We start from the raw sequence: 115343 nt of genomic DNA, 5'->3' as shown, positions 1-115343 counted from the left end.
CACGGGGCCGTACGGCAACGGGGGCGATCGGTCAGGCAGCCGTGCCGATGCAGGCACCGGGGCGACCAGTTGCGACGCCAGCTCGTGGACGTGCCACGCGGCGCCAGGCCCGTCGCCGCGCACCTCAAGGAAGCGGAGAGCCAGGCGGACGAGCCGTTCCTCGACGCCCGCGAGCGGGACGACCGGGCCCCAGCCGGTGCCGACCCGCAGCTGCGCCTCGGTGGGACCGAGCGCGACCAGCCCGAGGTCGCAGGTGCGGTCGAGCAGGTCGCCGCGGCCGTCATCGAGCACGAACAGGAAGCGGCCGGGCAGCAACCCGAGGGCAGGTGCGGCCAGCAGCGCTGCGTCCAGCGCGCGTGCGACGGGACGCAGGTCGACGCGACCGCCGACCAGCCCGGTCTGGGGCGACGCCATGACGTTGCGCGCCAGGTCGTGCGTACGGCTGGGCAGGAGGCCGGTCGCCTCGACGGCCGCGAGCACGGTGTCGGTCAGGCGCTGCGTGCCGGGCACCGCCGAAAGCGCCCTCACCTGCAGATTCGTCCGCGTGGTCACGTGGAGGTGTCCGTCGCCGTGACGTTCTGCCACCTCCAGCAAGCCGAGTAAGGCGTCTGCGGCGACCCTGCCACCGGGCAGACGCAGCCGGACGAGCAGACCGTCTTCTGCGGGCCAGGGGCGCAGCACGCCCGGGCAACGGTCGGGACGTGACCGGGTCACCGGAGATCACCATGCTTCGAGTCCGGGTCCGTACGCGGGACCCACCATGACCCGACGACGGTTGTCGTCAGGGCCAGCAGGTCTTCGGACTTGGATCAACCGGGCGCGAACGCCTTCCCAGGATCCGCAGACCCCAGTGGCTGCCGTTGCCGGCGTGTCCGTCCCGTCCCCTCACCGCTGCGCGTCAGTTCCGGACTCTCACCGGATTCCCTGACTCCACGTGGGAGTACGACTGGCTGATCGTGACGATACCGCGCCGGCACGACGGCCCGCTGTCGGGTCTGTTGCACGATCGTTCAGCGCGGCCGGGCGCAAGCGTCCGCAGGCTCCAGCAGCGCGACGCATTCCGTGTGGCTGGTCATCGGGAAGAGGTCGAAGGCCCGCAGGGCGGTGAGCCCGTAGCCGTGCTCGGCGAAGATCGCGACGTCCCGGGCCAGCGCGGCCGGGTCACAGGCGACGTAGGCCACTGCGCGCGGCCGGCGGTCGCACACCTGCGCCACCACGTCCCGCTTGGCGCCGTCGCGTGGTGGGTCGAGCACCACGAGGTCGAAGGGCTCGTCGAAGCTCGCTTCCAGCACGTCGCCGGTCGACCCGCATGCCACCACGGCACCCTCGTGCGGGGCGAGGTTGGCCTGGGCGTGACGGGCCGCCTCGCGGTGGCCCTCGACCGCGACCAGTCGCGTGCCGGACCCGATGGCGTCGGAGACGAACCGCGCGAAGAGCCCGACGCCGGCGTAGAGGTCGAGGGTTGCCTCACCTGCTCGTGGGGACAGCATCTCCAGCACCGTCTCGACCAGCACTCGCGGAGCCGCGGGGTGCACCTGCCAGAAGCCGTCCACCGCGAGGGCGAAGTCGTGCGTGGCCCCCGCCGCGGTCACCGAGCGGGCGTCGTACGACGTGCCGGCGGCCTCGTGCTCCTGGCCGGGCCGGGCACCCTCCGCTGCGATGAGGCAGTCGTCGATGGCGACGAGCTCGTGGGATCGGTGCTTGCGCATGGCCGGCTGCCCACCCGGAAGCTCGGCGTAGCGCTGCCGGGTGCGCCACCGGAGCCCGTCGTCAGGCCGTGTCGACCCGTCCCCTTCGGGCACCGGGACCCCCCCGACGACGAGGCCGGCCAGCAGTGGGTGATCGGCCGCCAGTCCACCCAGTCGCACCAGCTGCTCGCGCACGACTGATGCCTTGAGGTCACGCTGCGCAGGCACCCGCACGTGCTGGAAGTCGCAGCCCCCGCACAGTCCGGGACCCGCGAACGGGCACGGTGGCGTGACCCGGTCGGGCGCCGCCGACAACACCTCGACGGCGTCACCGCGCCAGAAGCGGTCGCCGTCCGTCCCCTCGGTGATCTCCACGACCACCCGCTCGCCCGGCAGCGCGTGACGCGTGAAGACGACCCTCGACTCCGGCTCGGGGAGGCGTACGACGAAGTGCCCACCGTGCGCGACGGGGCCGACGGTGGCCTCGAACCGGTCACCGACCCGCGACTGCCCGCGTGCCTTGCGAGGCCGGGGCCGCCGGGTCACTCGTCGTCCTTGCGCCAGGTCGACCCGTTGGTGTCGACCCGCCCACGGCGCAGGTCGCCCGCGTGCACGCGCCCCTCCTCGCGCTCCTCGCGCTCCAGGGCGATCGCCGAGGAACGCAGCTGGAACGGCACCGAGATGACCATGACACCGGGGCTGAAGAGAAGGCGCCCCTTCAGGCGCAGCGCGGTCTGGTTGTGGAGCAGCTGCTCCCACCAGCGTCCCACGACGTACTCGGGGATGTAGACGGCCACCACGCCGCGAGGACTCGCCTTGCGGATCGCCTGTGTGTACTCCACGATCGGGCGGACCACCTCGCGGTAGGGCGAGTAGAGCACCTTCAGCGGCACGTCGAGACGACGCTCGTCCCATTCCTTGAGGAGCTGGTTGGTGCGCTCGCTGTCGACGCTGACGCAGATGCCCTCGAGGACGTTGGGCCTGGTGGCCTTCGCGAAGGCGAGCGCGCGCAGAGTCGGCTTGTGCAGCTTCGAGACGAGCACCACCGCGTGCACCCGCGTGGGCAGGACCGAGTCCTGCTCGTCTGCGGCCAGCTCGGTCTCGACCCGTGCGTAGTGGCGGGAGATGGCCTTCATGACGAGGAAGAAGAAGCCCATCGCCAGGATCGTGATCCAGGCACCGGCGAGGAACTTGGTGACCAGCACGATGACGAGCACCACGGCGGTCAGGCACAGCCCGAAGGTGTTGATGGCGCGGGAGCGGACCATCCGGCGTCGCGCCGACGGGTCGCTCTCGCCCTGGAGTGCCCGGGTCCAGTGGCGGATCATGCCGAGCTGGCTGAGGTTGAACGACACGAAGACGCCGACGATGTAGAGCTGGATCAGCTTGGTCGTCTCGGCGTCGAAGACGACGATGAGGGCGATCGACATCGCGGCCAGGAACACGATGCCGTTGCTGTAGGCCAGGCGGTCACCGCGCGAGCCGAGGGACCGCGGAGCCAGACCGTCGTGGGCCAGGATCGAGCCGAGCACCGGGAAGCCGTTGAAGGCCGTGTTTGCAGCCAGGACGAGGATGACGCCGGTGACCGCCAGCACGAAGTAGAACCCCGGTGAGAAGTTGTCGAACACGCCTGCGGCGATCTGGGCGATGACGGGGTGCTGCTCGTAGCCCGCCGGCAGAGCGTCGCCGGCCGCTGTGCGCAACCGGTCGAGCTCGTGGGGGTCGACGTAGCGGATCGACATCTCCTTGGCCAGGACGATGACGCTCATCATCATCGTCACTGCGATCAGGCCCAGGAGCAGCAGCGTCGTGGCCGCGTTCTGGCTCTTGGGCTTGCGGAAGGCCGGGACGCCGTTGCTGATGGCCTCGACCCCCGTCAGGGCGGCACAGCCGGAGGAGAACGCCCGCGCGAGGAGGAACATCAGGGCGACCTGCGACAGCGGCCCCTCCCACCCCGGGGCGGGGTCGATCTCGAGATGGGCGCTCTCGGCGTCCGGGAGGCTGCCGGAGAACATCCGCACGAGGCCGTAGGCGCACATCCCCATGATCGAGACCATGAAGAGGTAGGTCGGGGTGGCGAAGAACGCACCGGACTCCCTGACGCCGCGCAGGTTTGCGGCCGTGAGCGCCACCACTGCGCACGCGGCGACGGTGGCCTCGTGGCCGACCAGGGGGTTGTACGCGCCGGCGGCGTACTGCGCGGCGGAGGAGATGGACACGGCGACGGTCAGCACGTAGTCCACGAGCAGCGCACTGGCGACCGTGATGCCGGCGGTGCGTCCGAGGTTCTTCGTCGCCACCTCGTAGTCGCCACCACCGGAGGGGTAGGCGTGCACGGTCTGGCGGTAGGACGCGACCACCGTGAGCATCACGACGGCGACGGCCAGCCCGATCTTCCACGACCAGACGTAGGTCGACGCGCCGGCGACCGCCAGCATGATGAAGACCTCGTCAGGGGCGTAGGCCACCGAGGACAGCGCGTCGCTGGCGAAGACCGGGAGTGCGATGCGCTTGGGGAGCAGGGTCTCCCCCAGCTGGCTGCTGCGCAGCTTGCGCCCCACCAGGATGCGCTTCGACACGTCTCCGACACTCACGGGCGGCAAGCCTAGACCCGCGACCCCGCTCAGGACCCTGCAGTACGGTTCAGGCGTGCATGTCGTGATCATGGGGTGTGGCCGCGTCGGGTCGACGCTGGCCAGGAGCCTCGAGGACCGCAACCACACCGTGTCGGTGATCGACAGCGATCCCGACGCCTTCCGCCGACTGGGACAGTCGTTCAACGGCGACAAGGTGACCGGCTACGGCTTCGACCAGGAGGTCCTCGAGAAGGCCGGCATCCGTCGCGCCGACGCCTTCGCGGCCGTCTCGAGCGGTGACAACTCCAACATCATCGCCGCCCGGGTGGCCCGCGAGACCTTCGGGATCGAGCAGGTCGTGGCCCGGATCTACGACCCGGGGCGCGCAGAGGTCTACCAGCGCCTGGGCATCACGACGGTGGCGACGGTGAAGTGGACCGCGGACCAGGTGCTGCGCAGGATCGTGCCCGCCGGCGCCGAGCCGGACTACCGCGACCCGTCGGGCACCATCCGTCTCGACAACTTGGCGGTGCCGCCGCCGTGGATCGGTCAGCGCACCGTGCACCTGCAGGAGCAGACCCGAAGCCGCATCGCGTGGATCGACCGGCTCGGCGAGGGCGTCCTGCCGACTCGTGAGTCAGTGCTGCAGGAGGGCGACATGCTCCACCTCGTCATGCGCGAGGACCAGGCCGCCCACGCCTACGCCGTGCTCGATGCCGGGCCTGAAGAGAACTGAGAGCGGAGACCACATGCGCGTCGCCATCGCCGGGGCCGGGGCCGTGGGCCGGTCCATCGCCCGTGAGCTGATCGAGAACGGCCACCGGGTCCTGCTCATCGACAAGTCGGCCAGCGCGATCCGGCCCGAGCGGGTGCCCGACGCGGAGTGGCTGCTCGCGGACTCCTGCGAGCTGTCCTCGCTGGAGGAGGCCAAGCTGGACAAGTGCGACGTGGTCATCGCGGCCACCGGCGACGACAAGGCCAACCTCGTCACCTCGCTGCTCGCCAAGACCGAGTTCGGCGTGCCCCGCACCGTCGGACGCGTCAACCACCCCAACAACGAGTGGCTCTTCACCGAGGCGTGGGGCGTCGACGTCAACGTCTCGACTCCCCGGATCATGTCTGCCCTCGTGGAGGAGGCCGTCTCGATCGGGGACCTGGTCCGACTGTTCACCTTCCGCCAGGGCAACGCCAACCTGGTGGAGATGACCTTGCCAGTCGACTCACCGTTCGTCGGCACGCCGAGCGGACTGGTGCCCTTCCCCGACAACTGCGCGCTCGTGACCATCCTGCGCGACGGGCAGGTCTACACCCCCGACGCCGAGCAGCCCCTTGAGTCCGGCGACGAGCTCCTCTTCGTCGTCGCGGCCGAGGTCGAGGAAGAGCTCGAGAAGATCCTCTCCCCCACCAGCCACGGCCGCTGAGGTTCAGACTGCGCCGACCTCCGACGCCACCGGGGTGCGGTTGCGAGCGAGCAGCCACACCATCGAGCCGAGCGCGGCGAGCTGGAGGGGCCAGCCCAGCGCGATCTTCAGTATCCCGAGGACGGCGACGGCCGTGTCGGGGTCGATGGACCCAGAGCTCCCCCCGAGCCACACCGGCCCCTGGGTGACCACGCGGACCACGCAGGGCAGGACGAGCAACCACGTCAGCCTGCTGCACAACCTGACGACCTGACGGTCCTTGTGCCAGGCGGTGGGGTCACCGGTGATGCTGCCGACCATGAAGCCGACGAGGGGCCATCCCACGAGGCAGGTGGCCGCGAGCACGATCGCGTAGCCGCCGTTGTAGAGGATGCCGGGCAGGAAGTAGGCGAGGGCCTGGTCCTGCGCACTCCCTCCCGCCTCCGCTGCCCGATGCGCGAAGTACCAGCCGATACCGATGCCCACGAGCGCGTTGACCACGAACTGCACGGTGGAACGCTGGACGATCCTGACCAGGAGCAGGACGAGGGCCGCCCCGACGCTGACGGTGATCGCGGTGCGCATCTCCCCCAGGCTCAGCCACGTCACGGTGAAGAGCAGGGTGGGCAGTGCTGCCTCGGCCATCCCGCGGCGCCCACCCAGGGCCTTCGCGAGCTGGGCGCGGACGACGGCCTCGACGGTCGCCTCCCCCACGACTGCCGGCTCGGGGCCGACGGGCTGCCCGGTCAAGGCCGCAACTCGTATCGCGGGTTGAACATCAGCGGACTGCCTCCTTGGAGACCGATGCACCCGGTGACGACGACGGAGCGTCCGGGCTCCACGCCGCTGATGCGACGCCGGCCGAGCCAGACCAGCGTGATCACGCCGGTGCCGTCGTCCAGGTCTGCCTCGAGTGCGGGCACCCCACCGCGAGGTCGCAGGGTGACGGTGCGGATGACTCCGGCGACGGTGACGCGCTCTCGGCCCTGGACCTCTGAGATGGGCACCGACCGGGTCGAGGCATGTTCGAGCCTCAGGTCACGCGCGTGCTGGTCACCACTGTCGGCCCATCTGGAAAGTGCCTGCCGCAGGCGGCTCTTCTCGGGCATCTCAGGACGTCCGTCGCGCCTCGTCGGGGAGCTTGACCGGCAGTGCCTCGCCGACCGCCATCGCCTGTGCGCCACGGCGTACGACGAGCTGGGCCAGGGTGTCCTCCCACTCGCCCGAGGCGTCGGGTTCCGCGGCCGGGCGACCCAGCATGGTGGCGCGCAACATCCACCGGTCGCCGTTGATGCCGATCACGCGGGACGCGGACGCTCCGGTCGATCCGTCGGGGAGTGTCGCCGGCAGGGCGCAGACCAGCTCGGTCCCCCACCGCCCCTCACGCTCGACGACCTTGCCGCCGCGAGCCTTGACGTCGTCGGCGATCTGCGGTCGGACGTCGCTCCAGAGGTCACCGTTGCGAGGGGCGGCGAAGGCCTGGAACTCCAGGGCACCGTCCGCCCCCGCGAGGATGACCGCACGCACGACCCCGCTGGCCTCGTCGACCTGCAGCCGGAGCTCACGGCCCTCCATGGCCGGGACGAGGAGCGAACCGAGGTCGACGCGGGCGACCTCGTCACCCTCGACCACGGAGGAGTCGAACGGGCCGGAGGTGGGGTCGAGGGGGGCGCTCGGGGCTGTCTCCTCCACCGGGACCTCCGCCTTCTTGCGGCGCATCTTCACCTCAGGCACTCCCATCTCTCGAGTCGTCGTGGGCGGTGGTGCCTGTCACGGCGCCGCCCGCACCGAATCCACCCGTAGAACCGTAACCCCCCGAGCCACGGCTGGAGGACGGCAGTTCGTCGACCTCGACGAAGCGGGCTCGTTCATAGCGCTGGATGACCAGCTGGGCGATGCGGTCTCCCCGACGCAGCTCCAGGCTGCTGGCGGGGTCGTGGTTGATCAGGAGGACCTTGACCTCGCCGCGATATCCCGCGTCGATCGTCCCGGGGGTGTTCACGATGGACAGCCCGTGACGCGCCGCGAGCCCCGAGCGGGGATGCACCAGGGCGACGAAGCCGGCGGGCAGTGCGAGGGCGATGCCGGTCGGCACAAGGGCGCGCTCACCGGGCGCGAGGGTGAGGTCGATCGCCGTGTGCAGGTCGGCCCCGGCGTCACCGGCATGCGCGTAGGACGGCAGGGGCAGGTCGGGGTCGAGACGGCGGATGGCGACCTCGAGGTCCTCGGGTGCTGGCACGGGCGGTGAATCTACCCACTGCTCGGCCGCCTCGGACGGGGCCCCTAGGCTCTGCCGCGTGGACTATGCCGAACGCCTCACGGTCCCGCTGCGCTGGTGGGCACAGGGCACCATGCTCGTGGCGTCGCTGTGGCTGGCGGTCGTCGTGGCAGTCCCCGACCACGAGTCGGTCGCGTGGGCCGCAGGAGGGGTGGCGCTGGCTCTCATGGTCGCGTTGTTCGTCGGCTACGGCTCTGCTCGGATCACCGTGGCCGGCGGACACCTCACCGCCGGGCGAGCACGCATCCCGCTCGAGCACGTCGGGTCGGCCACCGCCCTCGATGCTGAAGGCCTGCGACGCCTTGCGGGGGTGGAGGCCGATGCCCGCGCCCACCTGCTCCTGCGGCCCTACCTCAAGCGCGGTGTCCGCGTCGAGGTGACCGACCCCGCCGACCCGACTCCCTACTGGCTCCTCAGCTGCCGCCGCCCCGGTCAGCTGGTGGCCGCGATCGAGGGCGCGCGAGTTCGTTAGGCTGCCCCCATGGCATCCGACAGCAGCAAGGTCTGGTCGATCTTCTCCCTCGTCTCCGCCGTGGGCGCGGCGGCGGTCGCGAAGAAGGGACTCAACACCTCGTGGCGCGCCGCGACCGGCAAGAACCCGCCGGCCAACCCGGCGGACCCGGACGTGAACATCTGGGAGGCGGTCCTGTGGGCAACGGTCAGCGGCACGCTCATCGCCATCGCACGGATGCTCGCCTCGCGCAAGGCTGCGGACTACTACGCGCGCTCGACCGGGCACCTGCCCCCACAGCTCAAGAGGGACTTCCAGGACGCAGACGCGGCGCCGGCCCCCAACGCGTGAGGCCGGCGGCGGTCCTCAGGCGCAGTCGCGGCAGATGAGGGCCTTCTCGTCGGCGAGCTGCGACCGGTGGTGCACCAGGAAGCAGCTCATGCAGGTGAACTCGTCGTCCTGACGCGGCATGACCTCGACCGCGAGCTCCTCGTGCGAGAGGTCGGCACCGGGCAGCTCGAACGACTCAGCAGCCTCGGTCTCGTCCTCGTCGACCTTGCCGGAGTTCTTGTCGTGACGGCGCGCCTTGAGCTCTTCGATGCTCTCTTCGCTCTGGTCCTCTTCGGTCTTGCGCGGTGCGTCGTAATCGGTGGCCATCGCTACCCTCTTCTCCTGCGTGGGGCTCCGGTGCGCTAGCCGGATCCCGGCGTTGCGTGCTGCGGAGGTTCTGCGTCGTCGTCGGCGCCAGATTGTGCACCATCAGGGCGCTCCGGCGTGAGCCGGTGTGCCCCGTGTCGCGTGAACATATGAGGCCGATGCCCTATTCCCGCCGCTCAGACAAGGAAGCCTGCGGTCGAGATGGCCTCGATGAAGCCGTTCCACCCGGCCGCGGGTGCACCCGTGACCACACCGATCGGACCGGTGCCGGGAGCGACCGGCGGCCCCGTCAACACGCCGAACCGGCCTCCGGCCTCCTGCAGCACCAGGCCCCCGGCGCTCCAGTCCCAGGGCTGGGGGCCAGCCTCGACGTAGGCGTCGGCGCTTCCCTCGGCGACGTGGCACAGGTCGAGCGAGCACGCACCCAGCCGTCTGATGTCGCGCACCTCCGGGAGGAGTGCCGCGACGCACGCCGCCTGGTGCTCCCGGACGGTCCGGACGTATCCGAACCCGGTCAGCACCAGGCTCTCGGCCAAGGGGGCGGGAGCGCGGACGTGGATCGGCTCGCCGTTCCTCGTGGCACCCGAGCCGAGCGCGGCGGCGTACTCGACATCGGTGCCGATCCCGACGACCACACCGGCGACCACGGCTCCCTCGACCTCGACCGCGACGGACACGGCACACTCCGCCAGCCCGTAGAGATAGTTGACGGTTCCGTCGATGGGGTCGACCACCCAGCGCACCCCGCTGGTGCCGAGGCGCTCGTCGCCCTCCTCGCCGAGAATGCCGTCGTGGGGGCGAGCCGCGACGATCCGGGACACGAGGAGGTCCTCCACGGCGCGATCCGCGTGGGTGACGACGTCGACGGCACTGGACTTGGTGTCGGCCACTGCCACGTCCGGGCGCATCGCCCGCGCGAGCCGCGCAGCCTCTCTCGCGAGGTCGAGGGCGAGGTCGCGCAGGGACTCCGCGGACGGAGTCACACCTCGTCCCCGACGCCACACAGGGCGGGGCGCTCCCCACGGAGGTTGGGGCAGCAGCCGGCAGGGCACCGGTCCGGTCTCGGCGGCAACCCGCCCAGGGTCGGGCGCGGCGGCATCTCCCCACGCTCGGCCGCGGCGCGCTCCACCAGCAGGTCGCGCACCATGGTGACGAACCGTGGGTCGGTGCCCGACGTGGCTGCGCGCGCGGCCGGGAGCCCGAGGCGCTGGGCGGTCGCCAGCGCCTCGGTGTCGAGGTCGTAGATGACCTCCATGTGGTCCGAGACGAAGCCCACCGGAATCAGCACCACGGCCGGGACACCGTCGGTGGCCAACTCCTCGAGATGGTCGTTGACGTCGGGCTCGAGCCACGGGGTGGAAGGCGCGCCGGACCTGGAGCAGTAGACGAGGTCGTGACGATGGGCGTGCCCGGTCAGGGCACGGACGCGACCTGCGACCACGTCTGCGACGTCGCGGTGCTGCGCCTCGTAGGCGCGTCGGGCATCGGGTGGGCCACTGGTGGCCGCCATGTCCTCGGGCACGGAGTGGGTCACGAAGACGAGGTGTGCGCCGTGGCGGACCTGCTGCGGCAGCTCGTCGAGGGCACGCACGACAGCGTCCACGACGGGCTCGACGAAGCCGGGGTGGTTGAAGTAGGGCCGCAGCTTGTCCAGCCGGGGAGCGCCCGGCACCTGCGCCACCGCGTCCGCGAGGTTCTCGCGGTACTGGCGGCAGCTGGAGTAGGAGGAGTAGGCCGAGGTGGTGAAGACGGCAGCGCGCTGCACACCGTCGGCAGTCATCTCGCGCAGCGTGTCGGCGAGGTAGGGGTCCCAGTTGCGGTTGCCCCAGTAGATCGGGAGCTCGATGCCCGCCTCGTCGAACGAGGCACGCAGGGCCGCCAGGAGCTCGCGGTTCTGGTCGTTGATGGGGCTCCTCCCCCCGAAGAGGAAGTAGTGCTCGCCCACCTGGGCCAGTCGCTCGCGTGGGATCCCGCGTCCCCGAGTGACGTTCTCGAGGAACGGCACCACGTCGTCCGGTTGCTCAGGACCCCCGAAGGAGAGCAGCAGGAGTGCGTCGAAGGGCGTGACGTCGGAGGCCATGTGCTCAGCGTAGGCGCGGCCCGGTGCCGCGCCTCCCCTACCCTTCGCGCATGACTACTCCAGTCCGGGGAAACCAGTGGCGCAACTGGTCGGGCCTCGCCGGGGCGCGAGCAGAGCGGGTCGTCGCGCCCGGTTCGACCGGCGAGGTTCGCGACGCGGTCGTCTCTGCTCGGGAGTCGGGGCGCACGGTGAAGATGACCGGCACCGGCCACAGCTTCACCGACATCGCCGCTCCCGAAGGCACGCTGCTGGTGCCCGACCGCCTGCGAGGCGTCGTCTCGGTCGACCGGGCCGCGATGACGGTCACTGCCCTCGCCGGGACCCCCCTGCACCAGCTCAACCTGGCCCTGGAGCAGCTCGGGCTGTCCTTGCACAACATGGGAGACATCGCCGAGCAGACCCTCGCCGGCGCCACCTCGACCGGCACCCACGGCACCGGCGGGATCGCTGCTGGCCTCTCGGCACAGCTCGCCGGGCTCGAGCTCGTCACGGGCACCGGCGAGGTGCTCAGGGCAGACGACCAGGAGAACCGGGACGTCCTCGAGGTCGCACGGGTCGGCCTCGGCGCGCTGGGCATCCTCACCAGCCTGACGTTCCGAGTCGAGCCGCTCTTCGTCCTCGAGGCCCACGAGGAGCCGATGAGCTGGGACAGCGCGCTGGCGGCCCACGACGACCTCGTGGCGGAGGCCCACCACGTGGACATGTACTGGTTCCCCCACACCGACCGCATGATGGTCAAGCAGAACGTCCGCACCGACCTCGAGCCCGGCGAGCAGTCGCCGGCCGGGCGGCTGGCGTCGTGGTGGGAGGACGACTTCCTGTCCAACGCCGTCTTCGGCGGCCTCGTGCGGGTCGGCAACCGAGTGCCCCGCGCGGTTCCGCTCATCAGCCAGGTGGCCGGCCGCGCACTGTCCGAGCGCACCTACAGCGACGTCCCGCACCGGGTCTTCGTGTCGCCGAGGCGGGTCGTCTTCAGGGAGATGGAGTACGCCGTCCCGCGCGCGGTCGGCCTCGAGGTGCTGCGCGAGTGTCGACGCGTCATCGAGGCCAGCGACTGGCGCATCAGCTTCCCGGTGGAGGTCCGCACCGCTCCGGCCGACGACATCCCCCTCTCGACCGCGTCGGGACGCGACAGCATGTATCTCGCGTTCCACGTCCCCCGCGACGTCGACCACACGCCGTACTTCTCAGCGGTCGAGGAGGTCCTGCGAGCCGCCGGTGGCCGGCCGCACTGGGGAAAGCTCCACACCCGGACCGCCGAGGACCTCGCCCCTGTCTACGACCGCTTCGAGGACTTCCTCGCGATGCGTGAGCGTCTCGACCCGGACCGGGTGTTCGCCAACGCCTACCTCCGTCGCGTCCTGGGCTCGTGAGCCTCAGACGTTCGCCGGGCCACGCGGCATCGGGGCGCGCCACCCGCGCACCAGCGCCAGGAGGCGCCAGCCCAGGCACGTCGTGAACCCTGCCGCCGCCACGATCGCGAACGAGGCTCCCGCCCGGTCGAGCACGACGACGACCGCAGCGCCCGCCAGAGCCGGCGTGGCGTAGAGGACGCCGTCGAAGACGACCGGCACGCGGCCGGCCAGCACGTCGCGGATCATGCCGCCGCCGACAGCGGTCACCATGCCGAGCAGCGCCGCCGGGACCGGTCCCACGCCGAGGGACACCGCCTTGGCAGCGCCCGTGACGCAGAAGAGCGCCAGGCCGAAGGCGTCGAACAGTGTCACCACACGCTCGAGCCGGCCGACCGTGGGGTGGAAGACGAAGGTCAGCAGGCCGGCCGCCACCGGCACGGTCAGGTAGCGCCAGTCCTCGAGGGCGGCCGGCGGCGTCGCCCCGAGCAGCACGTCGCGGATGAAGCCACCGCCCAGACCCGTCACCCCGGCGAGCACGAGCGCAGCGAAGACGTCGAGGTGCTTGCGCACCGCCACCAGTGCTCCGGTGACGGCGAAGACGAAGATCCCGACCATGTCGAGCACCACGAAGGCCGTGGCGAGCTCGTCAGGTGAGAAATCGGCAGGCGGCACGAGGGCAGGTTAGGCCAGCGGGGCCCTGCGCTGGCGTAGGGTCGTTTCGAACCGGTGCACAAGTCCACCCAGGAGCGATCCACATGGCCCAGTTGACGCTTGCGGGACGCAGCGACGACGGGCATCGCCTGCTCCTGGTCGACGACGCCGGCCGGGAGTTCACCCTGGTCGTCGACGCCCGGCTCCAGGCCGCCCTCAGGGGCGACGACGCACGCACCGGTCCGTTCCCGAGCGGCCAGTTGGAGATCCCGATGGAATCAACCCTCCGCCCGCGCGACATCCAGAGCCGCATCCGCGCCGGGGAGACACCGGACGCCGTGGCCCAGGCGGCGAGCACGACGGTCGACAAGATCATGCCCTTCGCTGCCCCTGTCCTGGCCGAGCGGGCCCACGTCGCCGAGCGCGCCCAGCTCGCCTCCGTACGACGCCGTGGCAACGACTCCGGCGCGCGGACCCTCGGCGAGGCCGTCGCCGCCCAGCTTCGCGAGCACAACGTGGACCCCGCCACCGTCCAGTGGGACGCCTGGCGTCGCGAGGACGGCCGCTGGACCCTCACCGGCGCCTTCGCGACCGGCACCCGCTCCGGCACCGCGGCCTTCTCCTTCGATGCCCGGGGCAACTTCGTCACGGTCGACGACGAGGACGCCCGGTGGCTGGTCGGGGACGATGTGGCGCCTGCCTCCGCGGTGACGGAGGTCGCCGTCGACGACATCTCCGCGGCCCGGGCGCGACGGCTCAGCTCCGTCCCCCCGACGAGCTCCCCCTGGGGGACGACGCGATCGAGATGGTGACCGACGCCGATCGGTCCGCGGAGGCTCCGCATCCCGCGGCCGAGGCCGATGACACCACCGAGATCGACCAGGTGGAGGAGAGCGCCGCGGCCCCAGCACCAGCCCCCGACGAGCAGCCCGCGCCGCGGCCGGCCAAGAAGCGCGGCCGCGCGTCCGTGCCGAGCTGGGACGAGATCATGTTCGGCGGTGGGAAGGGCGAATGAGGCTGACCGGCCTCAACGTCCATCCCGTCAAGAGCACCGCGATCCGGCCGCTCGGCGAGGCCGTCGTGCTCCGCAGCGGCCTCGCGGACGACCGGTCCTGGGTGGTCGTCGATGCCGACGGCGTCCTGGTCTGTGCGCGCAAGGAGCACTCGCTGTTCACCATCACCGCAGACACCCCCGCCACGGACCGATCCGTCACTCAGGGGCTGCGCCTGCGAGCGGCGGGACTGGACGACCTGACCGTCCAGGAGCCGACGGGCCCCCTGGTGCGCGCCCGCGTGCACAAGCACGAGCTGCAGGGCGTCCCGGCGGGCCCCGAGGCGGACGCCTGGGTGAGCAAGGCTCTCGGTCGGGACGGCCTTCGGCTGGTCTGGTGCGACGATCCGTCCCGGCGTGGGCTCAACCCCGAGTTCTCCTCCCCCGGCGACCACACTGCCTTCGCGGACGGCTACCCGGTCACCATCGCGTCAGAGGCCTCCCTGCTCCAGCTCAACAGGTGGATCGACGAGCGCAGGATCGAGGAGGGCGAGGCTCCACAGGACCCGCTCCCGATGCTGCGCTTCCGTCCCAACCTGGTGGTGGACGGGGACGAGCCGTTCGCCGAGGACCGCTGGAGTCGCGTCCGGGTCGGAGGGGTGGGGTTCCGGGTCGCCAAGAAGGTCGACCGCTGCGTGATGACGACCCTCGACCCCGAGACGTTGCGCACCGCCCGCGAACCGGTCCGGACCCTCGCCCGGCACCGGCTCTTCGACGGTCTGCCGATGTTCGCCATGTTCCTCATCCCTGAGACGACCGGACTGATCCGGACGGGCGACCCGGTCGAGGTCACCGGCTGAGCCGCTCCAGCAAGGCCATCGCATCGTGCGGCGCGAACCCCTTCACGTCATTGTCGAAGTAGGCGTAGGCATCGCCTGCCCGTCGCCATCGCTGCACGGTGGCGGCCCACTCATCGAGTGCCCGGGCGGAGTAGCCGCTGGCGTAGAGCTCCTTGTCACCGTGCAGCCGCGCGTAGTGGAAGTCAGCGGTGTCCCGGTCGACCCGCGGCCAGCGCCCCGCAGTGTCGGCCAGGACGCAGGCGACGCCATGACGCTCCAGCTGCTGGTAGAGCGACGGGACGTCGAAGCTCGGGCTCCGGAACTCCAACGCGTGCCGGAGGGGGCGCTCCGGCTCCTCCGCGGCCAGGTGCACCCGGTCGTCGTCCAGCCGGTCGTCGCGGCGGCCGGCGAGCTCGACCGCCTCGGTCGTCGTACGAGGCAGGAGGCGTAGGAACGCCTCGACGAGGTCGGGGTCGTAGCCGAGGTTCTCGGGAAGCTGCCACAGCAGGGGCCCGAGCTTCGGACCGAGCGCCAGGACGCCGGAGGCGAAGAAGTTCGCCAGCGGGGCCTCGACATCCCGCAAGCGCTTGAGGTGGGTGATGAAGCGTCCGCCCTTCACCGCGAAGACGAAGTCCTCCGGAGTCTCGGCGCGCCACCGCTGCCAGGAGGAGGGCCGCTGCAACGAGTAGAACGACCCGTTGACCTCGATCGAGGTCAGGCACGACGAGGCGTACTCGAGCTCACGACGCTGCGGCAGGCCGGGCGGGTAGAAGTCACCCCGCCACGCCGCGTAGGTCCAGCCGGAGATCCCGATCCTCGCCTCACCCACGGCTCGGAATCACGCCCCGGTCTCGATCGGGTGCGTGACGTCGGCGACCCACCCGCTCCAGCTCGCGGCGTAGAGCGACGCCCGGACGCCCGCCGCCGCGAGGGCCAGCACGTCGTGGGCGGCGGTGACGCCCGAGCCGCAGTAGACCGCGACCTCGACGTCGGGGGTGGCACCGGCGGCGGCGTAGAGCCGCTGCAGCTCGCGCACGTCCTTGAACAGTCCGCGCCCGTCGAGGTTGCAGGTGGTGTCGACGTTCACGGCCCCCGGTATGTGACCTGCCACCGGGTCGAGCGGCTCGGCCTCACCCCGGAAGCGCTCAGGGGCGCGAGCATCCAGCAGCACGTCGACGGTGCCGACACCATGGGCATCCACGACCGGCATCGACCCGGGAGAGCCCTGGAAGTCTCCCGGTGCGGCGACCACCTCGCCCGTCTCCACCGGGCCGCCGGCAGCCCGCCACGCGCTCCATCCCCCGTCGAGGACACGCACGCTCGGGTGGGCGTAGTGGCGGAGCAGCCACCAGGCCCGGGCGGCGGCTCGTCCCTGCCAGTCGTCGTAGACCACCACCGGGCGTCCACGACTCACGCCCAGCGACCGCATGGCGTCGACGAAGCGTTCAGGCTCCGGGAGCGGGTGGCGGCCACGCGCGTCGACCGGCTCGCCGGGCTGCGCTGCCAGGTGGGTGTCGAGATCGACGTACGGCGCGCCCGGGACGTGACCCGCCGCGTGCTCGTCAGCACCACCCCCTGCCCCGGTGGTGTAGCGCACGTCGAGCACGGTCACCGCGCCGAGGACACCGCCGAGCTCGTCGGCCGAGATCAGGGGTGAGTCCACCCAGCCAGCGTGCCACGGGCGACCGTGTCGGTGCGACGTGACAAGATCTCTCGCGACATGGCTGAACTTCACTTCTTCACCGGGACCATGGACTCCGGCAAGTCCACGCTCGCCCTCCAGACCAACCACAACCACGCTGCCCGGGGGCGCGTGGGGCGCATCTTCACGACCCACGACCGGGCTGGGCAGTCGGTGGTCTCGAGTCGCCTGGGGCTGACCCATGACGCCCTCGAGGTCACCGACGACTTCGACTTCTGGAAGTACGTCGTGGACTCGCTCACCCACGGTGCGCGTGTCGACTACCTGATCTGCGACGAGGCGCAGTTCTACACCCCCGACCAGGTCGACCAGCTCGCCAAGGTCGTCGACGAGCTCCAGATCGACGTGTTCGCGTTCGGGATCCTCACCGACTTCCGCACGGCGCTCTTCCCGGGCAGCGCACGCCTGGTCGAGCTGGCCGACAGGATGAACGTGCTACAGGTGGAGGCGCTGTGCTGGTGCGGCAAGCGCGCGACGCACAACGCCCGCACCGAGAACGGCGTGATGGTCACCGAGGGTGAGGTCATCGTCGTCGGTGACGTCGACCCGACGGTGCCCACGCCCGGCGACGACGACGTGGAGGTTGCCTACGAGGTGCTGTGTCGCCAGCACCACCGCCGCCGCCTCACGGCCGACCGGGCCAAGGCCGTCAGCCTGGCTCCGGAGCCGCTCCCGTTCGGTTGATCGCCCTGCTGTCAACCGCTCGGTGCGCTGCCGGCCGGTGTCACCCGACCAGGATCGGGATCAGCATCTCCGCCGGGGTCAGCGAGCCGTGCAGGCCCACGAGCGTCCTCTCGTAGGGGAAGTCCGCCGAGGAGAAGATGGCCGTCTCCCCCCGGCAGGCGACCATGACGTCACCCAGTCGGGGCCCCACGCCGGGGCTGACGTCGCCCAGCCATCCGCGCGCCACGACCTCCTCGCGGGTGAGCACGTCAGCACGCTCCCCCAGCACCGAGCGCCACGTGGCGACGACGTCGTCGACGGCCCCTGCGGAGCAGTAGAGGTGGCGGAAGCGCGCCTCACCGCCCAGCAGCGCCACGCCGTCCCGCAGCTCCAGCCGCTCGTCGACGTCGATGCGTTCGTGGTCGGGGCTGTCGATCATTCCGTGGTCCGCCACGACCACCAGGCGCGTGGAGTCCGGCAGCGACTCGCGCAGGTGCTCGGCCTGGGCGTCCACCATGGCCAGCTGCTGGAGCCACTGGGTCGAGGCAACCCCGAACTTGTGGCCCGTCCAGTCGAGGTCGGAGTCGTAGACGTAGGTGAGCGAGGGTGAGGTAGCGGCCGCCTTCACCACGCCGGCGATGCGCTCGCCGACACGGTCCGCCCCCACGTAGACGGCTCCGCGCTGGGAGGCCAAGGTGAGGCCGGTGCCGTGGAAGTCGCGCTTGTTCACCGAGGTGACGTCGACACCGGCGGCAGCCAGTCGCGCGAAGACGGTGGGGTTCGGCTGCCACTCGAGCGGATCGACCTGCTTGTCCCACTGCAGGTGGTTGAGCAACCGGTCCGTGCCGGGGATCCGGGCGGTGTAGCCCACGAGACCGTGCCCGCCCGGGGGCAGCCCCGTGCCGAGGGACGTCAGGGACGTCGCCGTGGTCGAGGGCACTCCTGCCGTCCCGGCGGCGCTGCCCTCCATCAGCGCGGAGAGGTAGGGCGCCGCGTGGCCGTGACGCTTGAGGAGCTCCGAGCCCATCCCGTCGACGAGGAACACCACGTAGGAGTCAGCCTCGGGCAGCTCGAGGTCGGTGGCGGCCGCCTGCAGCGGCACGCCCAGCGCTCTGCCGACGGCCGGCAGGACGTCGGCGAGCGACCGCTTACCGTAGGCCGGAACCGTGAATGCGCTCAGCGCCGTGTCGGTCACCCGCGTGTCCGCTGGGAGAGGGCGTCGGCGAAGGCCAGCAGTCCCGCGACGGCCTCCTCCCCCTCTGCTGCGGCTGAGACGCGCAGGTTGTAGTCGTCGCCGGCGATCGTCCCGGTGTAGCCGTGATCGGCCTCGCACTGGGGGTCCGAGCACCCGGCCGGCTCGAGGTCCAGCCGCCCGACGCCTCCCCAGCCGATGGTGAGGACTGCCTCGGCCGGCTTGCCGGGTCCCTTGGTGGGGTTGGCCACCATGCGAGTGACGATGACGGTGCGGATCGCGCTGAGCATGACCGCCTCGCTCGTCGTCGAGGTGTAGGGCTCGGGAAGCATGTCGTCGCCGGGGTGCTCGTCGGTGTGCGCGATCACCAGGCGGGTGGGGGTCAGCACCAGCACCGTGAGGTGTCGGCGGACCTCCTCGTGGTCGAAGGTCGTCTCGTGGTGGACGAAGTAGGAGACCACCTCCTCGCCGCCGGTCGCGGAGAACACCCCGTCCGCGACCACGTCGGGGTAGTAGCCCGTGCGGTTGATGTCGTCGCGGAGGTCACCCGACACGCCGCCGTCGGTGGTTCTGCTGCGCATGACGGCAGTCTGTCACGCACACCTCCGGCCGTGCCCAGTCGGTGGCTCACTCGGGCGCTCAGTCGGGGATGGTGTCTCCCGGCGGGGTGCTGAGACGTCGTACGAAGGAGTCCGAACGCGGGTCGAGCACGGGCTCGATACGGATGGATGCTCCCAGGACGGCCGCCCCGTCTGCCCCCGCTAGCACCAGCGGAAGCTGGAGCTGACGGACCTGCGGGAGGTCGTTCTGCAGCTGGGCGACCCGGCGCACAAGCTGCTCGATCTCGGCCACGTCGACGATCTCGCTGCCCCGGTAGCCGAACAGCAGCGGGGACGCCTTGATCTCGCGCACCATGTCCTGGGCGTCATGGGCAGCCAGTGGCGGGATGCGGTAGGAGCGATCGCCCAGCAGCTCGGTCAACGGACCTCCGATGCCGAAGGAGATCACCGGACCGAACAGCGGGTCCTCCATCGTCGAGACGCCCACGGGGACCCCGGGAGGTGCGTTGCGCTGCACCACGAACCCCGCCCGCTCGGCGTCGGTGATGAGCGCGAAGAGCGTCGCCCATGCGTGCTCCATCTCGGCAGCGTCGTCGATGTTGCGCCACACGTGGGCGAGGTCCGGCCGGTCGCGGAGGTGGTCGGCGGTCGCCTTGAGGACGACGTCCCAGCCGAGCTCCTCCCCGGCAGCCACGGCTGCCTCCAGGGTGCTGACGGGCCGGGTGTCCCAGAGCTCGATCCCGTAGGCGGCCAGCAGCGCCTGCTGCTCGGAGTGGTCGAGGTCACGGCCGCCGGGGTGACGCATCAGCAGCTCGTTGACGAGGCTGCGCGCCGCGTCCCGGTCGACCAGCTCCTCGTCACCGGCGGCCAGCTGGGGGGTGCGCAGCCACATGGAGTACTCCACGACCCGCGCCAGGGCGCGGATCGCTGCCTCCACGGCGGGGTACGACGGCACCGAGCCGCGGCCGGCGCTCGACCCCGCAACGTCAGGGACGCGCAGGAGCTCGGGCACGCCCTCGGTCCCGAGGAAGGTGGTCACGATCGGCTTGTCGGACTGCTCCCCCACCGCGGCCAGCACGTTGGCGACGTCTTCTCCCGAGACGTTCAGCGGTGGGATGTAGATGGCGGCAACAGCATCGACCTCGGGATCGTCGATGGCCGCGTCCAGCGCGTCCTCGAAGTCGTCGGCGGTGGCCTCGGCGCCCAGCGCGACCTGCTTGTTGACCACCAGGCCGACCGAGTTGGCGGCATCGGCGGCGAGCAGGCCCAGCGCGTCGGAGTTGCCCACGAGCGCAACACGCCGCCCCCGCGGCAGCGGCTGGTGGGCGAGGAGCTGGGCGACGTCGAACATCTCCTCCAGCGACTCCACCTGGATGATTCCGGCCTGGCGGAACATCGCATCGACCGCCTCGGTCGGGGCGGCGATCTTGCGGACCGCGTGCCCCATCGGGACTCCCTGCGAGCTGCGCCCCGAGCGCACGGCGATGATCGGCTTGCGACGGCTCACCCGACGGGCGACGCGGGAGAACTTGCGCGGATTGCCGATGGACTCCAGGTAGAGGAGGACCACCTCGGTCGCCTCGTCCTCCTCCCAGTACTGGAGGAGGTCGTTGCCCGAGACGTCCGCGCGGTTGCCGGCGCTGACGAACGTCGTCAACCCGAGCCCGCGGTTCTGCACCTTCTCCAGGATCGCGGACCCGAGTGCCCCGGACTGGCAGAAGAACCCGGCGCGACCGCGGGGCGGCATCACGCTCGAGAGCGAGGCGTTGATGGACACCTCGGGATCGGTGTTGATGATCCCGAGCGCGTTGGGGCCGATCAGGCGCAGCCCGTAGGAGCGCGCGAGGCCGACCAGGCGACGCTGGCGCAGCCGACCCTCCTCCCCTGTCTCGGCGAACCCCGAGGAGATCACCACCAGACCGTGGACGCCCTTGGCCGCGCAGTCGAGCACGACGTCCTGGACGGCGTCGGCCGGGACCGCGACGATCGCCACGTCCACCCCGCCGGGAATGTCGGCGACGGAGTCCCAGGCGGGCATCCCGGAGACCGAGTCGGCACTGGGGTTCACGACGTGCACGCGGCCGGTGTAGCCGCCGAGCACGAGGTTGCGCACGAGCACCTGGCCGATCGTGTCCTGGCGTCGGCTGGCGCCGATGACGGCGACGGAGCGGGGCCGGAAGAACTTCTCGATCGAGGCCGACTCGGCGCGGTGCTCGCGCTGCTGCATGACCCCGATCGCTGTCTCGGTCGGGTCGATGCGGAACACGAGCTCGACGACGCCGTCCTCGTAGGCGCTCTTCACCTGGTATCCCGCGTCCCGGAACGTGTGGATCATCGCCTGGTTGTCGGGAAGCACCTCAGCCACGAACGACTCGATCCCTCGCTCGCGACCGGCCTGGGCGAGGTGCTCGAGGAGCAGCTGCCCGATGCCCCGGCCCTGGTGCTTGTCCTCGACGAGGAACGCGACCTCCGCCTCCCCGGGCTCGATGGTGTCGTAGCGCCCGACGGCGATCATGGCGCCCCCGACCAGCAGGACGAACGCGACCCGGTCGCGGTGGTCCACGTGGGTGAACCTGGTGAGGTCACGCTCGGACAGCTGCGGCATCGGGGAGAAGAACCGGTAGTACTTGGACTCGTCGGAGACCCGGCTGTAGAAGTCGACGAGCAGCTGGCGGTCCTCGGGCCGGATCGGCCTGATGTGCGCGGTCCTGCCGTCGCGCAGCAGGACGTCCGCCTCCCAGTGGCGCGGCGGCGGCGGGGGCTCTCCTGCCTGCACATCGGTCACGCCGAGCAATCTAGCCGAGGGATCCGTCATCACCGGCGAGCCCCGCGTCGCGTGCCCCCGTCGTACGGGGAGAATGCCGCCATGGCGAGACGCACGACGAAGCAGGCACCGCTCCCGGACGACTTCGAGGAGCACATCCTCGACACCGACATCGGGGACGAGATGCAGTCCTCGTTCCTGGAGTACGCCTACTCCGTCATCTACTCCCGCGCGCTGCCCGACGCTCGAGACGGTCTCAAGCCCGTGCACCGGCGCATCCTCTACACGATGGACGACATGAGCCTGCGGCCCGACCGCGGCCACGTGAAGAGCGCCCGCGTCGTCGGCGAGGTCATGGGCCGGCTACACCCCCACGGGGACGGCGCGATCTACGACGCCCTGGTCCGCATGGCCCAGCCGTGGTCGATGCGGCTGCCCATGGTCGACGGCCACGGGAACTTCGGCTCGCCCGACGACTCCCCTGCCGCGATGCGCTACACCGAGTGCCGGATGGCACCCCCGGCCGTCGCGATGACCGCCTCGATCGACGAGGACACCGTCGACTTCAAGCCCAACTACGACTCCCGTGAGATGGAGCCGGTCGTCCTGCCGGCGGCCATCCCCAACCTGCTGGTCAACGGCTCGGCCGGGATCGCGGTCGGCATGGCCACCAACATCGCGCCGCACAACCTCGTGGAGGTCGTGCAGGCGCTGCGTCACCTCGTCACCCACCCCCGGGCCACGCTGGACGACCTGATGCGGTTCGTCCCGGGGCCCGACCTCCCCACCGGCGGCAAGATCGTCGGCCTCGAGGGCATCCGCGATGCCTACGAGTCCGGTCGTGGGACCTTCAGGATGCGCGCCACGGCTCGGATCGAGTCGGTCACCCCGCGCCGCAAGGGCATCGTGATCACCGAGCTCCCCTACGGCGTCGGAACCGAGCGGGTCATCGAGCGCATCAAGACCCTGGTCCTCGCCAAGAAGCTCCAGGGGATCTCCGACATCAAGGACCTCACCGACCGCGACAACGACCTCCGCCTGGTCATCGAGGTCAAGAACGGCTTCCACCCCGAGGCGCTCCTCGAGCAGCTCTACAAGCTGACGCCGATGGAGGACTCCTTCGGCATCAACGCCGTCGCGCTCGTCGACGGCCAGCCGCGCACGCTCGGCCTCAAGCAGATGCTCGAGGTCTTCCTCGAGCACCGCTTCGACGTCGTACGCCGCCGCTCGACCTTCCGCCGGGGCAAGGCCGCCGACCGCCTGCACCTCGTGGCCGGTCTGCTCGTCGCCATCCTCGACATCGACGAGGTCATCCAGCTGATCCGCTCCTCCGACAACGCATCCGCTGCCAAGGAGCGGCTGCGCTCGGTCTTCGACCTCTCCGAGATCCAGGCCGACTACATCCTCGACATGCCCCTGCGCAGGCTCACGAAGTTCTCCCGGATCGAGCTCGAGAAGGAGAAGGACGAGCTCGAGCGCACGATCGAGGCGCTTGACGCGATCCTCGCCGACGAGCGCCTGCTGCGGAAGGTCGTCTCGGACGAGCTCGCCGAGGTCGCGAAGGCCTACGGGACCCCGCGTCGCACCATCCTGCTGGCAAGCGCCGGCGCCCCGGCCACCGCAGCGGCCACCGCGCTGGAGGTCGCCGACGACCCGTGCTTCGTCTTCCTCTCCTCCACCGGGCTGCTCGCGCGCAGCGGCTCGACCCAGCCCCCGGGTCACGGGGAGAGCCGCGCCAACCACGACGTCGTCGTGAGCGCGGTCCCGAGCACGGTGCGCGGGGAGGTGGGCGTGGTCACGAGCCGCGGCCGGCTCGTCCGGCTCGGCGTGCTCGACATGCCGGCGCTCCCCGACTCGGCCAACGACCCCAACCTCCAGGGCGGCCTGCCCCTGAGCGAGTTCGTCGCGCTCCAGCCCGGCGAACGGGCGTTGGCACTGGCGCCGCTCACGACCGAGGGAGCCGGGCTCGCGCTCGGCACCCGCGCGGGCATCGTCAAGCGGGTCAACCCCGAGGTCCTCAGCCGTGACGAGTGGGACGTCGTCACCCTCAAGGACGACGACGAGGTCGTGGGCGCGGTCCAGCTGGTCACGGGCGAGGAGGAGCTGTGCTTCATCACGAGCGACGCCCAGCTCCTCCACTTCGGTGCCGCCGGGGTCCGGCCCCAGGGCCGAGCGGGCGGTGGGATGGCGGGAATCAAGCTCGCCGCCGGCCAGCGGGTGGTCTTCTTCGGAGCGTTCGACCCAGCCGACGCAGTCGTCGTCACCGCGTCGGGCTCATCGACCGCACTGCCGGGAACTGAGCCCGGTGCGCTGAAGGTGACGCCGTTCGGCGAGTACCCGCCCAAGGGGCGCGCCACCGGCGGCGTCCGCTGCCACCGCTTCCTCAAGGGCGAGGACACCCTGGTCCTGGCCTGGGCGGGACCGGCGCCCGCCAGGGCCGCCGCAGCCAGCGGTTCACCCGTCGAGCTACCGGAGGCCACGGGCAAGCGGGACGGCTCGGGCATCGCCGCAGCACAGCCGATCGCCGCCGTCTCGTCGCCGGTGGCGTCCCAGATCGGCGCCGCTGCCCGTGTGGAAGGCTGATCGCATGACTGCCCCACGCCTCCGCACCCTCGGTGCCCTGGCCGCCGCTCTCCTCCTCGTCCCCTCCCTCGCCGCCTGCTCGGGCGACGACGCATCCAGCGAGGTCGCGGAGCAGAGCCCGGAGGAGGTGCTCGCGGAGGCCGCCACCAACCTCAGCGAGACCACTGGGCTGCAGCTGGACCTCTCGACCCGCAACCTCCCCGACGGCGTCACGGGCATCACCAAGGCCGCCGGCGTGGCCACCTCGGCTCCCGCGTTCGAGGGCACCATCACCGTGGTCCTCTCCGGGCAGAGCGTGGACGTCCCCGTCGTGGCGATCGACGACACGGTCTACGCCCAGATCCCCTTCACCCCGGGGTGGAACAAGGTCGACCCCACCGACTACGGCGCACCCGACCCCGCGCGACTGATCGACCCTTCGACCGGCTTCCCTGCACTCCTCGACCTCACCGAGGAGCCCACCAAGGGCGAGAGCGTCCGCGGCGGGGCCGACAACTCCGAGGTCCTCACCACCTACACCGGCACCGTCCCCGGCGACGCCATGGCGGACGTCATCCCCTCGGCCGCCGGCGACACCTTCGAGGTGGAGTGGCAGGTGACCGATGAGGGCGAGCTGCGCAAGGCCGACCTCTCCGGCGTCTTCTACGCCAAGTCCGAGGAGATGACCTACACCGTGGAGTTCTCCGGCTACGGCACCGAGAAGGACATCACCGCACCGTGACCGAACGCGGCGAGGTGCGGTCCTCCCGGTTGCTCCTGGCGCTCGCCTCGGTCGCGGTCGCCTTCGCTGCGGCGGACACCTACGTGGTCGTGCTGGCACTTCCGGACATGATGACCAGCGTCGGGGTGCCGATCGACCAGCTCCAGCGTGCCGCCCCGATCGTCAGCGGCTTCCTGCTGGGCTACGTCGCGATGCTGCCGTTGATCGGTCGCATCGCAGACCTGCGTGGGCGGGTTCCCGTCCTGGTCATGGCTCTGACGCTCTTCGCCGTCGGCTCCCTCGTCACGACGCTCGCCTACGACATGCCCAGCATCGTGGTCGGCCGGTTCCTCCAAGGGGTCGGCGGTGGCGGCCTGGTGCCGGCCACGCTGGCGCTCGTCGCAGACCTCTATCCCGCGGAGCGTCGTGGCGTCCCCCTCGGCATCGTCTCGGCCGTGCAGGAGCTGGGCTCCGTCGTGGGGCCGCTGTTCGGCGCGCTGGTGCTGTCCGTGGCGGACTGGCGAGCGATCTTCGCCATCAACCTCGCCGTCGGTCTGGTCCTGGCGGCCGCCATCCGCCGGGTTGACGACTCCACTCCTGGACCCCGGCACGAGCGCAGCCGCCTGCACCTGCTCCCCGGCGGCCTGCTGCTGGCCCTCACCCTGGTCTCCGGCGGGGTGACCATGCTCCGACCGCCGCCCTTGCTCCGCGACCTCACCTGGGGCCAGCTGTTCATCCCCTACGCCGGGGACGGTCGCTGGCTCACCCCCGTGGGCACCACCGCAATCGTCGCCCTCGTGCTCCTGCTCGCGCAGTGCTGGTTCGGTCCGCGTCCGCTGGTCGACCTCCGCAGCTGGCTGGCGCACCTGCGTGAGGCCGACCTGGTCGGGGCGCTGCTCCTGGCGGTGGCGCTGGGAGGGGTGATCCTGGCCTTCTCCACCGCCGACCCCAAGATCGAGGTCTTCTCCGCCCAGGGCCGCTGGTACCTCCTCGGGGGCGCGATCGGGGCGGTCGGGTTCGTGTGGCACCTGCGTCGGGCCGCGAACCCCCTCCTCCCGCGCGAGGCGCTGCGCCGCACCCCCGCCTGGGGTGCCCTGCTGGTCAGCTTCTTCATCGGGGCCGCCCTGATCGCCGCACTCATCGACATCCCGCTCTTCGCGCGGACCACCGTCTACCCCGACTCCCAGCTGTCTGCCGCCCTGGTGCTCGTGCGATTCCTCATCGCACTGCCCGTCGGGGCCGTCCTCGGCGGTTACCTGATCCGTCGCTTCGCGCCCGGCCCGGTCACCGCCGTCGGCATGCTCATGGCAGCAGCCGGCTTCGTCCTGATGACGAGGTGGGGACTCACGACGATCGAGGAGCCCGTCGCCAACGTGGCCCTCCTCGTGGGTGGCCTCGGGTTCGGCCTGGCCCTCGCCCCGGTCAACGCCGCGCTCCTGGAGTTCACCGACGACGCGGTCCACGGGGTCGCGAGCGCCTTCGTCGTGGTCAGCCGCATGGTCGGGATGCTCGTCGGCATCTCGGCACTCACCACCATCGGTCTGCGTCGCTACTACGCAGAGCAACGCGTCATCCCGCCCGTCCAGGACGTCTGTGACGGGCGCAGCAGGTGCAAGGAGTTCTCCGACCTGCTGCGAGTCGCAGGAATCGCGCAGGAGCACGCCGTCTTCTGGGGGGCTGCCGGTTGTGCCGTCGTGGCGGCCGTGCTCGCCCTCGTGCTGTTCCGGTCCGCAGGGCCGTCGCGACTCCCCGCGTTGGACACGGTGAAGGCCGCGGTGTGAGTGCCGCTAACCTACAGGTCGTGACCAACGCAGCCTTCGACGACCTGCTCAGTGCCAACCGCGACTATGCCGCCTCGGTCGACGTCGCCGGGTTCGACGGGATCGCCCGTGCCGGCGTCGCCATCGTCACGTGCATGGACTCCCGCATCGATCCACTCGCCATGCTCGGCCTGAAGCACGGCGACGCGAAGATCTTCCGCAACCCCGGGGGCCGCGTCACCGACCAGGCCCTGGAGGCCCTGGTGCTCGGGGTCCACCTCCTCAACGTCAGTCGCATCCTGGTGGTGCCCCACACCCGCTGCGCGATGGCCTCGTCGACGCTCGAGCAGGTGCGGGAGAAGGTCAGCGCGTCCGCCGGCCAGGACGTCTCGTGGCAGACCTTCGGCATGGTCGCCGACCAGCGCGCCGCGCTCGCCGACGACGTCCACAAGGTCCAGGCGCACCCGCTCATCCCTGAGGGCGTCGAGGTCGGCGGGTTCATCTACGACGTCGACACCGGCCTCCTCGAGCACCTCGTCTGAGCATGACCGAGGACCAGGTCGGCGCGATAGTCGTCGGTGTCCTCGCGGCCGTGCTCGGACCCCTCGTCTGGTGGGTCACCGACCGTGCCGCCGCGGGCTCCCTCGCCAAGAACCACTTCGTGGGACTGCGCACCGGTCGCACCCTCGCCTCCGAGGACGCCTGGCGCACCGGCCACCGCGCAGCGTTGCCGTGGGCGCGTCGTACCGCACTCGGCACGGTGGGCCTCGGGGTGGTCGCCGTGGTCATCGCGCTCGCCGGCCCCTGGCGGGCCGCCGTCGCGGTCGGCCTCGTGGCCCTCGGCGTCGTCCTGGTGGGATCCCTGGTGGCCACGCTGGCCGCGCACCGTGCCGCGGGCTAGGTGTCACCCCGCTAGGCGTCCAGCGACTCCACGTCGACCTCGTAGGCCCCTTGCACGATGAACTCCTTGCGAGGCGCGACGTCGCTGCCCATGAGGAGCTCGAAGACCCTCGAGGCGGACTCGGCGTCGTCGAAGGTCAGGCGACGCAGCGTGCGGTGGCGGGGGTCCATGGTGGTCTCGGCCAGCTGGTCGGCGTCCATCTCGCCCAGGCCCTTGTAGCGCTGGACAGGGTCCTTCCAGCGCATGCTCTTCTTCTTCAGCTCCGCCAGCCTTCGCTGCAGCTCGTCGTCGGAGTAGGTGTAGACGTACTTGTCCATCCCCTTCTTGGGGTTGGTCAGCTCGATGCGGTGCAACGGGGGCACCGCGGTGAACACCCGGCCCTCCTTGATCAGCTCGGGCATGTACTTGAAGAACAAGGTCGCCAGCAGACAGCGGATGTGGGCGCCGTCGGAGTCGGCGTCGGCCATGAAGATGATGCGGCCGTAGCGCGCAGCATCGAGGTCGAAGGTGCGACCCGAGCCAGCGCCGACGACCTGGATGATCGAGGCGCACTCGGCGTTCTTCAGCATGTCGCCGACCGAGGCCTTCTGCACGTTGAGGATCTTGCCGCGGATGGGCAGCAGCGCCTGGTGCTCGGAGTTGCGGGCCCGCTTGGCGGTGCCGAGCGCGGAGTCACCCTCGACGATGAAGAGCTCGGTCCTCTCGTTGTCGCTGGAACGGCAGTCGGCGAGCTTCGCGGGCAGGGCCGAGGACTCCAGGGCTGTCTTGCGGCGCTGGTTCTCCTTGTGCTGGCGGGCGGCCAGACGCGTCTTGGAGGCGCCCACGACCTTCTCCATCAGTTGGCGCGCCTGGGCCTTCTCGGCGCGCTTGGTCGAGGTCAGGAAGCTCTTGAGCTCGCCTGCGACCACCTTGCGTACGACGCTGCGCGCGGCCGGGGTGCCCAGGATCTCCTTGGTCTGGCCCTCGAACTGGGGCTCGGCCAGGCGGACGGTGACGACAGCGGTGAGGCCCTCGAGGACGTCGTCCTTGACCACGTCGGCGTCGGCGGCCTTGAGCACCTTGGCCTGTCGCATCACGTCGTTGAAGGTCTTGGTGAGGGCAGCCTCGAACCCGCTCACGTGGGTGCCACCCTTGGGGGTGGCGATCACGTTGACGAACGACCGGACCTCGGTGTCGTAGCCGGCGTCCCAGCGCACCGCCACGTCGACGGAGAGCTCGCGCTCGATCTCCTGGGGTGTCATGTGCCCCTTGTCGTCGAGCAGGGGCACGGTCTCGGTGAACGTGTCAGACCCCTGCAGGCGCAGGATGTCGGTGACCGGCTCACCGTGGGAGAGGTAGTCGACGAACTCGGCGATGCCACCGTCGTGGCGGAACTTCTCCTCGAGGGGACCACTGCGCTCGGCGTGCTCGCGCTGGTCGCGGATGACGATCTCGAGGCCCGGGACGATGTAGGACGTCTGCCTGGCGCGACCCAGCAGTCCCTCGAGCTCGAACACCGCGTCCTTGGTGAAGATCTGGGTGTCGGGCCAGAAGCGGATGCGGGTGCCGGTCCTGCCCTTGGCGACACGCTTTCCCTTGCGGGTCAGTCCCGAACGGGGGGTGAAGGACGCCTTCGGCCCGTCGCCGTCGAAGACACCGGGGACCCCTCGCTGGAAGGAGAGCCCCTGCTGGGAGGGGGCCCGGTCCACGTCGATGTCCATGCGCGAGGAGAGCGCGTTGACCACCGAGAGACCCACCCCGTGCAGGCCACCCGTCGCGACGTAGGAGCCGCCGCCGAACTTTCCGCCCGCGTGGAGCTTGGTCGCCACGACCTCGACCCCGGGCAGGCCGGTCTTCGGCTCCTTGTCGGTCGGGATGCCGCGTCCGTCGTCGTGGACCTCGACCGAGCCGTCGGGGTGCAGTGTCACCTCGACCCGGTGGGCGTGATCGGCGAGCGCCTCGTCGACGCCGTTGTCGATGATCTCCCAGAGGCAGTGCATCAGCCCCCTGGTGTCGGTGGAGCCGATGTACATCCCCGGCCGCTTGCGCACCGCCTCCAACCCCTCGAGGACGAGGAGGTGCGCTGCGTTGTAGGTGTTGTCTGCCGGTGCTGCCACGGAGGTCCTGTCATGCTCGGGGCTGTCGTCTCGCGACGGTTCTGGAGCCACCGAATCTACCCGCGACACGCCATCGGAGCGTGCAGGGCACGCCTGCGGCGAACGCGTCGGTCGCGGTACTAGCGTGGTCGGCATCACGTTTCCACGAGTTGGTCGTTTCACTGCTAGGAGAATGGAACTCGCGAGGTTGGGCACTACCCCGACATGGTGAGTCGGTCCGTGATTGGATGGTTCGGTCAAGGTTCGAGGTCGGCCCCCGGGAATCTTTGCCCCGGTGGCTACGTTGGGCCAGACACCGATGATGAGAAACGAGGCTGAAGTGACTACTGCCACCGCACCCCGGCCTGCCGCCCTGACGGCAGGCGATCGCTGTGACCGTTGCGGCGCGCAGGCCTACCTGCGAGTCGAGCTCCAGTCCGGCGGCGAGCTCCTCTTCTGTGCCCACCACGCCCGCGAGCACGGCGAGAAGCTCCGTGAGGTCGCCGCACACGTGCTGGACGAGACCCACAAGCTGGAGCCGACCACTGCCGCAGCGCCCGACGAGGGCTGACCCTCCCGACCAGTTTCACGGCGGCCCCGGACCTCGCGTCCGGGGCCGCCGTGTGCGTGGGGCTCCCCCGCACGTGCCAAGGTGTCCCCGTGAGCGCCACCGAAGTTCTCCTCGCCCTGGTGATCGCCGTCGGCATCGTCGGGATCGTGGTGCCGGTCCTGCCCGGCAGTCTCCTGGTCGTCGGCGCCATCTTGGTGTGGGCGATGGAGGTGGGCTCGTCGCGGGCATGGACCGTCTTCGCCGTGGCGACGACCTTGGTCGTGTGCGGCACGGTCGTGAAGTACCTCGTGCCGGGCCGTCGCCTCAAGTCCTCGGGCGTGCCGGGGTCCACCCTCGCCGCCGGGGCCGCCCTTGGGTTCGTCGGGTTCTTCGTGGTTCCCGTCGTCGGGCTGCTGCTCGGCTTCCTCGCGGGTGTCTACCTGGCTGAACGCCGCCGCGTGGGTGCTGCGCTCGCCTGGCCCTCGACGAGGGCAGCCATCCGTGCGGTCGGCATGTCGATCCTGATCGAGCTGGTCGCGGCGCTGCTGGCCGCCATGACCTGGCTCGTCGGGGTCTTCGTCACCGCGTGACGGTCCTCGCCTCGGTCAGACGCTCCTCGGCCTGGATGTTCAGGCTCCAGCGGCGAGCCTCCGGAGCCCAGTCGATGACCGGGTGCGACCCGTCCGAGACGTCGGTCATCTTCACCGACACCCGCACGAGCCCCGCGCGGTCGAAGCAGTCACGAGAAACACGCGCCCTGGCCCGCTCCTGGCCCCACTTGATCTGGAGGTCGTAGTCGCAGTCGACGCGCGCGCCTGCCCGCTTCCAGCCGCGTGCGCGCGTCAGTGCGTAGTCGGTGCCGTCACCCAGGCCCGTCCCGAGGACCAGCTCGGGTCCCTTGCGGGTGCGGTCGGAGTCGATGAAGATGCTCATCCCCGCGACACTGGTGCGGCGGACGTCGACGAAGCGCACCTTGACCGTGAGGTTCTCGCTGCCGTGGCGTGCAGTGATCCCCGTGATGTCCGTCAGCGACGGCACCCGCTTGTCGGGGTCCGCGATGGTGTAGTAGTCCGCCTCTGCCGGGGCGACGAACGTGCCGAGTGCGAGGACGGTCGTCGTCAGGGCGCCGAGGATCCTTGAGCTCTTCATGAGGGCACGGTGCCCTGAATCAGTCGAGGTATGCCCACGGTCCCCTGTGTGAGACTCCGGGGATGGCGATCCGTCTCCGGCACGTCCTGGTGTCCCTGCTCCTCGCCGGCGGCACGCTGGCCTGCGCGGGGTCCCCGACGCCGAGCCCCGCTCCCCGCCCCGAGGACGAGCGTTCGACCACCGACGCCACTCCCACCCCCACGTCCGTCCCAGATGCCGCTGCCCCCGCGCCCCCGCGCCTGAAGCTCGTGGTGGTGGGCGACATCATGCTCGGCCGCGGGGTGGCCACGGCCAACGCCGACCCCGCCTCGACGCTGCGCCACTTACGGCCGATGCTCCGGCGGGCGGACTTCGCCGTGGGGAACCTCGAGAGCACCCTGTCCCGCCGCGGCGCGCCTCGGCAGCCGGGCGACGACTCGTTCGCAGCCGACCCCGGTGTCCTTGCAGGCCTGGTCGATGCGGGCCTCGACGCCGTGTCGCTGGCGAACAACCACGTCGGCGACTACGGCGACACTGCACTCGTCGACACCGTCGCGGCGCTCGAGCGCAGCAGGCTCGTCGCGTTCGGCGCCGGCCGGGACCTCGAGGAAGCTGCCCGACCCGCGATCCTGGAGCAGGACGGGGTGCGGGTGGGGTTCCTCGGCTTCAACGCGATCGGCGAGACTCCCGAGGCGGCACCGGGTGGACCGGGGGCCTTGTCGGTCTCCATGCCGCCCCGTACCGGTCCCCTCGACCGCGAGGAGCTGCGGCGGGTGCTGCGCGCCGTACGCCGCCTCTCCCGCCGCGTCGACGTGACCGTGGTGATGCCGCACTGGGGCCAGCAGTACACACGGGAGCCGGGTCCGGTCCAGACGATGGTCGGGAGACGGCTGGTCGAGGCTGGCGCGGACCTCGTGGTGGGTGGTCACCCCCATTGGGTCCAGCGCGTGGACCGGCACCAGGGAGCGGTGATCGCACACTCCTTGGGCAACTTCGTGTTCGACATGGACTTCATGCCCGAGACCATGGAGGGAGTGGTCCTGACGGCGACGCTCGAGGGCCCCCGGATCGTCGAGGTGGACTACGTCCCCTACCGGATGGACTCCACCTTCACCCCGCGTCGTGTGAGGGGAGCCACCGCCCGCCGCGTGCTCGCAGGTCTCGGGTCACGGCGCTAGCCACGCGAGGACGAGCCGGCCGGTGCGCTCCAGCTGCTCCGGTACGACGACGCCCGGGACGTCCTGCGCGGAGTGGTAGCCGGCGTACGGCGTGCTCCCCAGGCGCACCCCGGGCAGTCCCGCCCTCACGAACTGCCAGTGGTCGCTGGACCTGTCGACCTCGCGGGTCACCGGCACCCGGGCGAGGCGAGCCGCGCGCACGAGCTCGTCTGCCAGCGCGTCAGGACCGTCGAGGGCGGGCCCGACGGGCACGGTGCTTCCCACGCCCACCCGGTCGAGGGACACCATCCCCCGCACCGCCCTGCGCGCGCGGGGGGACAACACCGAGACGTAGGCGCGCGACCCGTAGTGGTGGTCGGCGTCCGTCTCGCCGCGGGGCTCCTCGGCCCCGAATGCCACGAAGACCACCGGCAGGCGGGTCCGGCGCTGCGCCACCGCCTCGGCGGCGGCAAGCAGGACTGCGACGCCCGAGGCGTTGTCCTCGGCGCCTGGCGCCTGGGGGACTGTGTCGAGGTGGGCACCGAGGACCAGGTGCGGACGGCCGGGCCGGAAGGACGGCGGGGCCGCGATCACGTTCGCGGAGCGACCCGCCGGGACCGGAACCCCCCACGACACTCCCCCGGGCACGTCCACGGGCTGGCGTCGTACGACGAACCCGAGCTCCTCGAACCTCCCAGCCGTCCAGTCGGCTGCGCGCCGGTAGGACTCACTGGTTGCGTGGCGCGGCCCGATCCTGCCTGCCAGATGGCGTACGACCGCCATGGCGGAGCGGGTCTCGAAGTCCGCTGGCGACAGGCCGGGTGGGGGCGGCGCGGTCGGTGCGACGGCCGCGGACCCGGGGTCGCTCGGACCCTCGGACCGCTCGACCTCGACCTCGACCGGAGGCTCCTGGTCGGGGGATGCAACCTCCTGCCCCGAACATGCCGCCGCGGCCAGCCCTGCACAGAGCAGGACGGCCGCGGCACGCATCGGAGGCGTCAGTCCAGGTAGTCGCGCAGGACCTGCGACCGGCTCGGGTGGCGCAGCTTCGACATCGTCTTGGACTCGATCTGGCGGATCCGCTCCCGGGTCACCCCGTAGACCTTGCCGATCTCGTCCAAGGTCTTGGGCTGGCCGTCAGTGAGCCCGAACCGCATGCTCACCACGCCTGCCTCACGCTCCGAGAGGGTGTCGAGGACGGCGTGCAGCTGCTCCTGGAGCAGCGTGAAGCTGACGGCATCCGCCGGGACGATCGCCTCGGAGTCCTCGATGAGGTCACCGAACTCGGAGTCGCCGTCCTCGCCGAGAGGCGTGTGGAGGGAGATCGGCTCGCGGCCGTACTTCTGGACCTCGACGACCTTCTCCGGGGTCATGTCGAGCTCCTTGGCGAGCTCTTCGGGAGTGGGCTCGCGACCGAGGTCCTGAAGCATCTGCCGCTGGACGCGCGCGAGCTTGTTGATGACCTCGACCATGTGGACCGGGATGCGGATGGTCCGCGCCTGGTCGGCCATGGCGCGGGTGATGGCCTGACGGATCCACCACGTCGCGTAGGTCGAGAACTTGTAGCCCTTGGTGTAGTCGAACTTCTCGACCGCACGGATGAGGCCGAGGTTGCCCTCCTGGATGAGGTCGAGGAACAGCATGCCGCGACCGGTGTAGCGCTTGGCCAGGGAGACCACCAGACGCAGGTTGGCCTCGAGCAGGTGGTTCTTGGCCCGGCGACCGTCCTCGGCGATCCACTCGAGCTCCTCGAGCATCTTGGCGCTGATGCGACCGCCCTTGGCGAGCTTCTCCTCGGAGAACAGGCCGGCCTCGATGCGCTTGGCCAGCTCGACCTCCATCTCGGCGTTGAGGAGCGGGACCTTGCCGATCTGCTTGAGGTAGTCCTTGACGGGGTCGGCGGTCGCTCCGGCGACCATGACCTGCTGCTCGGGCTCGTCGGTCTCGTCGGCCGCCGAGACGGTGAAGGCCTGCTTCTCGTCCTCCTTGATCGTCGGGTCCGCCTTGACGTCGGCCTCGAACTTCTCGTCGGGGATGTCGGGCAGGACCTTCTTGCCGTCGGGTCCGACGACCGGTGCCTCGACCGCGGCATCGGTCGCGTCGTCGACCTTCTTGGCGGCGGCCTTCTTGGCCGGGGCCTTCTTGGCGGCAGCCTTCTTCGCCGGGGCCTTGGCGGCTGCGGCCTTCTTGGCCGGGGCCTTCTTGGCTGCGGCAGTGGTCGACTTGCGGGTGCTGGTGGCTGCGACCGCCCGCGACGCGGACGCGTCGACGTGGACCGAGATGCCCACGCCGCTCAGGTGCACCAGCAGTGCCTTGAGATGACGAGGCTCCACCCCCGCCTCGTCACTCGCGAGGCGGACCTCGTCGGGGGTGATGCTTCCGGTAGGGGTGCCTCGCTCGATGAGAGCCACGATGGACGGGTGCGACAGCACCTCGGCAGGGAGCAACTTCCGTGCGGGGGTCACGAACACCTCTCGTCAAGCGGCTTTGGGGCGCGGCAAGACCCGCTAACGTCAAGAGCCGCGTCGTCATTGTGCCACGCCGCTGCACACCACTCGTCGGCAGAGGTGCCGTTGGCCCGATCAGTGGTCCGCGGGCCGGACCTTGGCGGCAGCCTTCGCCTGCTGCTTGTAGTCGCGGACCTTCTGCAGCGACTCGGCGTCCACGACGTCGGCGACCGAGCGATGGCCGTCGAGCGCGTAGTCACCGACGACCTCCTGCCAACCCGCGACGCGGACGCCCAGCTGCTTGGCGAGGAGGGCGACGAAGATCTGCGCCTTCTGCTTGCCGAAGCCCGGCAGCGCCATCACCCGCTTGAGGAGATCGCGTCCGTCCACGGCCTCCGACCAGATCCGTGAGGCATCACCGTCGTAGGTCTCCTCGACCAGCCGAGCCAGCTCCTGGAGCCTGGCTGACATGGAGCCCGGGAAGCGGTGGATGGCAGGCGTCGTCGCCGCCATGGCGGCGAACTCCTCGGGGTCAGCCGCAGCGATCGCAGCAGGGTCGAACGTGCCGAAGCGGTCGACGACCTTCGCCGGGCCGCGGAACGCGTGCTCCATGGGGTACTGCTGGTCCAGCATCATCCCGGCGAGCAGTGCGAACGGGGACTCCTCGAGGATCTTGTCTGCGGCTGGGTCGCCGGTGATGCGGATCGGCACGACTCAGTCGGCCTTGACCGCCATGACCGGGCAGTGCGCGTCGAGCAGGACCCGCTGCGCGTTGCTGCCGAGGATGAGCTTCCCCACCGGCGAACGCCGGCGCAGGCCGATCACCAGCAGCTCGGCCGAGTTCGCCTCGGCGATGCTGATGAGGTCCTCGGCCGGCTCGAACCCGCGCACGAGCTGGCGGATGTCGTACTCCAGTCCGGACTCGTCGAGCTGGGCGCGCACGCTGGACAGCTCCTCCTCGGCGGCCTGTGCCTTGGACCGGTCGAACTCCTGGCCACCTCGGTGGGAGTTGACCACGACCAGCTTGCAGCCACGCAGCTTGGCCTCGCTGATGGCCGTGGTGAGTGCAGCCTCACCTTCAGGCTTGGGAACGAATCCGACGACGACAGTGCCCATGGGGCTCTCCTCTCACGGTGCGGCGCCCTTGCCGCGACCCTGCTGGCACCGTAACGGATCCGGCACGTCCGCGGCAGCCTGTGGAGACCACACAACTCGAGCGAGTCATCCGGCACGCTTGCCGGATGGCCCTGCACGCGCCCATCGACCGCTTCACCCACCAGACCCTGCGCGCGGCCGTGCTCGACCTCAAGGAGGGCGAACGACGACGCCACTTCCCCTTCACGCTGCACGTCGGAGTGCCCGGGCGGAGCAGCTGGCACGCGGAGGATCCGCGAAACCCGATCGACGCCGGGCTCCGGGCTGACCTCGCACTCGCCCTGCTGCAGCGCGCACAGGCCATGACGCCACGCCCGTGCGCGTGGCTGACACGCCCGGGCGCGCTCAGCACCCACGACGGTGACGTGGCGTGGGCGAGCGCCGTTCGCTGGGCCGCTGCCGCGACCGGCACGTCGCTCGGCATGGTCGTGGTGACGCGCCATGGCTGGTTCGACCCGGAGACGGAGGTCCGTCGTGAGTGGCGGCGACTTCGTCGGCACCGCAGCCGGCGGGATGCCGCGACTCAGTCCCAGGTGTGAACCGGCTCGTTGGTGTGCATGCGGTCGCAGTAGTCGAGCAGCGTGGCCCGGAGCGCGTCCTCACGCTGCTCGTCGGCTCGTGCCCCCATGCGGCGCACGAACCACTCTGCCCCGCCGGTCGCGGCGAGACAGCGCTGCTCGATGATGCCCAGGAAGTGGTCGCGCTGCTCCGGTGGGACCCCCCACTGGTCCAAGCCCTCGTAGGCCATCGGGAGCAGCCGTCGTAGCACGAGCTCGCTGGCCCGCACCTGCCCCAGGCCCGGCCAGTAGACGAGCGAGTCGAACCCCATCCGGGCCGCGACGTGGAAGTTCTCCTCAGCAGCCGAGAAGGACATCTGGGACCACAGAGGTCGCTCGCTCTCGGCCAGGTGGCGGACCAGACCCCACCAGAACGCGGCATTGGCGATGGTGTCGGCCACGGTCGGTCCCGCGGCCAGGAGGCGGTTCTCGACACGCAGGTGCGGCACCCCGTGGGCGATGTCGTAGACCGGGCGGTTCCACCGGTAGATCGTGCCGTTGTGGAGGCGCAGCTCGTGCAGGTGGGGGGTTCCCCCGGACTCCAGCACCTCGAGTGGATCCTCGTCGTCGGTGATCGGCAGCAGCGCCGGGAAGTAGCGGACGTTCTCCTCGAAGAGGTCGAAGACCGACGTGATCCACCGCTCGCCGAACCACACACGGGGACGCACTCCCTGGGCCTTCAGCTCCTCGCTCCGAGTGTCGGTCGCCTGCTCGAACAGAGGGATGCGGGTCTCGCGCCAGAGCTCCTTGCCGAACAGGTAGGGCGAGTTGGCGGCCACCGCCAGCTGGACGCCCGCGATGGCCTGGGCGGCGTTCCAGTAGGCGGCGAACTGGTCGGGCGAGGTCTGCACGTGGAACTGGGTGCTGGTGCAGGCCGCTTCCGGCAGGATCGAGTCAGCCGTGGTGGAGAGGCGCTCGCGACCTGCGATGTTGATCGTGATGTCCTCTCCGCGCACCCTGAGGATCTGCTCGGACAGCAGCTTGTAGCGGGGGTTGGCGCTGATGGCACCGATGCCCATGTGCTGCTCGCCGAGCGTGGGGAGGATCCCGATCATCACCTGGTGCGCGCCGAGGGGTGCCGACTTCTCCTCGGCGTTGTTGAGGGAACGACGCAGGCTGTCGTGGAAGGTGGCGAGGCCACCCTCGCGCAGCCTGGCAGGGGCGACGTTGATCTCGATGTTGAACTGCCCGAGCTCGGTCTGGAAGTCGGGGTCCGCGATGGCTTCGAGCACCTCTGAGTTCTTCAGGGCTGGGTCACCGGCGTCGTCGACGAGGTTGAGCTCGACCTCGAGACCGGTCATCGGGTCATCGGTGTCGAATCGGGCCTCGCGCAGCATCCGGGCGAAGACGTCGAGGTTGCGACGGACCTTCTCGCGGTGGCGCGTGCGGTCGGTCCGGGAGAACTCCTGCTGCTCCACCTCTTCGCCCATGTCAGCAGACTAGCCACGACTGCGAGCCGGCGGGACGGTCGCGACCACGCAGCGGCGACGCTGGGGGGCCCTGGTCCACCTCAGGCCGCTGGGTCGGGACGGAGCTCGTGCCAGACCTCCGGGGACGCCGCCGACTCGAGCAGGCCGGCCACCAGGGTGGCCAGGGAGTGCTGCGGCTCGACCTCGCGGCACCTGTCGACGGCACACCACGCGAGCGCGCCCTCCCCTGCCAACCAGGCCGCCATGGCAAGGACCGCGGCAGGAGCCGCCACGTGGGTTGTCGGGACGCGACGCACGACGTCGGACCACAGGTCCGCTGCGGCACGGGCCTGCGACCGTGTCAGCCAGGACCAGGCCTCGTCCCGCGCGGAGGGCGACGCCAGGGCCAGGGCCAGGCGCGCAAGGTCGGGCGCCGCGAGCGGGTCGCCGTGCAGGGCGCCCAGGACCAGGGCACGGACCTCGCTCTCGGGAAGCGGTGCCGCCGTGCACAACGCAGCGACCGTCTCCTCCACCTCATCGGGCCTGGGGGCCAGCGATGCCCGCAGGTCTTCGCGCGAGCGGTGGGTGACCCTGCCCTCGAACACGCCCCGCGCCGTGAACGGGTGTGTCGAGACGTCGAAGCTCACACCTGCGTAGTGCTCCCGCGGCCGCCCCGGAAGCACCGCGAACCACATCCCCTCGTGGGCCCGCAGCACGTCGGTGACGGCGATGCCCGCAGCTCCGAAGGACTCGTGCAGGGACCAGGCGCTCTCGTCGGCGACGACGGTGTCGTCGTCGTAGATGACGAAGATGACCGAGGAGACTCGGTGACGCCGCGCGGGGGCGAGCAGGGTCTCGACGAGGTCGTCCACGTCGTCGATCTCGGCTGGCAGGTCCACGCGGGCGTGGAACGAGCTGCCGCGACCGTCGAAGGTGAGCATCACGACCGAGCGCTCGGGGGTGAAGCCGATTGCGAGGGGCACGAACGCGAGGAGGTCCTCGGGTCGCTTCACCACGAGCGGTCCCGGGCCGGTCCGGCTCTCGTGCTGCTGGTCATGGGCGGGAAAGGGATTCGAGTTCATGGGCAGGACGCTGCCCGGCGAGGCGGGCATCGGGCGACCGATGGAGCCTGGCCCTGTGGAGAAGGCCGACGGCGCGCCGCCTGTGGACCCTCAGTGGCCGCAGCTGCGGGTGGGAGAATGGTGGGATGACCAGGGACGGGCGCTGATGCGGGGCTCAGCCTCGGTCCTCCACCTCGACCTGGACGCCTTCTTCGCCTCGGTCGAGCAGCGCGACAAGCCCTCCCTGCGGGGCAAGCCGGTCGTCGTCGGTGGCACGAGCGGTCGGGGCGTCGTGGCCACGGCGTCCTACGAGGCCCGGGCCTTCGGGGTCCACTCGGCGATGTCCACCCGCGAGGCGCGGGCACGCTGTCCTCATGCGGCCTTCCTGTCGGGGCGGTTCGACGCCTACCGGGAGACGAGTCGTCTCGTCATGGGCCTGCTCCGAGAAGTCTCGCCCCTGGTCGAGCCCCTGTCCTTGGACGAGGCATTCGTCGACCTGGAGGTCGCTGCCGCCCTCGGGGGCCTCGACATCGCGTCGGTGACCGCGTTCGGCGAGGAGCTGCGGAGGCGGGTCTGCGAGGTGACGGGCGGCCTGACCGCCACCGTGGGCATCGCGTCGTCCAAGTTCATGGCCAAGGTCGCCAGCGAGCTCGACAAGCCCGACGGACTCACCGTCGTCGCTCCTGGCGACGAGCTCGACCTCCTGCGTCCGATGTCGGTCTCGGTGATCCCGGGTGTCGGCCCGGCCACGAGGGAGCGCCTGCGTCGTGCGGGGATCCACGTCGTGCACGACCTGGAGCAGGTGAGCGAGGACGAGCTCGTGAGGTTGCTCGGGAAGGCCCAGGGGCACGGCCTCTGGCGACTGGCCCGCGCCCAGGACGACCGCCCTGTCGTCGCCGAGCGGGAGGCGAAGTCGGTGAGCGTCGAGGGCACCTACGACACCGACCTGACCGACCGCCGCCTGATGGAGGGCCTGCTGACACGCCAGGCCAACCAGGTGGGCGCGCGCCTGCGCAGGCATGGGCTCTCCGGCCGCACGGTGAGCATCAAGGTGCGGCTGCACGACTTCACCACGCTCAGCCGCTCGAGCACGCTCCCGAGCCCGACCGACAACGGAGCCACGGTGGGACGGGTGGCACGCTCGCTGCTCGCCGACCTGGACACCACAGGCGGCGTGCGCCTGCTCGGCGTCGGGGTCTCCGGCCTCGCTGACTGGGTCCAGGACGACCTGTTCGGAGAGGTGGAGAACGAGCGGGAGGAGGTCCTCGTCCTGCCCGATGCCCCGCGACGGACGTGGTCCCCGGGGATCGACGTGATGCACGAGGAGCTCGGTCCGGGCTGGGTCTGGGGCTCTGGCAAGGGGGTCGTGACGGTGCGCTTCGAGACTGCCTCGTCCGGGCCCGGCCCGGTGAGGTCCTTCCCCGTCGACGACCCGATGCTGAGTCGGCCGGCCCCGGTCGCTAGCGACGAGGGTCAGGAGGCAGCGACCGATCCACCCGCACCGTGACCTGCTCGCCGGGGCGCCACTGGGCACAGGCGTCGAGCTGCCTGCGACCCACGAGACCGATGACGGGGTAGCCGCCCGTCGTCGGATGGTCGGCCAGGAACACGATCGGCTGCCCGGAGGGGGGCAGCTGCACGGCACCCAGCACCATCCCCTCGCTGGCGAGCTCCCGTGAGGTCGCTCGTCGTACGACAGGGCCCTCCAGGCGCAGCCCGACACGGTCGGAGGCCGCCCCGACCGAGAAGACGGACCCGTCGAGCGCGCGCCAGGCGTCATCGTCCACCCAGTCAGCACGAGGACCACGAACCAGGGTGAGCACTCGTGGGTGCTGTGTCGAGGGTGCAGCGTCCACCGGCGCCGGCGCAGATGCCGGGACACCCACCGGCAGCCGCTGACCCGCCGCGAGCGGAGGCGGACCCACCCACGCCAGCGTGTCCGTCGAGCGCGAGCCGAGGACCGGCTCGACCGCGAGGCCTCCGGCGAACGCGACGTACGAGCGCACCCCCTGGGATGCGGGCCCCACCTCCACGACGGTGCCGGCCGGGACCGTGAGCGGAAGGCCGTGGGCAGCAGCCCGACCTCCACACCGCACCTCGCACGTGGCGCCGGTGACGGCCAGCGTGACCGCCCGCAGGGGCCGGAGGGTGACGCCCCCCATGGTCGTCTCCAGCACCGCAGCCTCGGCAGGGTTGCCCACCAGACGGTTGGCGAGGTCGGCAGAACCGCGATCGGCTGCTCCAGCCCGGGGCACCCCCAGATGGGCGAGACCGACCCGGCCCAGGTCCTGGATCGTGGTCAGCGGCCCCGGATCGACCACCTCGATGCTCATGACGCCTCGAACCTGACGCGAGTCCCTGGCGCGAGCAGGGCGGGAGGGTCACGGTGTGGGTCCCACAGCTCGAGCGCGGTCGTCCCGATGAGCCTCCAGCCACCGGGTGCGGCGCGCGGGTAGACCGCCGACCAGGTGTCCGCCAGGGCCACCGCACCGGCAGGGACCCGCGAGCGCGGCGACTCGAGCCGGGGCACGGCCCAGCTCGTGGGGAGCCCGGCCAGGTAGGCGAAGCCCGGCGCGAAGCCGCAGAACACCGAGACCAGCTCGACGGACGTGTGCCGCCGCACGACCTCGTCCTCCGAGCATCGCCACCACTCGGCCACGAATCCGAGCTCGGGGCCGTCGTAGCTGACGGGGATGGTGACGAGCGGCCCGGAGGGCACCGCTCCCCCACCCGACCAGGCCGCCAGCTCTTGGCGCACGAGCTCGGGGTCGACGCCGTCGAGGAGCACCGTCGTCGCGGCCGGGACGACCTCGACGGCCGCGACGCCCCCGGCGCGCGCCCAGGCCGCGAGCGCCGCGGCGGTCGACGGATCGCCCACCTCGACGAGGACGGCTTCGTCTCCGACGGTCACCAGGCGCACGGCACATCCTGCAATGGGTGAGGGGCTCCCGATGGTATGAGCATCAGGAGCCCCTCAGGTGTGATCGGGAAGGTGACGTCCGATCGACCGCATCGTGGAAGGACTCCCGCCGTCCCCGTCACCGGGCCAGCGCGGCGAGCAAGCTCGCCGGGTGGAGCAACCAGCTGATGTGATCCCCGACCCCGCGAACGGAATCGGTAGGAGAGTTCTATGCCCTGGGGGGCCATGAGAGCAAGGCTTTCAGAGAACATTCCCTTGGTCCCACAGGGTGCTCCACAGAAGAGGCGCAGCCATCCACAGTTTCTGCACAGTTGCCCACATCACGGATTGCTCGCTGTGGACAACCAGCAGCTCCGCAGCGACCAGCCGTTCTCCTCCAGCAGCGTCCTCACAGCGCGGGCGTGGGCCACTGCATCCGGGGTGTCGCCGTGGACACACACCGAGTCCAGCGAACCTGCCATCTCGAGGGCGCGCGCCGCGATCGCCGCGGAGTCCTGCAGCACGGCGCCCGGCTGGTCCCGCGGCACGAGGTGGCCATCACTCGTCTGCGCCCGGTCCGGGAATCCTTCGTGGCGCACGCTCCGCCCGGACTCGGCTGCCAGCTTCAGCAACAAGGAGCCGGGCCTGCCAAGCACGGGCAGCTTGCCGCTGCCTGCCAGCACCGCCCTCGCCTGCACGGGGTCGGACGCGACCCGGTGGTAGAGGGCACCGTGGGGCTTGAGGTAGGCGACGAATCCACCTTCGGCACGCGCGGCCTCGGCCAGTGCACCCACCTGCTCGGCCACCTGGCGCTCGAGCACCACGGGGTTCACCTCGTGCTCCACACGACCGAAGTTGGCCCGGTCCCGGTAGGAGACCTGCGCGCCGATCGTCACGCCGTGCCGCACGGCATCGGCACACACGGCACGCATGATCGCGCGCGACCCTGCGTGGTAGCCGCAGGCGACGTTGGCGCTCGTCACCACCTGAAGGAGGCCGGCGTCGTCCGTGACCTCCTCGCCCAGGTCGGCGTTGAGATCGACGTACGCCTGCATGGGACTCATCCTTGCGCATTCTGGGGCCCGCCGAGGCGCACGCGCCCATCCCCTGAGAAGTCCCTGAGAGTTGAGGAGGGATGCAACTCCTCAGAACGGTTACTCGTCAGAGGAGATGAAGGGCCTCACCGTCCGGGAATGGCAGGACGGTGCAGGTCGTTGGACAGATGTACGGCTCGCACCGGGGGCGGGCCGCACGAGGAGGAGGACGACGATGACCACTGCACAGGCAACCCGCACCAGCACCTCTCGAGAGATCGAGGGGCGCGACAGCGTTGGCCTCTACCTCGACGAGATCGCTCGCACGCCCCTGCTGGACGCCGAGACGGAGGTCGAGCTCTCCAAGACGATCGAGGCGGGCCTGATGGCCCAGCACCTCCTCGACACCGGCCGAGTCGGGCGTCGCAGCGGTGGCGCCCCCGGCCGCGCGAACGAGGAGGAGCTCGAGTGGCTCGCCGAGCAGGGGCGCCTGGCTGTCGACCGGTTCATCGAGGCCAACCTCCGCCTCGTGGTGTCCATCGCCCGCAAGTACGGCCGCGCCCAGATGCCCATGCTGGACCTCATCCAGGAGGGCAACACCGGCCTGATCCGCGCAGTCGAGAAGTTCGACTACGCCAAGGGCTACAAGTTCTCCACCTATGCCACCTGGTGGGTACGACAGGCCATCACCCGTGGCATCGCCCAGCAGGCGCGCGTCGTCAGGCTCCCCGTCCACGTGGTCGAGGAGCTCAACCAGGTGGGTGGCGCCCGACGCACCCTCGAGCGCCAGCTCGGCCGCTCCCCCGACCCCCAGGAGATCGCCGACGAGCTCGACATGCCGTTGGAGCGCGTCCTCGACCTGCTGAACTGGGGCCGTGAGCACGTCTCGCTCGACACCCCGGTCGACGAGGACGGCGACACCTCCCTGGGTGACCTGATGGCACAGGAGACGGCCCCTGGGCCTGATCTCACGGTCCTCGATGCCGAGTCCCGCAAGCGTCTCGACGATCTCGTCGACACCCTCGACGAGCGTTCTGCCGACATCGTCCGCTCACGCTACGGACTGGTCGACGGACGCCAGCACAAGCTGGCCGACATCGGCGCCAAGCACGGGATCTCCGCCGAGCGCGTGCGGCAGCTCGAGCGCGAAGCGCTGCACAAGCTGCGCCGCGCCGGCGACCCCGACCTGGCGGCCTGACCGCGTCAGTAGGCCGCCGACTCCAAGGCGTCCGCCGCCACCTGGGCACGAGCAGCCACGTCGTCGGGGACCGGCCGGTCCTCGGCGACGCGCTGCTGCCACAGCTGCGCGGCAACGACCCGCGCCGCAGCCTCCTCTGCCCGGTCCCGTGAGACCTCGCCGGAGCTGATGGCACGGGACACCAGACGATGGGTCTCGTGCGTGTCGACCGGCATCAGCAGAAGGTCTGCGCCGGCTGCCAGGGCGCGCACGGCCGGCATGCGCTGCCCGCCGAGTGCACCCATGCCCAAGGAGTCCGTGATCGCCACGCCCTCGAACCCGAGGTCGTCGCGGAGCAGGTCGTAGACCTCCGGAGCGATGCTGGCGGGCACGCCGGGCGCGATGCTGGTCAGGTCGAGGTGGCTCAGCATGACTGCTGGCGCACCCGCGGTGACGGCGGCCTCGAAGGGCGGCAGGTCGTGCTCACGCAGCTGGTCAAGCGTCGCGTCGACGACCGGGAGGGTGTCGTGGCTGTCGCTCGTCGCCGTGCCGTGGCCCGGGAAGTGCTTCGTCGTCGAGACGATCCCGGCGGCGTCGTAGCCTCGCACGGCCGCGTCGATCGCGTCCGCGGCAACGCCCGGGTCCAGGGACGGGGAGCGCGCCCCGATCGTGGGGTCCGCGGCCCCGATCGTGACGTCGGCGACGGGCGCGAAGACCCAGGTGAAGCCCAGCTCCCGCAGCTCCAGCCCGGTCCACACCGCGGCCTCCCGCGTGGCCCTGCGTCCCACGGCGCGGTCCTGCTGCAGAGCGAGCCCGGCCGACTGGAAGTGGGGGAACTCGGTGGCGACGCCGCGCAGGTGGGAGACGTAGCCGCCCTCCTGGTCCACGCCGATGACGGGTGGGAACGTGCGACCGTCCTCGGCTGCTGCGGCACTGAGTCCCGCTGTCATGGAGCGCACCTGGGCCTCGTCGGCGACGTTGGCCCCGGTGACCGACACCCCGGCGAGGTGGAGGTCCCGGACCATGTCTGCCGGGACCGAGGGGTCGGTGCCGTGGAACCGGCCGACGATGACTCCCCCGGCGAGCTGCTCAGGAGTCCAGCGCGACACCAGGTCACGCGCCTCCTCCACCTCCCCGGTTGTCGGCCCCCACGAGGTCGGGGACTCGGGGTCGGTCGTGGTCGGGGCCTCCGAGGGCGCCGACGTGGTGGAAGGGGTGGGAGACGTCGCCGGCTGCTCGTCGGTCGCCGAGGGCGTCGTGCAGGCGGCCAGGACGAGTGTGGCCAGGACGGCCCCGAGGCGCCTCACGAGGCCTGCTCCAGCAGCTCGGACCAGACCGCCTCCACCCGGGCCCTCAGCTCCTCGGGAGTGCCTGAGTTGTCGATCACGTGCGTCGCCACGGCCAGCCGCGTCTCTCGTGATGCCTGGGACCCGATCCGCGCCTCAGCGTCAGCGCGGTCCATGCCCCGGTCCCGGGTCATCCGGTCCACCTGGTGGGTCTGGGGGGCGTCCACGACGATGACTGCGTCGAAGGTGTCGGCGCGGCCGCTCTCGGCCAGCAGCGGGATGTCGTGGACGACGACGTCGTGCTCGCCTGCGCTCGACTCGAGCTCGACGATGCGCTCGAACACGAGGGGGTGGACGATGCTCTCGAGCCTCTTGCGCGCACTCTCGTCACCGAAGACCAGTCGTGCCATGGCCGACCGGTCCAGCTCGCCCTCGGGCGTGAGCAGGTCCTCGCCGAACTCGGCGACGACGGCGGCGAGGCCCGGGGTCCCCGCGGCCACCACCTCGCGTGCCAGCAGGTCGGCGTCGATGACGACGGCGCCGAGCTCGGCCAGCATCGCGGACACGGTGCTCTTGCCCGAGGCGATGCCGCCGGTCAGTCCCACTCTCACGCGTGCCCCCCTCGGGTGGCGTGGATCGAGCCGGCGTACGGCATCACCCGGCGAGCTTCTCGGCCGCGGCAAGGACCACGCAGGTCGCGACCGCCTCCATCGCCTCGGTGACCTCGTCCAGAGGCGGCATCGTCGGCGCGAGCCGGATGTTCGTGTCGTCGGGGTCCTGCTTGAGGGGGAAGGACGAACCGGCGGGGGTCAGCGCGACGCCTGCTTCCCCGGCCAGCTCGACCACGCGGGACGCCGTACCGGGCAGGACGTCGAGGTTGACGAAGTATCCGCCCTGCGGGTTGTTCCACGTCGCGACCCCGAGGCCGCCCAGTCGCTCGGTCAGCACGCGGTCGACCTCGGCGAACTTCGGCGCGATGATCTCACGGTGCCGGACCATGTGGTCGCGCACTCCTCGCGCGGACCCGAAGAACTCCACGTGGCGCAGCTGGTTGACCTTGTCGGGGCCGATGGAGCCCTTGCCGAGGTGGTCGAGGTACCACGCCACGTTGTCGGTCGAGGCAGCGAGGAACGCGACCCCGGCGCCGGCGAAGGTGATCTTGGAGGTGGAGGCGAACATGATCGGCCGGTGCGGGTGACCGGCCGCGGCCGCCAGGCTGAGGATGTCGGCACTCTTGGCCTCCTCCTCGGTCAGGTGGTGGAGCGCATAGGCGTTGTCCCAGAAGATCTTGAAGTCCGGCGCCGCAGCAGGCATGGCTGCGAGCCGCGCAGCAACCTCCTGGCTGACTGTTGCGCCGGTCGGGTTGGCGTAGGTCGGCACCACCCACATCCCCTTGATGGTGGGGTCGTCGGCCACGAGCGCGGCCACGGCCTCGGCGTCGGGACCGTCCTTGCGCATGGGCACGGTGAGCATCTCCACGCCCAGGCTCTCGAGCAGCGTGAAGTGACGGTCGTAGCCGGGAACGGGGCACACGAAGCGGACGGTCTCCTCCTGGCTCCACGGGCGCTCGGAGTCGACACCACCGAAGAGCATCAGGTCGACCAGGCAGTCACGCATCATGGACAGGCTGGAGTTGCCGCCGGCGACGACCTGCTCCGGCTCCACCCAGAGCAGCTCGGCGAACATCGCGCGAAGCTCCGTGAGCCCCGCGAGCCCACCGTAGTTGCGCACGTCGGTCCCCGAGGAGTCCCGGGTGCCCGAGGGCAGGCGCAGCAGCGCGTCGGAGAGGTCCAGCTGCTCGGCAGACGGCTTGCCACGCGTGAGGTCGAGCTTCAGGCCGCGCGTCTTCAGGTCCTCGTAGGCCGCACGCTTCTCGTCCAGGAGTGCTGCGAGGTCGTCGGGGGACAGGTCGGCCAATGGCTGGGCATTCACGCAGGCAAGGCTACCTACCTGGTGCGGACGCTCATGCAGGCGTCCGGAAGGTCCGGCGGTACTCCTGGGGGCTCACGCCGCTCTTGCGCCCGAAGTGGTGTCGCAGCGTGGCGGCATTGCCGAAGCCCACCTCTCCGGCGACCCAGTCGATCGAGTGGTCGGTGCGCTCGAGCAGCTCCTGGGCCGCACGCACGCGCTCGTTCAGGATCCAGCTGTAGGGCGTGGTTCCCGTCTCTTCCTTGAACCTGCGCGCGAACGTGCGTGGAGACATGTGCATCTGGCGGGCCAGCGTGTCGACGTCGAGCTCCTCCCCGAGGTGGTTGCCGATCCACTCCAGGAGCGGGGCCAGCGCCTCGGAGTCGCACACCGGCACGGGGCGGGCGATGAACTGCGCCTGCCCACCCTCACGGTGCGGTGGGACGACCATGCGGCGGGCCACCATGCTGGCGGCAGCGGCGCCGTACTCCATCCGCCACAGGTGGAGGGAGGCGTCCAGCCCGGCTGCGCTCCCCGCGCTGGTGATGACCTGGCCGGTGTCGACGTAGAGGACCTCCGGGATCACCGTCGCGCGCGGGAACCTCGACGCCAGCTCGTCGGTGTACATCCAGTGCGTCGTGCACTCGCGGCCGTCGAGCAGGCCCGCCTCCCCCAGCGCGAACGCTCCGCTGCACACCGACATCACCCGCGCGCCGCGGTCGACGGCAGCGCGCAGTGCCTCGAGCGCCTCGTCGGGCGCGCGGTCGGCGCGCTTCATGGCGGGTACGACGACCAGGTCCGCCTCGGCGACCCGGTCGAGGCCGTGCTCCACGAACAGGTCGAAGCCGGTGCTGGTGGCGATCCGCCCGGGCACCACGCCACAGACGGCGAAGTCCATGACCGGCAGGTCCATCGCTGACCGGTCGATCCCGAAGGCCTCGCACACCACACCCAGCTCGAAGGGCGCGACCTGGTCCCAGACCAGCGCGGCCACGTTGTCGAGGGTCATGCCGTCACGATGCCCGACGGATGGCAGAAAGTCAACGATAGTTGTCTTTCCTGCCACTCGTGGCAGGAAAGCGACGGACGCAGACTTAATGCCATGACCTTCTTACTGACACTCCTCGTCCTGTCCGTCCTCGCCTCCGTCGCGACGGTGGTCGCTGTCCGGGGAGGCGGCCGCGGCTGCCCGCCCCGCTCGCACCCGCGCGACGACCGCTTCCGTCCGCCCGCCTCGCTCGTGCACTGAACGGACCCACGCACCCACACGTGGGCACCCTTGGTTGGATTGCTGCGTGCAGAGCATCGAGCTGAGCGAGGGCGCCCGGGTCGCGCTGCTGGTCCCCGGTTCGCTCGAGTACGTCGAGGTGGTGATGGCGCTCCTGGCGAGGGGGGTGTTCCCGATCCCGCTCGACCCCTCCCTCACGGCGGCCGAGCGCAGGCGCATCCTGGCCCCGTTGGCGCCCGACCTGCTGGTGACGACGTCCGAGCAGCTGCAGGCACTCCACCACGACCTGGCCGGTGACCGGCGAGGCCAGCCACGAGGCCGGCCCATCCACTGCACGAGCGGGACCACGGGAACCCCCAAGGGCGTCTACTCGGGGCTCCTGTCCCCTGCTGACGCTGCCGCGCTCGTCGCCGAGGAGCGCGAGCTGTGGGGCTTCACCGACACCGACGTCAACCTCGTCCTCAGTCCACTGCACCACTCCGCCCCGCTGCGGTTCGCGACGGGCACGCTGCACGCCGGCGGCCGGCTGGTCATCCCCGGCCGGTTCGACCCGACGCGGGTCACCGAGGCCATCGAGACCGAGCGGCCCACGTCGATGTTCTGCGTGCCCACCCACCTGCAGCGGCTCTTCGCCCACTGGGACCAGGTCGGTGTCCCCGACCTCTCGAGCTTCCGCCTGGTCGCCCACGCCGGAGCCCCGTGTCCCCCTCAGCTCAAGCACCGCTTGATCGACCTGTTCCCGGACGGCTCCACGTGGGAGTTCTACGGGTCCACCGAGGGCCAGTTCACCGCGTGCCGCTCTGAGGAGTGGTTGGCACACCCCGGCACCGTGGGCCGGGCACGCCCGGGCCGCGTCATCAGCGCCGATCCCGACGGACGGCTCTGGTGCGTCGTCCCTCCCCATGCGCGCTTCGCCTACTTCGGCGACGAGGTGAAGACCGCGCAGGCGTGGCGGGACACCGCCGCAGGTCAGGCCTTCACCGTGGGTGACGTGGGCCGGGTCGACGGCGACGGCTACGTCTACCTCGACGGCCGACGCCAGGACCTGATCATCTCCGGTGGCGTCAACGTCTATCCACTGGAGGTCGAGAACGCCCTGCGCGAGGTGCCCGGTGTCGTCGACGTGGCTGTCTACGGCGCGCCGGACGACGACTGGGGCCAGCGTGTGTGCGCCGCGGTCGTGGGTCCGGTCGACGTGGGGGCGCTGGATGCGCACGCGCGCAACGTGCTGGCTCCTGCCAAGCGTCCCAAGGACTACACGGTGGTCGACGCGCTCCCGCTGACGGCTACCGGAAAGGTCCGGCGCGACGCCGTGGCCGCACTCGTCTCCGAGACGCACGAACGGCCCGCCGACTGAGTCGGCGGGCCGTTCGTCAGGGTCGGGTCAGGCGATCAGGCCTGGCCGCCCGTGAGCTTCTCGCGCAGCGCCTGCAGGGCCTCGTCGGAGGCCAGCGAACCGCCGGTGTCGCCACCGCTCTGCGGGCTGGTCTCGTCGTCGCCGCCGGAGGAGTACGACGTCGCCTCGCCGGCCTCGGCCTCGGCGACCTTCGCGTCGGCCTGCTGCTTGACGTGCTGCTCCCAGCGAGCGTGGGCCTTGGCGTACTGGTCCTCCCAGACTGCGCGCTGGTCGTCGTAGCCCTCGAGCCACTCGCCCGTCTCGGGGTCGAAGCCCTCGGGGTAGACGTAGTTGCCCTGCTCGTCGTAGGTGGCGGTCATGCCGTAGAGCGTCGGGTCGAACTCCTCGACGTCGGACGCGGCCGCGGTCTCGTTGGCCTGCTTGAGGGACAGCGAGATCCGGCGACGCTCGAGGTCGATGTCGATGATCTTGACCATGACGTCGTCGTTGACCTGGACGACCTGCTCGGGGATCTCCACGTGGCGCTCGGCCAGCTCGGAGATGTGCACCAGGCCCTCGATGCCCTCCTCGACGCGGACGAACGAGCCGAAGGGCACCAGCTTGGTGACCTTGCCGGGCACGATCTGACCGATCTGGTGGGTGCGGGCGAAGTGCTGCCAGGGGTCCTCCTGGGTCGCCTTGAGCGACAGCGAGACGCGCTCGCGGTCCATGTCGACGTCGAGCACCTCGACGGTGACCTCGTCGCCGACCGCGACGACCTCGGACGGGTGGTCGATGTGCTTCCAGGACAGCTCGGAGACGTGGACCAGGCCGTCGACGCCACCGAGGTCCACGAAGGCACCGAAGTTGACGATCGAGGACACGACACCCTTGCGGATCTGGCCCTTCTGCAGCTGGGTGAGGAAGCCGTGGCGCACCTCGGACTGGGTCTGCTCGAGCCAGGCACGACGCGAGAGCACGACGTTGTTGCGGTTCTTGTCGAGCTCGATGATCTTGGCCTCGAGCGTCTGGCCCACGTAGGGCTGCAGGTCGCGGACGCGGCGCATCTCGACCAGCGAGGCGGGCAGGAAGCCACGCAGGCCGATGTCGAGGATGAGGCCGCCCTTGACGACCTCGATGACGGTGCCCTCGACGACGCCGTCCTCCTCCTTGACCTGCTCGATGGTGCCCCAGGCGCGCTCGTACTGGGCGCGCTTCTTGGACAGGATCAGGCGACCTTCCTTGTCCTCCTTCTGGAGGACCAGGGCCTCGACCTTGTCGCCCACGGAAACGACCTCGTTGGGGTCGACGTCGTGCTTGATGGACAGCTCGCGCGAGGGAATGACGCCCTCGGTCTTGTAGCCGATGTCGAGGAGGACCTCGTCGCGGTCCACCTTGACGATGGTGCCGTCGACGATGTCGCCGTCGTTGAAGTACTTGATGGTCGCGTCGATCGCCGCGAGGAAGTCCTCTTCAGACCCGATGTCGTTGATCGCGACCTGGGGCGCGTCGCCGGCCACGTCGTAGTGGGCAGAGGAAGTAGAGAGGGTGCTCGTCATGGAGGAAGTGATTCCTTGGATGGATGGATTCGTGCGGACACGCGCAGAAGTCGGTTTCACCGATCACCGTCCCGAAGGAGGGCGGTCGCGAGCCGTGGTCCACTACGTCCGGGAACTCGGCAGACCTCTGGCGCAACGCTCAGCGTACGCGTGTCCGCGGGCGCACGTCCAACCGGCGGCTCACGCGCCGGCGAGCTCCGAGACCCTCTCCCGCAGCAGCGCCTCGGCACGATCAGCCACCGGGTTGCGCCGCTCCCGGGCAGCGAGCTCCACCAGGGCCCACAGGTCGGCGGCCGCAGCCGTCTCGCGCAACCGCTCGGGGTCGCCGCCCCGCAGCTCGGAGTACGCCGCCACGGCCGCGTCCGCATAGCTGGGATCCGTCTCGAAGCGGAGCACGTTGCCGAGGTCGGTGAGGGGATGGCCGCTGTGTGCGAACTCCCAGTCGAGGACTGCCACGACCGAGCCGGTGTCGTCGACCAGGACGTTCTTGGGGTTGAGGTCGGAGTGGACCAGGCAGGTGCGTCCCGCCTCGTCCAGGACCTCCTGTGCCTGCGCGGCCACCCGGCGCAGGGCTGCGAGCAGGGAAGCGTCCCAGTGGGCCAGGCCGGGCTCGTGGAACGCGACCCACTCGGGCAGGCCCGAGGCGGCGGGCTCCCGGAACGGCTCGATCCTGAGGTCGACGTCGGCGAAGACACCTGTCCGCAGCGTCGGCATCCCGGCCAGGGTGCCGGCCACCCTCCCCATCGACTCCCCCATCCGGCGCCTTCCGCCGGCGTCCAGCTCCTGGAGGGCCAGGTCGCCGCGCAGCCCGGGCAGCCACGTCGTGACAAGGAGTCCCGGCTGGTCGGACGCTCCGTCGGGCCGTCGTACCTCCAGCACGTCGGGGACGGGCAGCAGGCCGTGCACCAGTCGCAGCACCGCCGCGTCGATCTCGGGCGCCAGGACCCCCCGCGGCTCTCCCGGCGGGTAGATGCGTACGACGACGCGCTCTCCCCCAGCCTCGGACAGGAAAGTCTGGCCCGACCACCCGCCGGCCAACGGCGTCAGCCCGGGGTCGAGGTCCACGTCACCATGCTCCCACGGCCGGTTAGGCTCCCGACGTGGAGCATCACCTGCCGCAGTCGGTACGGGTCGAGCGCCGGGCCGTGGACGAGGCCGAGTCGCGCCGCGCGAACGGACCCGACTGGGACCGCTACGCCGACGAGTACCAGGCCACCCACGGCGACTTCCTGGGCGACGCAGGCTTCCTCTGGGGACCGGAGGGCCACACCGAGGACACCCTCGGCGTCCTCGGTGAGGTCGTCGGGCGAGACGTGCTCGAGGTCGGCAGCGGAGCGGGGCAGTGCTCGCGCCGGGTGCGCATGCACGGGGGCCGAGCCATCGGCCTCGACCTCTCCCACCGCCAGCTGCAGCACTCGAGCCGGCTCGACGGCGAGACAGGTGTCGCGGTCCCGTCGGTGCGAGGCACTGCGACCCACCTGCCGTTCTCCGACGCCTCGTTCGACATCGTGTTCTCGTCCTTCGGGGCCCTGCAGTTCGTCCGCGACATCGACGACGCGGTGGGAGAGGTCGCCCGGGTGCTGCGACCCGGTGGGCGCTTCGCCTTCTCCATCACGCACCCGACGCGCTGGATGTTCCCCGACGATCCCGGCGAGGCGGGCCTCACCGCGACGCAGTCCTACTGGGACCGGACGCCTTATGTCGAGGTCGACGACGCCACCGGAGTCGTGGCCTACGTCGAGCACCACCGCACCCTGGGCGACTGGGTGCGACTGCTGAGCTCCCACGCGTTCGAGCTCATCGACCTGCTCGAGCCGGAGTGGCCCGAGTCCCACGACCGGGTCTGGGGTGGCTGGTCACGCACCCGCGGCATGCTGACGCCGGGCACCGCGATCTTCGTGGCCCTGGCTGCGGGCGGCGAGCGCTCCTAGGCGGTGGCGTCCCGCGACCGACGACGCATGATCGCGACGCCGAGCAGGAGCAGGACCAGGCCCAGGACACCCAGGACGATGGGGGCCCAGATGCGGACGATCTTGAGCTGGGTCGCGAGCGAGGAGTAGGTCTCGACGTTGTCGGACACGGTCTCGGGGTTGTAGCCGATGACCACGTCGGTCAGCGTGGCGACGTCCTCGCCCTCGTAGTTGGCCATCGAGAGCTGGTCCTCCTGACCGCGGATGATCACCCCGGTCTCCGGCTCGACCCACAGGGTCCGGGTGTTGGAGTAGATGCGGTCGATCGTGACCTCACCCTCCTCGTCGATGCCGAAGAACGACGCGGGGGCGTTGATGTCACCCACGTCCGTGGCCGGGATCTCCTGCTCGAAGCGGTAGACCTCCATGCCCTCGATCGTCTCGGTGTCCTTGTACTCGATCTCGGTGGCCTCACCGAGCGAGCCGTCCCAGAACCGGTAGTCCTGCTTCTTGGTCTGGAAGGGGAACTTGAAGTAGAGACCGTCGAAGCCGATCGTGTTGCGGATGCTCTCGCCGTTCTCGTCGGCGGTGGTGCTGGTGAAGGTCCCACAGCACTTCACGGCCTCGCCGGTGTGGCGGTCGAACGCAACCCGGTCGTAGGTGGCCGACCGTGGCGGGTCGTCGGTGTCGATCTCCTCGCCCGGCTCGTTGGTGTAGACGAGGGTCTCCCAGACAGCGATCTGGCGCCCGAGCTCGTCGCTGGCCTCCTCGGAGGCCTCGACGTCACCGACGACGTTGCGCGTCGACACCAGGTCGACGGTGATCTCCTCCTGGTTGGCGATGTCGAAGATGGTCGCGCCAGGACCCTCGGAGACCGAGACGGTCTCCTGGTCGAGCGGCACCACAGCCAGCCGGTCGTAGGCGTAGAAACGCACGAGGAGAGCCAGTCCCAAGAGAAAGACGCCCACGCCCGTCAGAATCACTCCGAGCTTGCCGCTCACTCCACGCTCCCTCATTCTGGAATACTTCCGGTAAGACTGCAGGAACCCATGGGCACCGCGCCGAACGGTATCAGCCGACCGGCGCGCGGTTCGTCACAACGTCAACATTGGTTCTGTGGCGCGAGGTACTCCCCGACCACGAGTGCGTGCGCCGTGTAGAGGAGGCGGTCGTAGGGCGTCCCCCATGCCTGGTCGAGTGGCACTTCTCGCCAGGTGTTGTGCGTGGGCTCTCGCTTGAGCGCACGCAGGCGGGTGAACTCGATCTCTCCACTGCGGATCTGGTCGTCGAGGTCGCAGTTGTAGCCCACGGGATGCGTCACCCACAGCATCCCCCCGGGCTTCAGGTGGGCCTTCAGGCGCCGGATCGCCCGCGCGGGCTTGGCGGGGTCGACGACATCCTCGTCCAGTCCGACGTGCTCCAGTGTCGAGATCGCCAGGACCAGGTCGAACTCGCGTTGCAGGTCGAGGTCCGCGACATCGAGGTTGAGGACTCCCGGCGCCTGTTCGTACTTGTCGACGATGCTGTGGGGGTCGCTGACGTAGTGGCTCAGGACATTCCCGACCTCGAGCACGTCGGCACCTGCGTGTCGGGCGAGGATCTCGCGGGCCAGCGCGACCTCGACCGCACGCTCATTGAGCCAGGTGTAGTGATAGGGATGCACGAAGTAGGGCAGCGCGGCACCCTCCCACTGGAACGAGCCGGACGAACCGCCCGTCCGCGGATGTCCTCGCAACCACTGCCATCCCCAACGGAGGCCCGAGGCGAGGACCGTCGCCACGCCACGCTCGCGCGCGAACGCCGCCAACCGGGCCAGGACTGCAGGGAGGCGTCGCAGCGGCGGCATGACGGTCACAGTAGTGGGGAGGCCGACCTGTCGCGTGCAATAGTCCCCCCATGGTGCGCCCGGTCCCGTCTGGAATCGACGTCACGTTCCCGGCGCTCGACTCGCTGCGCGCCGTCGCGGCCATCGCCGTCCTGGGCACGCACGCGGCCTTCTGGTCGGGCGCCTACTCACAGCCCGCGTGGGGTACGACGCTCGCGCGCCTCGACGTGGGCGTGGCGATCTTCTTCGTGCTGTCGGGCTTCCTTCTCTCCCGGCCTTGGATCGCGCGGCACCGGGCCGGCGTGCCTGCGCCGTCCACCGGCCGTTACCTCTGGAAGCGGGTACTGCGACTCGGTCCCGTCTACGTCATCACCGTCGTGGCGACCCTCGCCGTCCTTCCCGGCAACCGGGACGCCGGTCCGGGCGATTGGGTCACGACCCTGTTCATGGGAAACATCTACGTGGATGACACGCTGCCGGACGGGCTCACGCAGATGTGGAGCCTCGCGACAGAGGTGGCGTTCTACGTCGCTCTGCCGATCCTGATGTGGCTGGCCCTGTCCCGCCGCACCGGCTGGGACCGGAGACCAGACCGCACCCTCGCCGTCGCGGCCGGGATGTTCGTCGTCACCGTGGTCTGGCTGCTGGACCTCTCCGTCCGGTGGGACCACGGCGGCACGATGATCAGGCTCTGGCTGCCCTCCTACCTCACGTGGTTCGCGGTCGGGCTCGTGTTCGCCTGGTGCGACGTGCGCGCGCGAGTGGACCAGCCGCAGCCCGTGGATCGACTCACGGCCGTCCTGTCGGAGATGGGCCGGTCACCGGGACTGTGCTGGGCCGCAGCGGCGGCGCTCCTCGCTGTCGCCGCCACGCCGGTCGCGGGTCCTGCAGACCTGACCCCACCCACGCTCGAGGCGGCGCTTACCAAGAACCTGCTCTACGCGGCCATCGCGGGGCTGGTCATCCTGCCCGGCATCTTCGCGCACACGGACGGGTACTTCGTCAGGATCCTCGCGCACCCGGTGCCGCGTCACGTGGGTCACCTCTCCTACGGCGTCTTCTGCATTCACCTGCTGCTGCTCGAGCTGATCTCGGACTGGCGGGAGATCACGCTCTTCGAAGGACGCGGCCTCGAGCTCTTCGCCCTGACGCTCATGGCCTCGCTCCTGGTCGCGGAGGCGCTCTACCGGGCAGTGGAGCTCCCGGTCCTGCGGCTGCGCAACGTGCGACCGCCCTGGGCAAGATCGAGCGAGACCAGCGCCCCGAGTGCGAACGCCACCAAGAGCTGGGGGGCCACCAGTGCACCGGCCCAGCCGTCGTCGGAGCCCAAGGGCCGCCACCAGTAGACCAGTGACGTCGCGACGATCGGGAGGGGGGCCAACCAAGCGACCGACTGCGCGGTGAGCCACCGGCGAGCCAGCAGCGCCGCGCCGGCACCCACGACGCCACAACCGATGCCCGCCCATCCAGCGACCAGGCCGAGGGCGGCCAGCCCTGCCAGGGGGACCGTCCAGACAGCCACCCGGGTACCCAGGGCCGGGCTGGTCGAGGAACGCCGTCGAGCGGCCAGGGTGCCGATGAGCAACAGCAAGAAGAGAGCGGCACCCCCGGCGAGCGCCACTCGGTAGGCCAGGTCCGGGGCGAAGCGAAGCTCCAGGCGGTCGGTTCCGGCCGGGACCCACCACGCCTGCTGCCAGCCGTCAACCACTGCAGGCACAGCGTCTTCACCTGCCTGTGTGGCGGCCTCCCAGCCCGGATTCGCGTTCTGTCGTACGACGGCCAGGGCCGAGGACTCCGGGGCGAGGAACTCGACCTCGCCCGCCACCGGCGAGTCCATCCGCAGGGTCGCGTCCGCTCGCACGGGACCGGACGCTGCACTCCCCGGGAGGCTGAAGAGGATCCGGGTCGGACGGAACGCCGGAGCGGGCGTCATGACCACTCTCGAGATCTTGGCGCCGAGCTCCAGGGTCGACGGCCCGCAGACGCGCACAGGGACCTCGTCGCCGTCGAACAGCTGACGTGGCGAGGCGATCACCGTGGAGGCGTAGACCTGGTCGGCGACGCGGACGGTCGGTCCGAACCCGCACCCGATGTCCGTCGGGACCTCCGACAGGTCCAGTGGCAGGAGCCCGACCCCCTCGATCCTCAGCTCGCCGATCCCCACGGGCAGCGGCCGAGGGTCCGCGAAGCCCGTGCGGCTCTCCCCCGACGTGGAGTCCAGGACCCTGATCTCGAGTCGGCTGGTGCGAAACGGGGTGACCCGGGCATGGCCGTCCCGGTCGAGACGCACTGTCTGTCGTCCGCCGGGGTGGATGAGCTGGACGCGTGTCGGCGCAGCCGCTGGTGCCTGCCTGTCGAGGCTCAGGCGCACAGCGCGGACTCGCCGATCGCCGATCCAGTTGATGCTCAAGGACGGCGTCTGGTCCTCGACGTCGGCCAGCCATGTCGTGCCCAGGGCACCGTCGACGGCCGCCACTGCCGAGGCCCGGGCGTCTTCGACCCCTGTCGAGGACGCGGAGACGTTCACGAGCTGCTGGCGCTGGATCAGGCCGGACAACGCATCCCCGGCGATTGGTCGCGCCGTCGCGGACACCTCGTACGCGGCACCCTCACCTAGCCGCAGCGTCCGGTCGATGACCCCACCGTCCTCGTCGGCCCGGGCGCGATCCGCCGCGCAGCGGACGTCGGAGTCGAGGAGCACGCAGGCACCGCGGGCGGGAGTCGAGGAGAGGAGGACATCGTCCGGAGCTCCCCAATCGGCGGGGACCTCCGGAAGAACAAGCGTGCGGTCGAGGTCGAGGCCTTCGACCTGCACTTCGGCGACCGCGAGCTCCCGGGGCGTCTTCCCCGCAGCTGTCACGCGGATCCACGACGTCGCGCCACTCGGCACCTCGAAGCCGACGGAGGTCCCGTCGGGCACGAAGTGGGCCTCGGACGCGCCCGTCTCGGTCTCGACCACCATGCGCTGGGGGACCTCTCCCGCCGAGTCGCCGGCCAGCACCGTGACACGCTCCACCTCCCGTGGCTCGTCGAGGACGACCCTGACCCATGGATGCTCGTCGGATCGCGGTGGCCCTGACTCGTAGACCGTCTCGACCCGTCCGTCGAAGGCGAAGTAGGGAGCAGCCTCGGGCAGCACCGCGCCCCTGGTGTCGGCGAAGGCGCGCGAACCCGAGGCATCGACGGTGCGTGCCCCGTCGAGCTCGACGGTGGTCTCCCACCGATCCTGGCCCTCCAAGAGGTAGTCGCGCGCCGGGGCACCACGGCGCCCGTCGTCGGAGGGCGACAACGTCAGCGAGCGTCCGTCGTGCACGCGGGCGAATGTGGCCTCTCGTCGTCGCAGGCCGTCGGTCACGATGAGTCCACCGTCCGCCGGACCCTCTGGAGCGTCGACGGCGAGGAGCACTGGCTCGTCCCCGACGAGCCCAGCATCCAGCAGGTCGAGGATGTTCTCGGGACCCCCCACCACGACAGGTGGTGTGGTGGCGAGCACCGCGTCCTCGGCGCCACGTACCTCGTAGATCTCGACAGCGGGATAGGACGCGTGCCAGCCGTCATCCACGACAACGCGCTTCGAGCCGCGTGCGCGCAGTCGGACAGGTCCCCCGAGCTCAGGCCCGAACTCTGCGACCTTGCGGAGTCCCGGGGAACCGTCCAGTGCCTGGTGAACCAGAACGGGCGAGGGTCGATCGCCGGAGGCGCTCAGGTCGTTGCGCACGACGACGTGGCCGATTCCGGCCCTGCGCAGGAATGCGGCCAGCCCCTGGGACGGCCTGCCTGCAGCGAGCCGAGCCTCGATGGCATCGAGCATCCGGATGTTCCCCGGAGGCGCCAGGGGTATCGCGTTGCGCAGCGCCCAGTCCACAGTCCCGAGCGCCTGTGCCGGCTCGTCCTCGGGCATCCCCCACTGGTAGGTCGCAAAGCTGGAACCGGGGACCAGCAGGGCAGTGGTTCGCTCGGCGTCGCCAGCAGCCTCGGCCTCCAGCCACGAGAGGCTCCGCTCCCAGTAGGTCGGGACAGACTCGAAGTCACCGGAGGGAGCGAGCCGCCCTGCGAGCGCTGGGCTGGCCACGCCGACCACGGCGACCCCGGCGAGGAGCAGGACACCGGCGTAGGCCACGCGCTCGCCGTCTCGCAGCCACGCGCGGACGGAGAACGGAACGGTGGCGGTGCCCTGCGCGCGTGCCGCGATCGCCGCCAGGACGTGTGCCAGTCCCAGGACGAGGGTGAGTCTCACGAGCGGCTCGAACTTGTGCACGTTGCGCAGCGGCGCGAGGGCAGCATCCAGGGCGGCCTGCTCGGCGCCGGCGAACCAACCCTGGACGGCGCCGGTATGGCCGAACGAGACGAGGACGACGCCCATCAGCAGTCCCAGCATCAGGAACCGCCGGTGCGGGTTGCTGCCCAGGGTCATGCCCACGAGTCCGAGCACGAGCAGGACCGCGCTGTTCAGCGCGATGTAGCCAGTGGCGATCAGGTCGTTGCCTGCCTGCCACGTGGGATCGACGTACGGCACCCAGTGGGAGGTCCCCCGCAGCACGTCGAACAGGGTCGTGGGCACGGTGGTGACGGCGGAGCTCTCGATGAAGTCGAGGAAGGGCGGGCTGTAGCGACCCAGGAGCAGCAGGGGAACCAGCCACCACAACGTCGCGACGAGGACGAGACCCGGCCACCACGTCATGAGGGTCCGGCGACGCGCTCCGGGTTCGCGCGTGAGCAACCACAGCACGCCCAGGGGGATCACCGCGAACGTGGCCGCCGCGTTGACGCCACCCACCGAGGCGACGGCCAGGGCCGACAGGGCTGCTGCTCGGCGCGCAGAGCCCGTGCGAGAGCCGGTGACCAGTGGGACGAGCACCCACGGCGCCATCGCCATCGGCCAGGCCTCGATCGAGATCGGCCCGAGGGTGGTGAGGACCCGTGGCGAGAGGGCGTAGGCGAACCCTGCGACGATCCGGCTCGTCGGCGAGCCGAGGTCGAGCGCCCGGCAGAGGGCGACCACGCCCAGGAAGGCGGCCACGAGCAGCAGTGACCACCACAACCGCTGCACGACCCATCCAGGGGCCGACATGAGATCGCCCACCCAGAAGAACGCCCCCATGGGGAAGAGGTAGCCGTAGGCCTGGTTCTGGACCTGCCCGAACCCGCCGGAGGGGTCCCACAGGTGCAGCGCTCTCTCGAGCATCGCGCCCGGATCGGCGACGAGGTCGAACTTCGTGTCGCTGGCCAAGCGACCCGGTCGCTGCGAGAACGCCAGCGCGACCAGGGCGAGGCAGCACACGGCGAGCCTGAATCGCCGGGTGACCGCCATCTGCCCGGTGCTGTCGACGCCGCTCGTCATCGACGACGCAGGACGATGACCAGGTTCCACGTCACCACTTCACGCACCACTGGAAGCGCTGACAGCCAGCGGGCCGCCGCGGGGTTGTAACGCGGGACGACGTCCAGCACCTCGGCCCCGGTCTGGTTGCGCGCCCACCTCGTCCCCGCAGCGACAGTGACAGGGAAGAGGGACTCCCCGAACCGGTTCTTGGGCTCGTGCCCGTGGCGTCGGGCATAGCGCCGTCGGGCACGGTGTCCCCCGAGGTAGTGCCAGGGCGCCGTCTCGTGGCCGCCCCATGGCCCGTACCAGACGGTGTAGGAGATGAAGGTGATCCCACCCGGCTTGGTGACCCGGACCATCTCGTCGGCCATGCGCCACGGATCGGAGACGTGCTCGAGGACGTTGGAGGAGTAGCAGACGTCGAATGTCTCGTCCGCGAAGGGCAGCTCGAGCCCACTGCCCAGGACGGTGCGCGAGGAGATCGACCCCAGACCGGAGAGTTCACCCACGTCTGCGTCCAGCGCGAAGTAGCTCGCCCCCGCCCCCTCGAACGCCTGGCGGAAGTATCCGGGGCCACCGCCGACGTCGAGCATTCGGCATCCCGCCAGGTCGGCATATTGACCGACGTGACCCACCGAGTCCGCCGCGAGCGCGCCGTAGAACACGTCCGGCTGGGTCTGCTCGAGGCGGAACGCACGGAACAGCCGGACGGAGCGGCGAAGTGTGGGTGCCCAGGCCAGCGGTTCCTGGGAGAGCTGCTGTGACACCCGGCGACTGTAGCCGATGCTCGGCTCCAGGATGCGTGAGCGACTAGCGTGGCTGTGTACACCGACCGCCGAGCTACGAGGGACACGTGAAGCTGATCGTGCAGATCCCCTGCCTGAACGAGGAGGAGACCCTTCCTTCCGTCCTGGCGACCATTCCGCGCCAGGTTCCGGGCGTCGACGAGGTCGAGATCCTCGTGATCGACGACGGCTGCACCGATCGCACGGTGGAGGTAGCGCGAGAGCACGGTGTCACCCACTTCGTCCACCACGCCCGCACCCAGGGCCTGGGCCGGTCGTTCCGCGACGGTGTCGTGCGCTCACTCGAGCTGGGGGCCGACGTCGTGGTCAACACCGACGGGGACAACCAGTACCCCCAGGAGCGCATCCCCGACCTGGTGCGGCCCATCGTCGAGGGGCGCGCCGACCTGGTCATCGCAGATCGCCAGACCCACCTCATCGGACACTTCTCACCCCTCAAGAAGCTCCTGCAACGCGTGGGGAGCGCTGTCGTCAACCGCGCCGCCGGCACCGACCTGCCTGACGCCGCCAGCGGGTTCCGCGCCTACTCACGGGAGAGCCTCATGGTTCTCAACGCGATCACCCGCTTCAGCTACACGATGGAGACGATCATTCAGGCGGGGAACAAGCGCCTGAAGATCGAGAGCGTGCCCATCACGACCAACGCGAAGTCGCGGGAGTCGCGGCTCTTCCGCTCGACACCCGAGCACGTGGCGAAATCGGCAGCCGCCATCGTCCGGTCCTACATGATGTACAAGCCCTACGTCCTGTTCGCCTGGCTCACCGCGGTGTTCGGGTTCCTGGGGATGATCCCCTTCGTGCGCTACGGGATCCTGTGGCTCCGCAACCGCGAGGACGGCCACCTGCAGTCTCTGCTCCTGGGCGCACTGCTCCTCATCCTCGCCTTCATGAGCCTGATGCTCGGAGTCATCTCCGACCTGATCCGCAGCAACCGCGTCCTGATCGAGGACAACCTCGAGCACACCAAGCGCAGCCGCTTCCACGTCCCCTACCCGGGAGTGGACCTTCCCGCTCGTGCGCCGGTGCGAGGACTGGACCGGGCGGCCGAACGCTGAACGAGACAGTCGTGCGCCCACCCCCCAGGGGTCGCGCCCTCCGCGCCACGCTCGCGGTGCTGATCGTCCTCGGCAGTGCCTACGTGCTGGCCGCACAGGGCGAGGGCCTCTCCACCGCCGTGCGCGAGCTGAGCCCGGGCAGGGTCGCCCTCTCGGCTCTCGCTGCGATCGTCGGAGGCATGTGCGTGGAACGCACCTGGCTCTCGCTGCTGAACGGCTTCGGCGTGGACGTCCCCCACCGCGACGCGGCCGCGGGCTTCTACACGACCCAGCTGGGCAAGTACGTCCCCGGCTCTGTCTGGCCGGTCCTGGCCCAGGTCCATCTGGGGGCCCGCCTGGGCGTGCCGCGGCGCATGATGCTCGGCGCGAGCCTCCTCCTGCTGGTCATGGTCACCGCGAGCGGCACCGTTGTCGGGGCACTCCTGCTGCCGTGGTCGAGCGCCGACAGCATCGCCAGGTACTGGTGGTTGCTGCTGCTGCTCCCGGCCCTGCTCCTCCTGCTCCACCCCCGCGTCGTGATGTGGCTCATCGACCGCGCCTCGCTGGTCACGTCGGTCGAGCAGCTCGACGCCCGTGTCTCGCCGCAGGCAGTTCTCCGTGCCGGGATCTGGTCGGTCCTGGGCTGGGTGGTGCTGGGCTGCCACCTGCTGGTGCTGTTGTCCGCCTACGAAGCCCTCGACCTGCGTCTTGCCGTGGCCTCGGTCGGAGGCATCGCCTTGGCCTGGGCCGCAGGACTGGCATTCATCCCGGCACCGGCGGGGGCAGGCGTCAGGGAGGGGGTCCTCCTTCTGACGCTCGCGCCGCTGGTGGGGACGCAGCCGGCACTGGCCGTGGCACTCGCCTCCAGGGTGCTCCTCACCCTGTCCGACCTGACCCTCGCCGCTGGGAGCGTGAGCCTGCGAGCGCTCCGTCGCATCATCGCCGAACGAGCAGCGAGGTCTGCTCGGGGTAGGGAAGAGTCGGGGTCAGCCCCCTGAATACCTGCTCGCGCAACCCGGACCCCGTGATGGCTCGCCGGTAGCGGCGGCGCCGGCTGTTGTCGAAGACGATCAGCCCGTCGGGCGAGAGCCTCTCGATCGCGGCTCCCAGGCATGCCTCACGGGCACGACCGTCGATGACCACCAGGTCGAAGGACCCCGGTACGTCATCGATCGCGCCGACGTACTCCGCGAAGTCGAGTCCTTGGTGACCTTCCTTCCGCGAGGGCAGGGCCGGGTGCGTTCTGGCGACCGGTGGCACGACCGACAACGCCACGTGTGGATGCTCCGCGAGGACAGATCCCATGAGCTCCGCGAAGCCCGCGTCGTGCTCGACGCTGTGCACCTGCCCTGCACGCCGCGCCAGCCACACCGTGCTGGCTCCCGAGCCATACTCGAACACCCTGACGGGTGCCGGGCGAGCAGACAGCCACTCCTCCACGGCCGCGATCGCGCCGTAGGTCCACCAAGGGACGTCGAGCTCCACCAGCGCGTGTGAGTCGTGCACCCGGGTGAGGCTGTGCACCCAGTGTCGCCACCTGCGGTCCAGTGGCGGCGCCCCGCCGTCGAGCCCGAGGAGGTCGAGTGCCCGACCTGCACCTCGCACGGACCTCGTGTAGATGCGCTTCATCGTCGCGAGGGAACGCATGGGGTGAAGCCTAGTGCGCGTGCTAGGTGAGGGGGACGCCCACATGCGTGTTCACGAGGCAGAAGTTGGTCTCGGGATCGGAGGACTCGAGCTCGAGGATCGCGGGCCTGCCGTTCTCGAGCCGACGGTGCAGGACGACGAGCTCCCCCACCATGTCGAGCGTGGCCGACCCACTGGTGACGGAGAGCTCGCTCCCGTCCTGGTCGTAGGCCCTGAGCGTCACCCGGTTGGCATGCGGCTGGTAGAGCTCCAACTGAAGGAACCACTCCTTCACGCCGGACACCTCGGAGAGCCTGATCCGTGTCGTTCCCAATCCGTGCACGTGGATCCCACAGCTCTTCTGCCGACGCCCGCTGAAGTTGGCCACCTTCACGAACTTGGCGGGCACCAGGGCTCCCCGGTCGTCCACCACCAGCCGGCCGGTCGTCTGTCCGCCGAAGGCCGCCTCGACACCGGCGAGTGCCAGCAGGTCAGACACGTGCATCTGGGAGACATAGGGGACGACGGCCTCGGGAAGGAGAGTGTCGTAGATCTGCACCCCTGGCCCACGCTCGGCCGTGTCCTTCAGCAAGGCGGAGGTGTAGTCCTCGGCGGGGTTCTCCCAGAACACCGAGGCGAAGGAGATCGCGGACACCACGCTCGAGACCAGCAGAGCGACGGCGGGGGCGACGAGCAAGGTCGACGTCCTGCGCCCGTCGGAACGTGAAGCTGCGGACCTCGTCCCGGCCGGGGTGCGAGCCGGCGTCGACCCGAATGCCAGCACGATGCCCAGGGCAAGCGCGAGGGGGACGTAGTAGCTGTAGCGCAGAACCTCGGGAATGAGCTCGCCCACGTAGTACCACCGGCCCAGCCCGACGAGAACCAGGCTCGTCAGGACGGTCCACACGGGAAGTGCCCAGGCAACCAACGCGACCCAACCCGAACGTCGCAAGCTGGTCACGATGAGGCCGACCAGCGCAACCTGTCCCACTACGAGGAGAGCAAGCGGCGGGTCGGCGTAGGCGCTCCACTGGTTCGGGAACGCGTAGAACTGCCAAGGTCCGCCAACCAGTGCTGGCCCGAGGATCTCGAGCCAGCCCTGCCCCAGCAGCCACCCCGCATCGCGCGCGGTGAACTCCGACGACGGGCTGTTGTAGTCACCACTGAGGTAGAGGCCGGCGAAGACCGCAAGCCCCAGCGCCAGCATGAGCCACCCCGGCCACAGCGCCAGGCCGCCACGCAGCCGCGCCCGCCAGGGACCCCGCTGGAGGAAGACGAACGAGAGCGCGGGCAGGAAGAGGAGCGTGGGGAGTGTCTGCTGGGCGAAGGCGAGCATCACCAGGACCAGCACGGCGACGAGCGCGGCGTCTGCGAGTCGTCGCTCGCGGACGAAGCGCACGTGGGCGAGCATCGCCCCGACAAGGCACGCCTGGCTGACCCCAAGACCGAGTCCGCTGTTCAGCGCTGCCGTGCCAGGCACCAGGTAGGCGCTGAACGCGTAGCCGAGCAGCACGATCCAGAGCCACGGGCGGGGACCGACCAACGTCTTGAAGAGGCGCCACAGGAGCACGGTCGTGAGCGCCTGGAATGCCACGCGAACGAGGACGGTGACCCACCACTCGAGTGGTGCAGCCCTGTTGAGGAGCCAGTAGACGAGCCGCTGAGCGGCACCGAAGTGCCCACCCAGGGTGCTCGTGAGGTAGTCCCAGTCGAGCGGCCTGCCGTTGGCGTAGGCGAGATTCGGGAGGTCCGCGCCGCTGAACCAGCCGCGCATCATGATGAACCCCAGCCACAACGACTGTCCGAGGACGATGGCTGTGAGAGCCAGGTGCTCGCGCGACAGCGTCAAGGAGACGGTCGGCGGTGCTGACTTCTCGGACCCGACGTCGCCGTGGGTCATGGTGCTCGCCATGGCGCGCAGGCTATCCCACCTGCCCGGCCCAACGGTGGCTTCCTCAGGACCTGGTCGGGCGGGTCAGCGCACGACCGGACACGACCCCGACGACGAGTGCGGTGATGACGTCGGCACCCGGGTGCGGAGTGAGGATCGACGGAGAGCCCAGTGCGACAAGGGCGGCGACCACCAGGGCCCCCGCACAGATGAGCCAGATGAGCCAGTCGCGTCGGAGGCGGACGATCCGGCCGAGCAGAGCCCCTGCAGCAAGCGGGAGCGACACAAGGGCGAGAGCCACCAGCACGACGGCATCTCTAGCCCGTGTGCGGGCAAGCCCGCCGACACCGGCCAGGTCTGCCGGCTCCGGCGAGGGAGCCGTGGACCTGCCACGGCGTCGCACGGCCACCAGCATGACGACAGCCAGCAGCATCAACGCCACCGCGAGCACCAGTCCCCCGATGAGCGCGACCTCGAACAAACCCTGGGGCGCGTAGGTCAGCTGCACCGTCCCACTCGTGCCGGCTGGCAGCACGAACCCCTGCTGCCAGCCCTGCAGCACGACGGGTTGCAGCTCCTCTCCGTCCGCAGTGGCGCCCCACCCGCGGTTGAAGCTCTCGCTCACCGCCAGGACGGACTCCGAGTCAGCTTCGACCTCGACCGTGCGCTCCGTCGCAGACCACTCTGTCACGACGGGGGCACCGAGCGACCGGGCCGGAACCACGGCTGCGGCCGGCGAGAGGGAGAGCGTCGTGACAGCGAAACCGGGCGGATTCGTCACCCTGATCCGGTGCTCACCTCGAGGCAGCACCAGTGTGTCGGCGCCCTTGCACGGGGTGACGGCGAGCTGGCCACCCGTCCTGACGTCCTCGAGCGTTCCGCGCAGGCGGGTCTGCACCTGTCGACCCGCAACCTCCACCACTGGGCCGAAGCCACAGACAGTCCCCGTCGGTGTGCTGGGCCCCGGCGCGTGCTGCAGGTCCATGATCCCGCGCACGACCAGCTCTGAGATGCCGACACCACCGGGTCCGGCCGCACCGAGCGCGGTCACTCTCAGCTGGCGCGTGCGCACGGTCCGCATCTCTCCAGCACGGGGACCCGAGGTGGTCACCACCTGAGGTCCACCGGTCCCCGGTCCGGCGTCGACCAGGAGAGCTTCTGGCAGCTGGCCGGGGTGGTCGGGCGAGCGGCTGGCGCTGAGACGAGTCACCTTGCGTCGTGGTCCCCAGGACAGCTGCAGCGTGGGCGAGGGATCGTGCGGGGCAGAGGTCCAGCCGGTCGACTCGTCGCCGTCGAACGCCAAGGCACCGGTGACCGCGGGGTCCCCGCCGAACGTGGAGCTCACATCCACCCGCACCAGGTCGTCCTGCAGCGGGACGCGCAGCTGCTCGAGGCCGGGGCCGTCGGTGGCGATCGCCCGCCCCTCAAGTCGCCAGCTCCCCCCCTCGGTGACCGTGATGATCCTGTCGAAGCCTCGGGCCTCGGAGGTCTCGCGCTGGCGGCTCACGGCGCAGCTGACCTCTCCACTCTCACCGGCCACGAGGCAGGCACGGCGTGGCGCCTCGCTGGACATGAAGACGGCGGTACCGGATGAGACCTCCCCCGGCAGCCTCAGGGACCTGCTCACCTCGTGGTCGGCGATGCGCACGTCCGAGAGTCGCACCCGTCCAGAGGGTGAGGAAGCCGCCAGGACGGTGACCCGAAGCCTGGTCGCCGCAGGATCTTCCACGTCCACCCAGGGGACGGTCCCGTCCGCCCGCACCTCAGCCACCACCGAGTTGTTCTCGGTCGCGATGCGAACGGACGTGACACCTACCCCGGAGGAGACGTCGAAAGCGAGCGACACACTGCTCACCTCGGTAGGGCGTTCAAACCTGGCCTCCACCCATTGCCCCTCGGGGCGCGAGTATGGGGCTGTCTCCCAGTTGGTGAGGTACGACTGGTCGAACGCCGCGTAGGGGTGGTGCTCGGGACTCACGGCGCCCAGGATGTTCGCGTAGCCGGCGGACGTGGACGCGAGGATCTGGGCGACCCCGTCGTACTCCGCGGTGGTCATCTGCTCTGGGATCGCGTCGTCGAGGTAGTCGTGCGCCTGCCTGTCCAAGCGGTATCGGTCCTCGGCAGTCATCACTCCTGAGCGGCTCTCGTGCACGCGCCCGAAGTTGCGCTCGATGCGCCGCAGGCTGTCGGTCACCACATCCGTCTGCTCACCGTCCGTGGCAAGGACAACGGCCTGGTCTTCGTCCACCAGGCCGGCCGCCCTCAGTTCCGGCACCACTTCCGGACTCCCGGAGACCACCGCCCGCCCACCCCAGTCGCGCACGTCGACCCGCGGCTCCGCGTCGTCGCCCACCTCGTAGACGACAAGCGCGGGGCCACCGTCCACTGACTCACCGAAAGTGGCAGACACCTCTGCACCGGGGAGGTTGTTCATCGCGGCGTGTACGACGGCCGGTGCAGGGGCATCCGTCGCCTCGCGGTCGAGGTCGTTGCGAACGATCACATGCGTGATGCCCAGAGCGCGCAGCGCCTCTGCCAGCCCATCCTGCGGTCTCGCCTCTGCCACGGCCTGCTCCACCGAGTCGAGCAGTCTGAGGGTGCCTGCCCGGGAGACGGTGATCTGCGCGCGAGCCACCCAGGGAGGGGGGTCGAGCACTTGGATGGGCTCGTCGATCGTGCGACCCCAGGTCTGGACGCCAAAGCTGGTGCCGGGCAGGACCATGACCCGGGTTGGCCCCGGCTGATCAGTCACGTGGTCCACCGCGGCACGCCAGGTCGATGGCATCGCCTCGAACCCGTCATCGGTCCTCAGCGAGCCGGCTGCCGCCGGTATCGCGGCGACGGCGATCAGGAGTCCCGTACCGGCAAGCTTCAGGACGCGGGACGCCCGCTCCGCCTGGGCCGACCTGCCCAGACGCGGCGCCCACGCCGTCACCCAAGCAGCGATACCCAGGCTCAGGGGCAGCCGAACCAACGGGTCGAACTTGTGGATGTTCCGCAAGGGAGCGAGCCAGGTGTCGAGGGCGACCAGCCACGACTCCGAGAAGAGCGACCCGGCCCAGCCGCCGCTGCCCGCCGTGAGCACCGCCATGCCGATCACGAGGGACGAGACCAGCACCCGCCGCTCCCAGAGCCCGCGCTGCAGGAGCCCGACAAGACCGATGGCGGCGACCAGCACCGTCGTGAGCAGCAACAGGCGGGAGGACGCCAGCTCGTACGCACCGGACCACCCGACCGGGCCGCCACCTGAGAAGTGGGCCACCCAGTGGTTCGCCCCTCGAAGGGAGGACAGCCACCCCGTTGATCCGGCAGTGCTCTCCGCGGACTCGATGAAGTCCAGGAAGGGGGGACTGTAGTAGCCGAGCAGCACGAGGGGGACGAACCACCACAGCGAGGCGACGCCCACGAGAGCGCCCCATCCCAGCAGATCGCGGACTCGGTGACGGAGCGTTCTCCCGGCCGCTGTCGCGAGGAGGAGAGCCGGAAAGATCACGCAGGCGAAGACGAGGGTGGCGTTCTGTCCACCCATCAGGGGAACCGTGGCCGCTGACAGCACGAAGGCGATCCGCCCGCTGAGTTGACCACGCAGGTAGAGAACCAGTGGGAGCACGGTCCACGGCAGCACCGCGGCCGGCAGGCTCTCGCCGCTCAGGCTGCCCACAGTGGTCAGGACGCGCGGGGACAGCATGTAGGCGAGACCCGCCAGGATCGCTCCCGATGGTCCGACCCCGGGCCAGCGAGCTGCGAGCCGTCGTGCGCCCTCGTAGGCCAGCAGCATGACCGCCGCCGACCACAAGCGCTCCCAGATCCACATGGGGATATCCATCAGCTCGCCCAGGAGGAAGACCGGGCCCATGGGGAACAGGTAGCCCGAAGCCTGGTTCTGCAGGCCACCGATCGCCCAGTCGGCGTTCCACAGGCTGGTGCTGCGGGCCAGCAGGTCGGCTGGATTGAGTTGCATGTCCAGCTTGGTGTCGAAGGTGATTCGCCCGGGCTGCTGGACCATGTTGAGCAGGATGACCGAGCCGACGACGACGAGGTGGACACCCATCCGCCAGACTGACGAGCCACGCGCACGCGACTGGACCCGGAAGATCAGACCGTCGACCACCGCGACTGCCCTTCCGTCGTCGATCCACGCATGCCTTCGGCAGTCTATATTCTGCGTCGGTACTCCGGATCATCCGGGCCTCTGCAACGTGAGGAAGTCTTCGTGGATGATCATGCGCCTTCGACGTTCGACGCCACCTGGGAGATCGCCTCGGACATCCCGGGGTGGTTGACGAAGGACCAGGCCCGGCTCCTGCACCAGGCCGTCGGGGATCTCGACGACCCCTTGGTCGTCGAGATCGGTAGCCACCAGGGCAAGTCCACCGTGATTCTCGCCGCAGCCGCACGCGAGCGCGGCGGACGCGTCGTGGCAGTGGACCCCTTCATCGAGGGGCGCCTCTTCGGCGGAGTGTCCACGAAGACCAAGTTCCAGAACAACATGGAACAGAACGGTCTGACCGAGTCGGTGGAGCTGCTGACCGACTACAGCACGCGGGCACGCCCCGGTTGGACCCGATCGATCGACTGCCTCTACATCGACGGCAAGCACGACTACTGGACCCTGGCCGATGACCTGAAGTGGTCCGTCCACCTCCCTGAGGGGGCGCCGATCCTGATCCATGACTGCTACTCCTCCATCGGCGTCACCCTGGGCGTGCTCGCCCACGTGCTGCCGTCGCGGCGAATCCGCTACGAGAGCCGCGCAGGTTCCATGGCATTGTTCAAGGTGGGAAAGCCGTCGTGGCAGGACCGCGTCAGGATCCTTCGCGAGATGCCCTGGTGGGTTCGCAACGTGGCAGTGAAGGTCCTGCTGCGTCTGCGCCTGCGACGCCTCGCGGCACGGGTCTTCCAGCACGAAGGACCCTACGACCCCTTCTGACCGGTCTGGCTGGACCCTGGCGGCGTCAAACCCGGCTCATCGACCACGAACACTTCACAAGACGGGTAGCGTGCGAGGCATGCAGGGAGCTTCCCCCGCGACCCTTGCGGGACGCCACATCGTCTTCTTCAACTGGCGCGACACCACCAACCCCGAAGGCGGGGGCTCCGAGCGGTACGTCGAGGCCATGGCTCGAGGAGTCGTCGCCCATGGGGGTCGCGCAACCATCTTCTGCGCCGCCCACGACCAAGCGCCCGCCGACGAGGTCATCGGCGGCGTCGAGTTCGTGCGGCGCGGCAACCACGTGGCGATCTACCTCATCGGCGCCCTGAGGCTCCTCCTCGGGACCTTCGGCAAGGTCGACCTCGTGGTGGACGTCCAGAACGGGCTCCCCTTCTTCACACGTCTGGTGACACGGGCCCCCGTCGTCGTGCTCGTGCACCACGTGCACCGTGAGCAGTGGCCGATCGTCTACCCCGGTCTGGTCGGTCGCCTCGGCTGGTGGATCGAACGCATTCTGGCTCCATGGTTGTACCGCCGGTCTCAGTACATCGCCGTCTCTCGCGCCACGCGCGGTGAGCTCATCGCCCTGGGTATCGGCCAGGACCGGATCGCGGTGATCCACAACGGCACATCACCCCCACCCGCCGTGGAGCACACACGTAGCACCCAGCCCACGCTCTGCGTGCTGGGCCGCCTGGTCCCGCACAAGCAGGTGGAGCACGCGATCGACGCAGTCGTGGCCCTGCGCGAGACCCACCCCGATGCCCATCTGATTGTCGTGGGCAACGGTTGGTGGGACGCAGACCTGTCGGAGTACGTCGCCAAAGAGGGCGCCGCGGACTTCGTGACCTTCACCGGACACGTCAGCGAGCGTCGCAAGCACGAGATCCTGGCGCAGTCGTGGCTCATGCTCCTGCCGTCCCTGAAGGAGGGGTGGGGCATCGTGGTCGGCGAGGCCGGCAGCCAAGGAGTCCCCACGATCGCCTACTCCACAGCCGGGGGGACTCGTGAGTCGATCTCTCACGACAAGTCGGGACTGCTGGTCGACACCCCCGCGGCCTTCACCGAGGCGGTCAGGCGACTCGTCGAGGACGACGCAGAGCGTGAGCGTCTGGGACGTGGCGCCCACGCCATGTCCCACACCTTCTCATGGGCTCACTCCCAGGGCTCGTTCGTCCACGTCCTCAGTGAGGTGCTGAAGGGCGAGCGAGTGTCCAGCGAGGACCCTGACGGACCCTCCCCCGTCGACCAGCGGAAGCGCTCCTGGCGGCGAACCGGACGAGTGGCGAACTAGCGGGTGGTCTCGTTGGTGCCGTAGTCCATCACGGTCTGCTCGGGCTGGGCCGGAGCGCTGCTCACGGTCTGGACCACGCCGACAGTCGTCAGGGCAGCAAGCAGCAGACCGACGAGTACGGCAACGATGCCCGCGATTCTTCCCTGCACGTCAATGGCTCCACTCCACTAGGTGACGGTCACGGTAACATCTCGTCGTCGGCGGGGTCGCATTTCCGCGCAACTGGGCGCCTCACGCGCCACAGCTGCACCAGCGCCATGCACAGGGCGCCGCCAGCTGCTGCCCAGGCCAGCACCAGCAGCAGCAGCTCGGGCACTCTCCCGGTCCACGGGTCCGAGGCACGTACCTCCTCGGCGGGCAGCTCCCACAGGGTCAGCAGGTCGCCCCTGTGGAGCACCTCCGAGTCACCCGGGGTGGCTGAAAGTCCTGGGGCGGAGGCCCCCAGAGCGCGCTCCGCCTCGTGGTCGACCACGACCCAGGCGATGCCCAGCTCGCGCAGGGCCTGTTCGACGCCCTCGTCGTCAGGCGTGCGCAGGATGCGGGCGACCTCCTGGGCGCGCACGTCCTCCCCGGGGATCTCGCGGCCGGAGACCACCAGGACGTCGCTGGACAGGTAGTTCGCCGGGAGGTATCTCTCGAGAGGGTTCAGCGTCCTGCGACCGTCGTTCCACGGTGGCAGTCGGAAGGGCGTGAAGGGCAGCAGGAGGAGGTCACCGCTGCGCCCTGCCTCCATCCGCTCGCTGAGCGCGCGCTCGGCCTGCGCGTACTCCGTCGGGTAGCCGACCGCATCGAGTCGACCGGAGAGCCCGAGCGCGGCGTCGGGCATCAGTGCCACGGGGCTGAGGGCCAGGGCCGTGGCCGCCACGACGCCCCCCGACCGGATGGGTACGGCCGATGCAGCGCGCGCCACGCCCAGCCCGAACAGCGTCGCCTGGAGGGGGGCGAGGAGTGCGATGAATCGAGAGCCGTCGCGCACGAGACCGGCTCCGGGGACGTGGGCGACCACCCACCCGACCGCTCCGGGCACCAGCGCGCCGGCGGCCGCGAGCAGCAGGCCGACCGCTCCGGCGGCGAGGAGGACGGACCGGTCGGAGGCGGTGGTACGACGACGCCAGCTCGCGATGCCCGCAGCACACATCGACAGCACGACCAGGAGTGCCACTGCTGCGGGCCACTGGGTTCGCGAGACGGGCACCACCTCGGCGTTCCAGATCCCTCCCAGGCCCATCAGCGCCAGCACGGGCGGGAGCGGGCCCTCGCCCTGAGCGGCGAAGACTGTCACCGCATCGGGGTCACTGAGCGTGGCGGAACCGTGAAGGGCACCAGCCACCACCCACGGAGCGTTCAGGGCACCGGCCGCTACGCAGGTCCACGCGACCCGTCGCACCGATCCGGCTCCTGGAAGGGCCGCGCTCAGCAGCGCGAAAACGGCTGCCACGATGCCTCCGACCGGGCTCAGGCTGGCGAAAGCCATCCACAGCACCAGCGCTGGCAGGCGCCGACCTCCTGTCGCCCAGCTGCGAGCGTTGAGATAGATCCACGGCAGCGCGGCGTACGCCATGAGCAGGGGCCAGTGGCCGATGCCGAGACGTTCGACGACGAACGGGTTCCACACGTACAGCGTCGATGCTGCCCACGGCCCGACGCGACCGTCGCCGGGGACCATCCGCCACGCACCGGTCCCGGCAACCACCAGCGTCCCCAGCAGGACGAGCTTCTGCAGGAGCATCCCGGGCACGACCTCGTCGACGAGGGCAACCACGAGATCCGTGGGGACCGCCCGTGGCAGTCCCGAGCCGAGGCCCAGGAAGTCGCTGCGCACGGCCAGGTCGGGCACCCACACCATGTCGTAGGAGAGGACGTATCCCCTTCCCAGGGAGCCGCCCAGCATGAGCGCCCCCAGCAGGAGCGACCAGAGCGCGGGTGTCGCAGCAATCACGCCTGCACCGACCCGTCTCCGCACAGGACGACACCCTAGGGTGTGCGCATGTCCGAACACGCCTCCGATCGGGTGCGGGACTCGAGCACTCTGCGCGACAAGATCTCCGGCTTCTCGTCAGGCGGCGGCCAGATCGCGGTCGCCATGGCGATCATGAACTTCGCGACCTACGCCTACACCATCCTGGTCGCCCACACCGTCGGCCCCGCGTCGTACGGCGCCTTCCTCGCGACGATGAACCTGCTCATCATCGTGAGCGTCGCGTCCTTGGGCGTCCAGGCGACAGCCGCGCGGCGCATCGCTGCCGATCCCGAGCACGTCGGGCAGATCGAGCGGTCGATCCTCGGCGTGACCTACCGGGCCGCAGCAGCGCTCGGCGTCCTCCTGCTCGTGCTGAGTCCGGTCGTCGACCGGGCCCTTCGGCTCGACAGCCTGCCCATCGCCTTCCTGGTGGCAGCCTCCGCCGTACCGGTGACGATCATGGGGGCCCAGGCAGGCATCCTCCAGGGAGAGCGCCGTTGGCGTGCCCTCGGCCTGCTCTACATCGCGGCAGGAGTCCCCCGCGTCGCCGTCGGTGCGGCGCTGCTGGCCTGGCGTCCGACAGAGCTGTGGGCCATCGTCGCCGTGTTCGTCGGCTTCTGTGCCCCCGTGGTGGTCGGCTGGTGGGCGTTGCGGCTCCCGCAGCGGCGCGAGGCCTACAGCCAGGAGCATCGCGGACGGGCGATCCTGTGGGAGAGCGTGCACAACGGTCAGGCCCTGTTGGCCTACTTCGCGCTGACGAGCGTCGACATCATCGTGGCACGCAACGTGCTGTCCGACCACGACTCGGGCCTCTACGGAGCCGGCCTCATCCTCACCAAGGCGATGTTGTTCCTCCCCCAGTTCGTCGTGGTCGTCGCGTTCCCGTCGATGTCAACGGTCGAGCACCGCCGGCGTGCGCTCCTGCGCAGTCTCTCCCTCGTCGCAGTCCTGGGACTCGCGGGCGCAGTGGCCACCTGGCTGCTGTCCAGCCTGGCCATCGTCTTCGTCGGCGGTGCCCAGTACGCCGAGATCGAGGGTCAGCTCTGGATCTTCGCCATCCTCGGCACCGTGCTGTCACTGGTCCAGCTGTTGATCTACTCGGTGCTGGCCCGACAGGGACGACGCTCCATCCTCATCGTCTGGGCGGGTCTGGCGCTCATCATCGGGCTCGGCCTGCTGGTCAGCTCGATCGGGGCCCTGGTGGTCGTCGTGCTCGGGGTCGACCTCGTGGTGCTGGCAGCGCTCCTGGTGGTCAGCGCCGTCATCCTGCGACGCGAGGACACAGCGATGGGTCCGGGGCCGGTCTCGCTTCAGTGAGCGGCGTCGTGCCAGCTGCGGCCGGTGCCGATGGAGACGTCCAGCGGGACGGCGAGCTCGGCTGCCTGACCCATCTCCTTGCGGACCAGCGCCGCCAGCGCCTCGCTCTCCCCGGGAGCCACCTCGAGCACGAGCTCGTCGTGGACCTGCAGGAGCATCCGTGAGGCGAGCCCCTGGTCGAGGATGGCCTGTTCGACCCCCAGCATCGCGACCTTGATCAGGTCGGCGGCCGAGCCCTGGATCGGGGCGTTGAGCGCCATGCGCTCGGCCATCTCGCGGCGCTGCCGGTTGTCGCTCGTCAGGTCGGGCAGGTAGCGCCGGCGGCCCATGATCGTCTCGGTGAAGCCCGAGCGGCGAGCCTCGGCGACGATGCCGCCGAGGTAGTCACGGATGCCGCCGAAGGTCTCGAAGTACTCGTCCATGAGGGCGCGCGCCTCGCTCGCCTCGATGCGGAGCTGCTGGGACAGGCCGAACGCGGAGAGGCCGTAGGCGAGGCCGTAGTTCATCGCCTTGATCTTGGCGCGCTGCTCCACGGTCACCTCGTCGGCCGGGGTGTCGAAGACCCGCGCGGCCGTCATCGAGTGGAAGTCCTGCCCCGAGCGGAACGCCTCGATGAGCAGGTCGTCCTCGGACAGGTGAGCCATGATGCGCATCTCCACCTGGCTGTAGTCGGCCGTCATGAGGGACTCGTTGCCCTCGCCCACGACGAACCCCTCCCGGATCCGTCGCCCCGCCTCGGTACGGATGGGGATGTTCTGCAGGTTGGGGTCGGTGCTCGAGAGGCGTCCGGTCGCCGCGATGATCTGGTTGTAGGTGGTGTGGATCCGGCCGTCGGGCGCCACCGTCTTCAGCAGGCCCTCGACGGTCTGCCGCAGGCGGATCACGTCACGGTGCCGCAGGAGGTGCTGGAGGAACGGGTGCTCGGTCTTCTCGTAGAGAGACTGGAGGGCATCGGCGTCGGTCGTGTAACCCGTCTTGGTGCGCTTGGTCTTGGGCATGTCGAGCTCGTCGAACAGCACCACCTGCAGCTGCTTGGGCGACCCCAGGTTGATCTCCTTGCCGATGACGGCGTAGGCGTCCTCGGCAGCGGCCTTGACCTGGTCTCCGAACTCCGACTCCAAGGACTCCAGGTGATCGGTGTCGACGGCGATGCCACGCTGCTCCATCCGCACGAGGGTGCCGACGAGCGGCAGCTCCACGTCGGCCAGCAGGGCGGTGCCACCGTGCTCCTCGACCGTCTCGCCCAGGGTGTCGGCCAGGTCGAGCACGGCCCGCGCCGTCAGCATGGCGATGTCGCTCGCCGTGGTGTCGCCGAGGGCCTCGAAGCTCAGCTGGTCGGCGTCACCGGTCTCCTGCCGGAGCTCACGCTTGAGATGGCGCAGGGTGAGGTCGGCCAGGTCGTAGGAGCGTTGGTCGGGCTGCACGAGGTAGGCGGCCAGCGCGGTGTCGACCGCCAGGCCGCGGAGCTCCCAGCCGCGCGCGGCGAGCGCGAGCGTCGGTCCCTTGGCGTCGTGGAGGACCTTGGGGCGGGAGCCGTCGGCGAGCCAGGCGGCGAGGGCAGCGTCATCCTCAGGGGAGATGTCGGAGACGTCGATCCAGGCGGCCGCCCCCGATCCAGTCGCCAACGCGATCGAGACGACGTCGCCGGTGCCGGCCCTCCACGAGCCCTGCACGGCCATCCCGACACGGGAGCCGTCCGCGGCATGCTCGGCGAGCCAGCCGGACACGCCTCCCTCGGCCAGCCGCACGCCGTCCAGCTCGAAGCCCCCGTCGGCCACCTCGGTCTCCGACGTCGGGTCGATGGTGTCCATGAGCCTGGTGCGCAGCTCGCCGCGGAACTCGAGCTCGTCGAGCAGGGCGAGCCCTGCGGACCTGTCCCACGGCTGTCGCACGGTCTCCCCAGGCCGCACGGGGAGGGTCAGGTCGCACACGAGGGCGTTGAGACGCCTGTTGCGGATCACGTCACCCAGGTGCTCGCGCAGCGCCTCGCCCTTCTTGCCCGTGATCTCGTCCGCCCGGGCGATGACGTTGTCGAGGCCGTCGTACTGGTTGATCCACTTGGCGGCGTAGCCCTGGCCGACCCCGGGCACGCCGGGCAGGTTGTCGGAGGTCTCCCCCACGATCGCCGCCAGCTCGGGGTAGCGGTGGGGCGGGACGCCGTACTTGTCCTCGACGTAGGCCGGGGTGAGCCGGGCGAGGTCGCTCACACCGCGCATCGGATAGAGGACGGTCGAGCTCTCGGTGACGAGCTGGATCGAGTCGCGGTCACCGGTGAGGATCAGCACCTCCATCCCCTCGGCGAGAGCCTGGGTCGTGAGGGTGGCGATGATGTCGTCGGCCTCGTAGCCCTCGACCTCGAGGTGGGTGATGCTCAACGTGTCGAGCATGCGCTGGATCAACGGGAGCTGGCTGCTGAACTCTCCGGGGGTCTTGTTGCGCTTGGCCTTGTACTCCGGGTACTCCTCCAGCCGGAAAGTCTGCCGCGACTTGTCGAACGCGACCGCCACGTGGGTGGGCACCTCGTCCCGCAGCACGTTGACGAGCATCGAGGTGAAGCCGTAGACGGCGTTGGTGTGCTGACCGGTGCCGGTGGTGAAGTTCTCCACGGGCAGCGCGAAGAACGCGCGGTAGGCCAGTGAGTGGCCGTCGAGCAACAGGAGTCGGGGCCGGGTCGTCTCACTCGTCTCAGGCACCCTGCGACTCTATCCGTCGGCGCTGACACCAGAATGGGCACCATGACCGACGCCACGCCCGACGACGCCACGCCCGACGCCAGCCCTGACCTGGCAACCATGACCATCGAGGAGTTCGTCGCCTACATGCCGCAGGGCATGGGGCGGCTCAACGAGAAGATGGGCGTGCAGCTCGTCGAGATCTCCGCCGAGAGGATCGTGGGCACCATGCCGGTCGAGGGGAACACCCAACCCTTCGGGCTGCTGCACGGAGGCGCCTCGGTCGTCCTGGCCGAGACCCTCGGGTCGATCGGCTCGGCGATCCATGCCTACCCCGCCAAGATCGCGGTCGGCGTCGACATCAACGCCACCCATCACCGCGCGGCGACGAGTGGCGTGGTGACCGGGGTGGCGACCGCGATCCACCTCGGCCGCAGCTCCACGTCGTACGACGTCGTGCTCACCGACGAGCGCGGCCGACGGGTGTGCACGTCCCGCATCACCTGCGCGCTGATCGACGCAGCTCCGAGCGGCGGGGCCTGAGCCTCAGCCCGGGATCCGCTCCTTGCGGAAGCGTCGTGCGGCCAGGACCCGGTCGATCTGGCGGCTGCTCGCGGCAGCGGAGCCGTTGGCGGGTCGTCGGGACGTGAGCCGCGCGCGGACGGCGCTGGTGGCGCCGACGCGCAGCGTGGCCTGCGGAGACAGCGAGAGCCGAGCCATGAACCTGTTGGCGTCGCGGGACTCCGCTGTCGCCGCGGTCGTGACGTGCGGGATCCCGCGCTGCTCCGCGAAGCGCACCGCCGCCTCGAACAGCGCGCTCCCGACGCCCTTGCGGCGGAACTGCGGCAGCACGTGCGGCGAGACCGCCAGGACGCTCTGCTCGAGGTTCAGGGGGGTGAGCGTCGTGGCCTCGAGGAAGACGGCACCGGCGACCACGCCGTCGTACTCGGCCACGGCGATCATCTTGTCGCCGGCTCCGACGACCTCGGCCAGGACCTTGGCCACGTCGGCCCGCTGCTCGTCGGCCGTGGTCCGGCGCAGGGCGTCCTGCCAGACCTCACGCAGGGCGGCGACGTCGCGCGGCTCGGCCGCGCGCACGGTCACAGGTGATCTGCTCATCACACTCACTGTCCGTCGTGGTGCTCTCCCCCGTCCCCGGGACGGCCCGGTGAACAGGAGCGACCTTACGCCGGTCGATGGGCGACCGCGCAAGACCCCCGGAATTTCCTTGGCCCGCCAGGGTCCGGTCGGCCCCGTTGCCGACCGCGGACCGGATGGCCCCCTAGAGTGTCGGCCGCAACACCACGCCCCCCGATTTGTGACCTGGCTCACGCAGCACCACTATGCTCAGGTCGCTTCACCCACGCAGCGCTTGGTCATGCTCACCCGATGAGGAAATACATGCATCCACGTGTCACCCGCCCCCGGCGGCAACCGCGCCTCCGTCTCCACACCCTGCTCCTGGTCATCGGCATCCTGGCAGGGGGGCTGAGTCTCGTGGGAGCTCCCGCCCAGGCCGAGGAGGAGCAGACCAACACCATCTCCGGGTTCCTGCGCAACAGCGCCGAGGACAACGCGCCCGTCCCCGGTGTCGAGATCAACGTCACCGCACCGGACGGCTCCGAGCACGTCGGCACCAGCGACGAAGAGGGGCGGTTCGAGATCGAGGTCCCCGGCGAGGGCGGCGAGTACAGCGTCACGATCAACCAGGACACGCTCCCCGAGGGCGTCACCCTGCGTGACCAGAGCAAGAGCGAGCTGACCCGCACCCTGAACCCCGGGCAGTCGGCGGTCTTCCTCTTTCCCATCGGTCCCGACACGCGTGACGTGGCGACCAAGTGGGACCGGGTGCCCCAGCTGATCTACAACGGACTGCTGTTCGGGCTGATCATCGCGATGGCCTCGCTGGGCCTGTCGATGATCTTCGGCACCACGGGCCTCACCAACTTCGCGCACGGCGAGCTCGTCACCTTCGGCGCGCTGGTCGCCTTCTTCTTCAACAGCACCCTGGGGATGCCCTTCGTGGTCGCCGCGGTCCTTGCCGTGCTGCTGGGCCTGGTCTTCGGTTGGGTCCAGGACACCGGCCTGTGGCGCCCGCTCCGCCGCAGGGGCACCGGCCTGATCGCGATGATGATCGTCTCCATCGGCTTGCAGTTCCTGCTGCGCAACCTCTTCCAGTACTTCACCGGCGGGCGCACCCAGAACTACAACGACTACGTCACTCCCTCCGGCTACGACGTCGCCGGGATCAATGTCACGACCCGCGACATGGTGATGGCCGCCGTGTCCGTCGTCGCCATCGTCGGCGTCACGCTCGCCCTCAACCGAACCCGGCTCGGGCGAGCCACGCGAGCCGTCGCGGACAACCCGGCGCTGGCCAGCTCGACCGGGATCAACGTGGATCGCGTCATCTCGTTGGTCTGGGTCGTCGGCACGGCCCTCGCGGCCCTGGCGGGCGTGTTCCTCGGGTTCTCGCTGGGGGTCACCTTCCAGATGGGCCAGCTGGTCCTGCTCCTGCTCTTCGCCGCCGTGTGCGTCGGAGGTCTCGGATCTGTCTGGGGCGCACTCGTCGGCAGCCTCATCATCGGCGTCCTCATCGAGCTGTCCACCCTGGTCATCCCCTCTGACCTGAAGAACGCCGGCGCGATGCTGCTGCTCATCGTCATCCTGCTCGTCAGGCCACAGGGCCTGCTCGGGCGCCGCGAAAGAATCGGCTGAGGAGACCAGACATGGAAATCCTGCAAGGTGCATTCCACGACGCGTTCTCGCCGTTCGCGCTCTCGTTCGTGCTCGCGGCCGTCGGCCTCAACGTGCACTTCGGCTACACCGGCCTCCTGAACTTCGGCCAGGCAGCCTTCGCTGCGGTGGGGGCCTACGGCATGGCGGTCGCGATCGCCTCGTTCGACGTGCCCCTCTTCCCTGCACTCCTGCTCGGGATCGTCGGCTCGGTGATCCTGGCGCTGATCCTCGGTGTCCCGACACTGCGGCTGCGCGCCGACTACCTCGCCATCGTGACGATCGCGGCGGCAGAGATCCTGCGGCTGATGTTCTCCACGTCGTTCAAGGAGTACTTCCATGCCCGTGACGGCGTCAGCGGGTTCACGACCGGGTTCCGCAACCTGAACCCACTGCCCGATGACCTGACCAACTTCGCGACCTTCAGCCGCAACGACCTGTGGGTCATGATCGTCGGGTGGACGCTGGTCGCGCTCGTGTGCCTCTACCTGTGGCTGCTGATGCGCTCGCCGTGGGGCCGGGTGCTCAAGAGCATCCGGGAGGACGAGGAAGCCGTGCGCTCCCTCGGCAAGAACGTCTACTTCTACAAGATGCAGGCGCTCGCCCTCGGCGGTGTGATCGGAGCCTTCGGCGGCTTCATCGGCGCACTGGGACTCGCCTCCGTGCAGCCCGACAGCTTCAACACCGACTTCACCTTCATCGCCTTCACCATGCTGATCCTCGGCGGGGCTGCGCGCATCCTCGGCCCGGTGGTGGGAGCAGTGCTCTTCTGGGGCATCCTCTCGGCCATCGGCAGCGTGCTCGTCAGGCTCGCCTCCGGCGACAACCCGATCATCCCGCCCAGCCTGATGAACTCCGACCAGGCAAGCAACGTGCGTTTCATGATCGTCGGCCTGGTGCTGATGCTCCTGATGATCTACCGCCCCCAGGGACTCTTCGGAGACCGAAAGGAGATCGCTCTCGATGCCCGCTGACGCCCCCTCCACCTCCGGCTCCGCCGCCTCGGTCGCGGCCTTGAAGGACGTCCCGACCGAGCCGGGCGCCCCGAAGCCCGACCCCATCGTGGTCGCGGACAACATCACCCGACAGTTCGGCGGTCTCAAGGCTGTCGACGTGGACCACGTCGAGATCCAGCGGGGAGTCATCACCGCTCTCATCGGACCCAACGGTGCAGGCAAGACCACGTTCTTCAACCTGCTGACGGGCTTCGACAAGCCTGACACCGGCGAGTGGTCCTTCAACGGCCAGACCCTCAAGAACGTCGCTCCCCACAAGATCGCCCGACGTGGCATGGTGCGGACGTTCCAGCTGACCAAGGTGCTCTCCAAGCTCACCGTCCTGGAGAACATGCGCCTGGGCGCGACCGGGCAGCGGGGTGAGGGCTTCCTCGCCGCGCCGTTGCGGATGCTGTGGAGCGGGCAGGAGCAGTCCAACACCGAACGGGCGCGGGAGCTCCTGTCACGGTTCAAGCTCGACGCCAAGGAGGATGAGTTCGCCGGGTCGCTCTCGGGGGGGCAGCGCAAGCTCCTCGAGATGGCCCGCGCGCTCATGGTGTCCCCCGAGCTGGTGATGCTCGACGAGCCGATGGCCGGCGTCAACCCCGCCCTCAAGCAGTCGTTGCTGGGGCACGTGAAGTCACTGCGCGAGGACGGCATGACGGTGCTGTTCGTCGAGCACGACATGGACATGGTGCGCGACATCTCCGACTGGGTGATCGTCATGGCACAGGGTCGCGTGATCGCCGAGGGCCCCCCGTCCTCGATCATGGCCGACCAGCGCGTCATCGACGCCTACCTCGGTGCCCACCACGACACCGACATCAGCGAGCTCGAGGACGTCCTGGCGTCCGAGGGACACGGAGGCATCACCGCAGAGATCGGGGAGGACAAGTGACCGCCAACGACGACGGCCAGACCGTCGCAGGGACCGACGCGGTAGACCAGGCGGCTCGTGAGGAGCACCTGCGTCGCGCCGAGGGCGCCGTGCTTCGCGCCGACGACCTGATCGCGGGCTACCTGCCCGGGGTGAACATCCTCAACGGGGCGGATCTCTACTGCCAGGACGGTGAGCTCGTCGGCATCATCGGTCCCAACGGAGCTGGCAAGTCGACCTTGCTCAAGGCGCTCTTCGGCCTGGTGAAGGTCCACACCGGCAGCGTGCAGCTGCGCGGTGAGGACGTCACCAACCAGCGAGCCGACGAGCTGGTCGCCAAGGGCATCGGGTTCGTCCCGCAGACCAACAACGTCTTCCCGAGCCTCACGATCGCCGAGAACCTCCAGATGGGTTGCTACCAGGCGCCCAAGCAGCTCTCGACGCGGCTGGACTTCGTGCACAGCATCTTTCCTGCCCTGCATGACCGTCGCAATCAGCGTGCCGGTTCGCTGTCGGGTGGTGAACGACAGATGGTGGCCATGGGCCGTGCCCTGATGATGGATCCCTCCGTGCTCCTGCTCGACGAGCCGTCAGCCGGACTCTCCCCCGCCATGCAGGACGAGGTCTTCGTGCAGACCCGCGCCATCAACAAGGCCGGCGTGTCCGTCGTCATGGTCGAGCAGAACGCCGCGCGGTGCCTGCAGATCTGCGACCGCGCCTACGTGCTCGACCAGGGCCGCAACGCCTACACAGGCACCGGGCGCGCGCTGGCCGGTGACCCCAAGGTGATCGAGCTCTACCTGGGAACGCTCGCCAAGAACCAGTGACGATCGGCGGCGCATTCGGCCCCCTGTCATGAACCGCACGCACGAAGAGGCCCCCGGGACGAATCCCGGGGGCCTCTCTCGTGTGAGTCAGGACATCAGTCCTGCTTCTGTCCCAGCCCGGCCTTGATCAGCTCGGGGACGATCTTCTTGGTCTCGTCGAAGGAGATCAGGACGATCGCGTCCGGGTCCTCAGCCGCGATGGCGTTGACCTCGGCGCTGAAGTTGGCAGCGTTGGGGTCGTAGAGCTTCTTCGACACGACCGTGCCGCCGGACTCGGTGAAGAACTTCTCCACGTTGTCCGCGAGCGCCTCGCCGTAGGAGTCCTGGCGAGCCAGGATCGCGACGTTGTCGTAGCCGTCCTCCAGCACGAGGTTGGCCATGACCGAGCCCTGCAGCACGTCGGAGGGAGCGGTGCGGAAGTAGAGCCCGCCGTCGTCGTAGGTGTCGAATGCGGTCGAGGTGTTGGCCGGCGAGATCTGCACGACGCCCGCGCCAGTGATCTTGTCGATCACCGAGAGGGACACCGAGGACGACGCGGCACCGATGATGGCGTCCGCGCCACCGCGCAGCAGCTTGTCCGTCTCGGACGGCGCGATGTTGGGCGTGCCGTCACCCGAGTCGGCCTTGACCTGCTTGACGTCCTTGCCGAGCACACCGCCGGCCTCGTTGATCTCCTGGACAGCCATGTCGACACCTGCGAACTCCGGGGGCCCGAGGAACGCGAGGTCACCGCTCTGGGGCAGCAGGGTGCCGATGGTCAGCGTGCCGTCGCCCTTGGCCGCCTTGCCGCTGACCTTCTGACCGGCCGCGACCTCGGCCACGTCCGGGATCTCGCCGGTGACGAAGTTCTCGGGAGCGTAGGTGTTGTCGTCGGCGTACTCGAAGATGCCGATGGTCGCCGAGGACGGGCTGCCGGTCGAGTTGAACTCGATCGGACCGGACACACCGTCGTAGTCGATGTCGCCGCCGCCGTCGAGGATCTCCACGCAACCGGCGAAGTCGGTGCACTTCTCACCCTCGGACGTCACGCCCTGCATCTCCTGGGCGATGGCCTTGCCGCTGTCGTTGCCGGCTGCCACGGCAGCCAGCGCTGCCACGATCGTCGCGTCGTAGGACTCGGGACCGTAGGTGAAGTCCTTCAGCTTGGGGTCGACCTCGAGCATCCGCTGCCTGAAGTCGTCACCGAGCTCGGCACCGGGGTAGGTCGCGCGCACGCCGGCGAGGGTGCCGGCGTCGAAGTCCTCGCTGTAGTCGGCGGTGTTGCCGTCCACGAAGTAGAGCTGGGCACCGGACGTGTCGCCGGTGTCGCCGGTGTCGCTCGTGGTGTCGGTGCTGTCGGCACCCGAGTCCCCGTCGTCAGAGCCGCTGTCCCCACAGCCAGCGAGGACGAGTGCGCTGGCCACGGCCACGACTCCGAGTCGGGCGCTCAGTGTGTTGAGCTTCATGAACCCTCCGGTTTTCAAAGGTGATGCGGCTCACGCGGACGCGTGGACCCGACGCCAACCTAGCGGCCTGCGTCGTCCCAGGGCAGAGGCGTGCGGGGCCGTTGTGAAGTTGTGACCTCAGCCACATGTCCGATCATCGAACGCCCGTGGTGCCGGGGCCGTGCTCCACCACTCCTTCGGCGACCTGTCGCATGGACAGGCGCAGGTCCATGGCCGTCTTCTGGATCCACCGGAACGCGTCCGACTCGGACAGGCCGAGCTGGTCCTGGAGGACGCTCTTGGCCCGCTCGACGGCCTTGCGCGTGGCCAGGGACTCCTGGAGGTCGGACACCTCCTGCTCCAGCAGGGCGACCTCGGCGAACCGGCTGAGGGCCATCTCGATGGCGGGGACGAGGTCGCTGCGGGTGAAGGGCTTGACCAGATAGGCCATCGCACCAGCATCGCGGGCCCGCTCCACGAGCTCGCGCTGGGAGAACGCCGTGAGGATCACCACCGCGGCGATCCGCTCGCCCGCGATCACCTCGGCTGCCGCGATCCCGTCGAGGACCGGCATCTTGACGTCGAGGACCACGAGGTCGGGCCGCAGCTCCCGCGCCAGCTCGACCGCGCGCCGGCCGTCGCCGGCCTGCCCCACGACGTCGTACCCCTCCTCGCCGAGCATCTCTGCGAGGTCCATCCGGATGAGGGCTTCGTCCTCGGCGATCACGACGCGGCGTACGGCGGTGGTGGCGGTGGTCTCGTCGGGCTGGGTCACGACCAGAAGGTTAGTCGGGGTACCGTTTCCTCGCTGCCGGCCCCGGTAGCCCAACGGCAGAGGCGATGCTCTCAAACAGCATTCAGTGTGAGTTCGAATCTCACCCGGGGCACTCTCGTCGGTGCCAGTGGTCGCCGGTGGGCGACCCGCCACGGGTCAGCGACGGCGGTAGGCCGGGGCCACCTCGTTGATCGCGTCGCCCATCCGGTGGATGCGCAGGGCGTTGGTGGAGCCGGGGATGCCGGGGGGCGAGCCCGCGATGATCACCACCAGGTCGCCCTCCTGGACCCGGCCGATGTGCAGCAGGGCCTCGTCGACCTGCCGGACCATCTCGTCGGTGTGCTCGACCTCGGGCGTCTTGAACGTCTCCACCCCCCACGACATCGAGAGCTGGGAGCGGACCCGGTCGGTCGGCGTGAACGCGAGGATCGGAGTCTGGGGCCGGTAGCGCGCGAGCCGCCGGGCGGAATCACCGCTGGCGGTGAAGGCCACGAGGTACTTCGCACCGACGCGCTCGGCGACCTCGGCGGCGGCCTTGGCGATGATCCCACCCCGGGTGCGGGGCTCCCAGCTGACCGCGGCCATGTGGAAGACGCCGTGGTTCTCGGTCGAGGCGACGATCCGCGCCATGGTGCGCACGGTGCCCTCGGGGTAGTCGCCGACCGACGTCTCGCCGGAGAGCATCACCGCGTCCGCGCCGTCGAGGACGGCGTTGGCGACGTCGGAGGCCTCGGCCCGGGTCGGCGCCGGGGAGCTGATCATGGACTCCAGCATCTGGGTGGCGACGATGACCGGCTTGGCGTTGACGCGGGCCTTGGCGATGATCCGCTTCTGGTGGATCGGCACGTCCTCCAGCGGGCACTCCACACCGAGGTCGCCCCGCGCGACCATGATCCCGTCGAAGGCCGCGATGATGGCATCGATGTTGTCGATGGCCTGGGGCTTCTCGATCTTCGCGATGACCGGGACGTGGACGCCCTCCTCCTCCATCACCGCGCGCACGTCGTCGACGTCGTCGGCGCTGCGCACGAAGCTCAGCGCCACGAAGTCGACGCCCAGGCGCAGCGCCCACCGCAGGTCGGCGACGTCCTTCTCCGACAGTGCGGGCACGGAGACAGCAACCCCGGGCAGGTTGATGCCCTTGTGGTTGCTGAGGGTGCCTCCGACCACGACCCTGGTGGTGACGTCGGTGTCGGAGACGGAGGTGACCTCGAGTCGCACGCGGCCGTCGTCGATGAGGATCGGGTCGCCGACCCCGACGTCGCCGGGCAGGCCCTTGTAGGTGGTGCCGCAGGTGCGGGCGTCGCCGGGCACCTCGCGCGTCGTGATGGTGAACTCCTGGCCGTCGACAACCTCGACGGGGCCGTCGGCGAACGTCTCCAGCCGGATCTTGGGCCCCTGCAGGTCCGCGAAGATCCCGATGGCGTGGCCCGAGTCGTCCGAGGCCTCCCGCACGAGACGGTAGACACGCTCGTGGTCGGCGTGGGACCCATGGCTCATGTTGAGGCGGGCGACGTCCATGCCGGCCTCGACGAGCGCACGGACACCCTCGCGACTGTCGGTGGCTGGTCCCAGGGTGCAGACGATCTTGGCTCTACGCACGAGCCCGACCCTATCGGCCCTGGCGAGCCGGTCCGGGACCTTGGCCGGTCCCGGACCGGGTTCACACGGTCAGGGGGCGCTCGTGGGGCCTGATCGGCACCGGGAGCGTGCTCGAGCCGGTGAGGTAGGTGTCGACGGCCGCGGCCGCGGCTCTCCCCTCGGCGATCGCCCAGACGATCAGCGACTGGCCCCGCCCCACGTCGCCGGCGACGAAGACGCCCTCGACGGACGAGGCGTAGGTGTCGCCCCGGGAGACGTTGCCCCGGTCGTCGAGCTCGACGCCCAGCTGGTCGACCAGCCCGGCCTTCTCAGGACCGGTGAAGCCCATCGCGAGGAGCACCAGCTGCGCCTGGATCTCGCGCTCGGTGCCCGGGACGGGCGCGAACTTCGCGTCCACCTCGACGAGGGTCAGGGCCCGGACGTGGCCGGAGTCGTCGGCCAGGAACTCCTGCGTCGAGACGGCGTAGACCCGGTCACCGCCCTCCTCGTGCGCGGACGACACCCGGAAGGTCATGGGGTAGGTCGGCCACGGCTGGTGCGCGGGACGGTCGAGGCCCGGCTGGGGCATGATCTCCAGCTGGGTGATCGAACGTGCTCCCTGCCGGATCGACGTGCCGAGGCAGTCGGCTCCGGTGTCTCCCCCGCCGATGATGACCACGTCCTTGCCCGTGGCGGTGATCTGGTCGACCACCTCCTCCCCGAGGGAGACGCGGTTGGCCTGCGGCAGGAACTCCATCGCCTGGTGGATGCCCGTCGCCTCGCGTCCGGGGATCGGCAGGTCCCGCGCCTCGGTGGCCCCCATGGCCAGCACCACGGCGTCGTACCGCGTGGTCAGCTGGGCACCCGTCAGGTCGTTGCCCACGTCGACCCCGGGACGGAACACCGTTCCTTCGCGCCGCATCTGGTCGAGGCGGCGGTCGAGGTGCTTCTTCTCCATCTTGAACTCGGGGATGCCGTAGCGAAGCAGCCCGCCGATCTTGTCGGCGCGCTCGTAGACCGCGACAGTGTGACCCGCGCGGGTGAGCTGCTGGGCGGCAGCCAGCCCGGCCGGTCCGGAGCCGATGACCGCGACGGTCTTGCCCGAGAGCCACTCCGGGGGCTGGGGACGGACGTAGCCGGAGCCCCAGGCGCGGTCGATGATCGAGACCTCGACGTTCTTGATCGTCACCGGGTCCTGGTTGATCCCGAGCACGCACGCGGTCTCGCAGGGAGCGGGGCACAACCGGCCGGTGAACTCGGGGAAGTTGTTCGTCGCGTGGAGCCGGTCCATCGCGCCGTCCCAGTCGTCACGCCACACCAGGTCGTTCCACTCGGGGATGATGTTGCCCAGCGGGCACCCCTGGTGGCAGAACGGGATGCCGCAGTCCATGCAGCGCGACGCCTGGGTGTTGATGATCGGCAGCAGCGCGCGGCCGATGCCGTCGGGGTAGACCTCGTCCCAGTCCTTGGTGCGCTCCGCAACCTCGCGCCTGGTCGCGACCTCGCGACCGTGCTTGAGAAAGCCCTTGGGGTCAGCCATGGAGCACCTCCATCATGCGGGCCGCAGCCTCGTCCTCGTCGAGGCCCTCCTCGAGGGCCTCCTCGCGCGCCTCGAGCACACGCTTGTAGTCGCTGGGCATCACCTCGGTGAAGCGACGCAGGCTGGTGTCCCAGTCGGCGAGCAGCTCAGTGGCCAGCGGTGATCCGGTCTCCTCGGCGTGCTGCTCGAGGAGCGAACGGAGCTGCTCGGCGACCTTGCCCTCGACCGGCGCCAGCTCCACGAGCTCTGGGTTGACGCGGTCGACGTCGAGGTCCAGCAGCAGTGCGACACCGCCTGACATGCCCGCGGCGAAGTTGCGACCGGTCCGGCCGAGCACGACGACCACTCCCCCGGTCATGTACTCGCACCCGTGGTCGCCCACGCCCTCCACCACGGCGGTGGCGCCGGAGTTGCGGACGCAGAACCGCTCACCCGCCTGACCGCGCAGGAAGATCTGGCCGGACGTCGCGCCGTAGCCGATCGTGTTGCCGGCGATGATCTGCTCGCTCGCGTCGAAGGTGGCGGCACGATCGGGGCGCACCACGATCCGGCCTCCTGAGAGACCCTTGCCGACGTAGTCGTTGGCATCACCCTCCAGCCTCAGGGTGACGCCCCGCGGCAGGAACGCCCCGAACGACTGCCCGGCCGAGCCGGTCATGGTGATGTCGATCGTGCCGTCCGGCAGTCCCTCGCCCCGGTAGCGCTTGGTGACCTCGTGACCCAGCATGGTCCCGACCGTGCGGTTGACGTTGCGCACGGCCAGCTGGGCGCGGACCGGCTCTCCGGACTCCAGGGCCGGTCGCGCGATCGCGATCAGCTCGTTGTCCAACGCCTTGTCGAGGCCGTGGTCCTGGACCTTGGTGCACCGCAGGTCCTGCCCCTCGAACTGGCCGAACTCCCCGTGGCGCGAGGCCTGGTGGAGGATCGGCGACAGGTCCAGCCCCGACGCCTTCCAGTGGTCGACCGCAGGCTCGACGTCAAGGGCGCCGACCTGGCCGATCGCCTCGTCGAGGGTGCGGAAGCCCAGCTCCGCGAGCAGCTCGCGCACCTCCTGGGCGATGTACTCGAAGAAGTTCACGACGTACTCGGCCTTGCCGGAGTAGCGCTCGCGCAGCACCGGGTTCTGCGTGGCCACGCCCACGGGGCACGTGTCGAGGTGGCAGACCCGCATCATGATGCAGCCCGAGACCACGAGGGGCGCGGTGGCGAAGCCGTACTCCTCGGCCCCGAGCAGGGCCGCGATGACGACGTCGCGGCCGGTCTTCAGCTGCCCGTCGGCCTGTACGACGATGCGGTCGCGCAGGCCGTTGAGCAGCAGCGTCTGCTGCGTCTCGGCCAGTCCGAGCTCCCACGGCCCTCCGGCGTGCTTGAGGGAGGTCAGCGGTGAGGCACCGGTGCCACCGTCGTGCCCGGAGACCAGCACGACGTCGGCGTGCGCCTTGGAGACGCCCGCGGCCACGGTGCCGATCCCCACCTCCGACACGAGCTTGACGTGCACCCGAGCGGCCGGGTTGGCGTTCTTGAGGTCGTGGATCAGCTGCGCCAGGTCCTCGATCGAGTAGATGTCGTGGTGAGGTGGCGGGCTGATCAGCCCGACCCCCGGGGTGGAGTGACGGGTCTTGGCCACCCACGGGTAGACCTTGTGGCCCGGCAGCTGGCCACCCTCACCGGGCTTGGCACCCTGGGCCATCTTGATCTGGATGTCGTCGGCGTTGGTGAGGTACTCGCTGGTCACCCCGAAGCGGCCCGATGCCACCTGCTTGATCGAGGAGCGGCGCTCGGGGTCGTAGAGACGCTCGGGGTCCTCGCCGCCCTCGCCGGTGTTGGACTTGCCGCCGAGGCGGTTCATCGCGATGGCGAGGGTCTCGTGGGCCTCCTGGCTGATGGAGCCGTAGGACATGGCCCCGGTCGAGAACCTCTTGACGATCTCCGACACGGGCTCGACCTCGTCGATGTCGACGGGCTCGCGAAGGCCGTGCTTGAAGCGGAACAGGCCACGCAGCGTCATCAGGCGGGACGACTGCTCGTCGACGCGCGAGGTGTACTGCTTGAAGATCTCGTAGCTGCCCGTGCGGGTCGAGTGCTGCAGCCGGAAGACCGTGTCGGGGTCGAACAGGTGCGGCTCGCCGCCTCCGTTGATCCCGGGACGCCGCCACTGGTACTCACCGCCGACCGTCAGCTGCCTGCTGGCCGGCAGCAGGCCTCCCCGGGGGTAGGCCGTGGCGTGGCGGCGCGCGACCTCCTCGGCGATGGTGTCGAGCTCGATGCCGCCGAGCTTGGACGTCGTACCGGTGAAGTACTTGTCGACGACGGCCTGCGACAGGCCGACGCACTCGAAGATCTGCGCGCCGGTGTAGGAGGCGACCGTCGAGACGCCCATCTTCGACATCACCTTCAGGACGCCCTTGCCGAGCGCCTTGATGAGGTTGGCGACGGCCTTCTCGGGGTCGACCTTGACGTAGAAGGCCTCGCGGGCGAGGTCCTCCACGGACTCCATGGCGAGGTAGGGGTTGACGGCGGCCGCGCCGTACCCGACCAGCAGCGCGACGTGGTGGACCTCGCGGACGTCGCCGGCCTCGACGAGCAGTCCCACCTGGGTGCGGGTCTTCTCACGGACCAGGTGGTGGTGGATCGCCCCGGTCAGCAGGAGCGACGGGATGGGCGCGAGCTCGGCGGTGGAGTGACGGTCGGAGAGCACGATGATCCGGGCGCCGTCAGCGATCGCCTCCGACACCTCGGCGCACAGCTCGTCCAGTCGCCGGGCGAGCGCTGATCCGCCTCCCTCGACGTCGTAGAGGCCGCGGACGACGTGCACCTGGAATCCGGGCATGTCGCCGTTGCGGTTGATGTGACGGATCTTGGCCAGGTCGTCGTTGGAGAACACGGGGAAGGGCAGGACGACCTGCCGGCACGACGCCGGCGACGGGTCCAGCAGGTTGGCCTCGGGCCCGATGCTCCCCGCGAGCGAGGTCACGAGCTCCTCGCGGATCGCGTCGAGCGGCGGGTTGGTCACCTGGGCGAAGAGCTGGGCGAAGTAGTCGAAGAGCAGCCTCGGCTTGTCGCTGAGAGCAGCGATGGGCGTGTCGGTGCCCATCGAGCCGAGAGCCTCGCCTCCGGTGTTGGCCATCGGCGTGAGGAGCATGCGCAGCTCCTCCTCGGTGTAGCCGAAGATCTGCTGGCGCCGGGTGACCGAGGAGTGCGTGTGCACGACGTGCTCGAGGTCGTCGAGGTCGTCGAGGTGGACGAGTCCGCCGTGCAGCCACTCGTCGTACGGCAGCTCGGAGGCCAGCGCGGACTTGATCTCCTCGTCCTCGATGATGCGGTGCTCGTCGGTGTCGACGAGGAACATCCGCCCCGGCTTGAGCCGGCCCTTGCGCACGACCGTGGCCGGGTCGATGTCGAGCACCCCGACCTCGGAGGCCAGCACCACGAGCCCGTCGTCGGTGACCCAGTAGCGCGAGGGTCGCAGCCCGTTGCGGTCGAGGACCGCGCCGATCTGGGTGCCATCGGTGAACACGACGCACGCGGGCCCGTCCCAGGGCTCCATCAGGGTGGAGTGGAACTCGTAGAAGGCGCGGCGCCTGGCGTCCATCTCGCGGTGGTTCTCCCAGGCCTCCGGGATCATCATGAGCACGGCGTGGGGCAGCGTGCGACCGCCGATGTGGAGCAGCTCGAGGACCTCGTCGAACGACGCGGAGTCGGAGGCGCCAGGAGTGCAGATGGGGAACAACCGGTTGAGGTCGCCGGGGATCAGGTCACTCTCGAGGAGCGCCTCGCGGGCACGCATCCAGTTGCGGTTGCCCATGACGGTGTTGATCTCGCCGTTGTGGGCGATGAAACGGAAGGGGTGCGCGAGCGGCCAGCTCGGGAAGGTGTTGGTGGAGAAGCGGGAGTGGACCACCGCCATGGCGGACGCCACCCGCTCGTCGAGCAGGTCGGGGAAGACCGTGTCGAGCTGGTCGGTGGTGAGCATGCCCTTGTAGGCGAGCGTCCGCGCCGACAGCGACGGGAAGTAGACATCGGTCTCGTGCTCGGCACGCTTGCGCAGGCAGAACGCCATCCGCTCGAGCGCCATCCCCGCCACGCGCGCTCCGGCTCCGGCGACGAAGAGCTGGGCGAAGGTCGGCATGACGCTGCGGGCGGTGGCACCGAGGGCGTCGGCGACGACGGGGACGTCGCGCCACCCCAGGACGCTGAGTCCCTCCTCGGCCGCGAGCTGCTCGATGCGCTGGCGGGTCTTGGCCACGGTCTCCTCGTCGCCGGCGAGGAAGGCCGTACCGACGGCGTAGGAGCCGCGGGCCGGCAGCTCGAAGTCGACGACGTCGCGCAGGAAGGCGTCGGGCACCTGCATGAGGATGCCGGCACCGTCGCCCGAGTTGGTCTCGGCGCCCGCTGCGCCACGGTGGTCGAGGTTGCGCAGTGCGGTGAGTGCCTTGGCGACGATGTCGTGGCTGGCCTCACCGGTCAGGGTCGCGACGAACGCGACACCGCAGGCGTCCTTCTCGTGCCTGGGGTCGTAGAGACCCTGGGCGGGGGGCATGTTCGGCGGGAATGCGTGCGAGGTCGACACAGGGCATTCTCCCGTCGTCGTCGCCAGTCAACGGTCGAGAACCGTCAGGACTGTGGGTTGGCGTGTGCCGCTGGGGACGACGTTGGCCGCAGCAAGGGAAGAATCTACCATCGAGCGGGGCGATTCCGGTGCAGGGTTTCAGGCGCTGGAACCTTGACGCGGTTCGGAGCCAGGCTCTGGATCCGCCTCGGGATCGGGCTCCGGCTGGTCGTCGTCGCGGGTGCGCACCACGCTCTCGCGCCCAGGGTGGCGGCGCATGGACCAGGCGAAGAAGCCGGCGGCTGCGACGAAGAGGATGATCGAGGTCCACACGTTGAAGCGCAGGCCCAGCACGTTGTCGAGCTGGACGTTGTCGATGCGGAGGTACTCGATCCAGCCACGCCCCGCGGTGTAGAGCATGACGTAGAGGGCCACGACCCGGCCGTGCCCGAGCCGGTATCGCCGGTCGAGCCAGATCAGCAGGGCGAACGCGGCGAGGTTCCACAGGCACTCGTAGAGGAACGTGGGGTGGAACAGCACGTCGGGAGCGAACTCGTGACGGACGCCGTCATCGAGCCCGGGATCGATCTCCAGGCCCCAGGGGAGGTCGGTGGGTCGCCCGTAGAGCTCCTGGTTGAACCAGTTGCCCCAACGACCGAGGGCCTGCGCGACCAGCACCCCGGGCGCGAGTGCGTCGAGGAGCGGCAGGATCTTGATGCCGCGGCGTCGGGCACCGATCCACACACCCAGGGCCCCGAGGGCGATGGCACCCCAGATGCCCAGACCGCCGTTCCACACGTAGAGCGCCTCGACCGGGCTCTGGCCCTCGCCGAAGTAGAGCTCCCAGTCGGTCATGACGTGGTAGAGCCGTCCGCCGACCAGGCCGAAGGGGACGGCCCAGATCGCGAGGTCGCTGACCTCTCCGGCCCGACCACCGCGGGCGATCCAACGGCGCTCACCGATCCATATCGCCAGGAGGATCCCCGCGATGATGCACAGGGCGTAGGCGCGGATGGGGACCGGCCCGAGGTACCAGATCCCCTCCGAGGGGCTGGGGATGGACAGCACGCTCACCACGTGATCACCCTTCGTCGAGGAGCAGCTGGACGTCGCGCGCGAGGTCGGCCTGCGAGACCTCGTGGCTCCAGTAGACCGGCACCTGGTCGTCGTCGTCCAAGGCCATCACCTGGGTGCCGTGGGTCACGTCGTAGCCGCCACTGGGGAGCTTCTCGCCCTGCTCGACGCCGATCCCGATGGACTGGGCGACCTCGACGATGTCGTCGAGGTCACCGGTCAGCCCGAGGAAGTCGGCGTCGAACTTCGTGGCGTACCGCTCGACGACGGCCTCGTCGTCACGCTGAGGGTCCGTCGTGACGAACACGACGTCGACGTCCTCACGGTCGGCATCGTCCAGGCGGGTCATCGTCCCGGCCAGGGTGGCCATCACCTGGCCGCAGATGTCCGGGCAGTGGGTGTAGCCGAAGAAGACCAGTGTCAGGGGCTTCTCGGTGTCGTCGGCCAGGCTGTAGGGCTCCCCGCCCGGGTCGACCAGGGGCGTCGCCGAGACCTCGAAGGTGCCGTCGTCGAGGCGGGTGCCGGACACGTCGCCGGGCGTGGCCGCCGGCGATCCACCGCATGCGCTGAGGATCCCTGCCAGCAGGAGACCGACGATCGGGAGCGCTCCTCGCTCAGCCACGACGTACCCCCTCGGCGAGGTCCTCGGCCAGGGCACGCAGCGAGGCGAGGCCGGCTTCCTCGTCACCGGGGTGGTCGAGGATCGTGCGCACGAACGCGGAGCCGACGATGACCCCGTCTGCGTAGGCCGCGATCTCGGCTGCCTGCACCCCGTTGCTGACGCCGAGGCCGACCCCGATCGGCAGGTCGGTGGTGGTGCGAGCACGGGCCACGAGCGGCTCCGCGAGGCCCGAGGTGCTCGACCGGGCCCCGGTCACTCCCATCACGGCGGCGGCGTAGACGAACCCGCGGCAGGCGGCGGTGGTCATGGCGATGCGCTCGTCGGTCGAGCTCGGAGCAAGCAGGAACACCTTGTCGAGACCGTGGGCGTCAGCGGCTGCGATCCAGTCGGGACTGTGGTCCGGGGTGATGTCAGGGGTGATCAGCCCTGCTCCCCCGGCACTCGCGAAGTCAGCGGCCCAGCGCTCCACCCCGTAGCGCTCGATGGGGTTCCAGTAGGTCATGACGAGGGTCGGCACGCCGGTCGCGGCCACCGCCTCGACCACACGCAGGACGTCGGTGGTGCGGACGCCTCGGTCCAGGGCCTGCTGGGCGGCGGCCTGCACGGTCGGGCCGTCCATCACCGGATCGCTGTAGGGCAGCCCGATCTCGATGACGTCGCAGCCGGCGTCGACCATGGTCCGCAAGGCGGTGATCGACCCTTCGACCGTCGGGAACCCGGCAGGCAGGTAGCCGACGAGGGCGGCCCGGCCGTCGGCCGCGGACTTGTCGAAGGCGTCCTTCGCCGAGGTCACTCCGCCCCCTCCTGGGACGCACCGGGGCCGCCGAGGCCGAACCACTCGATGGCGGTGCCCATGTCCTTGTCGCCGCGACCGCTCAGGTTGATGAGGACCGTCGCGTCCGGTCCCTTCTCGGCTCCCAGTCGCCGGGCGACGCCCAGCGCACCGGCGACCGCGTGCGCCGACTCGATGGCCGGGATGATCCCCTCGGTGCGGCTCAGCAGTGCCATGGCCTCCATCGCCTCGGCGTCCGTGACGGGGGTGTACGACGCCCGTCCCGACGCGGCGAGCAGCGCATGCTGCGGGCCGACCCCGGGGTAGTCGAGCCCGGCCGAGATGGAGTGGGACTCCACCGTCTGCCCGTCCTCGTCCTGGAGCACGAAGGTGCGTGCACCGTGGAGGACGCCGGCCGCCCCGGCGTGGATCGTCGCTGCGTGCCGTCCGGTCTCGATGCCGTCCCCGCCCGGCTCGAACCCGTGGATCTCCACGTCCTCGTCCTCGAGGAACGCGGTGAACAACCCGATCGCGTTGGACCCCCCGCCGACACACGCGGCGACGGCGTCGGGAAGGACGCCGTACTGGTCGAGGCACTGCTGGCGCGCCTCGTCCCCGATGCCGCGGCAGAAGTCGCGCACCATGCTCGGGAAGGGGTGCGGACCGGCTGCGGTGCCGAAGAGGTAGGCGGTGTGGTCGACCGTGGCGACCCACTCGCGAAGCGCCTCGTTGATCGCGTCCTTGAGCGTCGCGCTGCCGGAGTCGACGGGGACGACCGTGGCGCCCAGGAGCTGCATGCGGGCGACGTTGAGCGCCTGGCGACGGGTGTCGACCGCGCCCATGTAGACCGTGCAGTCGAGGTCGAAGTAGGCGGCAGCCGTGGCGCTGGCGACACCGTGCTGCCCGGCACCGGTCTCGGCGATGACGCGGCGCTTGCCCATCCTCTTGGTGAGCAGGGCCTGGCCCATCACGTTGCGGATCTTGTGGGCACCGGTGTGGTTGAGGTCCTCGCGCTTGAGGAGGACCCGGGCGCCGACCTGCGCCGAGAGCTTCTCGGCGTGGTAGAGGCGGCTCGGGGTCCCGGCGTAGTCGCGCAGCACCCGCTCGAACTCGTCCACGAAGGTGGCGTCGGCCATGGCGCCCTGCCAGGCGTCGGTGAGCTCGTCCAGGGCCGCGACGAGGGCCTCCGGCATGAAGCGGCCGCCCCAGCTCCCGCCGAAGTAGCCCCGGTCGTCGGCCTCGAAGGTCGTGCTGGGTCCACTCATGCGCGGCTCACTCCCGTCATCGTTCTCACTGCCGTCTCGGGGTCGCCGTCGCGCACCAGCGCCTCGCCCACCAGCACCACGTCGGCACCCTCGCCCACGAACCTCTCGACGTCGGCGAGCCCGGTGATCCCGGACTCGGCGACCCTGACCACGTCGCCGGGGATCAGCGGGGCCAGGCGTCCGAACGTGTCAGGGTCCACCTCGAGGGTCTTGAGGTTGCGCGAGTTGACGCCGACGAGCTCTGCGCCGACTCCCAGGGCCCGCTCGACCTCCGCCTCGTCGTGCGTCTCGACGAGCACGGTCAGGCCAAGCTCGCGGGCCTCGTCGTGCAGGCGACGAAGCGTGTCGTCGTCGAGTGCGGCCACGATCAGGAGCGCCAGGTCGGCGCCGGCGGCCCGGGCCTCGACGAGCTGGTAGCTCTCGACGATGAAGTCCTTGCGCAGGACGGGGACGTCCACCGCTGCGCGGACGGCTCGCAGGTCGCCGAGGCTGCCCCCGAAACGACGCTCCTCGGTGAGCACGGAGATCGCTGCTGCTCCCCCGCTCTGGTAGGCCGCAGCGAGCGCCGCAGGGTCGGGAATCTCGGCCAGCGCGCCCTTGCTGGGGCTCTTGCGCTTGACCTCGGCGATCACGCTCGAGCCGGGGGCTCGGAAGTGCGGCATGGGATCGCGCGGCGCGGGAGCGCCGTCGAGGTGAGTGCGGAGCCTGTCCAGCGGCATCTCCGCCTGTCGACGGGCCAGGTCCTCGCGGACACCGGCGACGATCTCATCGAGCACGGAACCGGTCGCACGCATGCGCCAACCCTCTCACCCGGTCCCAGAGCGCGCGGGGCCGGACTCAGTGACCGAGACCGCCGGGCCGGGAGCCTCGGTCGTGTCTCAGTGGTCGGTGGAGTTGAAGCCCAGCCTGGACATCACCAGGAACACGGGCAGCGCGATCGCGGCCAGCGCCAGCCCGACGTAGAGCATCGGCAGGTTGATGGGGGTCAGCATCAGCGCGATGCTCCCCACGACGAAGCCGACCATCGCGACAGCGACCGCGGTCCAGGCCGCGGGGGTGTTGCCGTGGTGTGCCATGGATGTGCTCCTTCGTCGACGTGCGGGTCCTGCGTGCGGCAGGAGTCTAGGCGGTCGGGTCGTGGCCTTCGTCCAGGGCCTTCCAGATGTCGAGGTTGGTCTCTGGCTCACGGAGGGGGGGCTCCCCCTGGGCAGGCGCGTCGTACCTCGCGCCCATCTCGGGCCAGGCGGCCACCAGGGCGACGGCCGCGACGGAGGCGACGACGACCACCACCGACGCCGCCAGGGCCACCCACCACCACCCGGTCACCGAGACCTGCGCGGTGGGGGCCGCGGCTGCCTCGCGCAGTGCCTGCGCCAGGGAGTCGTGCAGGGAGCCCCGCGCCAGGACGGTGGTCACCAGGAGCGCGACCGCCGCCAGCGCGCCCAGCACGGCGACCCCACGACGGAAGAGCCCTCTCGTCACCAGGAGGACTCCCCAGCAGGCCAGCACGAGAAGCGCCAGCGCGCCCGCGAGCGGCGACTGCTGGAAGGTGTCCAGCCGCAGGACAGACGTGAGCTCGTCACCGGCACTCGTGTCCACCGCACCCGCGGAGCCGCTCACCCAGGGCCGGTTGGCCGCCACGGCCGCGAGGACCCCTGCGGCCACCCCGACCAGCACGACCGGTCCGAAGGTGCGCCGTCGGTCGGGTGCTGCCACATCGGTCACGTGCGGGCGTCCTCGTCGAAGGACTTGAGCAGGTCGGCGTCGAAACAGGTGTGCCTCCCCGTGTGGCAGGCCGCCCCCTCCTGGTCGACCTTGAGCAGCACGGTGTCGCCGTCGCAGTCGAGGCGCACCTCGCGGACGCGCTGGTGGTGTCCGGAGGTCTCCCCCTTCACCCAGTACTCCTTGCGCGAGCGCGACCAGTAGGTGGCGCGCCCGGTCTCGAGAGTCCGTGCCAGCGCCTCGTCGTCGAGCCAGGCAAGCATCAGGACCTCTCCGGTGGAGTGCTCCTGGACGATGGCGGGCACGAGGCCGTCGGCGCTGCGCTTGAGCCGCTCGGCGACGGCGGGAGGAAGGTCGGTCACGGCTCCATGGTCTCAGGCTCGCGGGACGCCCAGGTCGCCGCACACTCGGCAGTGACCGGGCCCGGTGCCGGCAGCACGCGGGCGTCCCAGCGGCTGATCGCCTGGACGTCGCGAGTCGTGGACACGAGGAACGCCTCGCTCATCGTGGCCACGACCTCCTCGAGAGGCGCGTCGACCTCACGGGCGCCGCACCACTCGAGCACCAGGGCCCGGGTGACCCCGGCCAGGCAGCCGCTGTCGAGGGTGGGGGTGCGCAGCTCCCCGTCGACGACGTAGAAGACGTTGGACCCCGTGCCCTCGCACAGGTGCCCGAGCGTGTTCGCGAAGACCGCCTCGGAGGCGCCCTGCTCCTTCGCGTGGGCGAGAGCGATCACGTTGTCGGCGTACGACGTGGTCTTCAGGCCGGCGGTCGCCGCGCGCTCGTTGCGGGTCCACGGCACCGTGGCGACCTGCGTGGTGGGCGGAGCGGGCTCGAGGGGGCCGTGGACGACCACGAGGGTCGGCGGCCCCTCTCCCCGTGCCGAGCCCATGGGCGCCGGACCGGCGGTGAGCGTGATCCGCAAGCGGCCCAGGGGGTCGTCCACGCCCTCCAGCACGGCCGCCACCCCGAGCCGCACGGCACCGAGGTCCGGGGCGTCCAGGCCGAGGCCGACCGCGGACCGCTCCAGCCTCGCGAGATGACGCTCGAGGGCGAACGGCACGCCGTCCAGAGTCTTCACGGACTCGAACACGCCGTCGCCGACCGTCAGCCCGTGGTCGGTGACCGAGACCGCCGGGGCGTGGACGTCGTCGAGCAGGGCACCGTTCATCCACACGCGCATGCGCTTGAGCCTAGTGACGGTCGGCAGGTCGACGGTGTCGGGACACGGAAGAACCCGCCGCTCCGGGGATGGATCCTCGGACCGACGGGTTCTCGTTGGTGGGCGATACTGGGTTTGAACCAGTGACCTCTTCCGTGTCAAGGAAGCGCGCTACCGCTGCGCCAATCGCCCCTGTGTGATGCAGTGCGGGGTGGTGCTGTTGAGTTTTCTTTGCGAGGTGGGTACGGGATTTGAACCCGTGTAGACGGATTTGCAGTCCGTTGCCTCGCCTCTCGGCCAACCCACCGTGTAGGTCCAACTGCTGGAGGCTCGTAACTTACGGCGGAGACCTTCCGAGCGGACAACGAGACTCGAACTCGCGACCTCAACCTTGGCAAGGTTGCGCTCTACCAACTGAGCTATGTCCGCCTGCTCCCGAGGCCGGTTTCCCGTCCCTGAGCGCGAGAGGAACAGTAGCCCATGCGGTTTCGGGGGCCAAAATCGCCCCCCGGCGTGTCGACGGTCGAGGGTCAGAACTCGTAGCCGAACTCACGGATGGTGCGCGCGAAGTGCTGCGCCACGATCTCGGCGTCGCCGGGCCCGTAGAGGTCGCGGTAGTGCGGCCCGCTGCTCGCCTTCGCGTGCGGCAGGTCGAGGTCGATGCCGAACCGCTCCCCGAGGTCGACGACGGCCGCGCCGAGGTCCTCGTAGCGGTAGACGTGGTCCACTGCCACGGCACCGCCGAGCCGGTATAGGCGCTCGTTGCGTGCCAGCCGCCCGACCCTCGGCGAGCGTACGAACTCCGCGAAGGACTTCTCGAAGCCCTCCTTCCGGGCGCTGAAGCGCCAGGACGAGGCCACCACGTCGAACGGGTTCCGCTCGACCGCGAAGGTGAAGTAGTCGTCCCAGGTCGACCTCCCCACGACCTTGACCACCCGGCGGGCGGTCATGTGGGCGTAGCACGAGGGGTCGGTGTCGTGGTGCTGCGGCCCCCGGCCCCCCGCCTTGCGGCGAAGAACCTCGTCGTCAGGGCTGATGGGCGTGATGATGTCGTCGGGGCCGCAGTGCCGCGAGAGTGCGATCTCGAGGCTGGTGCCGGCCGTCTTGCGCGTCTTGATGAAGATGAAGCGGTGCTCGTGGGAGGCGATCAAACGGGTCAGGCCTCCTCGGCGAGGTCCTCGTTGTGGGTGCCGGGCCGAGGCGCCCAGGGCCGCTCCCGCGCGGGGCGTACGACGATGAGCCGGTCGCCGCGCGCCAGCAGCGAGACGACCGGGTCGAAGTAGCGGTGGACCTTCTCGTCGCGGACCACGGCGATGACCTGGTCCGGCAGCGACTGGGGCTGCTTGCCGACCTCGGTGACGAGGAGGTCGCGCTCGGCGACCTCGAGGCCCTCGCCGTAGGTGAGGAGGTCCTCCATGACCGAGCCCAGGGTGGGCGACATCGAGGAGAGCCCGAGCAGCCGCCCGACGGCGTCGGAGGACGTGATCACCGAGTCGGCGCCCGACTGGCGCATCAGGGGCACGTTGTCCTGCTCGCGCACCGAGGCCACGATCCAGGCGTCAGGGTTGAGCTGGCGCACGGTCAGGGTGACGAGGACGTTGGAGTCGTCCCGGTCGGTGGTGATGATGACGTGGGTCGCCTTGTCGACGCCGGCCTGCCGCAGCACTCCGCGGTGCGTGGCGTCTCCCAGGATCGCCGCCAGCCCGTCGCGGTTGGCCTCCCCGACCGCGAGCGAGGTGGGATCGACCACCACCACACCCTCCCGGTCGTAGCCGTTGCGCACGAGGGTGTCGATGGCGCTGCGGCCCTTGGTGCCGTAGCCGACGACGACGACGTGCTTGTCCATGTGTCTCCTCCACCGGGCCACCCGGAACATCTCTCGTCCCTGCGAGGCGAGCACCTCGAGGGTCGTGCCGATGAGCAGCACCAGGAACCCGATGCGCGCCGGCGTAATCAGGAACGCGTTGACGAGCCTCGCCTGCTCGCTGACGGGGGCGATGTCACCGTAACCGGTCGTGCTCAGCGTCACCGTGGTGTAGTAGATGGCGTCCGACAGGTCCACCTGACCGGTGGGGTCGTTGCCGTCGATGTATCCCTCGCGGTCGAACCACACGAGCAGGACCGTGCCGACCAGGATCGCCAACGCCGCCAGGAGCCGACGACCGAGCTCCCACCACGGCGATCGCTGGGTCGCCGGGAGGGCGACGCTTCCGGCGGTGGGTGGCGGGACGGACGACGACACGATCAGGAGTCTCGCACGCTCATCCGCTCGCGCAGCCGCTGCACGAGCTCGAGTCGGGCACGCGTCGTGTTCTTCTGGGGGAAGACGGTGTCGAACGCGGCGTTGACTGCTGCGCCGATGAGGACGGCGATCGCGAGCAGGTAGAGCCACAGCAGCACGGCGATGGGCGCGGCGAGCGGCCCGTAGATGGACCTCGACTCGGCCGCGGTGACCGTGAGCACCCAGCGGAGGACGAAGGAGCCCGCGATCCAGCAGAAGAGGGAGAACGTCGCGCCGGGGAGGTTGAAGCTCCAGTTGGTCCGCACCGGCACCGAGACGTGGTAGAGCGTCGCCAGGAAGCAGATGCACAGCACGATCACGATCGGCCAGTAGAGCTCGTTGAGGATGCTCAGCCTCTCGGGCAGCACCCGGTCGACCAGTCGAGGGCCGGCCACGACCAAGGGGATGCTGATGGCGCCGGTCACCATCGCCAGCGCGTAGAGCACGAACGACAGCGCCCGGGTGGCGACGATCCCCCGGTGTCCGCCGAGCCCGTGCATGATCGTGATCGTGTCGACGAAGACGTTCAGGGCGCGCGACCCTGACCACAGGGCCAGCACGAAGCCGATCGAGATGACGTCGTAGCGACCGCCTCGGAGGACGTCGTCGATCGTCGGCTCGATGATCTTGTTGACTGCTGAGTCGGTGAGCGCCTGCCTGGTCAGGTCGAGCACGGCATTGCGCACGTCGTCGATCTGGGCGGCGGTGAACTGGTCCCCCACGTAACCGACCGCGCCGGCCAGGGCGAAGATCAGCGGGGGCACCGAGAGCACCGCGAAGAACGCCGCCTCGGCCGCGAGCCCGGTCACCCGGTGCCTCATGCACGAGCCGACCGTGGTGACGATGATCCGCCACAGGTCCTCGCGCATGCCGCTCACGCTATCGACCCGGATCGTCCACATCGGGCACCGGTGGGCGTGGCGAGCGCCTACGGTGAAGCCATGTCCGACCAGCACACCGTCTCAGCACGCTCCTCGACCAACCAGGCACCGCCACTCGTCGGCCACGACGTCGTGACCAGCGACGTCGCGCTGGTCGAGGCCGTCACCCGTCACGGCTCGGCCGAGGTCCTCGACGACCTGGCCGACCTGGGGCGCGAGGCGGGCACCGAGGAGGCGCGGGAGCACGGGATGCTGGCCAACCAGCACCCGCCCGAGCTCACGTCGTACGACAGGTGGGGCAACCGCGTCGACGAGGTCCGCTTCCACCCCTCCTGGCACTGGTTGATGGAGCGCGCCGTCGGCCACGGCCTCCAGGCGGCCCCGTGGGAGCAGCAGGAGGCAGGCGCTCCCCACGCCCACCTCAGGCGCGCGGCCGGCTTCTTCGCCTGGGCCCAGACGGAGCCCGGTCACGGCTGTCCCATCTCCATGACCTACGCGGCTGTCCCCGCGCTGCGCGCTGACCCGGCGATCGCCAAGGAGTGGACTCCCCTCCTCGCCTCTCGTGACTACGACCCCGGCCTGCGGGCGCCCGGCGATAAGGCCGGCGTCCTGGCCGGCATGGGGATGACCGAGAAGCAGGGCGGATCCGACGTCCGCGCCAACCTCACTCGCGCAACCCCGACGAGCAACGACGGGTGGTACACCCTCCACGGCCACAAGTGGTTCACCTCCGCGCCGATGAACGACATGTTCCTCGTGCTCGCCCAGGCGGCGGGCGGTCTGACGTGCTTCGTGGTCCCGAGGATCCTTGCCGACCGCACGCGCAACCAGCTCGACGTGGTGCGCCTCAAGGACAAGCTGGGCAACCGCTCCAACGCCTCGAGCGAGATCGAGTTCGCCGGGACCCTGGCCCAGCGACTCGGCGACGAGGGGCGCGGTGTCCGGACGATCATCGAGATGGTGGCCGCGACCCGCCTCGACTGCGTGCTGGGGTCGGCAGCGCTCATGCGACACGCGCTGGCCGAGGCGTCCTGGCACGTCGCCCACCGCGAGGCCTTCGGCGGGCTCCTGGTCGACAAGCCGCTCATGCAGAACGTCGTCGCCGACCTCGCCGTGGAGTCCGAGGCCGCCACGGCCCTGGCGATGCGCCTGGCCTCCGCGGTCGACCATGCTCACGACCCGCGCGAGGCGGCGTTCCGCCGCATCGCCCTCCCGCTGGCCAAGTTCTGGGTGTGCAAGCGCACCCCGGCCATGGTGGCCGAGGCCCTCGAGTGCCTGGGAGGCAACGGCTACGTCGAGGACTCCGGCCTGCCGCTCATGTTCCGTGAGTCCCCGCTGAACTCGATCTGGGAGGGCTCGGGCAACGTCAACGCGCTCGACGTGCTGCGCGCACTGTCCCGGGACCCCGAGGTGCTCGACGCCCTCCTCAGCGAGATCGGGCTGGCGCGGGGCGGCGACTCCCGCCTCGACCGAGCCGTGGACGAGGCCCTGGCGATGCTCGGCGACACCGGTGCGCTCGAGGTCGGCGCCCGACGCCTGGCCGGCCGGCTGGCCGCCTGTCTCCAAGGCTCGCTCCTCGTGCGGTTCGCGCCCGCCGAGGTGGCCGACGCGTTCTGCGGCAGTCGCCTCGGGACGTCGTACGGCGGCACGTTCGGGACGCTGGACAGCGGCGGCCTGCGCTCAATCGTGGACCGCACGACGCCCACCACCTGAGCGACAGCCTCGACTCGTCGCACGTGGTCGCCCCCGCCCGAACGGGCCATGCGACTCGACCGATCGGCCGTCCTTCCGTGGATCGGTTGCGGGTGGACTGCCGACCTGCCTACCCTCCCGGGGAAAGGCGGGACCATGTCAGGCAGGGCGAGCAGCACACTCTTCACCGTCGGCACGTTGCTGCGGCACGCGCAGGACGCCGGCGCTGCCGTGCGCCTGCTGGTCTCCGGCGTCTGGCTGGACGGGACGATCGTCGGCGCGGACGGCCTGGGGGTGGTCCTGGACGACGGCGAGCTGCAGGTGCTGGTCCGGTTGGACGCGATCGTGGCCGTGTCGTTCTCGCGTGCCCAGATCGACGCTGCCGAGGGCGGAGCCGAGGACGACCAGGCCCGCACCGCGTGGGGCTCCGAGCGGGCGCCCATCGAGGCCGGACCCGTCGGCGGCTGACGGCTGGCACACACCCTGCGGTCTGCGCCCCCTCCGGCGGCGCCTGCATGCCATGATCGCCCTCGACCAGTCGTGAACCCAGGGGGACCCATGCGTCGCGCGCTCATCCTTGCCATCCTGCCGCCGCTGCTCGGCGCAGTCGTTCCCGTCGGCGCCGCCGAGGCAGCGGAGAAGCCGCGCTGCCACGGGAAGGTGGCGACGATCGTCGGCACCGACGGCTCCGACGAGATCAAGGGCACCTCGGGACGCGACGTCATCGTCGGCGGCGCCGGCAACGACGAGATCGACGGTCGAGGCGGGGCCGACGTCATCTGCGGCGCGGGTGGCTCCGACGAGCTGCGCGGCGGGGGCGGCGACGACCTGCTCGACGGGGGTCGCGACGAGCTCTACGACGACATCAAGTTCGGGCCTGAGCTGTACGGCGACACCCTCGTCCCCGGACCGGGGGACGACACGATCCACGCTGGCTGGGACCGGCGGCACCGCACCTACGGAGGCGACGCCGACACCGTGGAGCTCGGCGGCAAGCACGGCGTGACCGTCAGGCTCGGGGACCCGGGACGCTGGGGGAAGGCAAGGGGCGAGGGCCGCGACCGGATCAAGGGCCAGGCAGTCATCGCGATCCATGGCACGGACCACGACGACAAGATCATCGGCGCAGCCAGCGAAGACACCCTGGTCGGCAACGGGGGTGACGACCGCCTTTCCGGTGGAGCGGGCGACGACCGGCTGATCGACCGCTTCTACTTCGAGCGCGATCTCCCGTCCGGCACCGACGTGCTCGACGGCGGCCCGGGCAACGACTGGCTGGAAGCCTTCACCAACCCTGACCGGCTCCTCGGGGGAGACGGTGATGACCGGCTCACGTCCTCCCCCGGAGCATGCGTCGACCAGGACGGCGGGGCCGGTGACGACACGGTGACCCTCGAAGCCACCCGTGGCCGCTGGCTGGTCGTCGACGGTGGGGCGTCCGCGATCGACGACGCTGTCCCGTGCGGTTCGACGATCGCGTCCGAGAAGTACAGCCTCCGGGGCGAGGCGGTGAGCTATCGCGGCACCAACGGCCCCGACGACGTCGAGGTGTGGGCCGACACCGTCACCGCGTCGCTGCTCGGCGGGGACGACACCATCCGTACCGGCTTGGGGAACGACGTCATCGATGCCGGTCCCGGCATCGACACGGTGAACGCCCACGACGGAGTCGACGTCTGCGACAACGCCGAGACGGCACACAACTGTGAGTCCGGGGCCAACCTGCCCGTGCCCAGCTGCGAGGGGCGAACGGCCACGATCGTGGTCACCAGGTCATCCTCGGACTGGCCTCTCGCCGAGCCAGTCACGGGAACCCCGGGGGACGACGTCATCCTGGGCAGCGAGTACGACGACGTGATCGACGGCGGTGCCGGCAACGACGTCATCTGCGGCGGTGGTGGCTCCGACACGCTCACCGGTGGTGAGGGCGACGACCGGCTGCTCGGGGGCCTCGACGCCTACGTGCGCCTCGACTGGACCACTCCGTTCATGAGGGGTGACACGCTCGTGCCGGGACCCGGCAACGACCACCTCGACGGTGGGTGGGATCCCGACCAGCTGGTCCACGACTGGAGCGGCAGCACCCCCGACACGCTGGACTTCTCCAGCTCTCTCCACCCCATCACCGCCGACCTGGTCGCCGGCACCGTCACGGGTCAGGGATCCGACACGGTGAAGGGCGCCGAGCTGCAACGGCTGGTCGCGACGGCGTACGACGACCGCATCACGACCGGCCCCTCCGACGACCGGATCTCAGCGGGCGCCGGGTCGGACGTGGTCGACACCGGTGCCGGTGACGACCAGGTCTACACCGCCGCAGGCACGGACACAGTGGTCACCGGCGACGGCGACGATCACGTCCACGCCGACCAGGGCGCGGGCCCGGTGCGCATCGACACCGGCTCGGGCGACGACTCGGTGGAGGCCCACACCGCTGCCGTGCTGGACGGCGGAGCCGGCACGGACCGGCTCGAGCTCACCGCCGGGTCCTTGCGCGGGACCGTGACCATGGACGCTGGTGCGGGCACCCTCAGGGATCGTCGCGACCTCGACGTGGCCATCACCGGGTGGGAGGACTACACCTTCCACTCCCCCGAGGTGCCGTGGCGCTTCGTCGGCACCGGTCGTGCCGAGGAGGTCGTGGTCCGCGGCGCACGGCGGATCACCGCCCTGGGCCGGGGTGGGGATGACGTGCTCAAGGGGACGAGCGGAAGGGACCGCCTCGTCGGAGGCGCAGGACACGACGAGGCCTTCGGGCTCAAGGGCAAGGACGTGTGCGTCGGTGTCGAGGAGGCACGCAGCTGCGAGCGGACCCGCTAGCGACGACGCAGGGCGACCTCAGCCGAGCGCTGCGGCGACCACGTCGCGGGCCTCGGCCTGCACCTCGGCCAGGTGGCCGGCTCCCCGGAACGACTCGGCGTAGATCTTGTAGACGTCCTCGGTGCCGCTGGGCCGCGCCGCGAACCACGCCGACTCGGTGGTGACCTTGAGGCCACCGATCCTGGCTCCGTTGCCCGGCGCCTCGGTGAGCTTGGAGGTGATCTGCTCCCCCGCCAGCGAGGTCGCCGTCACGTCGTCGGGTGACAGCGCGGCGAGCCTCGCCTTCTGGTCGCGGTCCGCTGGAGCGTCGACGCGCGCATAGGCAGGCTCGCCGTGCTGCTCGGTGAGACGGGCATAGAGCTCGCTCGGAGTGCTCCCGGTGGTCGCCACGATCTCCGCCGCGAGCAGCGCTAGCAGGATGCCGTCCTTGTCGGTCGTCCAGACCGATCCGTCCCGGCGCAGGAACGACGCACCGGCCGACTCCTCCCCGCCGAAGCCGAACGAGCCGTCGAGGAGGCCCGGCACGAACCACTTGAAGCCGACGGGCACCTCGACCAGGTCCTTGCCGAGGGACGAGGCGACCCGGTCGATCATCGAGGACGACACGAGCGTCTTGCCGATGCGGGCACCGACAGGCCAGTCCGGACGGGCGCCGCCGAAGAGGTGCTGGATCGCGACGGCGAGGAAGTGGTTGGGGTTCATCAACCCGGCGTCAGGGGTGACGATGCCGTGCCGGTCGGCGTCGGCATCGTTGCCGGTGGCGATGTCGTACTCCGACCTGCGCGCCACCAGGGACGCCATCGCGCTCGGGGACGAGCAGTCCATCCGGATCCTGCCGTCCCAGTCGAGCGTCATGAACCGCCACGTCGGGTCCACCAGTGGGTTCACCACGGTGAGGTCGATCCCGTGACGATCGGCGACCTCGCCCCAGTAGTCGACGCTGGCACCGCCCAGCGGGTCTGCCCCGATGCGCACACCCGCCGCCTTCACCGCGGCCAGGTCGAGGACGCTGGGCAGGTCGTCGACGTAGGAGCCCAGGAAGTCGTACGACGACGACGCGGCGCGCGCCCGGGCGAAGGCGACGCGACGGACCCCCTCGAGGTTGCCGCGGACCAGCTCGTTGGCCCGCGCCGCGATCACGGAGGTGGCATCGGTGTCTGCCGGACCCCCGTGGGGAGGGTTGTACTTGAACCCGCCGTCGCTCGGAGGGTTGTGCGAAGGCGTCACGACGATGCCGTCAGCGAGGCCGGCGGAGCGTCCCGAGTTCGCGCGCAGGATCGCGTGGCTCACGGCCGGCGTCGGGGTGTAGCCGTCACGACTGTCGACGAGCACGGTGACGTCGTTGGCCGCGAGCACCTCCAGGGCCGTGGTCCACGCCGGCTCGGAGAGCGCGTGGGTGTCGCGGCCGAGGAAGAGTGGCCCGTCGTAGCCCTGCTCGCGCCGGTAGTCGCAGATGGCCTGCGTCGTAGCGGCGATGTGGAACTCGTTGAAGGAGCCGTCGGTCGCCCTGCCGCGATGTCCGCTCGTCCCGAACACCACCTGCTGCGCCGGGTCGTCCGGATCGGGCTCGACGGAGAAGTACGACGTCACCAGGTGGGCGACGTCGACGAGGTCCTCGGGCCCTGCGGGCTTTCCTGCTCGATCGGAGATGGCCATGAGGCCATCTTGGCGCGGAGGATGCGCTTCGTCGAAGAAGGGTTCTGCGCGAGTTGTCGATTCCGGGGCGCCTGGTCCGTCAAGGTGGTGAGGCCGCGCCCGCGGCCCATCATGCGCGAGGAGGCACAACCCCGATGAGTCGCTACCTGATCCTGCTGCCCGCCCCCGAGGCGGAGTGGGCCGCACTGCCCGAGTCCGAGCACGAGAAGGGTGTGCGATCGCACGTCCGGTTCCAGGAGGACCTGAAAGCAGGAGGGCACACCCTGGTCACGGTCAGCCCGCTCGAGCCCTCCGCCCTTGCCACGTCGATGCGGCCGGACGGTTCAGGCGGCGCCCTGGTCACGGACGGCCCGTTCACCGAGACAGCGGAGCAGGTGGTCGGCTTCTACCTCGTGGAGTCCGACGACGAGAGCGACCTGCGCGGGGCGTGCCAGCGCTTCGCCGCTCGTGGCGAGCACATCGAGTTCCGCAAGCTGGTCGAGTGATGCGCTACCTGTTCCTCGTCGCCTACGAGTCGTCCGACTGGGACGAGGCGAGCGAGGAGGTCCGCGAGCAGTACTACCGGGAGCACGAGGCGTTCTCGGCCTACGTCGCCGAGCACGGCACGGAGCACGGGTCTGCGGCCCTGGCCGAGCCTGACCAGGCAACGACCGTGCGACGACGGGACGGGGAGGTGCAGATCACCGACGGCCCCTTCGCCGAGACCGTCGAGATGATCGGCGGCTACTACGACGTCGAGCTCCCCGACCTGGACGCGGCGATCGAGGCAGCACAGCTCCTCCCTGCGGCCTACTCGATCGAGATCCGGCCCACGATCACCATCACCTGATGGACGACGTCCTGGGCGACACCGTCAACCAGGAGTGGGGTCGCATCTCGGCCCGGCTCCTGGCCCGGTTCAGGCGGCTCGACCTCGTCGAGGACGCGCTCGGCGACGCCGTCGAGGCGGCGGCACGGAGCTGGCCGGTCGACGGCGTCCCCGACAGCCCAGCGGCGTGGCTCACGACCGCCGCGCACCGCAGGGTGCTCGACCGACTGCGCCACGAGGCGGTCGCTCGTGGCGTCGAGCCGGAGCTGGTCATCCGAGCTGAGCACGCCCAGGCCGGAGCGACGGCCATGGCCGACCCCGGCGGGCTCGTGGAGGACGACCTTCTTCGCCTGGTGCTCATGTGTGCGCATCCGGCCCTGTCCACAGAGGCGGCCAGCGCCCTGTCGCTGCGGCTGGTCATGGGCGTGTCGACCCACGACATCGCGCGCCTGTTCCTGGTGCCGGAATCCACCATGGCCGCGCGCATCACTCGCGCCAAGCGGAAGATCAGCGGCGCCGGGATCCCGTTCACCGTGCCCGACGCCTCCGTGCTGCCCGACCGCCTCGACATCGTCGCGCAGACGGCCTACCTCGCCTTCACCGCCGGCTACTCCCCCGGCTCCGGCCCTGATCTCCTTCGTCCCGAGCTCTCGGGAGAGGCGATCCGCCTGGTGCGACTCGTGCGTGCCCTTCGCCCCGAGGAGCCAGTGCTCCTCGGCCTCCTCGCGCTGATGCTGCTGCAGCACTCCCGGCGCGACGCGCGCGTGCGTGCGGAGCGCCTGGTCCTGCTTGCCGACCAGGACAGGTCCGCCTGGCACCACGGCGAGGTCGCCGAGGCCCTGGGCCTCCTCCGTGACCCGGTGCTCACCCGACCGCTGACACGACAGGCGGCGTCGTACACGCTCCAGGCCCGCATCGCCGCCGAGCACGCGCTCGCACCCACGGCGAGTGAGACCCGTTGGGACCGCATCGTCTCGCTGTACGACGTGCTGCTCGAGGTGGCTCCGTCGCCCGGTGCGCGGCTGGCCCGCGCGGTCGCGGTCGCCGAGGACCGCGGCGCCGCCGCCGGGCTCGCGGCCCTGGAGGGAGTCGAGGTTCCGTCGACGCATCGTCTCGCAGCCGTGCGAGCCGAGCTCCTGTCACGCTCAGGTGACGTGCACGCCGCGCGCGCGGCGTACGACCAGGCCCTCGCCGCCTGCGCCAACGACGTCGAGCGGGCCCACCTCACCGAGAAGCGAGCCGCCCTGGGCCGGGCTCAGCCGAGGACGAGCCCCGGGTAGAGCGGGTGCTTGTCGAGCATCTCCGCCGAGGCGGCCTTGGTGCGCTCGGCGACGCCGTCACCGAGGACGTATGACGCCTTGCTCGGGCCGCCTGCCTTGGTCGTGCCGGCCTCGGTGTTGGACAGGACGTCGACGATCAGCTCGGCCACCTTGTCGAACTCGTCGTGGCCGAACCCCCGCGTCGTGAGCGCAGGGGTCCCGAGGCGGATGCCGGAGGTGTACCACGCACCGTTGGGGTCGGCCGGCACGGAGTTGCGGTTGGTGACGACACCCGCGTCGAGCAGGGCGGACTCGGCCTGTCGTCCGGTGAGGCCGAACGACGAGACGTCGAGCAGCACGATGTGGTTGTCGGTGCCGCCGGTGACCAGGGTGGCGTCACGCGTGAGGAAGCCCTCGGCGAGCGACTTGGCGTTGTCGGCGACCTGCTGGGCGTAGGCCTTGAACGAGGACTGGCGGGCCTCGGCGAACGCCACGGCCTTGGCGGCCATCACGTGCGACAGCGGGCCGCCGAGCACCATCGGGCACCCACGGTCGACGTCCGCGGCGAACTCCTCCTGGGCTAGCACCATGCCCCCACGCGGTCCGCGCAGCGACTTGTGGGTGGTGGTGGTGGTGATGTGGGCGTGCGGCACGGGGTCCTCGTCGCCGGTGAACACCTTTCCGGCGACGAGGCCGGCGAAGTGTGCCATGTCGACCATCAGCACTGCGCCCACCTCGTCGGCGATCTCGCGCATCCTGGCGAAGTCGACACGACGTGGGTAGGCGGAGTAGCCGGCGACGAGGACCAGCGGCTTGAACTCGCGCGCCTTGGCCGCGACCACGTCGTAGTCGAGCAGCCCGGTCTCGGGGTCGGTGCCGTACTGCTGCTGGTGGAACATCTTGCCGCTGATGTTGGGGCGGAACCCGTGCGTGAGGTGGCCTCCCGCGTCGAGGGACATCCCGAGCAGCCGCTGGTTGCCGAACTCGTGTCGCAGGGTCTCCCAGTCGGCCTCGGTCAGCTCGTTGACGTTCTTGGCCTGCATCTTCTCCAGGTAGGGCGACTCCACCCGGTTGGCGAGGATGGACCAGAAGGCCACCAGGTTGGCGTCGATGCCCGAGTGCGGCTGGACGTAGGCGTAGGGGGCCCCGAAGAGCTCTCGGGCGTGCTCCGCCGCGAGCGACTCCACCGTGTCGACGTTCTGGCAGCCGGCGTAGAAGCGGTGACCGACGGTGCCCTCGGCGTACTTGTCGCTGAACCAGGTCCCCATCGTGAGGAGGACGGCGGGTGACGCGTAGTTCTCCGACGCGATCAGCTTCAGGCTGCTCCGCTGGTCGGCGAGCTCCTGCCGCGTCGCGTCCGCGATCCTCGGCTCGACCTGGCCGATGACCTCGAGGGCCTGGGTGTACGCGCTGCTGACGAGAGAGTCGGTCATGGCGACAGCCTAGGGCCACGCGCACGCGAGGCGAGTGGGCGGGAGCCGTGTGACGTGGGCCTCACGATGAGCATCGTCCACGCGTGACAGCGCGACCACTGTCTCAGAATGTGGCTGCGGATCTCAGGACATGAGATTCCGTCTTGTGGCGACCGTGTCCACACCCTGAGACTTCTTGACATGGTCACCGCTGCAACGCAGACGCATCTCGTGGTACGACGCCATGTCGACCTGATGCGCACGCGCAGCATGATCTGTTGGCCCCGCTGAAACACGCCGCCCCTGCACCTCATCACCGCGCTCAACGACGCGCGCGGCCTCAGCGAACTAGGACCACTGCACCCATGCCTGACCTGCGCTTTCGGCCGGAGCCGGCCCAGCACACCGAGATACCGCGCCCCAAGCGCTCCGAGGGGCAGTGGGGCCTCGGCTACACCGAGCCCCTCAACAAGAACGAGCAGTCCAAGAAGGACGACGACCCGCTCAACGTGCGCAACCGCATCCTGGGCATCTACTCCAAGCGTGGCTTCGACTCCATCGACCCGGCAGACCTGCGCGGACGGTTCCGCTGGATGGGCCTCTACACCCAGCGCGCACCGGGCTTCGACGGCGGCAAGACCGCCATGCTCGAGGAGGAGGAGCTGGATGACCGCTTCTTCATGATGCGGGTGCGCACCGACGGCCAGGTGCTGGACGCGGACGCACTGCGCGCCCTGGGCGAGGTCTCCACGACCTATGCCCGCAACACCGCCGACATCACCGACCGCAACAACATCCAGTACCACTGGGTGGCGATCGAGAGCGTGCCAGCCATCTGGGAGCGCCTCGAGGCGGTCGGCCTCAGCACGCTGGAGGCGTGCGGCGACGGCCCCCGGCCCTTCCTCGGCTCCCCCGTGGCTGGAATCGCCAAGGACGAGATCATCGACGGCTCGCCCGCCCTTGCGGAGATCAAGCGCAGGGCGCTGGACAACCCGGCCTACTCCAACCTCCCCCGCAAGTTCAAGACTGCCCTGACCGGTCACCCGAGCCACGACGTGGCGCCCGAGATCAACGACGTCTCCTTCGTCGGCACCGTGCACCCCGAGCACGGCCCGGGCTTCGACCTGTGGGTCGGTGGCGGCCTGTCCACCAACCCCATGCTCGCGCACCAGCTCGGCGTGTGGATCCCGCTGGACGAGGTGGCCGACGCCTGGGAGGGCGTGGCCGGCATCTTCCGCGACTACGGCTACCGCCGGCTGCGCTCCAAGGCGCGGCTGAAGTTCCTGCTGGCCGACTGGGGCAAGGAGAAGTTCCGCGAGGTCCTCGAGAACGAGTACCTCCACCGCACCCTGGTCGACAACCCCTCACCCGCCGCGCCTGCGGTGCAGGGCGACCACATCGGCATCCACGAGCAGAAGGACGGCCGCTTCTACGTCGGAGCGGCACCGGTCGTGGGCCGCGTGGACGGAACCACCCTCGCTGCGCTGGGTGACCTCGTCGAGCGGTACGACGCGACCGGCGTGCGGCTCACGGCCTACCAGAAGCTCGTCGTGATCGGCGTCGCCGCCGACGACACCGAGGCCTTCGCGGACGACCTGGAGAAGATCGGCCTGACCGCCCGCCCGAGCGGCTGGCGGCGCGCGACGATGGCCTGCACCGGCATCGAGTTCTGCAAGCTGGCGATCGTCGACACCAAGGAGCGGGCGCGCAACCTGGTCACCGAGCTCGAGAAGCGGTTCCCCGACCTCGACACCACCATCTCCATCAACGTCAACGGCTGCCCCAATGCGTGCGCCCGCACCCAGGTCGCCGACATCGGGCTCAAGGGCCAGCTCGTCCTCGACGACGAGGGCAACCAGGTGGAGGGCTTCCAGGTGCACCTCGGGGGCGCCCTGGGCATGACTCCGGCGCTCGGCCGGAAGCTGCGTGCGCACAAGGTCACGAGCGCAGGGCTCGACGACTACGTCACCCGCGTCGTCGAGGCCTACCTCGCCGATCGCGCGCACGGTGAGTCGTTCGCCGCATGGGTCGCCCGGGCTGATGATCGCCTCCTGCGCGGGGAGCCCGAGGTCGCCTGATGAGTGAGCGCGCCGTGCCCTTCCACTGCCCCTACTGCGGGGACGAGAACCTGTTCCCCCACGAGGGGGCAGGCGCGTGGGAGTGCCGCTCGTGCCTGCGGGCCTTCTCGGTGAAGATGCTCGGGATGATCCGCCCCGCCGGCTCGGGTGGTGCCTCATGAGCGCGCTGACGCGTGCTGCGCGCGAG

General features: G+C 70.2%; 105 protein-coding genes, 4 tRNA genes, 1 pseudogene and 1 riboswitch (2 of these 111 running past the window's edge). Of the genes and pseudogenes, 44 read left to right on the top strand and 66 right to left on the bottom strand.

The window, feature by feature from the left end:
* The 3 genes from EXE58_RS16720 to EXE58_RS16710 all read right to left on the bottom strand — a co-directional run.
* Positions 1–714: the 5' portion of a nitrite reductase gene (locus EXE58_RS16720; protein WP_135268908.1), read on the bottom strand. 132 nt of this gene lie to the left of the window's left edge; the window shows 714 of its 846 coding nt (coding positions 1–714); its start codon is at positions 712–714; its stop codon lies beyond the left edge, outside the window.
* A 58-nt stretch (positions 715–772) separates the two neighbouring features.
* Positions 773–965, bottom strand: a riboswitch (cobalamin riboswitch).
* Positions 966–1010: 45 nt separating this feature from the next.
* Positions 1011–2234 (bottom strand): class I SAM-dependent RNA methyltransferase, encoded by a 1224-nt coding sequence (locus EXE58_RS16715; RefSeq protein WP_135268907.1) that lies wholly within the window; start codon positions 2232–2234, stop codon positions 1011–1013.
* Complete coding sequence (locus EXE58_RS16710; protein ID WP_244242282.1) at positions 2231–4282, bottom strand: APC family permease; 2052 nt, start codon at positions 4280–4282, stop codon at positions 2231–2233. Before EXE58_RS16710 ends, EXE58_RS16715 begins: the two co-directional genes overlap by 4 nt.
* A 55-nt stretch (positions 4283–4337) precedes the next feature.
* Here EXE58_RS16710 and EXE58_RS16705 point away from each other — a divergent pair, with 55 nt between their 5' ends.
* Positions 4338–5000, top strand: a complete 663-nt coding sequence (locus EXE58_RS16705) for a potassium channel family protein (RefSeq protein WP_135268905.1) — start codon at positions 4338–4340, stop codon at positions 4998–5000.
* Between the two features lie 13 nt (positions 5001–5013).
* Positions 5014–5685 carry a potassium channel family protein gene (locus EXE58_RS16700; protein WP_135268904.1) on the top strand — a complete coding sequence of 224 codons (672 nt, stop codon included), beginning with the start codon at positions 5014–5016 and terminating at the stop codon, positions 5683–5685.
* Positions 5686–5688: 3 nt separating this feature from the next.
* On the opposite strand, the gene EXE58_RS16695 is transcribed toward EXE58_RS16700, so the two are convergent.
* The 4 genes from EXE58_RS16695 to dut form a co-directional block, all read right to left on the bottom strand.
* Positions 5689–6414, bottom strand: coding sequence for a DUF3159 domain-containing protein (locus EXE58_RS16695; RefSeq protein WP_244242281.1), 726 nt, complete (start codon positions 6412–6414; stop codon positions 5689–5691).
* The gene (locus EXE58_RS16690) at positions 6411–6671 is read right to left on the bottom strand and encodes an OB-fold nucleic acid binding domain-containing protein (protein ID WP_244242280.1); all 261 of its coding nucleotides are present in this window, start codon (positions 6669–6671) and stop codon (positions 6411–6413) included. The genes EXE58_RS16695 and EXE58_RS16690 overlap by 4 nt, the downstream gene beginning before the upstream one ends.
* Positions 6672–6774: 103 nt before the next feature.
* On the bottom strand, positions 6775–7404 hold the full coding sequence (locus EXE58_RS16685; RefSeq protein WP_135268902.1) for a DUF3710 domain-containing protein: 630 nt from the start codon (positions 7402–7404) through the stop codon (positions 6775–6777).
* Positions 7391–7903: a dUTP diphosphatase gene (dut, locus tag EXE58_RS16680; RefSeq protein ID WP_135268901.1), complete on the bottom strand. Its 513-nt coding sequence runs from the start codon at positions 7901–7903 to the stop codon at positions 7391–7393. The genes EXE58_RS16685 and dut overlap by 14 nt, the downstream gene beginning before the upstream one ends.
* 58 nt (positions 7904–7961) lie before the next feature.
* Here dut and EXE58_RS16675 point away from each other — a divergent pair, with 58 nt between their 5' ends.
* Positions 7962–8414 carry a DUF3093 domain-containing protein gene (locus EXE58_RS16675; protein ID WP_244242279.1) on the top strand — a complete coding sequence of 151 codons (453 nt, stop codon included), beginning with the start codon at positions 7962–7964 and terminating at the stop codon, positions 8412–8414.
* A gap of 9 nt (positions 8415–8423) precedes the next feature.
* Positions 8424–8744: a DUF4235 domain-containing protein gene (locus EXE58_RS16670; protein ID WP_135268899.1), complete on the top strand. Its 321-nt coding sequence runs from the start codon at positions 8424–8426 to the stop codon at positions 8742–8744.
* 15 nt (positions 8745–8759) lie between these two features.
* Here EXE58_RS16670 and EXE58_RS16665 read toward each other — a convergent pair whose 3' ends face one another.
* The 3 genes from EXE58_RS16665 to EXE58_RS16655 form a co-directional block, all read right to left on the bottom strand.
* Positions 8760–9050, bottom strand: a complete 291-nt coding sequence (locus EXE58_RS16665) for a DUF4193 domain-containing protein (RefSeq protein ID WP_135268898.1) — start codon at positions 9048–9050, stop codon at positions 8760–8762.
* A gap of 176 nt (positions 9051–9226) precedes the next feature.
* Positions 9227–10033 (bottom strand): inositol monophosphatase family protein, encoded by an 807-nt coding sequence (locus tag EXE58_RS16660; RefSeq protein WP_167288976.1) that lies wholly within the window; start codon positions 10031–10033, stop codon positions 9227–9229.
* The gene (locus EXE58_RS16655; RefSeq protein ID WP_135268896.1) at positions 10030–11130 is read right to left on the bottom strand and encodes a ferrochelatase; all 1101 of its coding nucleotides are present in this window, start codon (positions 11128–11130) and stop codon (positions 10030–10032) included. Before EXE58_RS16655 ends, EXE58_RS16660 begins: the two co-directional genes overlap by 4 nt.
* Before the next feature lie 50 nt (positions 11131–11180).
* Here EXE58_RS16655 and EXE58_RS16650 point away from each other — a divergent pair, with 50 nt between their 5' ends.
* Positions 11181–12503, top strand: coding sequence for a D-arabinono-1,4-lactone oxidase (locus EXE58_RS16650; protein ID WP_135268895.1), 1323 nt, complete (start codon positions 11181–11183; stop codon positions 12501–12503).
* Between the two features lie 3 nt (positions 12504–12506).
* Here EXE58_RS16650 and EXE58_RS16645 read toward each other — a convergent pair whose 3' ends face one another.
* On the bottom strand, positions 12507–13157 hold the full coding sequence (locus tag EXE58_RS16645; RefSeq protein WP_341869510.1) for a trimeric intracellular cation channel family protein: 651 nt from the start codon (positions 13155–13157) through the stop codon (positions 12507–12509).
* An 83-nt stretch (positions 13158–13240) separates the two neighbouring features.
* Here EXE58_RS16645 and sepH (EXE58_RS16640) point away from each other — a divergent pair, with 83 nt between their 5' ends.
* The 3 genes from sepH (EXE58_RS16640) to EXE58_RS16630 are packed head-to-tail and all read left to right on the top strand — an operon-like array spanning position 13241 to position 14987.
* Complete coding sequence (gene sepH, locus EXE58_RS16640; RefSeq protein WP_135268894.1) at positions 13241–13948, top strand: septation protein SepH; 708 nt, start codon at positions 13241–13243, stop codon at positions 13946–13948.
* Entirely contained in the window at positions 13942–14151 is a 210-nt protein-coding gene (sepH, locus tag EXE58_RS16635) for a septation protein SepH (RefSeq protein WP_135268893.1), read from the top strand. Before sepH (EXE58_RS16640) ends, sepH (EXE58_RS16635) begins: the two co-directional genes overlap by 7 nt.
* Positions 14148–14987 carry an MOSC domain-containing protein gene (locus EXE58_RS16630; RefSeq protein WP_135268892.1) on the top strand — a complete coding sequence of 280 codons (840 nt, stop codon included), beginning with the start codon at positions 14148–14150 and terminating at the stop codon, positions 14985–14987. Before sepH (EXE58_RS16635) ends, EXE58_RS16630 begins: the two co-directional genes overlap by 4 nt.
* Here EXE58_RS16630 and EXE58_RS16625 read toward each other — a convergent pair.
* Positions 14977–15795 carry a DUF72 domain-containing protein gene (locus EXE58_RS16625; protein ID WP_135268891.1) on the bottom strand — a complete coding sequence of 273 codons (819 nt, stop codon included), beginning with the start codon at positions 15793–15795 and terminating at the stop codon, positions 14977–14979. The genes EXE58_RS16630 and EXE58_RS16625 overlap by 11 nt on opposite strands.
* Before the next feature lie 9 nt (positions 15796–15804).
* Positions 15805–16629, bottom strand: coding sequence for a sulfurtransferase (locus EXE58_RS16620; RefSeq protein WP_135268890.1), 825 nt, complete (start codon positions 16627–16629; stop codon positions 15805–15807).
* Between the two features lie 57 nt (positions 16630–16686).
* Here EXE58_RS16620 and EXE58_RS16615 point away from each other — a divergent pair, with 57 nt between their 5' ends.
* Positions 16687–17352, top strand: a complete 666-nt coding sequence (locus EXE58_RS16615) for a thymidine kinase (protein ID WP_135268889.1) — start codon at positions 16687–16689, stop codon at positions 17350–17352.
* Between the two features lie 40 nt (positions 17353–17392).
* Here EXE58_RS16615 and EXE58_RS16610 read toward each other — a convergent pair whose 3' ends face one another.
* The 3 genes from EXE58_RS16610 to EXE58_RS16600 are packed head-to-tail and all read right to left on the bottom strand — an operon-like array spanning position 17393 to position 21868.
* Positions 17393–18526 (bottom strand): alkaline phosphatase family protein, encoded by a 1134-nt coding sequence (locus EXE58_RS16610; protein ID WP_244242278.1) that lies wholly within the window; start codon positions 18524–18526, stop codon positions 17393–17395.
* Positions 18523–19104, bottom strand: a complete 582-nt coding sequence (locus EXE58_RS16605) for a DUF5998 family protein (protein ID WP_135268888.1) — start codon at positions 19102–19104, stop codon at positions 18523–18525. The genes EXE58_RS16610 and EXE58_RS16605 overlap by 4 nt, the downstream gene beginning before the upstream one ends.
* Positions 19105–19162: 58 nt before the next feature.
* Positions 19163–21868: a bifunctional acetate--CoA ligase family protein/GNAT family N-acetyltransferase gene (locus tag EXE58_RS16600; protein WP_244242277.1), complete on the bottom strand. Its 2706-nt coding sequence runs from the start codon at positions 21866–21868 to the stop codon at positions 19163–19165.
* Between the two features lie 81 nt (positions 21869–21949).
* On the opposite strand from EXE58_RS16600, the gene EXE58_RS16595 reads away from it, so the two are divergent.
* The 5 genes from EXE58_RS16595 to EXE58_RS16575 are packed head-to-tail and all read left to right on the top strand — an operon-like array spanning position 21950 to position 27791.
* Positions 21950–24430 (top strand): DNA gyrase/topoisomerase IV subunit A, encoded by a 2481-nt coding sequence (locus tag EXE58_RS16595; RefSeq protein ID WP_135268887.1) that lies wholly within the window; start codon positions 21950–21952, stop codon positions 24428–24430.
* Between the two features lie 4 nt (positions 24431–24434).
* On the top strand, positions 24435–25151 hold the full coding sequence (locus EXE58_RS16590) for an LppX_LprAFG lipoprotein (protein WP_135268886.1): 717 nt from the start codon (positions 24435–24437) through the stop codon (positions 25149–25151).
* Positions 25148–26911 carry an MFS transporter gene (locus EXE58_RS16585; RefSeq protein ID WP_244242276.1) on the top strand — a complete coding sequence of 588 codons (1764 nt, stop codon included), beginning with the start codon at positions 25148–25150 and terminating at the stop codon, positions 26909–26911. Before EXE58_RS16590 ends, EXE58_RS16585 begins: the two co-directional genes overlap by 4 nt.
* Before the next feature lie 20 nt (positions 26912–26931).
* Complete coding sequence (locus EXE58_RS16580) at positions 26932–27432, top strand: beta-class carbonic anhydrase (protein WP_135268885.1); 501 nt, start codon at positions 26932–26934, stop codon at positions 27430–27432.
* Between the two features lie 2 nt (positions 27433–27434).
* A complete protein-coding gene (locus EXE58_RS16575; protein ID WP_135268884.1) occupies positions 27435–27791 on the top strand; it encodes an SdpI family protein in 357 nt (118 codons plus the stop codon).
* A gap of 11 nt (positions 27792–27802) precedes the next feature.
* Here the strand turns inward: EXE58_RS16575 and EXE58_RS16570 are convergent, their stop codons facing one another.
* On the bottom strand, positions 27803–29887 hold the full coding sequence (locus EXE58_RS16570; RefSeq protein WP_244242275.1) for a DNA gyrase/topoisomerase IV subunit B: 2085 nt from the start codon (positions 29885–29887) through the stop codon (positions 27803–27805).
* Between the two features lie 298 nt (positions 29888–30185).
* On the opposite strand from EXE58_RS16570, the gene EXE58_RS16565 reads away from it, so the two are divergent.
* Together EXE58_RS16565 and EXE58_RS16560 are read left to right on the top strand one after the other, a co-directional pair.
* On the top strand, positions 30186–30437 hold the full coding sequence (locus tag EXE58_RS16565; protein ID WP_135268882.1) for a DUF7455 domain-containing protein: 252 nt from the start codon (positions 30186–30188) through the stop codon (positions 30435–30437).
* An 89-nt stretch (positions 30438–30526) separates the two neighbouring features.
* Entirely contained in the window at positions 30527–31006 is a 480-nt protein-coding gene (locus tag EXE58_RS16560; protein ID WP_135268881.1) for a DUF456 domain-containing protein, read from the top strand.
* Here EXE58_RS16560 and EXE58_RS16555 read toward each other — a convergent pair.
* The gene (locus EXE58_RS16555) at positions 30996–31565 is read right to left on the bottom strand and encodes a hypothetical protein (RefSeq protein WP_135268880.1); all 570 of its coding nucleotides are present in this window, start codon (positions 31563–31565) and stop codon (positions 30996–30998) included. The genes EXE58_RS16560 and EXE58_RS16555 overlap by 11 nt on opposite strands.
* Positions 31566–31627: 62 nt before the next feature.
* Between EXE58_RS16555 and EXE58_RS16550 the strand changes: the two genes are divergently transcribed.
* The gene (locus EXE58_RS16550) at positions 31628–32722 is read left to right on the top strand and encodes a CapA family protein (RefSeq protein ID WP_135268879.1); all 1095 of its coding nucleotides are present in this window, start codon (positions 31628–31630) and stop codon (positions 32720–32722) included.
* Here EXE58_RS16550 and EXE58_RS16545 read toward each other — a convergent pair.
* The 4 genes from EXE58_RS16545 to EXE58_RS16530 form a co-directional block, all read right to left on the bottom strand.
* Positions 32711–33691, bottom strand: a complete 981-nt coding sequence (locus EXE58_RS16545) for a M28 family metallopeptidase (RefSeq protein WP_135268878.1) — start codon at positions 33689–33691, stop codon at positions 32711–32713. The two genes, EXE58_RS16550 and EXE58_RS16545, sit on opposite strands and share 12 nt — an antisense overlap.
* Positions 33692–33699: 8 nt before the next feature.
* Entirely contained in the window at positions 33700–35166 is a 1467-nt protein-coding gene (locus EXE58_RS16540; protein WP_425271660.1) for an RNA polymerase sigma factor, read from the bottom strand.
* A 117-nt stretch (positions 35167–35283) separates the two neighbouring features.
* Positions 35284–35859, bottom strand: a complete 576-nt coding sequence (locus tag EXE58_RS16535) for an HhH-GPD-type base excision DNA repair protein (protein WP_135268876.1) — start codon at positions 35857–35859, stop codon at positions 35284–35286.
* A 3-nt stretch (positions 35860–35862) separates the two neighbouring features.
* Complete coding sequence (locus EXE58_RS16530) at positions 35863–36264, bottom strand: universal stress protein (protein WP_135268875.1); 402 nt, start codon at positions 36262–36264, stop codon at positions 35863–35865.
* 125 nt (positions 36265–36389) lie between these two features.
* Here EXE58_RS16530 and EXE58_RS16525 point away from each other — a divergent pair, with 125 nt between their 5' ends.
* Positions 36390–36842, top strand: coding sequence for a hypothetical protein (locus EXE58_RS16525; RefSeq protein ID WP_135268874.1), 453 nt, complete (start codon positions 36390–36392; stop codon positions 36840–36842).
* On the opposite strand, the gene EXE58_RS16520 is transcribed toward EXE58_RS16525, so the two are convergent.
* Together EXE58_RS16520 and EXE58_RS16515 are read right to left on the bottom strand one after the other, a co-directional pair.
* Positions 36827–38290 (bottom strand): glutamate-cysteine ligase family protein, encoded by a 1464-nt coding sequence (locus EXE58_RS16520; RefSeq protein WP_135268873.1) that lies wholly within the window; start codon positions 38288–38290, stop codon positions 36827–36829. The genes EXE58_RS16525 and EXE58_RS16520 overlap by 16 nt on opposite strands.
* Before the next feature lie 80 nt (positions 38291–38370).
* Positions 38371–39351: a DUF4192 domain-containing protein gene (locus EXE58_RS16515; protein WP_167288974.1), complete on the bottom strand. Its 981-nt coding sequence runs from the start codon at positions 39349–39351 to the stop codon at positions 38371–38373.
* A gap of 145 nt (positions 39352–39496) precedes the next feature.
* Between EXE58_RS16515 and EXE58_RS16510 the strand changes: the two genes are divergently transcribed.
* The gene (locus EXE58_RS16510; protein ID WP_135268871.1) at positions 39497–40837 is read left to right on the top strand and encodes a DNA polymerase IV; all 1341 of its coding nucleotides are present in this window, start codon (positions 39497–39499) and stop codon (positions 40835–40837) included.
* On the opposite strand, the gene EXE58_RS16505 is transcribed toward EXE58_RS16510, so the two are convergent.
* The 3 genes from EXE58_RS16505 to EXE58_RS16495 all read right to left on the bottom strand — a co-directional run bounded on the left by EXE58_RS16505 (position 40791) and on the right by EXE58_RS16495 (position 43284).
* Positions 40791–41663, bottom strand: a complete 873-nt coding sequence (locus EXE58_RS16505) for a 5-oxoprolinase subunit C family protein (protein ID WP_135268870.1) — start codon at positions 41661–41663, stop codon at positions 40791–40793. The genes EXE58_RS16510 and EXE58_RS16505 overlap by 47 nt on opposite strands.
* The gene (locus EXE58_RS16500) at positions 41660–42250 is read right to left on the bottom strand and encodes a 5-oxoprolinase subunit B family protein (RefSeq protein ID WP_135268869.1); all 591 of its coding nucleotides are present in this window, start codon (positions 42248–42250) and stop codon (positions 41660–41662) included. The genes EXE58_RS16505 and EXE58_RS16500 overlap by 4 nt, the downstream gene beginning before the upstream one ends.
* Before the next feature lie 320 nt (positions 42251–42570).
* Positions 42571–43284, bottom strand: coding sequence for a 5-oxoprolinase subunit PxpA (locus EXE58_RS16495; RefSeq protein WP_244242274.1), 714 nt, complete (start codon positions 43282–43284; stop codon positions 42571–42573).
* Between the two features lie 214 nt (positions 43285–43498).
* Here EXE58_RS16495 and EXE58_RS16490 point away from each other — a divergent pair, with 214 nt between their 5' ends.
* On the top strand, positions 43499–44461 hold the full coding sequence (locus EXE58_RS16490; protein WP_135268867.1) for a sigma-70 family RNA polymerase sigma factor: 963 nt from the start codon (positions 43499–43501) through the stop codon (positions 44459–44461).
* A 5-nt stretch (positions 44462–44466) separates the two neighbouring features.
* Here the strand turns inward: EXE58_RS16490 and EXE58_RS16485 are convergent, their stop codons facing one another.
* From EXE58_RS16485 to EXE58_RS16470, 4 genes are read right to left on the bottom strand one after another with little or no spacing between them, the layout of a single operon-like run.
* Positions 44467–45747, bottom strand: coding sequence for a glycoside hydrolase family 3 N-terminal domain-containing protein (locus tag EXE58_RS16485; protein WP_244242273.1), 1281 nt, complete (start codon positions 45745–45747; stop codon positions 44467–44469).
* Entirely contained in the window at positions 45744–46337 is a 594-nt protein-coding gene (gene coaE, locus EXE58_RS16480) for a dephospho-CoA kinase (RefSeq protein ID WP_135268865.1), read from the bottom strand. The genes EXE58_RS16485 and coaE overlap by 4 nt, the downstream gene beginning before the upstream one ends.
* A gap of 43 nt (positions 46338–46380) precedes the next feature.
* On the bottom strand, positions 46381–47658 hold the full coding sequence (locus EXE58_RS16475) for an aspartate aminotransferase type Ic (protein WP_135268864.1): 1278 nt from the start codon (positions 47656–47658) through the stop codon (positions 46381–46383).
* Between the two features lie 31 nt (positions 47659–47689).
* On the bottom strand, positions 47690–48643 hold the full coding sequence (locus EXE58_RS16470) for a helix-turn-helix domain-containing protein (RefSeq protein WP_135268863.1): 954 nt from the start codon (positions 48641–48643) through the stop codon (positions 47690–47692).
* A 93-nt stretch (positions 48644–48736) separates the two neighbouring features.
* Here EXE58_RS16470 and EXE58_RS19575 point away from each other — a divergent pair, with 93 nt between their 5' ends.
* Together EXE58_RS19575 and EXE58_RS16465 are read left to right on the top strand one after the other, a co-directional pair.
* The gene (locus EXE58_RS19575) at positions 48737–48883 is read left to right on the top strand and encodes a hypothetical protein (RefSeq protein ID WP_167288972.1); all 147 of its coding nucleotides are present in this window, start codon (positions 48737–48739) and stop codon (positions 48881–48883) included.
* 46 nt (positions 48884–48929) lie between these two features.
* On the top strand, positions 48930–50219 hold the full coding sequence (locus EXE58_RS16465; RefSeq protein ID WP_244242272.1) for a class I adenylate-forming enzyme family protein: 1290 nt from the start codon (positions 48930–48932) through the stop codon (positions 50217–50219).
* Positions 50220–50254: 35 nt separating this feature from the next.
* Here the strand turns inward: EXE58_RS16465 and rpsA are convergent, their stop codons facing one another.
* Positions 50255–51757, bottom strand: a complete 1503-nt coding sequence (gene rpsA / locus EXE58_RS16460; RefSeq protein ID WP_135268862.1) for a 30S ribosomal protein S1 — start codon at positions 51755–51757, stop codon at positions 50255–50257.
* Positions 51758–51937: 180 nt separating this feature from the next.
* A complete protein-coding gene (locus EXE58_RS16455) occupies positions 51938–52822 on the bottom strand; it encodes a phosphotransferase family protein (protein ID WP_135268861.1) in 885 nt (294 codons plus the stop codon).
* A gap of 35 nt (positions 52823–52857) precedes the next feature.
* Between EXE58_RS16455 and EXE58_RS16450 the strand changes: the two genes are divergently transcribed.
* Positions 52858–53688, top strand: a complete 831-nt coding sequence (locus EXE58_RS16450) for a class I SAM-dependent methyltransferase (RefSeq protein ID WP_135268860.1) — start codon at positions 52858–52860, stop codon at positions 53686–53688.
* Here EXE58_RS16450 and pgfA read toward each other — a convergent pair.
* Both pgfA and EXE58_RS16440 read right to left on the bottom strand, forming a co-directional pair.
* Positions 53685–54683: a cell envelope lipid trafficking protein PgfA gene (pgfA, locus tag EXE58_RS16445; RefSeq protein ID WP_135268859.1), complete on the bottom strand. Its 999-nt coding sequence runs from the start codon at positions 54681–54683 to the stop codon at positions 53685–53687. The genes EXE58_RS16450 and pgfA overlap by 4 nt on opposite strands.
* Before the next feature lie 86 nt (positions 54684–54769).
* Positions 54770–55513 (bottom strand): class I SAM-dependent methyltransferase, encoded by a 744-nt coding sequence (locus EXE58_RS16440; RefSeq protein WP_135268858.1) that lies wholly within the window; start codon positions 55511–55513, stop codon positions 54770–54772.
* Between the two features lie 50 nt (positions 55514–55563).
* On the opposite strand from EXE58_RS16440, the pseudogene EXE58_RS20160 reads away from it, so the two are divergent.
* A pseudogene (locus EXE58_RS20160) lies at positions 55564–56646 on the top strand (acyltransferase family protein); the annotation flags it as partial.
* Positions 56647–56675: 29 nt separating this feature from the next.
* Here the strand turns inward: EXE58_RS20160 and EXE58_RS16430 are convergent.
* The gene (locus EXE58_RS16430; protein ID WP_135268856.1) at positions 56676–60833 is read right to left on the bottom strand and encodes a DUF3367 domain-containing protein; all 4158 of its coding nucleotides are present in this window, start codon (positions 60831–60833) and stop codon (positions 56676–56678) included.
* Positions 60830–61582, bottom strand: coding sequence for a class I SAM-dependent methyltransferase (locus EXE58_RS16425; protein WP_244242271.1), 753 nt, complete (start codon positions 61580–61582; stop codon positions 60830–60832). The genes EXE58_RS16430 and EXE58_RS16425 overlap by 4 nt, the downstream gene beginning before the upstream one ends.
* A gap of 86 nt (positions 61583–61668) precedes the next feature.
* On the opposite strand from EXE58_RS16425, the gene EXE58_RS16420 reads away from it, so the two are divergent.
* The gene (locus EXE58_RS16420) at positions 61669–62676 is read left to right on the top strand and encodes a glycosyltransferase family 2 protein (RefSeq protein ID WP_135268855.1); all 1008 of its coding nucleotides are present in this window, start codon (positions 61669–61671) and stop codon (positions 62674–62676) included.
* Positions 62677–62687: 11 nt separating this feature from the next.
* Entirely contained in the window at positions 62688–63653 is a 966-nt protein-coding gene (locus tag EXE58_RS16415; RefSeq protein WP_167288968.1) for a lysylphosphatidylglycerol synthase domain-containing protein, read from the top strand.
* Here the strand turns inward: EXE58_RS16415 and EXE58_RS16410 are convergent.
* From EXE58_RS16410 to EXE58_RS16400, 3 genes are read right to left on the bottom strand one after another with little or no spacing between them, the layout of a single operon-like run.
* A complete protein-coding gene (locus tag EXE58_RS16410) occupies positions 63592–64302 on the bottom strand; it encodes a class I SAM-dependent methyltransferase (RefSeq protein WP_135268853.1) in 711 nt (236 codons plus the stop codon). The genes EXE58_RS16415 and EXE58_RS16410 overlap by 62 nt on opposite strands.
* A gap of 22 nt (positions 64303–64324) precedes the next feature.
* On the bottom strand, positions 64325–66193 hold the full coding sequence (locus EXE58_RS16405; RefSeq protein WP_135268852.1) for a hypothetical protein: 1869 nt from the start codon (positions 66191–66193) through the stop codon (positions 64325–64327).
* A 43-nt stretch (positions 66194–66236) separates the two neighbouring features.
* Positions 66237–70223, bottom strand: a complete 3987-nt coding sequence (locus EXE58_RS16400) for an alpha-(1->3)-arabinofuranosyltransferase domain-containing protein (protein WP_167288966.1) — start codon at positions 70221–70223, stop codon at positions 66237–66239.
* Between the two features lie 162 nt (positions 70224–70385).
* Here EXE58_RS16400 and EXE58_RS16395 point away from each other — a divergent pair, with 162 nt between their 5' ends.
* Together EXE58_RS16395 and EXE58_RS16390 are read left to right on the top strand one after the other, a co-directional pair.
* On the top strand, positions 70386–71102 hold the full coding sequence (locus EXE58_RS16395; RefSeq protein ID WP_208544057.1) for a class I SAM-dependent methyltransferase: 717 nt from the start codon (positions 70386–70388) through the stop codon (positions 71100–71102).
* A 79-nt stretch (positions 71103–71181) separates the two neighbouring features.
* On the top strand, positions 71182–72399 hold the full coding sequence (locus EXE58_RS16390) for a glycosyltransferase family 4 protein (RefSeq protein WP_135268849.1): 1218 nt from the start codon (positions 71182–71184) through the stop codon (positions 72397–72399).
* Here the strand turns inward: EXE58_RS16390 and EXE58_RS19570 are convergent.
* Together EXE58_RS19570 and EXE58_RS19565 are read right to left on the bottom strand one after the other, a co-directional pair.
* Positions 72396–72548: a hypothetical protein gene (locus EXE58_RS19570; protein WP_167288964.1), complete on the bottom strand. Its 153-nt coding sequence runs from the start codon at positions 72546–72548 to the stop codon at positions 72396–72398. The two genes, EXE58_RS16390 and EXE58_RS19570, sit on opposite strands and share 4 nt — an antisense overlap.
* A 29-nt stretch (positions 72549–72577) precedes the next feature.
* Positions 72578–74338, bottom strand: coding sequence for an MmpA family trehalose lipid delivery protein (locus EXE58_RS19565; RefSeq protein ID WP_167288962.1), 1761 nt, complete (start codon positions 74336–74338; stop codon positions 72578–72580).
* 48 nt (positions 74339–74386) lie between these two features.
* Between EXE58_RS19565 and EXE58_RS16380 the strand changes: the two genes are divergently transcribed.
* Positions 74387–75676, top strand: coding sequence for an oligosaccharide flippase family protein (locus EXE58_RS16380; protein WP_244242270.1), 1290 nt, complete (start codon positions 74387–74389; stop codon positions 75674–75676).
* On the opposite strand, the gene polA is transcribed toward EXE58_RS16380, so the two are convergent.
* Positions 75670–78369 carry a DNA polymerase I gene (gene polA / locus EXE58_RS16375; RefSeq protein WP_135268848.1) on the bottom strand — a complete coding sequence of 900 codons (2700 nt, stop codon included), beginning with the start codon at positions 78367–78369 and terminating at the stop codon, positions 75670–75672. The genes EXE58_RS16380 and polA overlap by 7 nt on opposite strands.
* A gap of 42 nt (positions 78370–78411) precedes the next feature.
* Between polA and EXE58_RS16370 the strand changes: the two genes are divergently transcribed.
* Positions 78412–78891, top strand: a complete 480-nt coding sequence (locus EXE58_RS16370) for a hotdog fold thioesterase (protein ID WP_135268847.1) — start codon at positions 78412–78414, stop codon at positions 78889–78891.
* Positions 78892–78894: 3 nt separating this feature from the next.
* Here EXE58_RS16370 and EXE58_RS16365 read toward each other — a convergent pair whose 3' ends face one another.
* Positions 78895–79467, bottom strand: a complete 573-nt coding sequence (locus EXE58_RS16365; RefSeq protein ID WP_135268846.1) for a GNAT family N-acetyltransferase — start codon at positions 79465–79467, stop codon at positions 78895–78897.
* Between the two features lie 282 nt (positions 79468–79749).
* On the opposite strand from EXE58_RS16365, the gene EXE58_RS16360 reads away from it, so the two are divergent.
* The 4 genes from EXE58_RS16360 to EXE58_RS16345 are packed head-to-tail and all read left to right on the top strand — an operon-like array spanning position 79750 to position 83783.
* Positions 79750–81066, top strand: a complete 1317-nt coding sequence (locus EXE58_RS16360) for a branched-chain amino acid ABC transporter permease (protein ID WP_167288960.1) — start codon at positions 79750–79752, stop codon at positions 81064–81066.
* Between the two features lie 11 nt (positions 81067–81077).
* The gene (locus EXE58_RS16355) at positions 81078–82058 is read left to right on the top strand and encodes a branched-chain amino acid ABC transporter permease (protein WP_135268844.1); all 981 of its coding nucleotides are present in this window, start codon (positions 81078–81080) and stop codon (positions 82056–82058) included.
* On the top strand, positions 82048–82977 hold the full coding sequence (locus tag EXE58_RS16350; protein ID WP_135268843.1) for an ABC transporter ATP-binding protein: 930 nt from the start codon (positions 82048–82050) through the stop codon (positions 82975–82977). The genes EXE58_RS16355 and EXE58_RS16350 overlap by 11 nt, the downstream gene beginning before the upstream one ends.
* The gene (locus tag EXE58_RS16345) at positions 82974–83783 is read left to right on the top strand and encodes an ABC transporter ATP-binding protein (protein WP_208544056.1); all 810 of its coding nucleotides are present in this window, start codon (positions 82974–82976) and stop codon (positions 83781–83783) included. The genes EXE58_RS16350 and EXE58_RS16345 overlap by 4 nt, the downstream gene beginning before the upstream one ends.
* Positions 83784–83878: 95 nt before the next feature.
* Here EXE58_RS16345 and EXE58_RS20155 read toward each other — a convergent pair whose 3' ends face one another.
* Entirely contained in the window at positions 83879–85228 is a 1350-nt protein-coding gene (locus EXE58_RS20155) for an ABC transporter substrate-binding protein (protein WP_244242269.1), read from the bottom strand.
* Between the two features lie 133 nt (positions 85229–85361).
* Complete coding sequence (locus EXE58_RS16335) at positions 85362–85982, bottom strand: ANTAR domain-containing response regulator (protein WP_208544055.1); 621 nt, start codon at positions 85980–85982, stop codon at positions 85362–85364.
* Positions 85983–86021: 39 nt separating this feature from the next.
* Here EXE58_RS16335 and EXE58_RS16330 point away from each other — a divergent pair.
* Positions 86022–86094, top strand: a tRNA-Leu gene (locus tag EXE58_RS16330).
* 44 nt (positions 86095–86138) lie between these two features.
* Here EXE58_RS16330 and pyk read toward each other — a convergent pair.
* The 18 genes from pyk to EXE58_RS16240 form a co-directional block, all read right to left on the bottom strand.
* A complete protein-coding gene (gene pyk, locus EXE58_RS16325) occupies positions 86139–87584 on the bottom strand; it encodes a pyruvate kinase (RefSeq protein WP_135268842.1) in 1446 nt (481 codons plus the stop codon).
* Between the two features lie 61 nt (positions 87585–87645).
* Positions 87646–89103 (bottom strand): glutamate synthase subunit beta, encoded by a 1458-nt coding sequence (locus tag EXE58_RS16320; protein WP_135268841.1) that lies wholly within the window; start codon positions 89101–89103, stop codon positions 87646–87648.
* Positions 89096–93643 (bottom strand): glutamate synthase large subunit, encoded by a 4548-nt coding sequence (gene gltB, locus EXE58_RS16315; RefSeq protein ID WP_135269647.1) that lies wholly within the window; start codon positions 93641–93643, stop codon positions 89096–89098. The genes EXE58_RS16320 and gltB overlap by 8 nt, the downstream gene beginning before the upstream one ends.
* 168 nt (positions 93644–93811) lie before the next feature.
* Complete coding sequence (lgt, locus tag EXE58_RS16310; protein WP_135268840.1) at positions 93812–94729, bottom strand: prolipoprotein diacylglyceryl transferase; 918 nt, start codon at positions 94727–94729, stop codon at positions 93812–93814.
* Positions 94730–94733: 4 nt separating this feature from the next.
* The gene (locus EXE58_RS16305; RefSeq protein ID WP_135268839.1) at positions 94734–95348 is read right to left on the bottom strand and encodes an SCO family protein; all 615 of its coding nucleotides are present in this window, start codon (positions 95346–95348) and stop codon (positions 94734–94736) included.
* A complete protein-coding gene (trpA, locus tag EXE58_RS16300) occupies positions 95341–96141 on the bottom strand; it encodes a tryptophan synthase subunit alpha (protein WP_135268838.1) in 801 nt (266 codons plus the stop codon). Before trpA ends, EXE58_RS16305 begins: the two co-directional genes overlap by 8 nt.
* Positions 96138–97385, bottom strand: a complete 1248-nt coding sequence (trpB, locus tag EXE58_RS16295) for a tryptophan synthase subunit beta (RefSeq protein WP_135268837.1) — start codon at positions 97383–97385, stop codon at positions 96138–96140. Before trpB ends, trpA begins: the two co-directional genes overlap by 4 nt.
* Positions 97382–98179, bottom strand: coding sequence for an indole-3-glycerol phosphate synthase TrpC (gene trpC / locus EXE58_RS16290; RefSeq protein WP_135268836.1), 798 nt, complete (start codon positions 98177–98179; stop codon positions 97382–97384). Before trpC ends, trpB begins: the two co-directional genes overlap by 4 nt.
* Positions 98180–98263: 84 nt before the next feature.
* Positions 98264–98461, bottom strand: coding sequence for an HGxxPAAW family protein (locus tag EXE58_RS16285; RefSeq protein ID WP_135268835.1), 198 nt, complete (start codon positions 98459–98461; stop codon positions 98264–98266).
* A 46-nt stretch (positions 98462–98507) separates the two neighbouring features.
* A complete protein-coding gene (locus EXE58_RS16280; protein WP_167288958.1) occupies positions 98508–99110 on the bottom strand; it encodes a Trp biosynthesis-associated membrane protein in 603 nt (200 codons plus the stop codon).
* Complete coding sequence (gene hisI, locus EXE58_RS16275; protein ID WP_135268834.1) at positions 99107–99469, bottom strand: phosphoribosyl-AMP cyclohydrolase; 363 nt, start codon at positions 99467–99469, stop codon at positions 99107–99109. Before hisI ends, EXE58_RS16280 begins: the two co-directional genes overlap by 4 nt.
* Positions 99466–100290: an aminotransferase class IV gene (locus tag EXE58_RS16270; protein WP_135268833.1), complete on the bottom strand. Its 825-nt coding sequence runs from the start codon at positions 100288–100290 to the stop codon at positions 99466–99468. Before EXE58_RS16270 ends, hisI begins: the two co-directional genes overlap by 4 nt.
* Positions 100291–100386: 96 nt before the next feature.
* A tRNA-Val gene (locus EXE58_RS16265) sits at positions 100387–100461 on the bottom strand.
* A 44-nt stretch (positions 100462–100505) separates the two neighbouring features.
* Positions 100506–100576 (bottom strand) — tRNA-Cys (locus tag EXE58_RS16260).
* 49 nt (positions 100577–100625) lie between these two features.
* Positions 100626–100698: transfer RNA gene (locus tag EXE58_RS16255), tRNA-Gly, on the bottom strand.
* A gap of 101 nt (positions 100699–100799) precedes the next feature.
* Complete coding sequence (locus EXE58_RS16250; protein WP_135268832.1) at positions 100800–101420, bottom strand: hypothetical protein; 621 nt, start codon at positions 101418–101420, stop codon at positions 100800–100802.
* A 5-nt stretch (positions 101421–101425) separates the two neighbouring features.
* Positions 101426–102511, bottom strand: a complete 1086-nt coding sequence (locus EXE58_RS16245) for a potassium channel family protein (RefSeq protein ID WP_244242268.1) — start codon at positions 102509–102511, stop codon at positions 101426–101428.
* Positions 102512–102513: 2 nt separating this feature from the next.
* Positions 102514–103419, bottom strand: a complete 906-nt coding sequence (locus EXE58_RS16240) for a YihY/virulence factor BrkB family protein (protein WP_244242267.1) — start codon at positions 103417–103419, stop codon at positions 102514–102516.
* 72 nt (positions 103420–103491) lie between these two features.
* Here EXE58_RS16240 and EXE58_RS16235 point away from each other — a divergent pair, with 72 nt between their 5' ends.
* From EXE58_RS16235 to EXE58_RS16225, 3 genes are all read left to right on the top strand, one after another.
* Entirely contained in the window at positions 103492–105144 is a 1653-nt protein-coding gene (locus EXE58_RS16235; RefSeq protein ID WP_135268831.1) for an acyl-CoA dehydrogenase family protein, read from the top strand.
* Positions 105145–105279: 135 nt separating this feature from the next.
* A complete protein-coding gene (locus EXE58_RS16230) occupies positions 105280–105591 on the top strand; it encodes a hypothetical protein (RefSeq protein WP_135268830.1) in 312 nt (103 codons plus the stop codon).
* Between the two features lie 90 nt (positions 105592–105681).
* A complete protein-coding gene (locus tag EXE58_RS16225) occupies positions 105682–107943 on the top strand; it encodes a calcium-binding protein (protein WP_135268829.1) in 2262 nt (753 codons plus the stop codon).
* Between the two features lie 18 nt (positions 107944–107961).
* Here EXE58_RS16225 and pgm read toward each other — a convergent pair whose 3' ends face one another.
* A complete protein-coding gene (gene pgm, locus EXE58_RS16220; RefSeq protein ID WP_135268828.1) occupies positions 107962–109599 on the bottom strand; it encodes a phosphoglucomutase (alpha-D-glucose-1,6-bisphosphate-dependent) in 1638 nt (545 codons plus the stop codon).
* Positions 109600–109733: 134 nt separating this feature from the next.
* Between pgm and EXE58_RS16215 the strand changes: the two genes are divergently transcribed.
* Genes EXE58_RS16215 through EXE58_RS16205 form a run of 3 tightly spaced genes read left to right on the top strand, consistent with a single transcriptional unit; the run spans position 109734 to position 111687 of the window.
* Positions 109734–110084: a YciI family protein gene (locus EXE58_RS16215; protein ID WP_135268827.1), complete on the top strand. Its 351-nt coding sequence runs from the start codon at positions 109734–109736 to the stop codon at positions 110082–110084.
* Positions 110084–110428, top strand: a complete 345-nt coding sequence (locus tag EXE58_RS16210; protein ID WP_135269643.1) for a YciI family protein — start codon at positions 110084–110086, stop codon at positions 110426–110428. The genes EXE58_RS16215 and EXE58_RS16210 overlap by 1 nt, the downstream gene beginning before the upstream one ends.
* Positions 110428–111687 carry an RNA polymerase sigma factor gene (locus EXE58_RS16205; protein WP_135268826.1) on the top strand — a complete coding sequence of 420 codons (1260 nt, stop codon included), beginning with the start codon at positions 110428–110430 and terminating at the stop codon, positions 111685–111687. The genes EXE58_RS16210 and EXE58_RS16205 overlap by 1 nt, the downstream gene beginning before the upstream one ends.
* On the opposite strand, the gene EXE58_RS16200 is transcribed toward EXE58_RS16205, so the two are convergent.
* On the bottom strand, positions 111663–113099 hold the full coding sequence (locus EXE58_RS16200; protein ID WP_135268825.1) for a glycine hydroxymethyltransferase: 1437 nt from the start codon (positions 113097–113099) through the stop codon (positions 111663–111665). The two genes, EXE58_RS16205 and EXE58_RS16200, sit on opposite strands and share 25 nt — an antisense overlap.
* Before the next feature lie 344 nt (positions 113100–113443).
* Between EXE58_RS16200 and EXE58_RS16195 the strand changes: the two genes are divergently transcribed.
* The 3 genes in view from EXE58_RS16195 to EXE58_RS16185 are tightly spaced (each overlapping or abutting the next) and all read left to right on the top strand, a layout consistent with a single transcriptional unit that may run on beyond the window.
* Complete coding sequence (locus EXE58_RS16195) at positions 113444–115156, top strand: nitrite/sulfite reductase (RefSeq protein WP_135268824.1); 1713 nt, start codon at positions 113444–113446, stop codon at positions 115154–115156.
* The gene (locus EXE58_RS16190; RefSeq protein ID WP_135268823.1) at positions 115156–115317 is read left to right on the top strand and encodes an Insertion element protein; all 162 of its coding nucleotides are present in this window, start codon (positions 115156–115158) and stop codon (positions 115315–115317) included. The genes EXE58_RS16195 and EXE58_RS16190 overlap by 1 nt, the downstream gene beginning before the upstream one ends.
* Positions 115314–115343, top strand: the start of a protein-coding gene (locus EXE58_RS16185; RefSeq protein WP_135268822.1) for a phosphoadenylyl-sulfate reductase. It continues 714 nt past the right edge of the window; the window shows 30 of its 744 coding nt (coding positions 1–30); the start codon lies at positions 115314–115316; its stop codon lies beyond the right edge, outside the window. The genes EXE58_RS16190 and EXE58_RS16185 overlap by 4 nt, the downstream gene beginning before the upstream one ends.

It is taken from the genome of Nocardioides seonyuensis, from assembly GCF_004683965.1.
Lineage (GTDB): Bacteria > Actinomycetota > Actinomycetes > Propionibacteriales > Nocardioidaceae > Nocardioides > Nocardioides seonyuensis.
Note: the sequence above shows the minus strand (reverse complement) of the source record. Positions and strands in the feature narration are given on the sequence as shown.

Coding starts and splice junctions, on each gene's coding strand:
- EXE58_RS16700 (WP_135268904.1), top strand. CDS start 5,014: ATGCGCGTCGCCATCGCCGGGGCCGGGGCCGTGGGCCGGTCCATCGCC.
- EXE58_RS16685 (WP_135268902.1), bottom strand. CDS start 7,404: ATGGGAGTGCCTGAGGTGAAGATGCGCCGCAAGAAGGCGGAGGTCCCG.
- EXE58_RS16670 (WP_135268899.1), top strand. CDS start 8,424: ATGGCATCCGACAGCAGCAAGGTCTGGTCGATCTTCTCCCTCGTCTCC.
- EXE58_RS16665 (WP_135268898.1), bottom strand. CDS start 9,050: ATGGCCACCGATTACGACGCACCGCGCAAGACCGAAGAGGACCAGAGC.
- EXE58_RS16655 (WP_135268896.1), bottom strand. CDS start 11,130: ATGGCCTCCGACGTCACGCCCTTCGACGCACTCCTGCTGCTCTCCTTC.
- EXE58_RS16650 (WP_135268895.1), top strand. CDS start 11,181: ATGACTACTCCAGTCCGGGGAAACCAGTGGCGCAACTGGTCGGGCCTC.
- sepH (WP_135268894.1), top strand. CDS start 13,241: ATGGCCCAGTTGACGCTTGCGGGACGCAGCGACGACGGGCATCGCCTG.
- sepH (WP_135268893.1), top strand. CDS start 13,942: ATGGTGACCGACGCCGATCGGTCCGCGGAGGCTCCGCATCCCGCGGCC.
- EXE58_RS16630 (WP_135268892.1), top strand. CDS start 14,148: ATGAGGCTGACCGGCCTCAACGTCCATCCCGTCAAGAGCACCGCGATC.
- EXE58_RS16615 (WP_135268889.1), top strand. CDS start 16,687: ATGGCTGAACTTCACTTCTTCACCGGGACCATGGACTCCGGCAAGTCC.
- EXE58_RS16605 (WP_135268888.1), bottom strand. CDS start 19,104: ATGCGCAGCAGAACCACCGACGGCGGCGTGTCGGGTGACCTCCGCGAC.
- EXE58_RS16595 (WP_135268887.1), top strand. CDS start 21,950: ATGGCGAGACGCACGACGAAGCAGGCACCGCTCCCGGACGACTTCGAG.
- EXE58_RS16590 (WP_135268886.1), top strand. CDS start 24,435: ATGACTGCCCCACGCCTCCGCACCCTCGGTGCCCTGGCCGCCGCTCTC.
- EXE58_RS16575 (WP_135268884.1), top strand. CDS start 27,435: ATGACCGAGGACCAGGTCGGCGCGATAGTCGTCGGTGTCCTCGCGGCC.
- EXE58_RS16565 (WP_135268882.1), top strand. CDS start 30,186: ATGATGAGAAACGAGGCTGAAGTGACTACTGCCACCGCACCCCGGCCT.
- EXE58_RS16555 (WP_135268880.1), bottom strand. CDS start 31,565: ATGAAGAGCTCAAGGATCCTCGGCGCCCTGACGACGACCGTCCTCGCA.
- EXE58_RS16550 (WP_135268879.1), top strand. CDS start 31,628: ATGGCGATCCGTCTCCGGCACGTCCTGGTGTCCCTGCTCCTCGCCGGC.
- EXE58_RS16545 (WP_135268878.1), bottom strand. CDS start 33,691: ATGCGTGCCGCGGCCGTCCTGCTCTGTGCAGGGCTGGCCGCGGCGGCA.
- EXE58_RS16530 (WP_135268875.1), bottom strand. CDS start 36,264: ATGGGCACTGTCGTCGTCGGATTCGTTCCCAAGCCTGAAGGTGAGGCT.
- EXE58_RS16525 (WP_135268874.1), top strand. CDS start 36,390: ATGGCCCTGCACGCGCCCATCGACCGCTTCACCCACCAGACCCTGCGC.
- EXE58_RS16520 (WP_135268873.1), bottom strand. CDS start 38,290: ATGGGCGAAGAGGTGGAGCAGCAGGAGTTCTCCCGGACCGACCGCACG.
- EXE58_RS16515 (WP_167288974.1), bottom strand. CDS start 39,351: ATGAACTCGAATCCCTTTCCCGCCCATGACCAGCAGCACGAGAGCCGG.
- EXE58_RS16510 (WP_135268871.1), top strand. CDS start 39,497: ATGCGGGGCTCAGCCTCGGTCCTCCACCTCGACCTGGACGCCTTCTTC.
- EXE58_RS16505 (WP_135268870.1), bottom strand. CDS start 41,663: ATGAGCATCGAGGTGGTCGATCCGGGGCCGCTGACCACGATCCAGGAC.
- EXE58_RS16495 (WP_244242274.1), bottom strand. CDS start 43,284: ATGCAGGCGTACGTCGATCTCAACGCCGACCTGGGCGAGGAGGTCACG.
- EXE58_RS16490 (WP_135268867.1), top strand. CDS start 43,499: ATGACCACTGCACAGGCAACCCGCACCAGCACCTCTCGAGAGATCGAG.
- EXE58_RS16470 (WP_135268863.1), bottom strand. CDS start 48,643: ATGACCCTCGACAACGTGGCCGCGCTGGTCTGGGACCAGGTCGCGCCC.
- EXE58_RS19575 (WP_167288972.1), top strand. CDS start 48,737: ATGACCTTCTTACTGACACTCCTCGTCCTGTCCGTCCTCGCCTCCGTC.
- rpsA (WP_135268862.1), bottom strand. CDS start 51,757: ATGACGAGCACCCTCTCTACTTCCTCTGCCCACTACGACGTGGCCGGC.
- pgfA (WP_135268859.1), bottom strand. CDS start 54,683: ATGAGGGAGCGTGGAGTGAGCGGCAAGCTCGGAGTGATTCTGACGGGC.
- EXE58_RS16440 (WP_135268858.1), bottom strand. CDS start 55,513: ATGCCGCCGCTGCGACGCCTCCCTGCAGTCCTGGCCCGGTTGGCGGCG.
- EXE58_RS16430 (WP_135268856.1), bottom strand. CDS start 60,833: ATGACGAGCGGCGTCGACAGCACCGGGCAGATGGCGGTCACCCGGCGA.
- EXE58_RS16410 (WP_135268853.1), bottom strand. CDS start 64,302: ATGCGTTCCCTCGCGACGATGAAGCGCATCTACACGAGGTCCGTGCGA.
- EXE58_RS16405 (WP_135268852.1), bottom strand. CDS start 66,193: ATGGCGAGCACCATGACCCACGGCGACGTCGGGTCCGAGAAGTCAGCA.
- EXE58_RS16400 (WP_167288966.1), bottom strand. CDS start 70,223: ATGGGTGTCCACCTCGTCGTCGTCGGCTCGGTCATCCTGCTCAACATG.
- EXE58_RS16390 (WP_135268849.1), top strand. CDS start 71,182: ATGCAGGGAGCTTCCCCCGCGACCCTTGCGGGACGCCACATCGTCTTC.
- EXE58_RS16380 (WP_244242270.1), top strand. CDS start 74,387: ATGTCCGAACACGCCTCCGATCGGGTGCGGGACTCGAGCACTCTGCGC.
- EXE58_RS16370 (WP_135268847.1), top strand. CDS start 78,412: ATGACCGACGCCACGCCCGACGACGCCACGCCCGACGCCAGCCCTGAC.
- EXE58_RS16365 (WP_135268846.1), bottom strand. CDS start 79,467: ATGAGCAGATCACCTGTGACCGTGCGCGCGGCCGAGCCGCGCGACGTC.
- EXE58_RS16360 (WP_167288960.1), top strand. CDS start 79,750: ATGCATCCACGTGTCACCCGCCCCCGGCGGCAACCGCGCCTCCGTCTC.
- EXE58_RS16355 (WP_135268844.1), top strand. CDS start 81,078: ATGGAAATCCTGCAAGGTGCATTCCACGACGCGTTCTCGCCGTTCGCG.
- EXE58_RS16350 (WP_135268843.1), top strand. CDS start 82,048: ATGCCCGCTGACGCCCCCTCCACCTCCGGCTCCGCCGCCTCGGTCGCG.
- EXE58_RS20155 (WP_244242269.1), bottom strand. CDS start 85,228: ATGAAGCTCAACACACTGAGCGCCCGACTCGGAGTCGTGGCCGTGGCC.
- EXE58_RS16320 (WP_135268841.1), bottom strand. CDS start 89,103: ATGGCTGACCCCAAGGGCTTTCTCAAGCACGGTCGCGAGGTCGCGACC.
- gltB (WP_135269647.1), bottom strand. CDS start 93,643: ATGCCCCCCGCCCAGGGTCTCTACGACCCCAGGCACGAGAAGGACGCC.
- trpB (WP_135268837.1), bottom strand. CDS start 97,385: ATGAGTGGACCCAGCACGACCTTCGAGGCCGACGACCGGGGCTACTTC.
- trpC (WP_135268836.1), bottom strand. CDS start 98,179: ATGCGTGCGACCGGTTCCGTGCTCGATGAGATCGTCGCCGGTGTCCGC.
- EXE58_RS16285 (WP_135268835.1), bottom strand. CDS start 98,461: ATGGCACACCACGGCAACACCCCCGCGGCCTGGACCGCGGTCGCTGTC.
- EXE58_RS16270 (WP_135268833.1), bottom strand. CDS start 100,290: ATGCGCGTGTGGATGAACGGTGCCCTGCTCGACGACGTCCACGCCCCG.
- EXE58_RS16240 (WP_244242267.1), bottom strand. CDS start 103,419: ATGCGCGAGGACCTGTGGCGGATCATCGTCACCACGGTCGGCTCGTGC.
- EXE58_RS16235 (WP_135268831.1), top strand. CDS start 103,492: ATGTCCGACCAGCACACCGTCTCAGCACGCTCCTCGACCAACCAGGCA.
- EXE58_RS16230 (WP_135268830.1), top strand. CDS start 105,280: ATGTCAGGCAGGGCGAGCAGCACACTCTTCACCGTCGGCACGTTGCTG.
- EXE58_RS16225 (WP_135268829.1), top strand. CDS start 105,682: ATGCGTCGCGCGCTCATCCTTGCCATCCTGCCGCCGCTGCTCGGCGCA.
- pgm (WP_135268828.1), bottom strand. CDS start 109,599: ATGGCCATCTCCGATCGAGCAGGAAAGCCCGCAGGGCCCGAGGACCTC.
- EXE58_RS16215 (WP_135268827.1), top strand. CDS start 109,734: ATGAGTCGCTACCTGATCCTGCTGCCCGCCCCCGAGGCGGAGTGGGCC.
- EXE58_RS16210 (WP_135269643.1), top strand. CDS start 110,084: ATGCGCTACCTGTTCCTCGTCGCCTACGAGTCGTCCGACTGGGACGAG.
- EXE58_RS16205 (WP_135268826.1), top strand. CDS start 110,428: ATGGACGACGTCCTGGGCGACACCGTCAACCAGGAGTGGGGTCGCATC.
- EXE58_RS16200 (WP_135268825.1), bottom strand. CDS start 113,099: ATGACCGACTCTCTCGTCAGCAGCGCGTACACCCAGGCCCTCGAGGTC.
- EXE58_RS16195 (WP_135268824.1), top strand. CDS start 113,444: ATGCCTGACCTGCGCTTTCGGCCGGAGCCGGCCCAGCACACCGAGATA.
- EXE58_RS16190 (WP_135268823.1), top strand. CDS start 115,156: ATGAGTGAGCGCGCCGTGCCCTTCCACTGCCCCTACTGCGGGGACGAG.